Below are 112,243 nucleotides of genomic sequence, written 5' to 3'. Positions count from 1 at the left end.
GAAGATGCCCAGTTCAGCCGATCTGCCCCTCGACGCGACAATCGACACGACCAGGCACTCCGCGCGAATCCGCCACCCCTGCTGCGGCGGGCCTGGCGATTCAAATCCCCTCACACTTGTAACTCCCACCGCTGCGCCAGACCGCCCTACCCTAGCTCACGACCAGCAAGCAGCAACACGTCGCAACAGTGCGGCGGCAAACTGACAAGGAGACGACCAATGACCAAGCACATCGCAATGAAGACCCCGCCGATCGTTTCAAGACAGGACTGGGAAGCTGCCCGCGAACAGATGCTGGTGAAGGAGAAGGCAACGCTGCGCGCCAAGGACGCATTGGCCGCCGAGCGCCGGCGCATGCCGTGGATGGAAGTCGACAAGGCCTATGTGTTCGAGGGGCCGAACGGCAAGGCGAGCCTGCTCGACCTGTTCGAGGGCCGCCGCCAGCTGATCGTCTACCGCGCCTTCTTCGAGCCCGGCGTGTTCGGCTGGCCCGAGCATGCCTGCCGCGGCTGTTCGCTCGGCGCCGATCAGGTCGGCCACCTCGCCCATCTCAACGCCCGCAACACCACGCTTGCCTACGCCTCGCGCGCCCCGCAGGCCGACATTGCGCGGGTGAAGCAGCGGATGGGCTGGGAGATGCCCTGGTACACCATCACCGACAGTTTCGACAAAGACTTCGGCGTCGACGAATGGCACGGCCACAACGTCTTCATCCGCGATGGCGACCGCATCTTCCGCACCTATTTCATCAACAGCCGCGGCGACGAGGCGATGGGCACCGTCTGGAGCTATCTCGACGCGACGCCGCTCGGCCGCCAGGAGATCTGGGAAGATTCGCCCGAAGGCTATCCGCAGACCCCGCTCTACTCCTGGTGGAACTGGCACGACAATTACGACGCCGGGGTCGACAAGACATGGGAACAAGTGTCTGCGGCCGGAGAAGCGGCGTTCCGCGACAAGGGCGAGTAGCGAGGGCCTGTCGGGAAAGGGTGGCGCACGCTCACCCAGCTTGAGTTTCCTCTCCCTCACGGAGTGGGGGAGAGGAACCCAAGTCCTGTTATCGGCCCCGCCATGACCATCAAGGAAGAGACCATGAGCGATATCCATTCTCGCACGGGCAGCGTGCCCTCCGAAGACACTGCCCCCCTCACCATCGCCGACTGGCTATGCCTTGCTGCGGCCCCTACCTTCGCGCTGATGGCGCTGCTCTCCTGTCTCCAGGGTGGCGATGCAGCCATGCTGTGCATGGGCTCCTCGCCACTGACCGGCCCGTCTTTAACCGGAATGGCGGCGATGTATCTTCTGATGAGCGCCTTCCATCTGGCGCCCTGGCTGCGGGTGATTTCCGGCCGGCAGGTCCGATAGGTCCAGCGCGCCGCCCCAATTTTAGACACCCCACACATCGGAGAAAGACAATGAAACTGGTCAGGCTGAGAGCGCCGGGCGGCTTGGACAATCTCGACCTGGTCGAGGAAGACCCGCCCCAGCCAGGGCCGGGTGACGTGCTGGTCAGGATCCGGGCCTGCTCGTTGAACATGCGTGACGATTTCGCGGTGCAGGGCAAGACACCGTTCGCTGACGGCCGCGTTCCGCTGTCCGATGGCTCAGGCGAGGTGATTGCCGTCGGCGACGCTGTCGATGCGTTCAAGCCCGGAGACAGCGTCGTCAGCGTCTTCTACCCCTGGTGGCTCGACGGCGACATGATGCCCGCGACCCGGCGCGACATTCCGGGGGAAAGTTTTGACGGCTTCGCCAGCGAGTATGTATGCATGCCGGCGCGGGCCTTCACCAGGGCACCGGCGGGCTATACGCATGTCGAGGCGGCAACGCTCACCTGCACGGGCGTCACCGCCTGGCGGGGCCTGGTTGTGTGCGGCAAGGTGAAGCCGGGCGACACGGTGCTGGTCCTCGGCACCGGCAGTGTGTCGCTGTTTGCGCTGCAATTCGCCAAAGCCGCCGGCGCCCGGGTCATAGCAACGTCATCCGACGAGCAAAAGCTGGAGAGGCTCAGGCGCCTCGGCGCCGACACTGTCATCAACTACAAGGCGGTGCCGGACTGGGGCCAAAAGGCCAGAAACTTCACCGACGGACGCGGCGTCGATCACGTGATCGAGGTCGGCGGCCCCGCCACGCTGGCGCAGTCGATAGCGGCCTGCCGGACGGGCGGTCACATCGCCCTGATCGGCGTGCTGACCGGCTTTGCGGTTGAGGTCTCGATCCCGGCGGTGTTTTCGAACCAGATCCGCATCAGCGGCATTTCCATTGGCAGCCGGGCCGACCAGCAGGACATGATCCGGGCGATAGAGATCAACCGCCTGAAGCCCGTTGTCGACCGCCATTTCCCGCTTGAGGACATCGCCACCGCCTTCGCACACTACGAATCCCAGAAGCATTTCGGCAAGGTCTGCCTCGACGTTTGAGCGCTCCCCCCAAGGCGCCAGCAGCCCCACAAACCACCCAGAATCCATCAGCAACAGCTAATTGACAGTCCGAGAGAAACGGCGCTCACTGGTTTTCACAGGTGGATCGCAGCATCAGGCGGGCGATATCGACCGCCGGCGTCACCTCAGCAATTCCGGGAAAAGCGTGAAACGGTTTTCCCGGGAAAAGCGCATAGCGCTTTCCCGTGGGAATTGCGTAGAACCAGGGAGGATGCCATGCCAACCGTTATCGGTCACCACAACATCACGAAAGACAGCAAGCACTGGCTCAATTCACCCAAGCGCAAGGAGCTCTTCGGCTCGCTTGGGATCACCAACATCCGCACTTTCGTCGATCCGCAGAACCCGAAACGTGTGGCCGTGATGATGGACGTTCCGGACATGGATAAGATGGCCGCGCTGATGCAGAGCAAGGCGGCTGCCGACGCAATGGCCCACGACGGAGTGGTGCCGGAGTCGCTGGTGATTCTGGTCGAAGCGAAGGGGTAACCGCTCGCTTTTCGGGTGACAGGTTTCAATGCAGGTGCCTCAGCTTGTCGGGATTGCGCATCACATAGATGGCCGCGATCTTTCCGTCCTCGATGTCGAGCGCGGTTGTCTGCAGCTCGCCATCGGCTTCCAGCGTGACGAAGCCGGGTAACCCGTTGACGAAACCGATGCGAACAAGGGTCGAGCGGTTCTCCTGGAGCCAGGCAACCACACGCTCATATTGCCGCATAACGGCATCGAACCCGTGGACCACGTCCGTGGCGGCCGGGCGCTTGCCGCCGCCGTCGGCATGGGCGCTGACATCGGCCGCCAAAAGCGCCCCGAGCGCCTTCATGTCGCCGCTGCGCGAGGCCGCGAAAAACGCCTCAGCCAGCGCGAGGCCGCGTTGCTTTTCTACCTTGAAACGCGGGCGCGCCTCACGGATATGGGCGCGCGCGCGGGCAGCGAGCTGGCGGCAGGCGGCGGGTTCGCGCTGGATGGCGGCGGCGACCTCCTGGTATCCCAGCCCGAACACATCGTGCAGCAGAAAGGCCGCCCGCTCGAGCGGAGAAAGACGCTCCAGCACCAGCATCAGCGGCAAAGTGACATCTTCCTCGTCATCCTCTTCCACGAGCGGATCGGGAAGCCAGGGACCGACATAGCTCTCACGCCGGCGGCGCGCGGATTTGAGCTGGTCGAGACAGAGTCGCGTGACCGTGCGGCACAGAAAGGCCTCGGGCTCGCGCACATCGCTGCGGTCGGCCCTCATCCAGCGGATGAAGGCCTCGTGCACGATATCCTCGGCGTCCGCCACGGAGCCAAGCATACGATAGGCGACGCGCCTGAGCTTTGGTCCGAGCACGCCGAAATCCGGCGCTGTATGCTCGGGCTCCGCGTTCGTCATCAGGCAGCCGCCGCCTTGGCGGCTGACCTGATCGCCGCCGGATCGGCCCAACCGCCGAAACCGACCGCAAGGCGGTTGTACCCGTTGACGACATTGATCATCAAGGTGAGCTTCACCTGTTCCTCCGGCGTGAACTCGGCCTTCAGGGCATCATAGGCGCTTTCGTGCGTATGTCCTTCGCTGATCCGCGTCAGCGCCTCGGTCCAGCCAAGCGCGGCGCGTTCACGGTCGGTATAGCAGGGCGCCTCGCGCCACGCCGCCAACAAATAGAGGCGCTGCTCGGTTTCGCCGTCCTCGCGCGCGAACACCGTGTGCATGTTGAGGCAGTTGGCGCAGCCGTTGATCTGGGATGCCCGTATCTTCACCAGCTCGGCCAGGCTCGGCTCGAGGCTGGCCGAAATGGCAAAGGCTGCGCGCTGCCATTCCTTCATCAGCGCAGGGGCAGCGGCGAAGAGATCAAGTTTTGCAGTCATGATTGGCTTCCTTCTGTTGTGCCGACATCATGACGAGACAGGATCCGCTGGTGTGACATACACGCCGAGATTTTTGTGCATGTCGCCGGCGCGAGCGGTCGCGCAGCCCTCGGTGTCTGGCAGCCTAGGTGGCAATGTCGTTCACCGGCAGCAACGGCTTGGGCAGGTCAGCCTCGCCAAGCCCGCTGCGCAGTTCGATCTCGATGTCGCGGCAGATCTGCGAGATCGGAACATCGTTGGCGCTGCCCTCGAAGGGATTGGCGCTGCTCTCGCCGACCTGGTCGAGCGACATGTAGGCCCAGCCCAGCAGCGTGCTGAACGGGATGGTCAGCCAGATCGCGATCGGACCGAGCACGCCGCCCAGTTTGCCCATCTCGGCAAACACCGGAACCACCCCGAATGGCAGCAGGGTGCAGAAGATCATCACGAACATCGAGCTGACGATGGCGTATTGCCTGGGATAGGGATTGTTCTTGATGCGATCGCAGCGCGCCTGCTGGTCGTGGAAGTCGCGGATCAGCTTGGTCAGCTCGACATAGACCTGCGGAGGGATTTTCGCATCCTTGAACAACGCATTGACCTGGACCGATTGGAGTTCGAGCAGGGTGATCGCCGGCTGAGCCGATTTCACCACATCCTCGGCCTGTTCGGCCAGCAGCGGACGCAATTCGTCGGCGACCGAGCTCGCATCCTCATGGATTTGGTAGCGCCGCCGGTATTCGACATTGGCTGCCCGCGCCATGGATTCCCAGGGCATCGGCCGCCGCAGGGCGAACCGCAGTGCCGTCATCCAGGCGATATGGCGGTAGATGAGTTGCCGGGCCGTCGGCGCATCGATGAAGTCCCTGCAGAAATTGGACCACAGCCGGCTGCTGGCCGTAATTTGCGCGAAGGCCTGCAGCGCGTCGCTGCTGCGGGTGAACACCTGCGAATTCTTGAAGCCGGCAACGAGTGACACCGTCGTGCCGAGCACCAGCACCACCGACCATGGTACCGAGAAACCGGCGATACCGGGAAGCCGGTAGGCTGCGACAGCCAGTCCGCTCACCACCGCCATGTAGATGACGCTGCGTCGCGACCAGAGCGCGAAATCGATCACCTTGTAGGAACGGCCTACATACATCGGATGCCCTCAAATCATGGACAGGTCAGGTTGTTGCACGACCGAAATCTGGTCGCCCTCACCGTGCCTTCCCCGCGCCAAACCGCAACCCGTCCATCAGCAGCTTGACCAGGCGGCGCGAGCGGTCGCGCCATTCCGGGGTGTCGGGTGCCGAGTAGATGCCCGACAGTGCATGCAGCACGTCCGAAGCATCGACATCGCCTCGGATGGTGCCGTCGGCCACCGCCGCCTCGACCAGTTGCCGCAAGGCTTGCGATACCCGGCCCGACGTGTCGGAAAACAGTGTCGAATTGGTGGTGAGCAGGATGCGCAGGCTGGTCGCCAGGCCGCGCTTGGTGGCGATATAGTCGACGAAGCGCTGCATCCACTGTTCCAGCGCGACATCGGACGTATGTTTTTGGGCAAGCTCGCCGACGGCCGCACACAGTGCCTCCACCTCTCGGCGGTAGACCACTTCGACCAGATGCTCGCGCGTCGGGAAATGCCTGTAGAGCGTACCGATGCCGACACCGGCGCGGCGCGCAATCTCCTCCAGCGAAGCATCGATGCCACGCTCGGCAAAGACGGCGGCTGCCACCTCGACCAGCCGGTCACGGTTGCGCTGCGCATCGGCGCGCAGCGGTTTTGTCTCCGCGGCTTCGGCCGTCTGTTCAGCAATGGCGGGCGGCTCGATGGCCAATTTTTTCTCCACGTCGTGTCAGGGGCTTGAACCCGGCCGGGTCAACCCCCACGTAATAAACGGAGGCGCCTCCGTTTTAGTGGAGTACCTTCATCATATAAGAAGGGGAACCGTTATGTCACGTCTTTCAAACCTGCAAGATCACCTGAGGCTGGCGAAGACGGCCAAGCCGTCAATCTCCCCCTCGTGGGGATCATCTGTCGTCGACGCCTCCGCCGTTCAAGCCTAGCCACAAGGTGCCCTTGCCCTCCCCCGCCTCGACCCCAATTCATTCCCATCCGCGTCAAGCAACTGGAGCCAGACGCCCATGACCAAAATCCACGTCCAACTCGATATCAACGGCGACCATCACGAACTTCAACTTGAGCCGCGTGTCACGCTGCTCGATGCCTTGCGCGACCGGCTCGGCCTGACCGGCACCAAGAAGGGCTGCGACCACGGCCAGTGCGGCGCCTGCACGGTGCATGTTGACGGCGAGCGCGTGCTGGCCTGCCTGACGCTGGCCGCACAAGTCGAGGGCCGCACCGTCACCACTATAGAGGGGCTTGCACGGGAGGGCGAAATGCATCCCGTGCAGGCTGCCTTCCTCGAACAGGACGCCTTCCAGTGCGGCTATTGCACGCCCGGCCAGATCATGTCGGCGGTCGCCTGCATCCGTGAGGGCCATGCCGGCTCCGACGAGGAAATCCGCGAATACATGGCTGGCAATCTCTGCCGCTGCGGCGCCTATCCGCACATCGTCGCCGCCGTTCGCCAGGCGGCATTGGAGGTCCAGTCATGAAGGATTTTTCCTATCTGCGCGCAGCTTCAGTCGATGCCGCACTCCAGGCGGCCGCCCTGCCCGGCGCCATGCTGCTCGCTGGCGGCACCACGCTGATCGACCTCGCCAAATGTGGCGTCACCGAGCCCGAGACGCTGGTCGACATCACCCATCTCAAGGGGCTGAACAGCATCGAAGTGGGCGAGCGCGGCGCCACCATCGGCGCGCTGGCCAGGATGGGCCATGTCGCCGACCATGGCGACATCAAGAGCCGCTTTCCCGCCGTCTCGGAAGCACTGTGGCAGGCGGCCTCGGCGCAGATCCGCAACATGGCGACCATCGGCGGCAATCTGATGCAGCGCACGCGTTGCCCCTATTTCCGCGACCCGGCGAATTTCCCCGCCTGCAACAAGCGGGAACCCGGCAGCGGCTGTTCGGCCATCGGCGGCGTCACAAGGGGACACGCCGTGCTCGGCACCAGCAACGCCTGCATCGCCATGTATCCCGGCGACCTCGCCGTGGCCCTGGTCGCCTTCGATGCGGTCGTGCATCTGGGCCTGCGCCAGGTTCCGGTCGATGACTTTTTCCTTCTGCCCGGCACCACGCCGAACAGGGAACACGCCATCGAACCAGGCGAGATGATCACCGCGATCGAGATCCCCGGCTCGGCCTCTGCCCGGCGTTCTACTTACCTCAAGATCCGCGATCGCCAATCCTATGAGTTTGCCGCCGCCAGTGCCGCCGTCGGCGTCGAGTTCGAAGCCGACGGACGCACCATCCGCGACCTGCGCGTCGCGCTTGGCGGCGTCGCTACAAAGCCTTGGCGTGCCCGGGCCGCGGAAGACGCGCTTAAGGGCAAGGTGCTGGAGCCGGACGCTGTCCGCGCCGCCAGCCTGCTCGCCGTCGAAGGCGCCGTCGACCATGGCGCCAACCACTACAAGATCGAACTGGCGCCGCGCGTCGTCGCCCGCGCCATCCTCAAATTGGGAGAAACGGCATGACCGTTCACAACATCAGACATGGCGACGCGTCCGACGGTGCGCTGTCGGAAGCCGTCGGCGGCCGGCTGTCGCGCGTCGACGGCCCGGCCAAGATCACCGGTGCAGCGAAATACGCCGTCGAGCAGCGGCTCGAAGGCCTCGCCTATGCCGTGCTGGTCGAAAGCACGATTGCGTCGGGCAAGGTGCGTGCGATCGATACCACTGCCGCCGAGGCAGCGCCCGGCGTGCTGCAGGTGCTGACGCCTGACACCATCATCAGCCTCAGGACCGCTTCGGACTGGTTCGGCACGCCGCCACCCGACAAGCCCTATTGCCCGCTGGCCCGCGACATCACCTTCTCCGGTCAGCATGTCGCCGCCGTGGTCGCCGAGACCTTCGAACAGGCGGTCGCGGCGGCAGCGCTGGTCAAGGTCAGCTATGACGAGACGCCTTCCATCGTCGACCTCAGCGATGCCAAGGCCGGCGACGGCATTCCGATCGACGCCATGACCAAGGAATGGGGCGACGCGCAAGCCGCTTTCGCCTCGGCTCCGGTCCGCATCTGCGCCGCCTACAACACACCGCGTGAATACCAGGCGCCGATGGAGCCGCACGGCCTGATAGCGCGCTGGGAGGACGATCAGCTCACCGTTTGGGAACCGAGCCAGTGGCTGGACGGCATGGCGCGCACCTATGCCGAATGGTTCGGCGTGCCGTTCGAGAATGTGCGGCTGGTCTCGCCCTATATTGGCGGCGGCTTCGGTTCCAAGGCGCTGGCGCTCAGCCATGGCGCGGTAGCGGCATGTGCCGCCAGAATGCTCGGCCGGCCGGTACGGCTGGTGATGACGCGGCCGCAGACCTTCACCGGCTATGGCGGCCGCGCCGCGACACGCCAGACGGTGGCGATCGGCGCCGACGCGAACGGAAAAATCCAGTCGATCGTGCATCGCGGCGTCAACGAGACGTCGATCGACGGCATGTGGGTCGAGCCGCTCGGGTCGGTCACCTCGATCATGTATGCGACGCCGAATTTCTCCTCGAAGCAGAATGTCGTGCGGGTGAATTCCGTGGTGCCGGGCGCCATGCGCGCGCCGGGCGAAAACCCTAGCGCCTTCGGCATCGAAAGCGCCATCGACGAGCTCGCTTACGAGGTCGGCATCGATCCGCTGGAGATCCGGCTGAGGAACTATGCCGAGCAGGATCCGCATGCCAAAAAAGCCTGGTCGACCAGGCAGTTGCGCGAGGCTTTTGCCACCGGCGCCGAGCGCTTCGGCTGGTTCAGGCGTACGCCCGAACCGCGCTCCATGCGCGACGGCAACCAGCTGATCGGCTGGGGAGTAGCTGCCGGCACCTATCCGGTGCGACGTGCCTATGGCGAGGCGATCGTGCGCATCCTGGCCGATGGGTCGGTCGAGGTCGAAAGCTCGTCGATCGACATGGGCCAGGGCACCTACACCATCCTGGCGCAAACCGCCGCTGAAACGGTGGGCGTGCGAGCCGACGACGTGGTGGTGAAGCTCGGCGACTCGCGCTTTCCCCGCGCTGGCGTCACCGGCGGTTCGCGGCTGGCCGGCGTGATGACCGGCGCCGTCTACAAGGCGGCGACATCGGCGCTCGACCAACTCGTCGGCCTCGCCATCAGCGATCCGCGCTCGCCTTTCCATGCGCTGCAGGCCAACACGCTGGTCGTCGCCAACGGCCGCATCGGCTCGCCGCGCGGCGACGGACCCGATGTCTCGATCGCCGAACTGCTCAAAAGCGTCGGCCGCGACCACATCGAAGCCACCGGCGACACCATGCCGGCCAACTCGACATCAGACGACCGCTACAAGAACTACACCACCATCGCCATGGCGCTGCCGCACACAGAGGGCGACTATTCCCGCCACTCCTGGTGCGCGCATTTCATCGAGGTGCGCGTCGACGAGGATTTCGGCACGGTGCGCGTATCACGCGTGGTGTCGGCGCTGGATTCAGGCCGGCTCTACAACCCGAAACTTGCCGAAAGCCAGTGGAAGGGCGGCATCATCATGGGCATCGGCCAGGCCCTGCTGGAGGAAGGCATCATGGACCGCCGCCATGGCCGCATCGTCAACAACAACCTCGCCGATTATCTGGTGCCTACCAATGCCGACATCCCCGATATCGAGGTGATCTCGGTCGGCATTCCCGACCTGCATTCCTCGGTGCTCGGCGGCAAGGGCGTCGGCGAGTTGGCGATTGTCGGCGTCGCACCGGCGATCGCCAACGCTGTGTTTCACGCCACGGGCAAGAGGATACGCGACCTGCCGATCACGCTGGAAAAGCTGATTTAACCAGCGCCCGGCTTTATCTCCCCCCTCGACGGGGAGATGTCGCCGAAGCCGACAGAGGGGGTCGCCGCGCGTAGAGCGCCAACCTCATCTGCAGGCTGAGGCCAGTCGAACCGACCCCCCTCTGGCCTGCCGGCCATCTCCCCCTCGAGGAGGGAGATCGGCAGCTTCGGCGATCAGAATTTGTAGGCGATGCCAATCCGGACATCGTGCGTCGTCAACTCGATCTCGTCGGGATTGAGGGGAGCGCCGTTGACGATCAGGTGACGCTGGGAAGTATGGCGGCCGAAATCGGCGAACCGGTACTCGCCGCGGACCACCCAATTGTCGGTGACGGCGTATTCCGCACCGGCGCCCAGCGTGTAGCCGGTGACGGTGTCTTTGGCGTCGGCATAGGGACCGCCCGGAATGTCGGTGGTAGTGTGCTTATAGCTTGCCACAGCCAGGCCGCCGGTGACAAAGGGAAGCCAGCGATCCATCGCATAGCCGGCTCTCAGGCGCACGGTGGCGACCGACTCCAGCTTGAGCTCTCCGCCAAAGGCAGGGTCATCGACGCCAAGCGCCCGATAGAGTGTGGTGTCCTTCACGCTTGCGAAGCTGTAGTCGCCCTCGATGCCGAGAACCAGCCCGCTCTCGAACTGCTTGTTGTAGCCGGCGTAAAGACCGCCGAAACCACCGGACGGACTGTAGCCCCAGCCGTAATTGTCGAAGCTGTCCGGGGCAAAGGCTTGCCCGACCCTCGCGTCCCCCCAGGCATACCCGGCCTGCGCGCCGACATAGACGCCGGACCAGCCGTAGGTGGCGGCAACCGGCAAGACCTCACTGGTGTCCGCCGCGGACGCCATACCGACAGGCGTGAGGATGAAGGCCGTGGCGAAAAGAATGGTTTTCATCGTTTGCTATCCCGAAACTATTGCCTCCCCCGCGCAAAAAATGCGCGGGGGTTTGTTCAGCGACGGCCAGCAATCAGAACTTGTAGCTGAGGCCGACCCGGACATCCTGCGTCTGGAGATCGACATGCGTTTCCGTAGGCAGACCGGCTGCCGCCGAGAGGTCCTGGCTGCCGAAGTCTGAGAAGCGATATTCGGCCCGCGCGATCCAGCGATCGGTGAAGGCGTGCTCGATGCCGGCGCCAACGGTCCAGCCGACATGGCTGTCGCTGTGGAGAGTTACATCGGGAGCCTGGCCGCCCGCGCTAACCGCGATCAATTCATACTTGGCCGCGGCGACACCGGCAGTGATGAAGGGCAAGGTCCTATCGAAGGCATAGCCGGCCCGCAGCCGCGCCGACCCCGACCATTTGAGTTCGCTCTTGAGCAGCGTGTTGACGCCGCCGCCGCCGGCGTCGATGGCAGACAGCCCATCGATATTGCTGTACGCAATGTCGGCCTCGGCGCCGATCACGAAGCTGTTCGCCATTTGGTAATTGGCGCCGATATGGACGCCGCCGATAAAACCGTTCGGATCGAGGCCAACGTTGAGATCGCTGGCCCCGCCCTGGCCGGCGCCGGCAATGAACAGATTGGATTTTCCGGCGGCGTAACCGATGTCAACACCGGCATAGAGGCCCGACCAGTCATAACCAGCAGGCGAAACCTCATTGATATCAGCCGCGCATGCCAAGCCAAGCGGCGCGAGAATGAAGGCCGTAGCGAGAAGAAGAGTTTTCATTGTTGTCTGCTGTCCCAAAAATGTTGCGTTTCCCGCCGCGCAAATGTCCTGCGGAGATCCGGCTGTTGTCGAGAAATCCGGTGTTGCATTGTCCGCCGGCCGCGTCTTGGGCTGGGCCGCACGAGAATTGTCGGGAAGAGCATCGCATCGCTTTCCCGGCTGGTGTGGCCATTCAGCCTCAGTCGATTGGCGCGCCCTGCACCCGGCGGGAGTCGCTTTCGGCGAGACTACCTTGCGCTGCTGGGCTTCGAGCCGAAGCGGCGGCGGAAGCAGCGATTGAAATAGGACACGTCGGAGAAACCGCTGAGCAGCGCGATCTCGCTGATCCGCATTTGGTCGTTGCGCCTGTCGGACAGCATCCGATGAGCCTTCTGCAGGCGCAGTTCGAGAATGCGCTCGGCAAAGCTCTCCCCAGTTTCCTGCAACAGGTTATGGACGTAGCGCACGGACAGCCGCAATTGCCCGGCAACGCTCTGCGCCGAAATGGCGGGATCGGCGAAATTGTCCCGCATCTTTTGCAGGATGGCCTGCAGCCTTGCCGCGCGCAGGCCGCGCAGGCCCGCCAGTTCGGCGGCCTCGCCCTTGGCGCCGGTCGCCAGACCGATCAGGTCGACGATCGTCTCGGTGGCATGGCCGACAAGATCGGGTAAGACCAGGGCGGGGCCGGCTTCCAGGAAACTGCAATAGCGCTTGAGCATGTCGAGCGCCTCATTGTCGGCACCGATGGTCAACGCCAACCGGTCCTCGAGATGCGTGAAGGCATTCTCCAGCACGGCTCGCGGGAGCACCACATTAGCCCAGACATTGTTGTCTCCGCCCGTCATCTGCAGCGCTTCCGAAGCCGAGACGAGTGCAGCCTCGCCTTTGCCGACGTGATAGTCGCGGCCGATCTGGGTGCCGCTGAGCACCGTATCGCCATTGTTGACCAGCAGCAGATAGCCGTCGCGGCCATCGGCGGCGATGTTGCTCGCCTTGCGGCTGGCATGCCGGATTGTCCCCGCCATCTGCCCCAGCACCAGCGACCCGACGGCCGTGGCTTCGATCGCGGCCTGGAACGACAGCTTCTCGGAAATCGTATATTCGACCGACCATATCTCGGCGACATGGATGTCCTGCCACAGCGCGAACCGTGCGCGGTGGTCCAGATGCGGCGACAGGTCGACCGATGAGAAGATATTCTTTTGCAGCAGCAATGGCCTTTTCCACACACACGGCTTCACTTCGACGGGCACCGTATTGGACCAGATCGCGGTCTGTCCATAGCCAGAGACACAGATGCCGCAGGCGACAATTTCTGTGCTTTTTTGGACAAGAATTTTGTCGAACTTCGTCGACTTGGCTGACGCAATTCCAGAAATACTCGGAGATATCCGTAAAGCGTCGCACTCGATGGCGCCAAACCGCCACAGTGCGCGAAAAAAGCACGGCACCTCACTCCAGTCCAATTCCAGTGCGGCCCTGCCCAAGACAGCGCCTGGCTCCGATGACATGTCAGGCAGGGTGAAACGACTGTCATTTCAGGGGATTGAATGCCGCAGTATAGATTTGGAGGCCGCAAGGCGAAGGCATTGAAGTATCTGGCGCTGACGTCGACCGCGCTGGTCGGTCTTGGCCAGCCAATCGCCGCAACGGCGGCCGAGATATGGACCGGCGCTGCCTCCACGGATTGGTTTACCGCGGGAAACTGGAACCCCGCCGCCGTTCCGACATCGAGCGACGACGTTACTCTGAATGCGACGTTCCCGAATCCGGCCGTGGTCAATGCGGCGAATGCGGCCGCGCACTATGTGTTTCTCGGCACCATTGCGAGTTACACCGGCTCGCTGACAATCACAAACGGCGGTACGCTCGCCAGCACGGCCGGCTATCTGGGCTATCTCTCGAACTCGAGCGGCGGCGTGACCGTGACTGGAGCAGGCTCCGTCTGGAGCAACAGTTCGGACCTTTTCCTCGCTTTGGGCACCAACAGCAACGGCACCTTGACGATCTCGAACGGCGGCGCTGTCAGCGACACCGTGGGTCATGTCGGCTACGGTGCGGGCACCGGGACCGTGACGGTCGAGGGCATCGGCTCGACCTGGACCAACAGCAGTGACCTGTATATCGCCGAACTTGGCGTCGGCACGCTGAGCGTCACTAACGGCGGCGCGGTCAGCAATGACGCGGCCTATGTCGCCAATTCGGTCGGCTCGACCGGCATGGTATCCATCGCGGGCACCGGCTCGACCTGGACCAACAATGGGAGCCTCAATGTCGGCAATCGTGGCACGGGCACGCTGACGATCTCGAGCGGCGGCGCGGTCAGCAGTGACTCTGCCTATGTTGGCAAAACAGCGGGCTCTACTGGCACGGTGACGATCGACGGCGTCGGTTCGACATGGACTAATAGTGCGAATCTTCTGATTGTCGGCCACAGCGGCACCGGCTCGCTGACGATTTCGAACGGCGGCACTGTCGACAGTGCCATGAGCTATGTCGGGAACTATTCTGTTGGCACCGCGACGGTCGATGGTGCCGGGTCGACATGGAACAGCAGTGCGGCTGTCTATGTCGGTGTCAGCGGCGGCGGTATTGGCACGCTGACAATCTCCAACGGAGGCACAGTCAAAGACACTGTCGGCCAAGTGGGTTACTCGGGAGGCTCCACCGGCACGGCGACGGTCGATGGCGCCGGCTCGAGCTGGCTCAACAGCTCAGGCCTGCTCGTCGGCAACTGGGGCACCGGCACACTGACGATCTCGAACGGCGGAACCGTCAAGAGCGCAGGCGCCACCATTGGTAGCACCACTACAGGTACGGGTGTTGCGACAGTGGTCGGTACGAATTCCATCTGGGCCAACAGCGGCGACCTCTACGTCGGCAACCTCGGAACCGGCACACTGAATGTCTTGAACAGCGGCACGGTCAGCAATGCTTGGGGCTACCTCGGGTACAATCCAGGCTCGACCGGCACGGCGACGGTCGATGGCACCGGCTCGACCTGGACCAGCAGTGCGGGCCTTATTGTCGGCCTTGACGGCACAGGCGCACTGACGATTTCAAACGGCGGCGTGGTTGCCGCCGGCGGCATCGTCACCATTGCCAGCCACGCGGGTTCCACTGGCACGCTCAACATCGGCGGCGCGGCAGGCTCGGCAGCTACCGGCGCCGGCATCTTCGATCCGGCCGCGCTGCAGTTCGGCAGTGGCGTCGGCACGCTCAATTTCAATCATACCGAGGCAAACTACGTATTCGGCGCCACGATCAGCGGGCTGGGGACGATCAACCAGATCGCCGGCAACACCAACCTGACCGGCGATTCGGGCGGCTTCACGGGCGCCACCAACGTGAGCGGCGGACGGCTGGCCGTGAACGGTTCGCTTGCCAGTTCGCTGGTGACGATCTCGGGCGGCACGTTGGGCGGCAACGGCACGGTGGGCGGCATCGCAGCGCAGTCGGGCGGCATCATCGCACCGGGCAATTCGATCGGTACGCTCAATGTCGCGGGCAATATCGACCAGGCGGCCGGCTCGATCTACCAGGTCGAACTGACCTCGACCGGTCAGTCCGACCTCATCCAGGCAACGGGCACGGCGACGGTCGCCGCCGGCGCGATCCTCGGCGTGGTCAAGACGGATGCCGCGCCTTATGTGCTGGGCACACATTTCACGGTGCTGCAAGCCGATGGCGGCGTCACCGGAACATACACGCTCAATGGGGCCGGCCCGTTCATCGGGCTGCTTGCCAACTACGACGCGACGCATGTGTACCTCGATGTGGTGCAGGCAAAGTCCTTCGCCGCGGTCGGCGTGACGCCCAACCAGATCGCCACCGGCGGCGGCGCCGAAAGCCTTGGCGGCGGCAATCCGCTCTTTGACGCCATTATGGACCTGCCGACCGAAGCGGCTGCGCAAGCGGCCTTCGATCAGCTTTCAGGTGAGATTCATGCCTCGGGCAAGGGCATGCTGGTCGAAGACAGCCGCTTCGTCCGCGATGCCGCCACCAATCGTATCAGGTCCGCCTTCGGCGACGGCAGCGCGGCGGCCCTGCCGGTCATGGCCTATGGCGAGGGCGGACCCGAAATGGTCGCCGCCGATACCGACCGTTTTGCCGTCTGGGGCCAGGCCTTTGGTTCCTGGGGCAATATCGACTCGGACGGCAACGCCGCCGCCTTCGACCGCTCGACCGGCGGCGTGCTGGCCGGCGCCGACACACAGCTCGGCGGCTGGCGCGTCGGCCTGCTCGGCGGCTACAGCCATTCCTCCTTCAACGCCGACGATCGTAATTCCTCCGGCAAGAGCGACAGCTACCATCTTGGCCTCTATGGCGGCACCAACTGGGGCGCCATCGCCTTCCGCACCGGCGCCGCCTACAGCTGGAGCCGTTTTTCGACAGCACGTTCCGTTGCCTTCAACGGTTTTGCCGACCAGCTCACGGCCGACTATGATGCCGGCACCGCTCAGATCTTCGGCGAACTCGCCTACAAAGCCGATGTCGGACAATTCAAGTTAGAACCCTTCGCCAATCTCGCCTATGTCAGCGTGCACACCGACGGCTTCACCGAAACGGGCGGAGCGGCGGCGCTGACCAGCGCCGGTTCGACCACCGACGCCACCTTCACCACGCTCGGCCTGCGCGGCTCGACCGATTTTGCGCTTGGCGGCATCAACGCCACCGCGCGCGGCATGCTCGGCTGGCTCCATGCCTTCGGCGATGTCACACCGATCTCCAGCTTCGCCTTCGCCGGCGGCGACGCCTTCACCATCGCCGGCGTGCCGATCGCCAGGGACGCAGCAGTGGTCGAGGCCGGCCTCGACCTCAAAATGTCGGCCAATGCCACGCTCGGTGTATCCTACACAGGCCAGTTCGGCGGCGGCGCGCTCGACCAGGGCGCCAAGGTCGATCTCGGCATCAAGTTCTGAACGACAACGAAGGGCGCCGACCGGACAAAGGCAACACTCGAACGGCGGTCAGCGGCGGGATCGGTCCCACGGCATGATGCCACGCGTCCGTCCCCCTACTCCGGCGACGGCACCGGTGGCTTCGAGGTGACCGCAGTACCGAAAGCCGCGGCAATGACTGCGGCTACCCCGACGCATTGCGTGGCGGTCAGGCTCTCGTGCAGGAACAGGAAGCCGGCCAATGCGCCCAGCCCCGGCTCCAGGCAGGTCAGCGTGCCGTAGATTCGGGCCGGCATGCGGGTCAGCGCCACCATCTCCAGAAAGAACGGCAACGCGCTCGAAAACAGGCCGACGAGCAGCGCGCTGACGAGGATCGACGGCGCCAGCAGCGCGGTTCCCGCCTGCACCAAGCCGAAGGGCAGCACCAGCACGGCGGCGATCGCCATGCCGTAGGCGGTGGTGCGGGTGCCAAGCTCCGCACCGGCCTTCTGGGCCAGCACGATATAGAGCGCCCAGAAGCCGCCAGCCGCCAGCGCCAGCATCACCCCGATCGGATCAAGCGGCGCGAGTGAATGAACGAAGGGCGACAACAGCAGGATGCCGGCCACCGCCAGCGCAATCCAGGCAAAGTCGCTGGCGCGCCGCGAAGTCAGCGTCGCCACCAGAAGCGGGCCGGAAAACTCCAGCGCCACCGCGACGCCCAGCGGAATCCTGGCGAGCGCCGCGTAGAACAGAAGGTTGAGCGCGCAAAGCGTCACCCCATAGGCGACCAGCCACGGCAGAGTGGCGCGCGAGGGCCGCATCTGCCAGGGCCGCAGCACCGCGATCAGCATCAGCGCGCCGATGACCAGCCTGAGCGTCGTCGTGCCCTGAGCGCCGATCAGCGGGAACAATCCCTTGGCGAAGGTGGCGCCGATCTGGATCGACACCATGGCGCCCATCAGCGCCGCGACTGGCAAGGGAGCCGCTTCGCGACGGGCAACGGACGTCGATGTCACTTCAATTTCACCCTTCCCTGCCGCCGGGCAAGAACCTGCCTGGCAGCACCGCAATAGGATGAACCGGCCCGGCTGTCGTGAGGCAACGGCAATCGCCTGCTAGGGCAAGGCGTGCGGATACGCCGCAAACACCTGGCAAAGCTAGTCGCTGGCAATCAGCACGATCTTGGCCGGGTCGAAGTCGCGGCGGGCGTGACATCAGGCGACGTTCAAAACAGCTCGATCGCCGGATCGCGAACGGGCGACGCCGGTTTTCTTGATCAATTGCTCGACGATCCGCACCACCATGCCTATGACAGCGACGGGTTCACTGGTGGCAGTGTCGAAATGCTGCGAGGCCATGGCTTTCGAGGCGGCCCTCAGGTCGGTAATGGTGGCGTGGATGGTTCCGGCGCCGATGTGCACCCCAACCACCGACAGGGCGTATGAGGTCGAAAATCAGCCAAGCGGTTACGGCCATCCGTTCCGCTTGGTTTCCCGGGCTAGCCGGCGGCGGCAACCGAGCGCTTAAAGACGATGGTGACCCGCGTGCCCTCGCCGGCGCTCGAATTCACGTCGAATTCCGCCTTGGCATTCTCGGTCAGCGATCGGGCGATCAGCGCGCCGAGCTTGCCGCGCTTGGGCCAGGTCTCGCCCTCCGGCAGGCCGATTCCGTCATCGGCGACGACGATGCGGCAGCCATCGCCGTCAACGATGCTGTGCAGCGTGATCGTGCCGCCGTCGCGCCCCTGGAAGGCATGCTTGAGCGCATTGGTCAAAAGCTCGTTTACCACCAGCCCGGTCGGCATGGCGACGTTAATCGACACCGGATAGGTGTCGACCTTCATGTCGAGGCGGATGCCCTCGACCGCATGCGAGTTCATCACCGCCGACGCGATCTGGCTGAGATAGACGCCAAGATCGACCTCATCCTTGTCATCATCGCCCGACAGTGTCTGATAGAGGATCGCCAGCGCGTCGACGCGCCCCGCCAGCCTCTCGAAACGCTTCTGGTCCGGCTCGGCCGCGTTGCGCGTCTCCATCCGGATCAGCGCGGTGATCATCTGCAGATTGTTCTTCACCCGGTGCTGCAGTTCGCGCAGCAGCGTGTCCTTCTCGCGGATGCGCTCGTCGATCGATCGCGCATCCTCGGTTTCGCCATGGGCCGAGACGTCGACCAGCGCTACCAGCCGGAAGCAGACCTTGCCATTGTCGTCCTCGATGACATTGGAATAGACGTCGACGATTGCCGGTTGGTCTTCTGTCCGCTCCAGACGGAACGTGCCGACGAAATCGGTCTCCTCGACAACAGCCTCGAACAGCACCCGGTCCTTCTGCTGGTGCAGGCCGGTACCGGAAAGCGCCGCCCAGTGTTGCCGGGCGAGCCTCGCCGCCTTGAGGCCGGACAGTTTCTCGAATTCCGGATTGGCATAGACGACGCGCTCCTTCGAACCCAGGTCCGAGACCGCAATGGCGATCGGCACCTGGTCGAGGAACTTCTTGAACTGTTCGCTCTCCAGCGCGCTGGCAAGGTCCGGCGTTTCGAGCAACTGCCCGACCGCTTCGGCCTTCTGTGTATCGGATGTCATCTGCGGCGCCTGTGCTGTGCGTGTGCGCCATCAGTATCAGCGATGCGGTCAGCCCGCCATCGCCAAAGCTGGAGGCGGCATTTTCACACGACGCATCGGCGATGAGCGGCGTGTCGCGCAGCCGCCTCGAACCAAGCAACCGAGGCCTTGGGAGCGCCTCACGAGGCCGGCTTCGACGCCAGCCGTGGGCCGGTCTTGACGTCGACGATTTCCGACAACCGCACGAGCGCATTCTCCACATCCTCCAGCGCCGTCAGCACCGAAGACCGGTAGGCGATGAAATATTGATCGCGCCGCGCCTTGGCGACCTGCCTGCGCCGCCCCGCGCCGCATCTCGCTTTGCCAGTTACAGGTGGAGCCGGCCACCCGCAAGGTGATGGACGCTTAAGGCGTGGCCGTCGACCTCACCGGCGCCGAGTCCGATCTTTTGCAGGTGTTTCTCGACCGTCCCGGCAGGCTTTTGTCGCGCGACCAGCTTCTCGACCTGACGCAAGGCCGCGAGCGCGACCCGCTCGAACTTTCGGTCGATGTGCTGGTGAGCCGGCTGCGCCGCAAATTCGCCGACACCGGCGACGGCGGCTGTTCAAGACGGCGCGCAACGGCGGCTACCAGTTCACCACGCGCGTCGACACGGTGGAGAGCCACGCGTGAACTCGCTGCGTCGCCCCCTCATCCTGCCGGGCGCTAGCCTCGGCGTCGCCATAGCCAAGGAAATCATCGAGCGCTACGCGGCACGGTGACGCTGGAAAACCGAAGGTGCGGCGGGCTGGAGCAGACGGTGGTGTTCAAGGCGGTGTGCCCACGGCAGAGGCCGCTCAGCCGGTGACCGGCGTTGCGTGCGCCAACCGACAAAAGAACGGCGAGCATGCTGCACCGCGCAAAGCCAATGATTCCAACTCATTTCTCCGCGAAGCCGGGACCGAATCCATATAGCCAAAATATAGATTCCGCAATTTCCTATTATTTAACAGAGAACTAGGCTCTAGAGCCAAGAGAGCTCCCCAATCAACCGAGGCGGGAATATCGGCACAAATTAAACCATAGGGTTTAATTTCTGGGGAAAATCGCCACGAATCGCGAGAACCGGCCGGTTCTGTCAAATTTTAGCGCTCGCTCACATAAGTATTTCAGCCGGGTAGATTTTTTGTGTTGCACTGCACAATGCCATAGCAGAACGATCACCTGGGGGACTCGTTTGCGACTGGACATACGCCGTGGAGGATCCCGCCAGATTGACCAGCTTGAGCTGTCCGTTCGTCGATTTCGAGCCCGGCCCGATCGGACTCGCAAAGCGCGGGTTTGACGGCGCCCTGGCGGGTCTCGTCCGCCTTGGCCTGCCGCTCGAGACGGCCGGCTGGCGCAATGCCGGCGGAAGCCGCTGATGAGAAACGCCCGCGACATCCAACTGGATGCACTGAGGGCCATCGCCGTGACGATGGTGATGTACTCCCATTTCTTCGCGGCGGGGGGATCTTCCTTCTGGGGTCATATAGGCGTGCGGCTGTTCTTCGTGCTGAGCGGCTTCCTGATCACGCGCCTGCTCCTGGAAGCGCGTTCGGCCGCCGAATTTGAAACCGGCCCCGCGCTGCGATCCTTCTACATCAGGCGGGCGCTGCGGATATTCCCGCCGTATTTTGCCGTGCTGGGTTTCGTCTGGCTGGTCGATCTGGAGCAGTCCAGGGGATCGCTGCTCTGGCATGCGCTTTACCTGTCGAATTTCTGGTATGCGCTGCGCAATGACTGGAGCCCTTGGGTCCTATGCCATTTCTGGAGCCTGAGCATCGAGGAGCAGTTCTATCTTGCCTGGCCACTGGTCGTCCTTTTGGCCCCACGCCGGCGCTTCGAACAGATCTGCATAGGCGTCATCGCGCTGTCGCTGGCCTATCGCTTTTACTGGCCGCTCACCGCCACCCCGGCGCTGGCGCGCGACCTGCTGCCGCCGGCATCCATGGATGCGCTGGCGACGGGCGCGCTGCTTGCCTGCTGGCGGTCCAGGGGTGCGGCCCTGCCGCACTGGATGCGGCTCGGTTGGCCTGTCTTCGCGGCTGCATTCCTGATGATCGAATGGTTTGTCCCGGCGCCTGCCGATCCGATGCTGGAATGGGCCCATTGGCTGGTGCGGCAAGTCCTGCCCCTGGTACCGCTGATGGTCATCGTCGCCGCCTGTTCGCGCGGCCTTGGCGGCACAATCGGCAAGCTTCTTGACCTGCCACCGCTGCTTGGTCTCGGTCGCATCAGCTACGGCGTTTATCTCTACCATCCGATATTGCTGTCGCTTGCCGTCAAGTGGCAGCCCTGGATCCCGCTCAATGTCTCGGAGCAAGGGCCGGGGCGGTTCCTGATTGCGGGCGCCGCCACGATTGTCGCGGCATCGATTTCCTGGGTGGTTTTCGAAAGGCCGCTCAACAGTCTGAAGCGTCACTTCCCCTATGTCGCGCGCGCCAGTGCCGCGCAGGCCGGCCATGCCGGCTGGTTCGCGAGGCCAGCGGATGCCTATCCCGGCGGATCGCCCGACGGCCGCACGCCATCGCTCGACCTCCAGCGAACGGATGCAAGACGATGACCGCCGCGCCGCTCGTCTCCGTCCTGTTGCCGGTCTACAATGCCGGGCCCTATCTCGCCGCCGCACTGGGAAGCATCCTGCGGCAGGATTACGGCCGCCTGGAGATCATCGCGATCGACGACGGGTCGACCGACAATTCGCTTGAGATCCTCGAGCGCTACCGGCAGGCCGACAGCCGCGTCTCGATCATCTCGCGCGAAAACCGTGGCCTCGTCGCGACGCTCAACGAAGGGCTTGCGGTCGCCCGGGGCGAGTTGGTCGCGCGGATGGACGCCGACGACGTCGCCTATCCCTGGCGATTGTCGCGCCAGGTGGCGCTGTTTGAGCGGCGGCCCGGGCTCGGCTTCTGCGGCGCCGGCGTCGACATGTTGATCCGCGGCCGCATCGCCACGGGCAAGCCCGATCCGGTGTTCCAGTTCGGCCGCATCCCCATACTGGCGATGTTCTTCACGATCTTCATGCACCCGACGGTCGTCTACAACAGGAAGGTCATCGACGACGGCGTTCTCCAATACGACCAGACCTACAGGCACGCCGAGGATTTCGATCTTTTCAGGCGGCTGGCCGGCCGTTACCCGGCAGCCATGATGCCCGAAAACCTGGTCGTCTACCGCGTCCATCAGGCAAGCGTGACCAGCCGGCACGTCAAGGAGATGCGCAGGACGCATTTGCGGATCGTGGCCGAGAACCTCGAGCGCGAGGGCCTGGCGCAAGCCACGCGGGACCTGCGCGACATTGGCGATGCGGTCAGCCACGACACTGTTGTCCGTGCGGCCCACTTCATCGTCGCGCTGGAGGAGGAGATTTCCTCGCTGCCGGCCGCGATACGGCCGAGCTTCGAGGCCGGCGCGCTGAACCTGTTCTATTTCCTCTACCAGCTCGTCGCCGACGAAAAGCAGCCCCCGCTGACGCATGAATTGCTGACGCGGACCGCGAAGTGGAACGTTATCCGGCGCCGCGAGCAATATGCGCTGCGGCCCGGCGCCTGGGCGCCCTGGCTCAGCCTTGCCTCGCTGTCGGCCAGCAGGCAAGCGGACGCCATGGCATATTTCTTCAAATCCGCTCCCGCCGCGGCGGTTCTGGCACTTTATCAGGCGGGCTGAGGGATGACCGTCAAAGCCCACCAACCTCTGCGGCGCGATCGTTCGACGGCGCTTGGCCCTGCCCCGGCCGGTCCCCGGCCGGAACGATCGGCGCCGGAAGTCAGCTTCATCATATGCACGCGCAACCGCGTCGCCGTGCTCGATGCCTGCATCAAGTCGGTGCAGGCCGCGTGCCGCGCCCATGCCGGCTTCGCGGCCGAACTCGTGGTCGTCGACAACGGTTCGAGCGACCGCACGGCCGAACGCCTGGCCAGCATCGCCGCAATGTCGGACATTCCATTCACGCCCGTTTGCGAGCCGCGCCCCGGATTGGCGGCTGCCCGCAACGCCGGGCTGAGGCGCGCGCGCGGCCGTGTGCTGGTCTTCGTCGATGATGATTGCGCGGTCCATTGCGACTATCTGCGCGACCTGGAGCGACACTATGCGTCGGGGGAACGGTGGCTCATCCGGGGAGGCCGCGTCGAGCTTGGCGATCCCAGGGATTTGCCGTTCACCATCAAGCGCTCGCGGGTGCGCGAGCGGCTGACACCGGATGTCCATCCCGGCGGTTTTGTGCTGGGCTGCAACATGACGATGCACCGCGATGTCGCGGCCCGCATCGGCTATTTCGACGAACGCTTCGGCGCCGGCGGACCATTGCGGTCGGCCGAGGATACCGATTACCTCGTGCGGGCGATGCTGCTCGGTATCCCGGTCGAGTATGTGCCCGACATGACGATATTCCATCATCACGGAAGGCGGGATCGCAAAGCCATCGAAAAGCTCCACCGCGACTACAGCCTGGGCAATGGCGGACTCTGCCTGAAGCATGTTCGCCATGCGCCCTGGCTGCTTCGCCATTTCTACTGGGCCGCAAGAGGGGCTTTCCGGGAGTTCGCGGGTGGGCCTGCGTTCGATCGTGAACTCAACCTGTCGCACTGGCCGATCATCGCCATGAATTTGCTCGGCGCGGCCAGGTTCGCGGTTCTCCTGCTGGCGCGACGGCCGCAGGCCGAGCCGGTGCGGCAAGATCAGCAAGCCAATGCCCAGGCGAGGTGAAACGCTATAATGCCATTGCTACCACCAAGCCTGCCGATGCTGTTCCGGGCGTTCGGAAAGCGGCAACTGCGCCTGCTTCCGGCCGTCGTGTTTCTCGGTCTGGCCAGCGCCGTCCTCGAAGGGTTCGGCATCGGCCTGATCATCCCGTTGCTGGGCATCATCATGGGACACGGGGATGCGGCGGGCATGGCCGGCTTCTCCGCTGTCCTCCAGCATGTCGGATCGGGCCTGAGCGAGCGCGACCGGCTTGTCGTCATCTCGCTCGCTATCCTCGGCTCGATCGTCCTGAAGAACGTCTTCGCCTTCGCCAACACGCTGCTGACCACCTTCATCTCCGGCAAGGCAAGTCATTCGATCCGCAGCGCCTTGTCGGAGCAGCTTTTGCGGGTCGGCTACCCGTTCTTCCTGCGGCAGAGTCCGGGACGCCTGCTCAACATCATCTCCAACGAATCCTGGCGGGCGTCCGATGCGATCCAGATCATGCTGTCGGCCATCGTCAGCGCATCGGCCGCCATAATCCTCTTGGCTTTCCTGCTGCTGCTTTCATGGCGCATGACGCTGCTGGTCACGCTCGGACTGGCGCTCGTCCAGATCGCGCACGCCATCCTCTCGGCCAATCTGAAGGAGCCCAGCCGCAGCGTCGCCTCCCGCAACGGCCACCTCGCCTCGCAGATGCTCCACCTTGTGCATGCCGGACGGCTGATCCGCATCTTCGGACAGGAGAACCGGGAGAAGGCGATATTCGATGCGGCATCCGATGCGGTTCGCCGCGCCTCTTTCGGCCTGCTCGTGCGCCAGGGAGCGCTGCCGCCGCTGACGGAGGTTCTCCATGCCATGCTGTTCCTGGCGGTGGTGATCGGCGCCTGGCTGGCGCAGGTGAGTTTCCCGCTGATCATCGCGTTCGTCATACTGCTCTACAGGCTGCAGCCGCATATGCGGGCCCTGCAAGGGTCGTGGAGCCAGCTGCAAGGCCTGAGCGGATCGCTCGAAGAAGTGACATGGCTGCTGGATCCCGCCGGCAAGCCACAACCGCCGCGAGGCGACGGCCCGTTCCACGGTCTGCGCCAGGGCATCAAGTTCGAGGATGTGACGTTCACCTATTCCGGCACGGACCGGCGTGAAGTGGTGCTGCATGCGGCGACGTTCGACATCGGCAGTGGCCGCTCGACCGCGCTGATCGGCCGCTCAGGCGCCGGCAAGACGACGATCGTCAATCTCCTGTGCCGCTTTGTGGAACCGGATACCGGCAGGATTCTCGTCGATGGATCACCGCTCGACGGGATCGATGCCAGCCAGTGGCGACGGCACATCGCCCTGGCCAGCCAGGAGCTGGAACTGGTCGATGGCACCATTTTTGAAAACATAACCTACGGCCAGGACGCGGCGACCGCCAGCGACGCCGAGGGCGCCGCAAGACTGGCCGAAGCGCATGAATTCATCGAGCGGTTGCCTCGGGGTTACGAGACGCTGGTTGGCTACAGGGGGATCAATCTGTCGGCGGGACAGAGGCAGCGGATCGCCTTGGCCAGGGCCCTGGTGCGCGATCCCGATCTCCTCATCCTCGACGAAGCCACCAATGCGGTGGACGGGCTGTCGGAAGCCGCGATCGTCGAGACCCTGAAGTCGAGAGCCGGCCGCCGCACGACCATCGTCATCAGTCATCATCACAGCACCATCTCGTTCTGCGACGACGTGGTGATCCTGAGCGGCGGCCGGGTGAAAAAGCAGGCACCTTTCGGCGCCCTGGCATCGCTCAGCATGGACGAGCTTTACCAGCACGAGCCGCTCGACTGATGCATGTGCCCAAAAGCGCATGGATCAAGAGGCCAGGGAATTGCCGCTGGCACCTTCCGTGATCGCACCAATGCCATGCGGTGCCCAGGCCCGCTACCTTGCCTCTCGCGGCGGACCTGTCGATCCGCCTTGGCCGGTGCCCATCGGTTTACTCTCCGGATGCGGTGCCGGCCTCCTTCGCGGGTTCTCCGCGACGACGTGGAGAGCCTGCGAAGCGAGCTACGAAGCGGCGCTGACATTCCTGCGGATGCGTCGCCTGCCCGTTGCCCGTGCTTTCTTCGCCATCACCGCCGCTATCTCGACCACCCCGTCCTCGCGCGGTCTACCGTTGGTGGCCTTGTGCAGCCGCTCGTAGGGCAGCAATTCCTTGACCCGCGCATTCAATGACACGATTTCGGCCCTGAGGTCGTCGCATTCCTGCCTCTGGACATCGAGCTGTATCTGTTCCGATGCCTGTTGCAGCGTGAGCTGTGAAAGATCGGCGTTCGCTTTCGAAAGGCTCATCCTGTCGTTTTCGTTCTCATGGGTGAGAGCGGACAATCTTTCGTCGGCGATTTTCTTCTCAGCCAGCGTGTCGTTCAATTCAGCCTTGAGCCTGGCGATTTCGCTGGCGGCCTCGCTGTTCTCGTTCGCGGACTGCTCCAGTCGCGATCGCAGGTCCTCGATCTCCGAACGCAACCCGCGCATTTCCGCCTGGCTGCGAGCCAGCTCGGCTTCCCTGTCGCCTTCCGTCATGCGGGTCGCCTCGTTCATTTCCGACAGCTTCGCCTGCGCGGCCTCGAGCGACTTCTGCAGCCGCATCTGCTCTTTCTCGCTCTTGCCGAGCGCGGCCAGCAGGTCCGCAAGCCGCGCTGCTTCGCTGGCATGGATCGTCGAGAGCTCGTCGAGCCTGTGGCGCGCCTGGGATTCCCGCTTCAGCGCCTTGTCGAGTTCGATGGACAGGCTGACATGCTTTTCGCGCAGCATCTTGCTCTCGCGCAAGCGCCTGTTGGCCTCGACCGTTCTACCAGTCAGCCGCTTGGCGATGTCGCCGAACTCCGCGTCGCGTTTTGCGCTCGCATTGGCTGTCTCCACGAGTTCCAGCCTGACCGCGGCAAGTGCTGCACGAAGCGCCTCCCTGTCCTGGACCAGGTTTGTCTCGCGCTGTTGCAGCGCTTCGACAGCGCCTTCGCGCTCGCGCAGCTTTCTCACCGCGTCCTGCAGCTTTTCCGACAGCGTTCTTTGTTCCGCGCCGAGGCCCGCATTGGCAAGCTCCAGCTCGTTGGCGCGAAGAATGTCGTTGTGCAGGATGTTGAGGAACTCGCGCGTCAGGTGGTGCGAGGTCGCGATCTCCGACAGCTTGCCGTTGATCTCGTCCAGATAATCCCTGGCGTCGTGGAAGAGCCCTTCAAAGGCACTCAACGCTGCCAGCCGGGTCTGGGTATGGGGCGTCAGCCGTGGCGCGGTTTCGGAACTGACCGTATCGTCGGCACTGCCTGCATTCTTCGCACCATCCCCATTTTCCGCATTGGCCTCGGCTGGCGAGTCGTCAGGTCCTGCGGCGGAACCCGGGATGTCATCGCTCTTTGGCGAAGCCAGATCCTCGGCGTCGAGACTTGCCCCCAGCGCGTCCGCCAATTCGATCTGCAGGTCCTGATCCGCCAACTCAAACTGCAGGTCCTGAACTGCTTTGTCTACCTCTTCAGCACGCTTGATCAAGCCTCTGAAGTTCATGACCCAACTCCCCTTACCAATACCTGGGAATTTAACGGATTACTAATGTACCCTTATATCCACTGATTGCGTAGGGGAAGCTATCCGTTGGGGGAGGTTGGGTTGGCACATTTGGGGGTGGACGCGGTGAGCAACCGATGCCGCGACCCGTGGAAAGCCTGTTCTCGCCCCTCGGAAGTAGGGGAGAGGAATCCAAGTCTTCTGGCGCAGCGCTGCCCTCACCCCGATCCGCTCTGCGGATTGGCCCTCCCCACAAGGGGGAGGGTAAGAAGTCACCCCGCCATGGCCAGCGGCACGGCGCTCTTGTTGGGGATCTGGATGTCGATTTCCAGCGTCGACATGGTCTCGCCGCGGTCCATCGAGACCTGCAGGTAATCCTGGTCGATCTGCACATGCTTGGCGATGACGGCCATGATCTCCTCGCGCAGGATGGAGACGAGGTCGGGCTGGCTGCGGTTGCGGCGCTCATAGGCGAGCAGCACTTGCAGCCGCTCGCGCGCCACCGGCGCGCTGGAGCGCCGCTTGAAGATGTCGAGCAGGCTCATGCCGCCCTCCTTCCCAAAAGACGATCGAGGAAGCCCTTGCGTTCGAAGGGCACGATGACAGGCAATTCCTCGCCCTCCAGCCGCCTGGCGGCGTCGAGATAGGCGCGCGCGGCAGCGTTGAGCGGCTCCGACAGCGTCACCGGCGAACCGAGGTTGGAGGCGCGCAGCACATCCTGGCTCTCGGGGATGATGCCGAGCAGCGGCACCGACAGGATTTCCAGCACGTCGTCGATGGACAGCATTTCGCCGCGCGAGGCGCGCGCCGCGTCATAGCGCGTGACCAGCACATGCTTGGCGATCTGCTCGCCCTGCTCCGCCTTCATGGTGCGGGCGTCGAGCAGGCCGATGATGCGATCGGAATCGCGCACCGAGCTCACTTCCGGATTGGTGACGATGACCGCCTCGTCGGCAAAGCGCATGGCGAGCTGCGCGCCGCGCTCGATGCCGGCCGGGCTGTCGCAGAACACGTAGTCGAACACCGAGCGCAGCTTGTCGATGACTTCGCCGACGCCCTCCTCGGTCAGTGCATCCTTGTCGCGCGTCTGCGAGGCCGGCAGCAGGAACAGCGTCTCCACCCGCTTGTCGCGGATCAGCGCCTGCGAGAGTTTCGCCGAGCCCTGGATGACGTTGACGAGGTCGAACACCACGCGGCGTTCGGCGCCCATGATCAGGTCGAGGTTGCGCAGGCCGACGTCGAAATCGACAAGCGCCACCTTCTTGCCGGTCTTGGCGACCGCGGCCCCAAGGGCCGCCGTCGAGGTCGTCTTGCCGACGCCCCCCTTGCCCGAGGTGACCACCACTACCTTGCCCATTGAAAAGCCTCCGTTGTTGTTCATTTGTTGTTCTTGGCGGGCGGCCCGGCCGCCCCAATATCGAATGTCAGCTCAGCGGCGAAACCCGCAGGCTCTCGCCGTCGAGAAACGCCTGCACCGGCTTGCCGCGCGAAACACCTTCCATCTCCTCGGCGGTCACATACCAGCCGTCGACCGCCAGAAGCTCCGCCTCGTTCTTGCGGCAGAAGATGCGCGCGCCCTTGTTGCCCAGCGCACCCGCCGAAGCGCGCCCGCGCAGCGTGCCGTAGACATGGATCGAACCCGCCGCGATGATCTCCGAACCGGACGCGACCGAGCCCAGCACGATGACATCGCCATGCGGATGCACGATCGCCTGGCCGGAGCGGATCGGCGCCTTGATCATCAGCGTGCCCGAAGCTTCCGGCGCAACCTGCGGCTCGCTTTCGTCCACCTTGCTTGCGCCAGCCTTGCCTTCGCCGACATTGGCCGCGATGGCTTCAGGCGCCCGGCCCTCGGCCTTGCCCTCTGATGTGCCCGAATCCCGCGCCTTGCGGCCGGGCAGCAGGCCATCCGTCGTCGCCTCCTTGGCGCCGACCAGCACCGGCGGCAGGTTGGGCTCGAGCGCGGTGTGGCCGTCGAGCTCGATGGCGTAGATGCGGATGCCGCGATGGCCAAGCACATCGACCAGCGATTCGATCGCGGCGACATCGGGCTTCAAGGTGTTGAGATCAAGCACCACCGGGCGGCCGGCAAAATAGCCCGGCGAGTTGCCGATCCAGTGATCGAGCCCCTCCAACCACACGTCCAAAGGCGCCTCCGGCGTCAGCGTGAAGGCGACGAAAGAACGGGCGCGAAAGCGGATGGATTTGGCCTCGAGGGGAGCGGCAAAGGTCACGGCTGGCGAATCCTTACTGAGAGGTAAACGCTAGCGAGGGAATGGTTAACGAATGGTTAATGGGGGGTGGGCAACTTGGCAGCCGTTCGAGAGATTTGAAGGTCCACTAAACACCAGTTGCGACAGGAACCCGGCGATACCCTGAATGTCTTGATATGGGCCGAATCCCGATAGTCCGGTACCAGGTATCACTTCCCGGTAAGCTGCCATCCTGAATCGGTACATTCGGGCAAAATGCCCAGTCAGCGTACTCATACCCACACACGGGCTGTCGCACTGGACGTAAGCGGGCAGGCACGACAGGTTAGCGATTGAAAGCCGACTGCCGTCGACCGAAACCGGAGTCGTCAATGAGAGACAACCAACTCCACGACTGATTGGAGTGACCGACTATGGATATCGCCACTTTTCGCCTTGCATCGCCGGCATTATTGGCAGGCACGTTGCAGTCTTCGAGATAGAGCGCGCCCGTGTTGGCGAGGAGCGCGCCCGTACCATACTCGGACAGCGTCCACTCAACCGAGAGCGCTGTGATCATTTTGATTTTACCTGACTTTCTTACATGGCGAAAAGGCTGCGAACGAGGGTTTGATACTGCCCTTCGGACGTGTGGCGGCGAGCGTTGAAGATGGGCTGGACGTCGGACGTGGGGATGTAACGCAGACGATCCGTTCCGTCGGTGGCCGCTTCGAAGATGGCGGCTGCCACCTCTAGGACTGCATCAGGATCGGCACCGCCCGCCATGCTCCCATAGACCCGGGATATATGTTCAAGAAAAGGGGAGTAGTCGAAATCGATCGGCACATTACTGCCCTCCGCGCCGGATCGCACCATAAAGCCTGTACCAGGTGCGCCGCCCGGCTCGATGAGCTTGACCTTTATGCCGAGCGCCGCCAGTTCATACCAGAGCGCCTCCGAAAAGCCCTCCACCGCAAACTTGGAGGCGCTGTAGATCGATGCCATCGGGGCTCCGAAAACACCGGCGCCGGAGCTTACATTGATGATCGTACCTTCTCCGTTGCTGCGGAAATGCGGCAGGATCGCGCGCGTGACGTCCATCATCCCAAACAGGTTGACGTCAAACTGACGCTGTATCGCTGCGCGCGTCGTTCCCTCGAAGATCGAGAACAGCCCATATCCGGCATTGTTGACGACAGCATCGACAACACCGAACCGATGAATACCGGCGGCGATCGCCGGATCAATGGAACTTTGATCTGCCACGTCGAGGCGGGTCACCAGGATTGCATTATTGTCTGCCAGGTCGCCGGCGTCGGCGGTATCGCGCATGGTGGCGACGACATTCCAGCCGCGCCCGCCGAACATTCGGGCGGACGCCCGCCCGAAGCCTGAGGAACAACCGGTGATGAGAACTGTTTTTGCCACGCTTGGCTCCTGATGTTGGTTATGGGAATGGTTTCGGGATAGCGGCTCAGACGAATGTTGAGCCGCTCGCCCTCTCTTAATCGAACGGCCGCGCAGCGTTGGCACCGATCCGTGACGGCGCTTGGCGCAACGAACGTCAGCCGACGTCCCTGAAATGCCGCAGGCCGTCGAGGCGGGGATCGTCCCGACCGCCCCCTGGCATCATTCGGAAATCTTGACGAACCCTTGCTGCACGAGTTGCGCGGTGCGGGCCATGGCGTCGGTATTGACCTTGATGTCGGGCAGCAGGTCGGCGTTGACCCAGCCATGGGCCTTTGCTGTAGCGCCGCACAGTTCAACCCTGACACCGCGCTTCACCAGATCAGCCACAAGACCCTTGTAGGGGTTGCCGGTGGTGATGTTCCGGTTTCCGTCATAGGCCTTGTCGTGGAGCATGACATGGCCGGCGTTGGTGTGAAAGACGGCGACCAGATCCGATTGCGCACCCCAATCCGCAACATCGTCGACGACCAGTTGCAGATGGAACAACGAAGCCGGCAAGTCGCCTTCGAAGGCGAGCGCGCTGATGCTGAAGACCATTTTCACCTCGGCGAGCACGACAGGAATGTCTATATGAAGTGTGCGTATGGACGTGTTCATGAGGTAATCCTTGTGGGAGCGATGTGCCCGCTGTATGCACTGTGATCGTCGGCGCGCGCGCGTCTGCCAGGCTCACACACCCTGGTAGACCAAGCGTGTGAAAAAGCCGGGATCGATGACGAACTGGCCCCATTTTGCATCAAAGGCAGCTGTCGGCTTGGCCAACACGGCCTCATCCCGTGATCGTCCCTCGCGCTTCAACTTTGCGACGTTGTCTCGGATCGCGACCAGCATGTCGCGGAAGCTCTGAAGCTCGACGCGGTTGCTCACCGGATGACCGTGGCCAGGGATGATGATCGTCTTGTCGGTCGTCGCCGCGAGATTGGCATCGGATGCCGCGATCATGCCGTCGATGCTGCCGCCGGTCGAGTAGTCGATGAACGGGTAAATGCCGTTCCAGTAAGTGTCCGCGACATGGACGATATCCGCTTCCGCAAAGGTGACGGATATGTCGCTGTCCGTGTGGGCCGATCCGTAGTGCTTCAGGGCGATCGATGCGCCGTTGAGCTGCAGCTCACGGGTCTTGGCGAACACCTCGCTTGGCAGCCCGTCCGGCGGAAGGGCGAGAAAATTGTAGTCCCAGTCCTCGACCCGCTGGACCTGCGACAGGTGTTTGCGGGTGTTGTCCTGCGCGATGATCGTAGCGCCGGCGGAGCCAAGCCACGCATTGCCGTCGGCATGGTCGAAATGCCAGTGCGTGTTGATCAGGTGCGTGACGGGCTCGCTACCAAGTGCGCCGAGGGCCTTTGTCATCTGTCGTTGTGATACGCCGATGCCGGCGTCGATGAGCAGCTTGCCATCCGTGCCGGTGAAGACTGCGACGTTGCCGCCTGAGCCTTCCAAGACGCTGATGTTACCGCGCAGACGATGCGTGGTGATCGGCGAAACGGCTGCGCTGTCCTTGATCAGACTGACGATCCCGCGGGCCTCGGCGTAAGCCTCCCGGGGACTGAGCCATCCACCCGTGGCGGCGAAGGGCGCGGCAACGCAGCACAGGCAGAAGCCGCGACGGGTCATGAGATGCCGGGAAGTGGAAGCCATGGAAGTGTCCTTCGTTGGTTGTCGCTTGGGCAGTGCAAAGCCGCACCACGTCTGCGGTCGGCCGTTTGGCGCTGCGGTCCGGGTCACTGTGTCTTTGCATCACCACGGCGCGGCCACTTGAAGGTGGCGCCCCGACTGACCGATGCGTGGGAACGCGGGCGGGAAGCATTCCCGCCCGCGTTGCGGCTCAGCTGCGAATGAAGGCGAGGATGTCGGGATTGATCACGTCGGCGTGCGTCGTGGCCATCCCGTGCGGGTATCCGGGATAGGTCTTCAGCGTACCGTTCTTCAAGAGCTTGACCGCTTCGCGTGAGGTGGTGTCGATCGGCGCCACCTGGTCGTCCTCACCATGCATAACCAGCACGGGCTGCACGATGGACTTGAGGTCTGCGGTGAAATCGCTTTCGCTGAAGGCCGTGATGCAGTCGTACTGGGCCTTGATGTCGCCTGCCATCGCCTGTCGGAACCAGTTGTCGATGACACCCTGCGACGGCGTCGCGCCGGGTCGGTTGAAGCCATAGAATGGCCCGGCCGGGAAATCGCGATAGAATCCCGCGCGATCAGCGGCGACGGCGGCCCGAATGCCGTCGATCACTTCCGGGGGGACACCGTTCGGATTCTTTGCCGACTTGACGAACAGCGGCGGGATCGCACCGATCGTCACTGCCTTGGCGACCCGGCCACCGCTACCGTACTTAGCGACATAGCGGATCAATTCGCCGCCGCCGGTTGAATGGCCGACGTGGATCGCATCCCGCAGACCAAGGTGTTCCGTGACCGCGGCGACGTCGGCCGCATAGGTGTCCATCTCGTTGCCTGTGGCACTCGGGCTCGACCGGCCGTGGCCGCGGCGATCATGCGCGACCACCCGGTAGCCGTTGGCCGAGAAGAACATCATCTGCGTATCCCAGTCGTCGCCGCTAAGCGGCCAGCCGTGATGGAATACGATCGGCTGGCCTTCGCCCCAGGCCTTGTAAAAGATTTCTGTGCCGTCCTTGACTGTGATAGTGCTCATTGTCGTCTCTCCTTGGTTGGGGATTTTGGCCGTTCCGGTGGTGGCGGCAAAGGCAGGCTGCGCCAGGGCAATTCCTGTGACGGCGGCCGCCCCGACAAGCACGTCGCGTCGCGAGATGCCTCCGCGCCCGCTGGTTTCTTGGTTTGTGGTCGTTGGCATGTGCTCGCTCCGAAAGATGGATGTCGGCATCAACGCCGGCATCCGATGAGATAGAACAATCGCTCGGGCGGGCGTGATCGGCAGATCGGACAAATTGCAGTGGCATTAGAGACAATGAGCGTTACGGCTGACCTGCCCGAGATCGGGATACTGGTCCGCAAGCTGTCTATGCTCAGCGTGGTCCATGGCCTGAATGATCTGTTCCAGATCGCCGAAAGGCTTGCGCGTGTCCGATCAGGAAGCGCCGCGCCGCTGTTTCGGGTGAGCCTGTTTTCTGAAACCGCCTGCGGTCTGGAGCGCGTCGACCAGTCAGGGGCAACAGGCGAGCCCAGTATCATTATCGTGCCGCCGCTCCGCACCGTCGTCGAGAGCATGGAGGAGGACTTGGCCGCCAGTGCATGGCTGCGCGACCGCCACAACGCTGGCGTAACGGTGGCCGCAACCTGTGGCGGCGTCTTTCTGCTAGCTCAGTCCGGTCTGCTCGATGGAAGGCAGGCGACCACGCACTGGGCTTGCGCACGGCAACTGGCACACAGCTTTCCGAGTATCGACGTCGATGCCGATCAGTTGATCATCGATGACGGCGATCTGATCACCGGCGGTGGCATGTTGGCCTGGGCGGACCTTGCCCTCATCGTCGTTGATCGGCTTCTTGGGCGAGCGGCGATGTTGGAGACGGCACGCTACATGATGATTGATCCGCCAGGTCGCCAACAGCGCCTGTACAGGATTTTCTCACCTGAACTGAATCACGGCGACCTGGCCGTCTCGCTCGCGCAGGACCGGCTTCATCTGCAAGGCCCGCATGGTGTCAGCATCAGCGACATGGCGGGCTGGGCTCACTTGGAAATGCGCACGTTCGTCCGCCGTTTCCACAAAGCCACAGGGTTTCGACCCAACGAGTACAGCCAGCGCCTCAGGGTCGACGCGGCGCGAGAAAAGCTTGAGGGAACAACCGTAAACGTCAGCCAGATTGCCTTCGACGTAGGCTATGTCGATCCGGCTTCGTTCCGCAAAGTGTTTACCCGGATCATAGGCGTGAGCCCCGGCGACTATCGCAAGCGGCACCGACGGAGCCATAATCGGCCTGCGTCAGTCAGTTCTTAAGATGTTTCGCGCCGATGACGTTTTCGCTGTATCGGATGAGGACCGTGTGCATGCACTCGAGTCCGCCGGCCAGGAGTGCCTCCTTCGGACAGCGGGTGGGATCACCAGGAACGACTTGCCTTAGGCGCGAGGCCGCCGTTTGATGGAACGCCACCAACGTCCGCTTCCGGATCGAGGCAAAGTTTGCCTGAACGTCCGCGATTGGGCGCATTGCTGCTGTTGCGCTTGGCGGAGTTGAGGTCAGCCCGTTCAGGGTGGTATGGGATGTATCGCCATCGCCACTGCCCGTCGCAAGCACCACCACCCTTACCCTCACTGCAGCTTGAAATACTGCACCTCCCGCTCGTGCTTCTCGGTCGCCTCGCGCGTATCGAACGTGCCGAGGTTCCGCCGCTTGCCGGTCTTTTCGTCCTTCTCGCGCGACTAGAGGCGGTATTTTCCATCTTTCAGGACGTTGAACTTCCAATGTCAGATGTCGTGAATTGACCCGTTCCGGTCGTCGCATCCCCTCACGAGCAAGAGCTCCTCGCTCCATCGAAGACATAGGGCGGCCGAGCGCGGATCCCTTCTCGCCTTTCAAAACGGATGCACGACCCAACGACACAGGTTATGTTGGCTGGCCGAGGTCATCGAAGGGGGAGGACATGACATGCAGGCAATGCCGATAGCGCATCAAGCCGCGCAACCCGTGGCCGGCCCCTCCCTGGCCGGCTATCCGGCCGCCGTGCTGTGCTGGCTGCTTTCGGCTGGTGTCTATATAGCGGCCAAATGGGTGGCGCCTGAAATGCCGCCCTGGGGCCTCTGCTTCTGGCGGCTGACGCTTGCTTGCGCCATCCTGCTGCCGATCGTGCACCGTCATCACGAGGCGATGATCGGGCTTTTGCGGACGCGCGCCGTGGAGGTCGTCGTCGTGGGGGCGATCGGCCTCACGCTCTGCCAGGGCATGATCTACCATGGTCTCAACCACACCGATGCCACCACGGCCGGCATCATCATGGCGCTGTCGCCTGTCATGACGATGGTGCTCGCCCGTTTCGTGCTTGGCGAACCGCTCGGGCTGTGGAAGTCGCTTGGCGCGCTGGTTGCGCTTGCCGGGATGATTTTCATCGTTGCCCACGGCAACCTGACGGCGCTGCTGCAACTCAAGGTCAACGCCGGCGAGCTGTGGATCGTCGGCAGCGCGTTCTGCTGGGGCCTCTACACCGTGCTTTTGCGCCGTGCCAAATTCGGCATCGAACTGCTGCCGATGGTCGTGCTGCTGCTCGGCGCCGGTGCGCTGGTCGCCTTGCCTTTCCATGTGTGGGAATTGTTCAACGACGAACGCTCCGTCATGGACGTCGACAGCATTCTCGCGCTCGCCTACCTGGCAGGCCCCGGCGGCGCCTTGATGTACTATCTCTACAACAAAAGCGTGGAAACGCTCGGCGCGAGCCGGGCAAGCATGCTGCTCTACCTGCAGACGGTGTTCGTGGCCATGCTCGCCTATCTGCTGCTCGGCGAGGGCTTGCACGACTACGATCTGGTCGGTGCGGCCTTCATCGTCGCCGGCATCGTATTCGCAACCGTGGTCAAACCCAGGCCGGCTCAACCACGCGTGGCATAGAAATCTTGCGAGTGACGGCAGGGCCGTCAGCGCTTGGTTTGCATCGTGCCCTTGCTTGGTGTCGGAGCCGGGTTGTCGTGTTAAGATTGCCGGTCGGCATGCTGCCGCGGCGCAACACGGCTGCAAGTGCGGTTCGCAAGCATGCTGCCGGGCTGGCGGCGGCAAGATTTTCTTGGCCGCAAGATTTCGCAAGAGCAAGGGGGACGTCGATGAACGCAAGGGACCGATTTTTCCGCAGCCTGGTGGTGGCTGGCCTGTTTGCCGGTGTCTTCCGGGTGGATGCCGCCCTGGCGCAGGACGCGGGGTGTAAGCTCGAGCCGGTGGCCGGTACGGCCCGGCAGATTCTGAAATGTCGGAAGGGCCTCACCATCATTGTGGAAGAAGGCGCTCGTTTTACGCTGGAGGACGGCGATCGAAACGGCAAGGCCGACGGGGTCAGATTGCGGCGCAAGGCGCTGCTGCTCGATGCACCAGTCGGGTCGGTCCCGGGTGGCTTCGCGGTTGTCACCCCGCAGGCGATCGCCGCGGTGCGCGGCACCAAATGGGCAATCGACACTGGCGAGGGCAAGACGTCTGTTTTCGTCCTCAGGGGTCGCGTCGCCGTGCACAGGCGGGCGTCCGATGCCGGCGTGGTGCTTGCGCCGGGCGAAGGCGTCGACGTCGTGCCCGGAACGGCACCACTGACCGTCAAGCGCTGGCCCGCCAAGCGCGTTTCCGCATTGCTGGCCCGTTTCGGCCTGTGAGCCGCAGTGGGCGGGCGGGCGCTTCCGACGCTGATCGCGCTCATTCTCGCGGGTCTTTGGGGCGCCGGCCTGGGCTTCGCGCACTGGCGCGGTCATCTGTGGTTTCTCGATCGCGTCGAAGCAACGATGACCGACCTTCGAACGCTCGTTCGAGGACCGGCAAAGCCACCGGAGCTGATCACCATTGTCGCCATAGACGATGAAGCGGTGCGGCACGAGGGCACATATCCCCTCAGCCGCGCCACGCTTGCCCGGCTTGTCGATACGATAGCCGGCCTTGGACCAAAAGCCATTGCGCTCGACCTGCTGCTGGTCGATCCCGGCGCAAAAGACAATGATGAGGCGCTCGCGCGTTCGCTGGGCAGGGGGGCAAGCGTCATCGCCGCCGCGGCGGTCTACCCCGGAGGTGAACAATGGACGGTGGCCGAGGGCGAAGGGCCCCTCGCCCGCGTGCCGAATGCCGAGCGGTTTCTGTGGCCCCTGAAAGCGTTCTCGGATGCCGCCGCTGTCGGCGTCGTCAACGTGGTCACCGACAAGACGGGAACGCCCCGCTTCGTGCCGTTGCTGTTTCGGGCCGGAGACCGGCTGGAAGCGTCTTTCTCCTTGCGTGTCGCCACCATGGCGGCAGGCGGGGATCCGGAAATCGCACCCGATCATCTGTCCCTGGGCGGACGGCCGATCCGGACGGACATTGGTCACATCCTGCCTCTGACATTCTACGGCCCTCGCGGCACGATCCGCACGATCAGCGCGGCGACCGTGCTGGAGGGCCAACTCGATCCCGGCACCATCCGGGATCGAGTTGTCGTGATCGGAGCGACCGCAACCGGCACCGGCGATGTCTTCCCGACACCGTTCGATCCCATACTCCCGGGCGTCGAAGTCATGTCGACGGCGATTGCCCATCTGATGACCGGCGACGGAACTGTGCGGGACCAGTATGTGCGGCTTGCGGATGCCGGCTTTGCAGCGGTGCTGCCCATGATCCTCGTGGGGCTGTTGGCATGGCGGCGAAACGCCAGCGGCCTCGCGGCGATCGCCGGCGTGGTCTTGATCTGGTTCGTGGTCAACATGACCGCTTTCTCGCACCACATATGGCTGAGCGCCGCGTTGCCGATGGCCGCCGCCATCCCGCCGGCTATCCTGTTCGGGGCCGCGCAGCTGTGGCTGGGCAGGAGCCGGGCCCAATTTTTCGCAACGCAGAGCCAATTGCTTCAACGCGTTGAAGCCCCAGGCATGGGGGAGTGGCTCGCCAGGCATGGCGACTTCCTCTCGGACCCCGTCCGGGGAGACGCCGCCATCCTGTTCATCGACCTATCCGGCTTCACCGGACTGAGTGAATCCTTGGGCCCGATCGCCACACGCGAACTGCTGAACAGTTTTCATGCGTTGGTCGACGAAGAAGTGACGCGCTGCGGTGGCGTCGTCACGAGTTTCATGGGTGACGGAGCCATGATCCTGTTCGGTCTGCCTGAACCAGCGGCAAATGACGCCTTCAATGCCGCCCGCTGTTGTGTGGGACTCTCCAGCCGCACCAACGATTGGCTCGCCTCGTTGCCTGCATCGACCGCATCCCGGCTCGGCTTCAAGATTGGAGCCCACCACGGGACGATCGTGGCCTCTCGACTCGGCAGCGAAGGCCGCCAGCACATCGCGGCCATAGGCGACACTGTCAACGTTGCCAGTCGCTTGATGGAGATCGCAGCCGACCACAATGCCGACGTCGCGGTGAGTGACAAGATGCTCGATGTCGCCGGCCGCGACTGCGCGTTGTTCAGCTCCGGTACCCTGAAAGGACCTGTGGAAACACAGATCCGTGGGCGATCCGGCTCGCTCGCAATCTGGTTCTGGCAAAGTGCACGGACGGCGAGGAACAGGCCCTGATCAATGATGGCCGGCGCCACCGAAGGCCCGGCCGGCCGGTTGCGATCTGAGCAGCAATTTTTTGAGGAAATCTCTCCAGAATGCCACAAAGTCATCATGTCCCGTCCAAGTTGTGGACATGTCCTTTTCAAAGGCGCACTCTTGGATTGCGAAACGCAGCTAGAGTTTCGCCCAACGCTTCACATGCTTGAGGTGCGTCGGTGATTGTCCGACCTATCCGGATACTTCCGGATGGGGAGTACTTTCATTGTCGCCTATCCGTGATCAGGCTACGGCCTAACGCACGTTGCAGCCTGTTCCGGATCAACTGGGAGGTAACCAACATGCATAGCTTTCAACGCAGGGAATTTCTTGTTCAAGGAAGTGCTGCTCTTGTCGCAATCGCTGCTCTCTCGCGTCGCGCTTACGCTTTTCCAACACAGGCGGGCGAGGAAGTTGTTCCGTGGCTGGATCAGCCGACCGAAAACCCCAATCCGGAAGGTATCAAGACGCAGCTTGTCTGGGAGGATCTGGATAGCTGGATAACGCCAAACGAAAAGTTCTTCAGCATCTCGCATTTCAATCGACCGACGATCGACGAGAAGACATGGTCCATGGAGATCGAGGGCCTGGTCAAGAAGCCCCTGAAGCTGACGCTCGCCGACATCAGGGCACGGCCGCGCCAGGAGGTCGTTTTCACGGTGGAATGCTCGGGCAACCACGGGTTTCCCTTTTTCACCGGCGGCATCGGCAATGCCAAATGGGCAGGGACACCGCTCGCGCCTATCCTCGAGGAAGCCGGCGTTCTGAAAGAGGGCATCGAGGTCGTCTTTTTCGGCACTGACGAAAGCGAGGTCGCGATACGCGACGTGAAGATGAAGCAGAATTTCGCGCGCAGCATGGCGCTCGCCGACGCGATGAACCCCGCCAATCTGCTCTGCTACGAAATGAACGGCGCCGCCTTGCCGGCGCCCAACGGCTTCCCGCTGCGGCTCATTGCTCCGGGCTGGTACGGGATCGCCAACGTCAAGTGGCTGAAGCGCATCGAGGTTCGCGACACCCGCTTCATGAGCCTTCTGATGGCCCGCGACTATGTCACCATCCGGGAGGAAGACCACAATGGCGAGACCGTATGGGCCGAGACCTCGGTGGGCCGGGCGCTGCTGAAGTCGGCACCCGCGAAGGTCACCAAGAAAGGCTCCGACTACGCCATCGTCGGCGCGGCTTGGGGCGCACCGATCGACCGGGTCGAAGTGCAAATCGATCAAGCGCCCTGGGCGCCGGCGACCATCGACCACAGCGAGGAGGCCGAACACGCCTGGAAAATCTGGTCCATGCCCTGGGCAAACCCCTCGCCGGGAGAGCACACGGTGACCTCGCGCGCGGTCAGCACCACGGGGCAGGTTCAACCGGCAATGGACGATCCCTTGATTGCCAAGAAGCACACATACTGGGAGAGCAATGGCCAGGTGACGCGGCGCATCAAGATCGTTTGAGGAGAGTCGGGAAGCCTGCGGGAGGCCAGCGAAGTGGCGACAATTGTCATGCCGGGCCGGCCGCGCGGCATGGCAATTGGTCAGCGGTGCATCGTTCAATGCCGCTTGAAATACTGCACCTCCCGCTCATGCTTCTCCGCCGCCTCGCGCGTATCGAACGTGCCCAGGTTCCGCCGCTTGCCGGTCTTTTCGTCCTTCTTGCGTGAATAGAGGCGATATTTTCCGTCCTTGAGTTTCCGGATCATTGGTCTCTCCCTGGCTAAGACCGCCGCTTCCCCTTGAGGTTGCGGGCGGCTTGCTCGGTCGCGGCGCGGTCGCTGCCCAGCCTGTCGAGCAGTTCCTGCGCCTCGTCGCCGGATATGCCGGTGCGCACCGCCAGTTCCTCTACGGTAAGCACATCGGAGCTGGCGATCTCGCGGGTTTGCGGCAGCGCATCGTCCGCCGTCAGCGGCAGCGCAGCCTCCCTGTCGATCTCGGCCGCGGCCCGGTACCAGTGCCGCTCCGGATCGCCACCGCCGTCGCGTTCCCACAATTCGTATGCGCGCTTCTGGATCTTCTCGTGCCGGTCGTCGCCCATGGTCATTCCTCCTTTGCGTCAGGGAAGAACGCCGCACCAAACCGAACGATCCAAAAAATTTGCGTGATCACGCGCGAAGCCCTACGGCGGAGACTTCACCTCCCCAAGGGCCAACAAGGGGAGAGCAGCGCAAGTATCCGGGTTAGCGGGTTAGGGCGCCGGCGCGTTGGTTGACGAAGCATGGAACGCAAAAACCCGCCTGTGCGGGCGGGTTACTGGTGCAGATCAACACCATGGGCGGACATGTAGCATAGCTGCCCTCACAGCGTCAAGAATAAATTCCTATCAAGCCCCATGAACGAAGCTGCCGACTCCGCCGGACTCGCCGTCGTCAGGCCTGTTGTTGACCTGAGTTCGCAGCCCAGGCGGCGGTCCGCCGCCTGGATGCCGGCCGTGGCGGCCGGCCTTGGTGTCAGCGGCCCCAGATGCCCTGGCCATAACCCGGCGCAGGCATGCCGGAGGTCGCATTTGCCTCCACCGCGCTGTCGGTGATGCTCGTGGTGACGCCGACCGCGCCGCCGGAGACCATCGAATGCGAACCGGCAGTCGGATAGCTGCTGGCGGCAGGGATGAAGTCCGAGCCAAAGTGGTCGCTGCCGGCAAAAGCCATGCCGGAGGCAAACAGGAACGCGGCAATGCTGAGAATGATCTTCTTCATTTCAAGTCTCCATCTTTTGAAAGTTGACATCGGCCTCGACGCGCCGCCCGCATCGCGTTCATGAGGCTGTCTTTCGCTCTTCGGGCGAGACCGGCCAGCCGCGATCCCCACGGGATCCGCGACGGCAGGTTGTCAGCGCACGACCGTCCTGGTTCGTTGCTGCGCTGTTGGGGCGTCTTATAGGGGCGTAGTGTTTGTGCCGGCGTGGGAACCGGCGTGGTAGCAACCATTGCAAGAGTGGAATTCTGCGTTGAATTCGGCCGCAAAGCGGCGACTGCGGGCAGCAGGGGTCAGCGCACCCCCTGAACCGGCAGCCTCACATCCACTGAGAACAGGTTCTCAATCGCCAGCTTGACCATTTCCTGGTCGCCGTTGCCGCAGGTACGGCGACCAGCCGGTCGAGCGAAATGCAGCCCGCACCGGCGATGGCAAAGCAGCAGGTGGCGCCTACTCGCACTGACGTCTTGGTCCACCGGAATATGGCTGGTAGCTGTTGTCGTCCGGCCGGTAGGAGCGGTAGCGGCTGAAGCAGGAGTCCACGTGGTCGGCCGAAAGCCCAGTCGTGGCGACCAGGGAAGCATTGTCCGCCGAGACATAGCTGACATTGGCTGAAAGCCCCCCGCCGTCGTGAGCGGCGGCGGTGTCGAGATAGGGCGAGACGCACGGGCGCTCCTGGCCGCTATAGGACATGTAGCTGTTGTCTGCCGCATTGTAGGAGCGGTAGCGGCTCGCGCACCACCTGACATGGGAAGCCGGCAGCACGGCCCCCTCGTCCGCGGCGGTCGCCACCGCGCCGGTCAAGGTGGAATCGGTTTCCGGCGGCGCCGCCTGCGACCTGGCGGCGGCATCCGGCGCCGCGGGCTGCGCGGCGGGCACCCGCTCCAGGCTCTGCGTAGACGTGTTCACCGGCCGCGCGCTCCTCGTCCACAGCTCCGCCACGCTCGCAACGGGCCCTGCCTGATGCACGGGATTGGAGGCAAGCAGCCAGGCAGCGAAGACGAGCCCGCTGCCGAAGACCGCAAGGGTCAGCACGAAGCCACCAACCAATCCCAAAATCGCTTTCATGCCACTCTCCTTGAGCCTCGTCTAATAGAATGCGGGGCGTGAAGACTGGTTCCAGGCAAGCGAGCGTTCATCAACCGTGGCGCCTGGCAGCGCCAGCGTGCAAGGCCGCGTAGGTCAGCCCGGACGAGCGCCCAGACACACTTCAGAAACAATATTCAACAGTTCGGAAAAACTGGCGAAAAGATCGGATGGCATAAGCCGCCGGCAGCTGCCGGAAAATGGCCATGCCGGGCGATGCCCGGCCAGGACGGGAAAGTATGGAAATGGATTACGGTATCGATATCGCCGAACTGGACGAGGCAAGACCGGGCAGCCGGCCGGAAACCGGCCTGGCAAGCATCGATGCGCTGGTAAAAACGGCCCCCGCGACAGTCGCGCGCGGCCAGATCCTGACGGGCGCCGACTTTGCCCGGCAAGGCCTGCCCGGCGAGCGGCTCGACACGGCCTTCGAACAGCTCGCGCAGACATTCGCCGCCTTGCCGGCGGTGATCTCCGACGGGCGGGTCTGGACCTATCAGGAGCTGGACAGCCGCGCCAACCAGTTCGCCCGCCTGCTGGCCAAGCGCGGCGTGCGGCCGGGCGACCGCGTCGGGCTCATTCTCGACCGCTCGGCGGAGACCTATGTCGCGCTTCTGGCGGTGATGAAGGCGGGTGCCGCCTTCGTGCCGCTGGCCACCGCGTTTCCCGAGGAGCGGATGACGCTCATCATCGAAGACGCAGGCGTGAGCCTGATCGTCACCATCGCCGCCTATGCGTCGCGCGCCGGTCAACTGCCGGTTCCGCATCTGCTGATCGACAGCGCGGCCGCCGAAATCTCCAAACAGTCCAGCGCGCCGCTGAAGCCGCATGCCAAGACCGCTTCTGCCGACGACACCTGCTACATCCTCTACACCTCGGGCACGACAGGCAAGCCCAAGGGCGTCGTCATCAACCACCAGAGCTTCGTCAACTTCATCCGGGTCGCCGCCGCCTCCTACGGCTACCGGCCGGGCGATCGTGTCTATCAGGGCATGACCATCGCCTTCGACTTTTCCTCCGAAGAGATCTGGGTGCCGTTCGTCGCCGGCGCGACGGTGGTGCCGGCGCCGGGCCAGATGCCGTTGGTGGGCGAGGAACTGGCCGACTTCCTGCGCCAACATGACATCACCTGCATGGCCTGCAGCCCGACGCTTCTGTCGTCGATGACATCGGACGTGCCCAGCCTGCGCACGCTTCTGGTGGGCGGCGAGGCCTGCCCGCACAATCTGGTGGTGCGCTGGTCGAAGCCAGGGCGGCAGATCCTCAACACCTATGGCCCGACCGAGGCGACTGTCACGGCAACCATGGGCGCGCTGACGCCGGACAGTCCGGTGACCATCGGCGCGCCGCTGCCGACCTACTCGATCGTCATTCTCGACGCTTCGCTGCCACAGCTTGCCGAGCCTGGCGAACTGGGCGAAATCGGCATTGCCGGCATCGGGCTCGCGGTCGGCTATCTCAACAGGCCGGACCTGACCGAACAGAAATTCATTGCCGATTTTCTCGGCCTGCCGAACAACCCGTCCAGGCGCATTTACCGCACGGGCGACCTTGGCCGCATCAACGCCCAGGGCGAGATCGAGTATGCCGGCCGCATCGACACCCAGGTGAAGATCCGCGGCTACCGCATCGAGCTCGGCGAGATCGAGGCGGTGCTGCTCGACCAGCCCGAGATCGCGCAGGCTGCAGTCACCACCTGGGAGATCGAGCCCGGCCGCGTCGAGCTCGTCGCCTATTACGCATCCAAAGCCGGCGTAGCAGCGATCTCCCGCGCCGATCTCGCCCAGACGATGAAGCGGCGGCTGCCCGACTACATGGTGCCCTCCTATCTGGAGGAGCTGCCGGCGATCCCGATGACGGTCTCCAACAAGGTGGATTTACGCCAGCTGCCAAAGCCGACGAGCATCCGGCTTTCGGCCGATCGCACCATGGTGGCGCCCGGCAATGACGACGAGCGTTTCCTGGCCGAAGCACTGGCGACCGTGCTGAAATTCGACGAGGTGTCCGTCGAGGACAACTTCTTCGACGATCTCGGCGCCAACTCGCTGCTGATGGCGCATTTCTGCGCCCGCCTGCGCACCAGGAAGGAATGGGCGACGGCGTCGATGCGCGACATCTATCTCCATCCGACCGTGGCGCGCCTGGCGCGGCATCTGGGCGTGGCGGACGAGATGACGACGGCCACCAACGAGCCTGTCCTCACCCGCCGGGCATCGAACTTTGCCTACTGGACCTGCGGCGCGGCACAGCTGCTGTTCTACGGGCTCTACAGCTATGTCGCCCTGTGGGCGATCAACGACGGCCTCAACTGGATGTATGACGCGCTCGACAATCCGCTGCAGCTGTACCTGCGCTGCGTGGCGCTTTCGGCCGCCGTGTTCTTCGGCATGTCGGGCTTTGCCGTCATCGCCAAATGGGTGCTCATCGGCCGCTGGAAGGCCGAGGCGTTTCCCATCTGGGGTGTGCGCTACTTCCGCTTCTGGGTGGTCAAGACATTGATCCGCACCGCGCCCGTCGTGCTGTTCCGCGGCAGCCCGCTCTACAGCTTCTATTTGCAGCTTCTGGGCACAAGGCTCGGCAAGAACGCCGTCATCGAATCGAAATCCGTGCCCGTCTGCACGGATCTCATTTCGATCGGCGCCAACACCATCCTGCGCAAGGAATCGATGATCCTCGGCTACCGGGCCCAGTCGGGCTATATCCACACCGGGCCGCTGACCATCGGCCGCGATGCCTTCGTGGGCGTCGGCTCCACGCTCGACATCGACACCAGGATCGGCGACGGCGCCCAGCTCGGCCATTCCTCCTCGCTGCACCGCGGGCAAAGCATCCCGGACGGCGAACGCTGGCATGGATCGCCGGCCGTGCCGACCACGGCGGACTATTGCAAGGTGCGCAATGTCGATCCATCCAACATCCGGCGCTTCCTCTTCGAAGCGGTTCAGCTGATTGGCCTGTTTGCCATCGTCACCCCTTTGCCGCTGCTGTTCCACAGCTATTGGGAAAATGTCGGCGACGACTATCAGGAGACGATCGGCATCGTCGCGATCGGCACCACGGTGACGCTTTTCGGCTACATCGCCGTGGCCTTCCTGGCGGCGACGCTGGTGCCGCGCCTGACAAACCTGATCCTGAAGCCAGGTCGCACCTACACGCTTTACGGCTTCCGCTACTGGCTGCAGACGGTCGCCGAATTCTCGAGCAACTCCCGCGTGCTCGGCCTCCTGTTCGGCGACAGCTCGGCAATCGTCCACTACATGCGCGCCATCGGCTGGAACCTCAACAAGGTGGTGCAGACCGGTTCCAACTTCGGCAGCAACCAGCAGCACGAAAACCCGCTTCTGTGCGAGATCGGCACCGAAACCATGGTGTCGGACGGGCTTTTCATGATCAACATGCACAAGTCCGCCTCGGCGTTCCGGCTCGAGCCGACGCGCATCGGCGAGCGTAACTATCTCGGCAACAACATCTACTATCCGCCGGACGGGCGCACGGGCGACAACGTCCTGCTCGGCACCAAGGTGATGATCCCCATCGATGGGCCGCTGCGCGAGAATGTCGGGCTTCTCGGTTCGCCTGCCTTTGAAATCCCGCGCATGGTGAACCGCGACAAGGAGCTTATCGCTGGCGTCGACGAGGACGACCGCCGCCGGCGCATCCCGCACAAGAACCGCCACAACCTGGTGACGATCCTTCTGTTCGTGGCAACGCAATGGGTCATGCTGTTCGCCACGCTGGCGATCTGGGACCGGGCGCTGAACTACTACACCGAATGGGCGGAGGTCGCGCTGTTCGTCGCCGTGCTCCTGACCTCGGCGATCACCATTCCGTTCTACATCCTGGTCGAGCGGGCAAGCCTTGGTTTTGGCAGACTGAAGCCGCAGATGACGACGATCTACGACGTCGCCTTCTGGCGCCACGAACGCCACTGGAAGCTGGCGGATTCGCCGATCGTGCGCCTGTTCGCCGGCACGCCGTTTCGGCCGATGATCCTGCGCCTGCTGGGCGTCAAGGTCGGCAGCCGTGTCTATGACGGCGGCAGCAATTTGACCGAACGCTCCCTGGTGGAGATCGGCGACGACGCCACCCTCAACGAGGGCTGCGTCATCCAGGCCCATTCGCTCGAGGAAGGCGCGTTCAAGTCCGACTTCATCCGCATCGGCAAGGGCTGCACGCTCGGACCCTCAGCCTTTGTCCATTACGGCGTCGTGATGGGCGAAGGGTCGGTGGTCGATGTCGACTCCTTCGTGATGAAGGGCGAAGAGCTGGAGCCCAACTCCATATGGCGCGGCAACCCGGCCAAGCTACATCGCTTCGTCGAGCCGATCACGGACGATGGCTCCAAGGTATCGGCTTGAAGACTGGCGAAATCCTTCTTGTTGCAGCGACCGAGGCCAACCTGGCCCTGGTCGCGGCCTTGGAACTCGCTCCGGAGCAGATGGATTTCGTCGCCAGCAATGCGGAGTCGCTGAAGAAGCCGAAACCGACGAGGACGCGCGGCCACGCGTCGTCGTGGCCGGGACCCGTGTCGTCGGGTTCCTGATGTACGATGCGCCGCGGGATGACGACGAGGCGCGTATCTACCGTTTCATGATCGACCGCGCCTCTCAGGGCAGAGGCTACGGCAAGGCCGCGCTGCGTGAAGTGCTGGACGAAATCCAGGGGCTCGGCCACGTCAGCCACGTTTCGATCTGCTACGAACCGGACAATGACGCGGCCCGAGACCTTTATCGCAGCGCCGGTTTCGTCGAAGAAGGGCTCGACGAGGACGGAGAGATGATCGCCGATATCGCCTTCGCCGCACGGACGGACGATCCGTGATGCGGTCCCCAGAAATCACGCTTGCGCAAACATCCCTGCTGCAGGCGATGATCGCCATTGCGCCCAAAAATGCCCGGATCGGATGCCGGGTGATACGCGACGGCGACGAGGCCCATCTGCTGCCCGAGGAAGCACACTCGATCCCCGCGCGCCAACCGGCCATGCGGCGCGCAAGCGGAGCGGCCCGCTGGATCGCGCACGGACTGCTGGCTGAGCTTGGGGTCAGCGACGCCGCCATCCTGCGCGCGCCAACCGGCGCGCCGGTCTGGCCCGACGGGATCACGGGTTCGCTCGCCCACGACGACGACATGGCCGTGGCGGCGGTGGCGCCCATTGGCCATATCAGCGCGCTGGGTATCGACGTTGAGCCCGCGCAGCCTCTGCCGGACGACATCCTCGCGCTCGTTGCAACCCCTGCGGACAGGATAGACGCCGCGGACCTGCATCTTGCCGGCCGCATCCTCTTTGCCGCCAAGGAAGCCGTCTACAAGGCCTCCTATCCGCTCGATCGCGAGGTGCTGGGCTATGAGGACATCACCGTCGACCTGAACGCAGGCCACGCGACAACGAAGACAGGCCGCAAGGTCAGCCTCGCATACTGCGTTGCCCCGCGCGTGGTGGTGCTGGCGTTTGTCGAGCGAGAGGCGCGGTAGCGTTTCTACTCCGCCACCACCTCAGTATATTCCCTCACCTCGCCATCGAGCCCACGCAACCGCCAGCTCTCCTCTTGCCTTCCCTCGACATAACAAGGTCCGATCGGCACCTTGCCGCCGCCTTCCGGCAGGTCGAGCACATAGACGGGGTTGCAGATACCCGACAGCCGCGCCCGCAGCGCGCCGGCCAGCGCCTGTCCCTGCGCAATCGTCGTGCGCCTGTGCGCCATGCCGCGTGCGAGGTCGCCATGATGCAGGTAATAGGGTTTGACGCCGAGGCGGTACATCAGCTCGCGGCACAACTCCTCCAGCACCTCGATCGTGTCGTTGACGCCCTTCAGCAGAACGCTCTGGTTGAGCAGCACGAAGCCGGCCTGGCGCAGCGTGCGGCAGGCCGCCTCCGTGGCGTCGGTGATCTCGCGCGGGTGGTTGAAATGGGTGACGATTGTGACCATCGGCCGGCCCTGCAAGGCCTCGACCAGCCCAGACGTGATGCGCGACGGCAACGCCACCGGCACGCGCGTGTGGATGCGCAGGAGGCGCACATGCGGGATCGCCTCGATGCGAGCGCGGATTTCAACCAGCGCCTTGTCGGGCAAGGACAGTGGATCGCCGCCGGTCAGGATCACCTCGCGGATTTCGGGATGCTCGGCGATATAGGCGAGCGCCGGCTCCAGCGCCTCGCGCGTATAGCCTCTCCCGATCGCGGTCAGCGACTCCTTGCGGAAGCAGAACCGGCAATAGACCGCACATTGATAAGTCGGGAACAACAGCACCCGGTCGGCATGGCGATGCGTGAGCCTGGGCACCGGGCTGAAGTCATGGTCGGCGATCGGATCGTCGAGCTCGCCCTCCGTTTTCACCAATTCATCCGGAGACGGGATGACCTGCGCTCGGATCGGGTCGGCGGGATCGTTCCAGTCGATCAGGTCGAGATAGGCTTTTGGAACGCGCACCTTGTGGTTCGCCGCCGCGGCTTGCGTCGCCGCGCGCTCGGCGGGTGACAGCGGCAGGCGGTCGAGGTCGCGCACGTGGCGGACGCCGGCGCGGACGTCCGCCTGCCAGGCGGTGTCGGGGGCGGCGGCGGGTGCGTGGTAGAGCTTGGTGTCTGAAGTCATGGGATTTCTCGAGCGAGTATATTTGGGCCGGACCTATCCGCTGGATGACAGATTGGGTCAACCACGCAGATCGTCAGCGCCGCGATCCTTCTCGCACCCCCCTCTATCCTGCCGGACAGAGGGGGGTGTTCAAGCGCCAACCTGTCCCCATCAACTTTCGCCGCATCGACCACCGCCACAATTTCGGGCAAGCTCACACGCGACAGCGCCGCATGGGGAGATGCGCCGCTGCCAGGGAGGACTGCCATGACCAACACACCCGCGGCGCGGCCGCGCTACATTGACGCCGTCGCGCGCTTTCGCATCGAGGATGAGATCGCAAAACTTCAGGGCGATCCCGCCACAGGCATCAATGCATGCATCGAATGCTGCGATCGCCACACCGGCCAGCACCGGCTGGCGCTGCGCGCCATCTCCGCCGGCGGCGAGTTGCGAGAATTCACCTTCGATGACCTCAAGGACATGTCCGCGCGCGTTGGCAATGTCCTCCAACAGACCGGCGTCGGCCCCGGCGATGTCGTCGCGGGCATGCTGCCGCGCATTCCCGAACTGGTGGCGCTCATCCTCGGCACGTGGCGCATCGGCGCGGTCTACCAGCCGCTGTTCACCGCCTTCGGCCCCAAGGCCATCGACCACCGGCTGAAGACCAGCGGCGCGAAGCTCGTCGTCACCAACACAGCCAATCGCGGCAAGCTCGACGAGGTGGAGGATTGCCCTCGGGTCGCGACCGTCCTTGCAGCAGGCGAAGCCTTGCCGGACGGCGACATCGATTTCAGCGCCGCCCTTGCCGCCGCCTCGCCCGAGTGCCAGCCGGTGATGCGCAAGGGCGACGATTTATTCATGATGATGTCGACCTCGGGCACGACAGGGTTCCCCAAGGGCGTGCCGGTGCCGCTCAGCGCGCTGATGGCTTTCGGCACCTATATGCGCGATGCCATCGGGCTGAGGCCCGACGACGTCTTCTGGAACATCGCCGATCCCGGCTGGGCCTACGGCCTCTATTACGCCATCACGGGCCCCTTGCTGCTTGGCATCGCCACGACCCTCAACGAGGGCGCCTTCACCGCCCGGAGCACGTACGACATCATCGAGCGCCTCGGCGTCACCAGCCTTGCCGGCTCGCCCACCGCCTTCCGCCTGCTGCTGGCCGAAGGCGCCGCGTCGGCCGCCAGCGTCAAGGGCCGCCTGCGCGTGGTGAGCAGCGCCGGCGAGCCGCTCAACCCGGAAGTGATCCGCTGGTTCGACGCTCATCTCGCCGCCCCCATCCACGACCATTACGGCCAGACCGAGAACGGCATGATGGTCAACAACCATCACGGCCTGTCGCACCAGGTGCGCCACGGCTCGGCCGGCTTTGCCATGCCGGGCTACCGCATCGTCGTGCTCGACGAGGCCGGCAACGAGCTTGGCCCCAACCAGCCCGGCGTCCTCGCCGTCGACATCGCCAACTCGCCGCTGCGCTGGTTCGGCGGCTATCATCAGGCCGAAACCCCGGCCATGGCGGGCGGCTACTACCGCACCGGCGACACGGTCGAGTTCGAGCCCGATGGGTCGATCAGCTTCATCGGCCGGGCCGACGACGTCATCACCTCGGCCGGCTACCGCATCGGCCCGTTCGACGTCGAAAGCGCGCTGATCGAACATCCGGCGGTCAACGAGGCAGCGGTGGTCGGTGTGCCCGATCCGCAGCGCACCGAAATCGTCAAGGCCTTCGTCATCCTGGCGCCTGCCTTTCAAGGCAGCGAGGCGCTGGCCGAGGAATTGGCGCAGCATGTCCGCAAGCGCCTCTCGGCCCACGCCTATCCGCGCGAGGTCGAGTTCGTCAGCGAACTGCCGAAGACGCCGAGCGGCAAGATCCAGCGGTTCCTTCTGAGGAAGGCCGAGGTGGAGAAGCGGAAGGGGCGCTGAAGCTGCCGATCTCCCCACTTGTGGGGGTTGAGGATTGGTCCGCGAAGCGGACGGAAAGCCAATTGCTTGGCTTTCCGAACGACGAACGGCCGGCAGGCCAGAGGGGGGCGCCGTAGAGCGCCAACCTCCACTACAGAGCAGATCGCCACGCCGTTTCTCCTGCCGACCGGCGTGAGAGCGCAGCGCGATTGATCGAGACAGATCGGCGGGACAGCGCCCCCCTCTGCCCTACCGGGCATCTCCCCCACACGGGTGGAGATTGGCAGCTTCAGCGCCTCGCTCAACCCTGGCCCTTTGCGCTAGCCATCGCCATAAACGCGCTCTCGAGGGTCTCGAAAGCCAGCTCCGGATACAGCGTACCCGCTTCCGGCGTGGTCGTCTCAAGCGCCGTCTCGCCGCGAATCCAGAACGCCCGCAGCAGTCCGAGCCAGGGGGCTGTCTCAATCATCGTCTCCAGCTGCGCCCCACCCTGGCGCACGATGCGCGGCGAACGGCCGCTCACCCGGCGCCACAGGTCGATCATTTCGCTCTGGGTTGTCCGGTTCTGGGCGATCCGGATTTCGCTGCGGAGGGCATCGGGGTCATTCAGCGCACGCAAGGTAACCGCGGCGATGTCCTTCTCGCTGACGAACGTCGCCGGCACATTGCCGTCGCCATAAAGCGTCACCTCTTCGGGAGGCAGAGGCGACGAGCCGAAGCGCATCAAATCGCCCAGCGTCGCCACCCAGGTCGAAAAGAAGCCGTTGGTGTAGATCACCGTATAGGGCAGATCCGCTTGCCTGATCGCGTCGAACACGGCTCGCTTGAGATCGAGCGATGGAACCGAGCCCGGTGCGGCGGCGGCAAAGTCGAGGCCGAAGCCGGCGGAAGGCACGTAGCGGGAGACGCCGGCATCGCGAACCGAGCGCACCAGCGTCATCTCGCTGGCCGAATCCACATGCACCGAACTGATGACGCGATCCACCGCGCCGGCAGCGCGAACGAGGCTGTCATAGTCGTCGAGATCGCCGACATGGATTTTAGCGCCGAGCTCCTTCAGCGGGCGCAGCCGCTCTTCATTCCCGGCTGTTGCTGGACGAACCAGAACGTGCAGGCGATCGCCATTGTGGCCGCTGGCCTTCGCCATCTCGCTGCCGAGGAGCCCCGTTGCGCCGATGATCAGGGTGCTGGTCATATCGCCCTCCCATTGCGCAGAATGGAGCCGTCCCAGTCGCGCTCGAGGCCGAAATCGTGCAGACGATGGTCCGAGAAGCGCGCTACCCGGCGCAGCATGCGGCGGCGCTCGACGACTGCCGTGGTTCTGCGTGCAAGGCCGCTCATCGCGGCGCTGATGGATTCGAGGGTCGGGTTCATTGTTCGTCTCCTGTGTTTCGCTGGGCGCAGGCGTGCCGACGCCGTCCGCGATGGACGAGCATGACGATTGCTCACACTGTTTCTGGTCGTTCAGCGCAGCGGCGAGATGGGAAATCCGATCTGGATGCGCTGCTAGACCTATAGATTGGACATTTCCGGGCTGGATGACAAACGACTCTTTGTGCAGGATTTGTGAGTAATGCTCACAGGTGGATCATGCCGCGCAGACTGCCGCCCCTCACTGCCCTGCCCGCCTTCGAGGCTGCCGCCAGGCATCTGAGTTTCTCGAAGGCGGCGGGTGAGCTCAACGTGACCCACGGCGCGGTCAGCCGCGCCATCCGCAACATCGAGGACAGGCTGGGCATTCAGCTTTTCGATCGGGGGACGAGGTCCGTGCGCCTGACCCCGCTGGGCGCCGCCTACGCGTCGGAAGTCAGGACGGCGCTGGACCAGATCGCCGCCGCCACCATCGCCGCCACGCCTGACCGCACCACGGGCATCCTCAATGTCAGCACATCGGACGGTTTTGCCGGCCGCTGGCTGGTGCCGAGGCTGCATCGCTTCCATCGCGCCAACGCCGATATCGACGTGCGGCTGTCGACCTCGGGCGTGCTTTCCGATTTCGTCAGCGACGGCATCGACATCGCCATCCGTTACGGTAAAGGCGGCTATGCCGGGGTGACGGCGGAATTTCTTGCCGATGAAGAGGTCTTCCCCGTCTGCAGCCCGGAGCTGCTGCAAGGCGAACATCCGTTGCGCCTGCCCGGAGATCTCAGGCATCACAAGCTGATCCATGATGCCTTTCGCATCGACTGGGCAACATGGCTGCAACATGCCGGCGTTGGCGATGTCGACCCCAAACGCGGCGTGCGCTTCGATTCCGCCACCTTTGCCGTTGAGGCCGCTGTGCACGGCGAAGGCGTGCTGCTCGGCCGAAGCGCGCTGGTCTCGGCCGATCTTGCCGCGGGGCGGCTGGTTCGTCCCTTCGACCTCGCGCTGAAATCCGCCTCGCGCTACTACGTCGTCTATCGCGATGGCGCGCTGCGCCAGAAAAAGATCAGGGCGTTCCGCGACTGGATGTTTGCCGAAGTGGCGGCTGAGTGGGTTGATACGACGAAGAGCGGTTGAGGCGGCGAAGGCCTGCGCTTGCGAAAAGGCCACCTCTTGGGTCTCGGCTTCGCCGAGCCAACTCCACCCAAGACGTCGTGCAAATGGTTCTAGCGAGATATCCAATGGTTGACTCCGCCAGGGTAAACGATAGATACTTCGCTATATGGTGAAGCATAAATCATCCGGTATGGACCGCACGTTCCGGGCGCTCGCCGACCCCACGCGGCGGGGCATCCTGCTGCAGTTGATGGACGAACCCGGCCTGTCGGTGAGCGAGCTGGCTCGGCCGTTTTCGCTGAAACTTCCCGGAATGATGAAGCATCTGGATGTGCTGTCCGATGCGGGATTGATCACGCGGACCAAAACCGGTCGGACCGTGTCGGTTCATCTCGCGGTCGCGCCGATGCAAGAGGCGATGGCGTGGCTCAACCGGTATGAACGCCTCTGGACGGTAAGCCTCGATCGACTTGTCACGCTCGTGGAAGAGGGTGGCGAACGATGATCGGCCGCCTCCCGAGCGTGACCATCGTGCGCAGGATCAAAGCCTCGCCCGCCAAGGTCTGGGCGGCGATCACGCAGCCCGCATTGATGATGCAGTGGTGGGGTCCCGATGCGGGGCCAACGCTCAGGGCCGATGTCGACTTGCGACCGGGGGGTCGATTTAGCGTTGTATTCCGATTGCTCAACGGCGATGAGCACAATCCCACCGGGATTTATCAGGACGTGGTTCCCGAGAAGAAGCTGGTCTTCACCTGGGAATGGCCCGGAATGCCAGAACGAGAGTCACTGGTAACGTTTCTGCTTGAGCCGTTTGACGGCGGCACGGAACTGACGCTGCTCCACGAGCATCTGCCCGACGAAGATGCGCGCAAAAGTCATGAGGAAGGCTGGAGAGGTCTCCTCGACAAGCTGCCTATTTTCCTTGGAGATGCCGAATGGTCGACCTGATCCTCACCACCTATGATTGGGTTCCCGAAACGCCGCGCGGCTATGTGCGTGACATACGGGTGCGTTGGGCGCTGGAAGAGGCCGGGTTGCCCTACCGCGTCGAGAGCACGCCCTTCCGCGATCGAAGGGCCGAGCATTTCGCGCATCAACCCTTTGGGCAGGCGCCGTGGCTGACCGATGGAGACATCTCGATCTTCGAGAGCGGCGCGATCCTGCTGCACCTCGGCGAGCGTAGCGATGCGCTGCTGCCCGCCGATCCGCGCGGTCGCAGCGACGCCAAGGAATGGCTGTTCGCGGCCCTGAATTCGGTCGAGGCGGCGAGCCTGCCCTGGTCCATATTGGTGTTCTCGGGGGAGAGCCACGACACGGCGGCCTGGAAGATGATGGACGGGTTCCTCAAGGTTCACCGGCTCCAGCACATGGAACCGGTACTGGCGGGGCGCGAATGGCTCGCCCAGAGTTTCTCCGTCGCCGACATCTTGATGGCGGACGTGTTGCGCCTCGTCGATCGGTTCGACGGGCTGGCGAACTATCCCGCCTGTCGCGGGTACGTCGCGCGCGCCACGGCCCGGCCTGCCTTCGTGAAGGCATACGAAGACCAGATGGCGCATTTTGCAGCGGCAGATGCAGCTTGATACACGCGGATGAGACTGTATCGCAGTCGCTGAGCGCGGTGTCCCGAGACGCCTGAACAGGGGTGTGACAGGTGGACAGCCAGGGACCGTTCACCCGGACCCCGCCTAATGCATGTCACCCAATGGGGGCATCGGTGTTTGGGAAGCCGAGACGCAACAAGACATCGGCAGCCGGGATGAACGTTGCAGTTCGCAGCGACCAGTCGCCATATGACGGGTGCGTGCGGGAATTCGAACCGCCGTCGCTTGCCTTGCGCTACTCCTTCGCGCGATAGGCTTCCGGCACGATGAACACTTCGTCGGCGCGGCCATAGCCGCCATCGGCGACCTCCTCCACCAGCACCATCGTGTAAGGGCGCACCCCCTCGCCGAAGAAGTCGACGAACATGGCTGTGGTTCGATGGATAAGTTCTTCCTTCTGCGCCTTGGAGAGAGCGGCCTGCGGCATCTTGATGTTGGCGAATGGCATGATCGTTTTCCTGTCTCTTGAGGGTGGATTTCAGGCTTTGGGATGGAGCAGGTCGGCAAGGCCGATCCGTTCCACGAGTTGCGCGCGTACGCGGTCGGCAACGCCGTTGACGATCGCTGCGCCGTCATCGGAAGGATCGATGTGGACGCGCAGCGGCCGGCTTCCATGCGGCATCGCGACGAGATCGACGATGGCGTCAGCGACCTTGGCTGGATCGGCGTCCGCCGGCTCCAGTGCAGCCAGCTCTTTCAGCACCTGCTGGTCGACACCGGCGTAAGGGCCGGACCAGTAGTGGCCGACACGCGCGGCATCGGCCGGCGCTACGGCATGGTCGAAATGCTCCGTGCCCTTGGTGAAGGCACCCGGCACGACGATCGTCGTTTCGATGCCAAAGCGGGCGAGTTCCAGCGCATAGCTCTGCGCCAGCGCATCCATGCCGGCCTTGGCTGCGAAATAGGGCGCCAGGAACGGCGGGGTGCCGCCGCGCGTGCTGCTCGAGCCGACCCAGATCATCTGCCCCCGGCCGAGCGAGCGCATGTGCGGCAAGGCCGCACGGTTGACGCGCTGCGTGCCGACGACATTGACGTCATAGATCTGCGCCAGTTGCTCGGGCAAGAACGCCTCGGCCGGCCCGAACCCCATATGCCCGGCATTGTGGATGAGCACGTCGAGCCGGCCGGCCTCGTTGAGGATCTGCCGGACCGCCGCGTCGGCCGAAGCGTCCGAGGTCACGTCGAGCGCGATCGACTTGAGCGCCAGGCCCTCGTCGCGAGCGAATTCTTCCATCTCGGCTGCCGCCACGCGCCAAGGGGTCGCGCATCGAGGCATAGACCATGTGGCCGGCTCTTGCGAGCCCCCGCGCGGTCATCGCGCCGAAGCCGCTGGAGGCACCGGTGATCAGGATTGTCTTTTGCATGATCATCTCCTCAGACAACGCCGCCATTGGCGCGGATGATTTGTCCGTTGACCCAGAAGCTGTCCGGCCCGGCCAGGAACGAGACCAGTCCGGCAATGTCGTCGGGCTGGCCAAGCCGTCCGAGCGGGATCATCTTGCCGATGGCTTCGATCTGCGCCTCGCTCTTGCCGTCCATGAACAGCGCGGTCTCGATCGGTCCGGGCGCCACCGCGTTGACGGTGATGCGGCGCGCTCCAAGCTCCTTGGCCAGGATGTGGGTCATCGCCTCGACGCCCGCCTTGGTGGCGGCGTAGACGCCGTAACCCGGCTGGTAGAGGCCGACGACGCTGCTGGAGAAATTCACGATGCGGCCGCCGTCGCGAAGCCGGCGCGCCCCTTCGCGCATGCCGCGGAAAACGCCGCCGAGATTGATCGCGATCTGCGTGTCGAACGAAGCATCGTCGGTCTGCGCGATCGGCGACGTCTTCATGATGCCGGCATTGTTGACGAGGATGTCGATGCCGCCGAACGCCTTTTCGCCGGCGTCGAACAGCGCTGCGATGCCGCTCGGATCGGCGACATCGGCCTGAACGGCGATCGCCTTGCCGCCGCCGGCTTCGATGCTGCGCACAATCGCTTCGGCCTCCGCGCGGCCCCGTGCATAGTTGACGACGACGGCGACGCCGTCGCGGGCGAGCCGCCGTGCGATGGCGGCGCCGATGCCTTTGGAGGCGCCGGTCACGATCGCCGTTCTGGTGTGGTTAGATGTCATGGAAGTGTCTCCGTGCTGTTGGTGACACGGATATAGGCAAAGTCAATTCGGGATAATCAGCCGCCTATTGACATCACTATTCGGAAACTGCGAACAAAGGCCATGGATCGGCTGGACACGATGCGGCTCTTTGTTCGCGTTCTGGAGCGGCGCAGCTTCACCGCTGCCGCGGCCGATCTCGGCCTGCCGCGTTCAACCGCGACGGAAGCGATCCGGCGGCTGGAAGAGCATCTCGGCGCGCGGCTTCTGGAACGAACGACGCGGCAGGTGAACGCGACGCAGGACGGCGAAGCCTACTATCGGCGCTGCCTGTCGATCCTGGCCGAGATCGAGGATGCCGAGGCCGCCTTCCGCAACGCGGAGCCTTTCGGCCTGCTGCGCATCGACGCCAGCACGCTGCTCACACGCACCTTCCTGTTGCCGCGCCTGCCACAGTTCCTTGCCCGCTTTCCCCGCATCGACCTGCAGATCGGCCAGAGCGACCGGCTGGTCGATCTCGTGCGCGAGGGCGTCGACTGCGTCATCCGCGTTGGCGAGCCGCCCGACAGCGGCATGATCATGCGCCGCCTGGCCGTCATCCGCGAGATCACCTGCGCCAGCCCCGCCTATCTCGAAAGGCACGGCACACCCGCCTCCCCCGATGCGCTCGATGGCCACCAGGCGGTCGGCTTCGTCTCGTCGCGCACCGGCGAGATCCTTCCGTTCGAATTCACCGTCGGCGGCAAGACCCGCGAGGTCAGGCTGCCGGGCCGCGTCGCCGCCAACAATTCCGACACCGCCGCCGATCTGGCACGGCTCGGGCTCGGCCTCATCCAGGCGCCGCGCTATCGCTTCGAAAAGGATCTGGCCGATGGGACACTCGTGGAGGTGCTGGCCGACTGCCTGCCATCGCCGACGCCGCTGTCGGCGCTCTACCCGCAAAACAGACAGCTCTCGCCGCGCCTTCGCGTCTTCCTCGACTGGGCGTCGCGCATCTTCGCCGAGGCGAATCTTTAGCGCAGGTCCATTGCGCCTGATCCAGCCTGCAAACCGAAATGCCAGCATAGGCAGATACTGAAACTTCCCGCCAGCCTGGAAGGGTAAATTTAAGCGTTTGCTACTAGATTCGACCGGTGGGCTGTTGTTCAAGAGAGGTATTTGGGTCGAATTGGTTACGACGGAACTCAGTCTCGGCCGCTTGAGACAGGCGGTTTTTTCGTCCGCCAACTTGCCGGCGGCGATTGCTTTTGTCGTGCTTTTGGCCTGCGCCGTCTTTGCCGACCAGCAGAACAGTAGGGTCTCGGATCAACTGGCGCGCGCCGATGTGCTGGCCAAGGTCAACATCATCCGCGCCAAGCTCGAAGGCAACATAGGCGGAAATCTCCAGCTTGTTCAGGGCCTCGTCTCGACCATCGTCACGGAGCCCTATATGGGCCAGCAGAGATTTGCCTCACTCGCGGGCAATCTGTTGCAGCAGAAATCGCAATTGCGCAACATCGCCGGCGCGCCCGATCTCGTCATCTCGCTGATGTACCCGATGCAAGGCAACGAGAAGGCGATCGGGCTCGACTATCGCAAGAACGAGGCCCAACGCAAGGCAGCGCTTCGGGCGCGCGACCTGCACGTGCTGGTGTTTGCCGGGCCGGTCAATCTGACTCAAGGCGGTCGCGGCTTCATCGGGCGCATTCCGGTCTTCGTGCCGACGGCGCGCGGCGGCAACCGCTTCTGGGGCATCGTCTCGGCGGTGGTCGATGTCGACAGGCTCTACGCGGCGAGCGGGCTGACCAACCCCGATCTCGACATCGATGTCGCGCTCACCGGCGCGGATGCGCTGGGCGGCGGCGGCGAACGCTTCTTCGGCGGCGACAATGTCGTGGCCGGCAACCCCGTGTCCGCCGATGTGCAGCTGCCTTCAGGCTCCTGGCGGATTTCGGCCATACCCAAGGGCGGCTGGCCAGCCGCTCCGAAGAATGAGTGGCTGCTGAGGGCGCTCATGACGCTCGCCGGCGCGCTGGTGGTGCTGCCGATCCTCGTTGCCGGGCGGCTGTTCGGCGAAAGGCAGAAACACTATGCCGAGCTCAGACGCCTGTCCGGCCGCCTGGAGCTGGCGCTGGAAGCCTCGGGCATCGGGGTATGGGAACACGACCTCGCCACCAACAAAATGCTGTGGGATGACCGCGTCAACGAAATCTACGGCAAGCCAGCCGACGGCAAGCCGCGCGGTTATGATGACTGGGCGCAGACGATCCATCCCGACGACATCGGTCGGGCGCTGCGGGACTTCGATCTGGCCACCGCGAAAAAAGGCCTCTACTCCTCACAATACCGGCTCCTGCGCCCCGACGGCACGGTCCGCCATGTGCGCACGCGCGCCAGCTTCTTCCAGGATATCGACGGCACGCCAAAGCTGATCGGCGCCGAATGGGACGTGACCAGCGACGTGCTGCTCAACGAGACCCTTGTGCGCGAGCGCCAATTGACGGAATCGAAGAATGCCGAGCTGAAGCTTGCCAAGGCGCATATCGAGTATGCGGCGCTGCACGATTCTCTGACCGGCCTGCCAAACCGCCGCTATCTTGACGAGCTGCTGGCCGAAAACAGCGAACCGGACCGCCATACGGCGCTGCTGCATCTCGACCTCGACCGCTTCAAGCAAATCAACGACACGCTCGGCCACGCCGCCGGCGATGCCATGCTGATGCATGCCTCGAATGTCATCAAGGCCAATGCGGACGCAGCCGATTTCGTTGCGCGCATCGGCGGCGACGAGTTCGTCGTGGTGAGCCATGGGCGTGACGACGAACAGCTCGCGGCGCTGGCCGACCGCATCATCGAGGCAATGCGCCAGCCTGTCGACTATCGCGGCCATCCGTGCCGGTTCGGAGTGAGCATCGGCATTGCCGCCAACAGCGGCGTCGATGCCAGGCAACTGCTCGTCAACGCCGATCTCGCGCTTTACCGGGCGAAAAGCCGCGGCCGCAACCGCTACGAGTTCTTCAACGAAGAGCTGCAGAGCGAGATCGTTCGGACCAAGCAGACCGCCGACGAGATCCTGGGCGGGTTGGAGCGGCACGAATTCACCGCCTACTACCAGCCGCAGTTCGATGCCAGGACGCTCGAGATCGTCGGCGTCGAGGCGTTGTCGCGCTGGAAGCATCCGCGACGCGGCATCCTGGCCCCCGACGCCTATCTGAAGGTGGCCGAAGAACTCAATGTCGTGGCGCTGATCGACCGCATCGTCCTCGAACACGCGCTGGAGAATCTCGAGCGCTGGTCGCGCAGCCACCTCAACATCCCGCGCGTGTCGGTCAACGTCTCGGCCAGGCGCCTGGAGGACAAGGACTTGATCGAGGGCCTGCGCAAGCTCGACATCAAGCCGGGAACCGTGTCGTTCGAACTGGTGGAGTCCATCTTCCTCGACGAGAACGACGATCTGGTCACCTGGAACATCGAGCACATCAAGGATCTCGGCATCGACATCGAGATCGACGATTTCGGCACCGGCCATGCTTCGATCGTCTCGCTGCTCAAGCTGCGGCCGCGCCGCCTCAAGATCGACCGCCAACTGATCACACCCATCACCGGCTCGGTGGCGCAGCGGCAACTGGTTGCGTCGATCATCGAGATCGGCAAATCGCTCGGTATCGAAGTGGTTGCCGAAGGCGTTGAGACGATGGAGCATGCGCGCATCCTGAAAGAGCTCGGCTGCGATATCCTGCAAGGCTATTTTTTTGGCCGCCCGATGGAGGCCAAGGCCTTCAAGGCTTTCGCCCAGTCGCGCAAATGGCTGGCCGCGGGGTAATGGCCCCTCCCCGATGGCGTTGCCGATGACGCTGCCCTGACTAGGACGAAGCAGCAAAGGCAGCGTCGCGATGGCTCCGTGAACCGAGAATGGACCAATCTGGCGACGGAATCGTCCCTCTTCGCGATCCCCGTGCTAAAGGAACCTTTCAAGCCTGATTTCCGTTGTGGGATCCATCGTTTCACGAGGCCCTTGATGAGCGAAATGGTATATGGCGGACAAGCAGCGCGGTTCCTTTTGGAATATCCTGAGCGGCATCGTCACGGCAATTGTCCCTAACGGCAGGTTCGGGTGTCCCTAACGGCAGGTTCGGGCGAGGCATGAGCACAGCTACCCCGTCATTGGTTGCCGAATGGCCACTACCGCCATCGGCGACGCTTGGCTCCGCCTTGCGCTTGAAAGGGATCGAGCGTGAAGTTCGAGCCCGCCTGCCGTGGGCGGTGAGGAAGTTTGCCAAGGCTGAGGCGGGCCGCATCGTGTTGCGCATGGTGCAAACCGATGCGGATGCGTTCCAGGCCGCGTCGGCAACCATCTCCCGGACACTGGACGGGATTGAAGCGCTGGCCGTGCTTCCGCGAGAGGCAGAGGACATTCTCGCGATCTCCTCCCGCGAGCGTCACAAGTGGCTCAAGGATGGCCGCCTGAAAAGCGTCGGCACGCGCACCGTGAAGATGCGCGGGCGCTCCAAGGCCGTAACCTTCCATGTCTTCGATCCACGGCACATCGAGGACATTCTCGATCGTGACCTGGCGACAGGCTGGAGAGAAGAGGATGCGCGGGAAGTCACTGAGAACAGACGGCGCGGGGCCGGCAAGGCCGCTCTGACGCGAGCAGGAAAGCGGGAAGGCAAGGTTCGCATTACCCGCAATTCGCGCAAGGATGACGCTCCACGGCCAAAGCTGGAAGGCTGGGACACATTCGAGGCGGAAGGCCTGCTGCGCTAGCACCGAGGATGCTCTCGGCCAGTCCAAACCGCGAATCCAATCGCCAAAAAATGAGATAGGTGTCGGGAATGTTGCCGGTCGTTCGTCCTTTGGATGCAAACGCAAGAACTGGACACCAGACAACCCCGGAGCCTTCCAATGATCCCCACCATCACAGCCTTTGAACGGTCGCCCGACGGCGGCAAGGGACTGGCGCGTGACACGCGCGTTCGCTGGGCGCTGGAAGAAGTGGGCCAACCCTACGAGGTTCGTCTTGTTTCGTTCAGGGCGATGAAGGAACCCGCACATCTGGCACTTCATCCTTTCGGGCAGATTCCGACCTACGAAGAAGGCGATCTCGGCTTGTTCGAGACGGGGGCGATCGTGTTCCATATCGCGGAGCACCATACCGGCCTGTTGCCAGACGATGCGAATGCCCGGGCGCGTGCGATCACATGGATGTTCGCCGCGCTCAGCACGGTGGAGCCGTCGATCCTTGAGCTCGCAACCGCCAGGATCCATGAGGCCGACAAGTCCTGGTCCGCGCAACGCATGCCTCTCGTTCAGGATCGCGTCCGTAACCGGCTGGGCCAACTTTCGCGTCGCCTTGGCGATGCCGACTGGCTCGATGGGGCCTTCAGCGCCGGCGACCTGATGATGGTGTCGGTGCTGCTCAGGCTGAGAGCGTCGGGTATTCTGGACGACTATCCGAACCTCTCCGCCTATGTCGCTCGCGGCGAAGCGCGGCCCGCCTACAAGCGTGCCTTTGACGCGCAATTGGCGGTTAACACCGGCAGCCAACCGGCCGGCTGATGCGGGCCTTTCTCAGAGCCCTTCGCCGGCGCCTCCGCTTGATCGCGAAGGAGGCAGTCGCAACTATGGATATTTCTGATTTTCGCTCGCAGGGTTCAAGTCGCCCTGCAGTTCCTTCGGCAGCGGAAGGCTCGAGCATTGCAGGTGCACCTCGCGCGCGACCAATTTTCGTTGCTTCTGCTCGTGCTCCTTGACAGCCGCCAGGATCCCCAACCCGTACGGGCCAAGCGCGACGAATGCCCAACCCGGGTGCTGCTTTTCGCGAGCGTCGTAGTCCGAAGCCGCCGCCCGGGCTTGCTGGCATTGCGGCGACGCCCATTTCTGGTCCTGCTGCGAAAGCGACGCTCCATAGTCGACCGGAGAGGTCGCGCATCCGGCAACTGTCGCGGCCAATGCGACGGACATGGCAATTCTCATCCCGAAGCCTTTCCTAAGCATGGTGGAGAGTACACAGAACTCTTCTTCCCACAAGCAGATCGCTCCTAGGCCTGGACACCGACCGTATGAACGTCGTGGGTCGATAGCCGCCGTGTCCCTAGCTCCTCAACCCCGGCGCTTCCTGCCCGGTGCGCTCGACATATTCCGTATAGCCGCCGCCATAGGTGTGGATGCCTTCGGGCGTCAGTTCCAGCACGCGGTTGGAAAGGGCTGCCAGAAAATGCCGATCGTGCGAGACGAACAGCATGGTGCCTTCATACTGCGAGAGTGCGGTGATCAGCATCTCCTTGGTGGCGATGTCGAGATGGTTGGTCGGCTCGTCCAGCACCAGCAGATTGGGCGGGTCGAACAGCATCAGCGCCATCACCAGCCGCGCCTTCTCGCCGCCTGACAGCACGCGGCACTTCTTCTCGATCTCGTCGCCGGAAAAGCCGAAGCAGCCGGCAAGTGCCCTGAGCGGCGCCTGGCCGGCCTGGGGGAATGCATCTTCCAGCGTCTGGAACACGGTGCGCTCGCCTTCCAGCACTTCCATGGCGTGCTGGGCGAAGTAGCCCATCTTCACGCTGGGCCCCCGCGCGACCGTGCCGGTGTCGGGATCGGAAGCGCCGGCGACCAGCTTCAAGAGCGTCGACTTGCCGGCGCCATTGACGCCCATGATGCACCAGCGCTCGCGGCGGCGGACCTGGAAGTCGAGCCCCTCATAGATGGAGCGGCTGCCGTAACCCTTGTGGACGTTCTTCAGCGTGACGACATCCTCGCCGCAGCGCGGCGCCGGCTGGAAGTCGAAGGAAACGGTCTGTCGGCGCTTGGGCGGCTCGACGCGGTCGATCTTGTCCAGCTTCTTCACCCGGCTCTGCACCTGGGCGGCATGCGAGGCACGCGCCTTGAAGCGCTCGATGAAGGCGATCTCCTTGGCCAGCATCGCCTGCTGGCGCTCGAACTGCGCCTGCTGCTGCTTGTCGGCGATAGCCCGCTGCTGCTGGTAGAATTCGTAGTTTCCCGAATAGGCGGTCAGCGAACCGCCATCGATCTCGACCACCTTGTTGACGATGCGGTTCATGAACTCGCGGTCATGCGAGGTCATCAGCAGCGCGCCGTCATAATCCTTCAGGAAAGATTCCAGCCAGATCAGGCTTTCCAGGTCGAGATGGTTGCTCGGCTCGTCGAGCAGCATGGCGTCGGGGCGCATCAAAAGGATGCGCGCCAGCGCCACGCGCATCTTCCAGCCGCCGGAGAGCTTGCCGACATCGCCGTCCATCATCTCCTGGCTGAAACCCAGGCCATCGAGCACTTCCCGCGCACGGCCATCGAGCGCGTAGCCGTCGAGCTCCTCGAAGCGGTGCTGCGCCTCGCCATATTTTTCGATGATCTCGTCCATCTGGTCGGCCTGATCGGGATCGGCCATGGCCGCCTCGAGTGCTGCCATTTCAGCCGCGACTTCAGAGACCGGACCGGCGCCGTTCATCACTTCGGCGACAGCGCTGTGGCCTTCCATGTCGCCGACATCCTGGCTGAAATAGCCGATGGTGACGCCACGATCGACCTGCACCTGACCCTCGTCGGGCTGCTCCTGGCCTGTGATCATGCGAAACAGCGTCGTCTTGCCGGCGCCGTTCGGCCCGACAAGGCCGACCTTCTCGCCCTTCTGCAGGGCCGCCGACGCTTCGATGAAGACAAGCTGACGGCCGTTCTGCTTGCTGATGCTTTCAAGTCTGATCATGCGGTTTCCGGGGCTGAGTCTGCGATGAAAGGATTTGCCCGGCGCCTTACGCGAAGGATGGCCGCAAAGGAAGAGGCGCAAGCGCCGCATACAGCCGATCTCCCCCTCGTGGGGAGATGCCGGTAGGCCAGAGGGGGGGCTGTCCCGCTGGCGTCTCAATCCATCGATCTAGGCCGAAGCATTTGCAACTGTCGCGATACCAACGAACTTGGTGATCCTTGGCGCCCCCCTCTGCCCTGCCGGGCATCTCCCCCACAACGTGGGAGATTGGCAGCTTCACCGCCAGACACACTCCAGAAACAAGATTCAACACTCCGGAAAAACTGGCGAAAACATCGCCTGTCATAACCATCCCCGCAGTGGCCGAAGCGCTGCGGCACAACGCAAAGAGATGGTCCGCAAACATGCAACGACGTTCGACCGGATGGATGGCTGCCCTGACAGGCATTTCGCTCGCCATGCTTGCGGTCGCGCAATCGGGTGCGGAAGCGGCGGTTACCCGAAGCGAATATTGCAGCCGGCTCGGTCTTCAACTCGACGGGGTCATTCAAGCGAAAGCCGAACCCGGAGCCGATGCCAGGGAGATCGCCGAGGCAACCGCGCTCCAGGACAAGGCAAACCGGCTTTGTGCCGAGCGCAAGCAGGCACAAGGTATCAGGACCTTCGCCAACGCCCTGAAGCTTCTTGGAGTGACACCGGTCGATCTGAACCAGTGAACAACAGCCGTCAACCGTCTGGCTCTGACTCTCTCTTGATATCCTCCCGGGAAAAGGCCGCCACTCGAAAGCGAGGGCGGCTTTTTTCTTGGCCACGCAGTTCCAGGACCTGCGTAAAAACAAACGCTTACAGCGGTTCGACGATTCAAAACTCGCGGCCGGCTTCGGTCTTCGCACTGACGCAGGAATCGGGTGGCGGGTGGCGGGGCCGCATGCGAAACGCTAGCCCCTCGCCGCAGAAGGAGAAGCCATGCTCACGCTCCACGACTATTTGCCATCGCAAAATGGCTGGAAAGTCCGGGTCCTCCTGGGGCTGCTCGACATCTCCCATGACAGTCGTCTCGTCTCGATTTTCGAGGGCGAGAGCCGCGCCGACGCCTTCCTTGCTCTCAACCCGGCCGGTGCGGTTCCCGTGCTTCAGCTCGAAGACGGCAGCGCCATCGCCGAATCCAATGCGATCCTCACCTACCTTGCTGAAGGAACGCCCTTTCTGCCGGCGGACCGGTATCGGCGCGCCAAAATCATGCAGTGGCTGTTCTTCGAACAATACAATGTCGAGCCGGTCATCGGCTCGCTGCGCTTCTGGACCTTGACCGGACGGCTCGATCGCAACCAGGGCATGGTTGCGGGCAAACGCGAAGCCGGAGCCCGCACCCTCGCCGCACTCAACCGCAGCCTTGGCGACACCCCGTTTCTCGTCGGAAACGACATCACGATCGCGGACATCGCCGTCTATGCCTACAGCCATCGCGCCGAGGATTGTGGCTTCTCTCTGACAGATTGCCCGGCACTCATGGCGTGGATCCACCGCGTGCGCGATGCCATCGGTCCCGGCTATCCCGTGCACCCCTACAGCATCGATCCGCACTCGGGCGCCTGAGGGGCTTACTTCCTGCCCTGCGGATGGATCGTCTCGCCGCGCTTCAGCATCGCCACAAAAGTCTCGATCTTCTTCTTGCGCCCTGCCTCGGTCTTCATGTTGTGGGTGCGGAAGGCGAGCGCGAAGCGGTTCTGCGCGCTGAGCTTTGCCAGCATCGCCTTCGCTGCCGGCTCGGCGTCGATGGCCGCTTGCAAATCATCGGGGATTTTCATCTCCTTGCCGCTGCCATAGGCGCGCGCCCAGCGTCCGTCGGCCTTGGCCGCCTCGACCTGTTTCAGCCCATGTTCGGTCATGCGGCCCTCCTCGACCAGCCGCGCGACATTGTCGATGTTGATCAGGCTCCAGATACTCTTCCTGCCGCGCGGCGTGTAGCGCTGCAGGAAACTCTTCTCGTCCAGCCCCTTGCGCACCGCATCGATCCAGCCGAAGCACAACACCACGTCGATGGCTTCCTTGGGCGTGATCGACTTCAGTCCCGACCCCACCTTGTGCACCTTGATCCACACTTCGCTTTCCGTGGCGTGGTGCTTGCCGAGCCAGGCGTGGAAGCTGGCGGCATCCGGGAACTCGCGGACCTTCTCGGGATCGACTTTGACCGGCGCCATCAGTTGGCCTGCCTGTTCGGTGTCGCTCGCGCCATCATGTCCTCTTTTTTCACTGTCATCCTGCCTCCGGCATCATGCCCATCGTCATCGACCAGAATGGCACGAGTCGCTGTCAGTTTCCGGCAGCAAACTTGTCGGGCGCGTACGGCGTTCCTTCGCGCTCCCCTCTGTCCCTCGACCCGAACATTTTTCTCCCGGCCCCGCTGTAGAAAATCTCGGAATAGGAGCACAATTACCTCAAGCCCGTTGAAATCGTGCACGGGCAGATCCTCGGCGAATGGAACAACTACGACCGCCCGGGCAACGAGAACTCCGACACCGAGCCGGAACTGACGATGCTGCCCAACGGCTCGATCAAACTCTACCAGCCGGCGATGCGGATCGGCAGCGAACGGACCGACATGACGCTGACCATCGCCTGGCGCAACGATGCCTTCATCGCCGCCGGCTTTGCCTATGACCATTATGACTATATGGAGGAGAATGCCGAAAGCGCCTGCGAGTACAATGCGCTGACCGGCAAAGGCACCAGCAGCGAAAAGCAGCCGGACGGCAGCACGAAGCACAAGACCGTCTCGGTCGAAGGCCAGACCATCGCCTTCAAGGACTGGAACCCGGGCACCACCTTCACCGCTTGCGGCGAGTGACCAGCGCCTCTTCGACCGACTTCAGCTTGGTGGCGGCGCTGCCGGCGTCAGCCCGTGGCGGCGCATGATGTCCATCATCTTGGCCTTGTCCGGCGGACCGCCGGCGGCGGCGTGGAACATGGCGAATATCTCGCGGAAATAGTCCGGGCCGATCGCCGCCGGTGTGACGACGCACAGCGCCTTCGCATCCATGCTGCCATTGTTGTCGAAGCGATGGACTGCGCCACGCGGAATGCACAGCGCCTCTCCTGGTCCGACCTCGATCGGCTTGCCGTCGACGGTCCAGGTCAGCACCCCGTCAATGCCGTAGATCGTCTCTTCGTAGTGATCATGGCTGTGCGCCGGCGCCAGCAGGCGCAGTCCGCTGGCAACCTTCAACTCAAAGGCGGCGATGCTGCCGTTCGAACTGTCGCGCGTCACAAGGAAACGAATCGACAGCCCTTTGTCGCCGATGGTCTCGTCGGCTGGATTGACCCGAAGATTCGTGACTGACATTGCGCAAACCTCTCCGGTAAATTACATTTACTAGCTATCAGTAAACTCAATTTACCGGATCGTCAATGGCCACCTCGACGGAAATTCTGCAGACCAAGACCGAGAACCTGCTGATCGGCGCCCTGCTGCGCGTGCCGGCACAAGCGATCCAGCGGCGGCTGATCAAGGAGCTCAACGCCGCCGGTTTCGACGAATTGCGCCTGCCGCATATGGCGGTGTTGCAGTTTCCCGGACCGGACGGCGCGCGGCCCGGCACCATCGCCGAGCGTGCCGGCATGAGCAAACAGGCCATCAACCAGTTGCTCAGCAGTCTCGAAGGTTACGGCTATCTCGTCCGCTCCGACATTCCCGGCGACGGCAGTGCGCGCGTGGTGCGGTCCACAGAACGCGGCCATGCCGCCTTCTGGAAAATGGTCGATATCCTGCGCGACATCGAGGAGGAGTGGCGCATCGAACTTGGGCCGGAGCGCTTTGCCCAGCTGAAAGCTTTGCTGTTTGTCGTCTGGGAAAGTCCGCTGGTGCGCTGAGCCAGAGACGGCGCTCGCCCGCCCTGCTCCATCGGCCCTTCCGATGGCGCTATCAGTTTCTTCCGTTTCCTTCTGCCGCGCAGAACTGCCAATCCATGCCCTTGTCCATCCAAGCAAAGGCAGAGCGGATATGAGCATCTCGAACCAGAAAATCCTGATCGTCGGCGGCGGTTCCGGCATGGGTCTGGCGCTGACCAGGCGCTGCGTCGAGGCCGGCGCCAAGGTGATCATCGCCGGGCGCGGCGAGGACCGGCTGCAACTGGCGCGCGCGGCGCTGGGCAATTCCGTCTGCCTGGAGGTGGCGGCCGTCGACGTCACCCGGGAGGATGAGGTCGCCGCACTTTTCGCGCGGATTGGCGGGCTCGACCACATCGTCAGCACCGCCGCCGACATCGAAGGCGCCTACCGGCTGTTGCCGGAGCTTGACCTGAAGGCGGCCCAAAAGGTGGTTGAGAGCAAGCTGTATGGGCCGCTGCTGCTCGCCAAGCACGGCGCACCGCGGCTGGCAGGGACCGGTTCGATGACCTTCGTTTCCGGCATTGCCGCCTACCGGCCGGCGGCGCGCGGCTCCGTCGTTGCATCAGTCAATGCCGCGCTCGAAGGGCTGGTGCGGGCGCTTGCCGTGGAACTCGCCCCGATCCGCGTCAATGCCGTGTCACCCGGCTGGGTCGACACCACGATCTGGGCCCAGGTTGCCGGCGATCGCAAGGACGAGACGCTGGCCGCGATGGCCGGGCGGCTGCCGGTCGGGCGGATCGGCCAACCCGACGACATCGCCGATGCCATCGCCTTCCTGATCGGCAATGGCTTTACCACGGGAACGACGCTGCATGTCGAGGGCGGGCACCGGCTGGTCTAGGTCGCCGTTGCCTCCGTCAGGAGTTGTTTGCAAACAAGGCCTTGGAGCGGTTCGCCGATTCAGGTCCTGAACCAGCCCTGGCGAGCGGCGGGACCGGCACCAGCGTGTCGCGCGCGGCAGTGAGCAATTGCTTGAGCGCCGGCGGCTGGACGCGTCGGCGTCGCCAGATCATCGCGAGCGGCGCCGTCCGCAGCCTGCCGGGCCACGGCATTTCGACGATGTCGCCACGCGCGATCGCGTCCGTGACGGCAAGGCGTGGAACGAGGCCGAGCCCCGCGCCGGCCGCCACCAGCCGCGCAATGGCGCCGATGCTGCCGACTTCGGCGGCAAGTTTCGGCGCAACGACGCCCACCTCGGCAAAGGCGGTGTCGAACATATGCCGGTAGATGCATCCGGGCTCCGTTGCCACGAAGCGCATTGTGGCAAGGGTGGCCAGGCCATGCTCTGCGCCGCCCTGCCCCGGAGCTTCGACCAGCACCAGCAGTTCGGCCGCTATCATGCGCCTGGCGAAGCGTTCATCGGTGGCGTTCTTGCCCACATCGCGGCGCTCGAAGCAGAACGCGACATCGATCTCACCATCCTCCAGCTGGCGCAGCAGCGCGCCGCTGCCCGCCACCTTCATCCGCACGGTGATGTCCGGATGGCCGGCCTGGAACCCAGGCAGCCAAGGCGCCAGCCGGGCGGACGCGATCGTCTCCAGCGCGCCGATGGTCACCTGCCCGCTTGTCGAACCTGCCGCCGCCTGCACGGCCGCGCGCGCCTCGCCATCGAGCCGCAACAGGTCTTCGGCTATCGGCTTCAGCGCCAGCCCTGCCGGCGTCAGCTCGAGGCCGGACTTCGTGCGCGTGAACAGGGTCGCGCCAAGCTCGGCTTCGAGGGCCTGGATCTGGTCGCTGACGCTCGATTGCGCGAGATGAACCGCCTCGGCGGCACGCGTGATGTTGCGGCTCCGCGTCACCGCCAGGAAGGTCTTGAGCAGTCTGGGATGCATCGCGTGGCTGACGAGCCTACTGCAACTGCGGCTTTTTCAGAAAGCTGCCGCGGTCAGCCGATTTGACGCGCAGCCATGTTTCGCGGCCGTCGCGCAGCACCCGCATCGGGATCTCGGCACCCGCCGAGCCGCTCTCCCACAGCTTGCGATAGAAATCGGCCAGCCCATCGACCGCGCCGTCGCGGATGTCGGAAATTATGTCGCCCTGGCGCAGGCCGGCCTTGGCCGCCGGGCCGCCTTCGGTCACGCTCATTACCACCACCTTGCCGTCGCTTTCGGCCGACAAGGCGCCGAGCCATGGGCGCGGCGGCTTGGCCACCTGGCCGCGTGTCAGGAGATCATCGAGAATGGGCGGCAACAGATCGATCGGCACCACCATGTTGATATCGGCGACTTCGCCGTTGCGACTCATCTGCAGGCGCAGCGAACCGATGCCGAGCAGCGAGCCGTCGGCGCCGAACAGCCCGGCGCCGCCCCAGGACGGGTGTGCCGGCGCAATGAAGATCGCCTCGTCGAGCAGATACTCCCAGTAGCCGGCGAATTCCTGCTTGGTGACGATCCTGGCCTGCACGGATTGGCCGATGCCGTCGGCCAGCACCACGGCGTCGCCGATCCTGGCCTTGCCGGCATCGCCCAGCGCCACCGCCGGCAGGCCGAGCGGCGCCAGCGCCTGCACCAGGCCGAAGCCCGATTCCTGGTCATAGGCAAGCGCGTGCGCGGGGATGACGCGGCCATCATGGCTGGTCAGCCAGACCTCTTCCGCTTCGGTGATGAGATAGCCGATGGTCAGCACCAGCCCGTCAGTGCGAATGACGACGCCGCTGCCTTCCCTGAGCGTGCCGAGCGCCCCGGCCGTAAAGGCATCTTCCGGAACAGTGGCCCGCACGGCAACGACCGAGCGCGGATTGGGATTGATGGTCATGCGTTTGTCCTGCGATGCAATGCTCTGGCGAGGCGATGTCTCTTATACGTATGCCGCATGCGAGATGGTGCAAGGGGGGTGGGTGCTGACCTCATCCCCTACGCAGTAGAAGGTCCGTGCAGCGGCGGCATAAAACAATAGTTCAACGCAAGTTGAACTTCCCCATCCGCAACCCTAGCTTTAGATGGACCTGCCCATCCTTTCCACAAGCCCCCCGAACACGAGGCCCCGCGATGACCGCATACACCCCGCCGAAAGTATGGACCTGGAACAAGCCGAGTGGCGGCGCCTTTGCCAGCATCAACCGGCCGATCGCCGGCCCCACCCATGACAAGGAACTGCCCATCGGCAAGCATCCGCTGCAGCTCTATTCGCTGGCGACGCCGAATGGCGTCAAGGTGACGGTCATGCTGGAGGAGCTTCTGGCTCGCGGCCACAAGGGCGCCGAATACGATGCCTGGCTGATCAGGATCAACGATGGCGACCAGTTCGGCAGCGGCTTCGTCGAGGTCAACCCCAACTCCAAGATCCCCGCCTTGATGGACCGCAGCGGCAAGACGCCGGTGCGCATCTTCGAATCCGGTTCGATCCTGGTCTATCTCGCCGAAAAATTCGGCGAATTCCTTCCCAGCGAGCAGCCGGCTCGCGCCGAGGTGCTGTCCTGGCTATTCTGGCAGATGGGCTCGGCGCCGTATCTGGGCGGCGGCTTCGGCCATTTCTACGCCTATGCGCCGGAGAAGTTCGAATACGCCATCGACCGCTTCTCGATGGAGGTGAAGCGCCAGATGGACGTGCTCGACCGTCGGCTTGCCGAGACCGAATATCTCGGCGGCAACGACTACTCCATCGCCGACATGGCGGTGTGGCCCTGGTATGGCGGGCTGGCGCTCGGCCGTATGTACAATGATTCCGCCGAGTTCCTGTCCGTGCAGGAGTACAAGCATGTGCAGCGCTGGGCGAAGGCGATCGACGCCCGCCCGGCGGTCAAGCGCGGCCGCATGGTCAACCGCGCCTTCGGCGAACCGGCCCTGCAACTGCATGAGCGCCACGACGCCAGCGACTTCGACACGAACACGCAAGACAAGCTGGCCGCCGAGTGAGCTGACCGGCTAGATCTAGCGCTGCCGACCTCCCTCTCCTGCGAGGAGGTCGGCGGCGTCAACCCGTCCGCCTCTGCTCGACGGCCGACATCCACAGCCCGTCAATGTCGGCAAGAAACGTCTCGTCGATCTCGTCGAGATGGTTCCAGTACATGCCGTCCTCGTAGAAATAGCCGAGGTCCCTCTCGATCTCCTCGGCTCTTTCGGCCTTGTCGAGCCGGATTCTGCCAAGAATGTCCGCCTTCATGTCGGCAATCCGCGTGAGCGAAAGGCCGCCAAGCTCGTCGAAGGCGAGCCTGGGAAAGACCAGCCGGCTGCGCGGCAGGTCGGACAGATTGATGCACAGGCAGCCGTGCTTCAGCGCCTGAACAAGCAGGCGCGCCGACTTGGCCTCGAGATTGCGCAGGGTGACGTCGTCGCGCAGCGGGTCGGGACGGCCGATGCCGTAAAAATGCGTCTTGTCGGGACGGTCGTAGATCATGTCGCAGCCCAGGAATGCCAGCACATCGGGCTTCTGGCTGTGAATGGTCCAGTATGCAGCGGTCAGCGCCATGGTGGCGCCGGCATAGACGAAGCCACCGAAGGCGTTCTGCGCCGGAACATACTGCGTGGCGCTGAATATCCGAGCCTGTCGCAAGGTCGCGTCGTGGGGCAGCCGGTCCGACGGGAAATCGCCGGCATGGACGAGGAAATCCCAGTCGGGGCGCACCCGCCAGGCATTGTTGATGGCGACGATCCGGCTGAACGCCTGCTTCGGCCAGGGCTCGCAACGCACCGCGTCGGGCGCGCTGCCAAGCAGAAGCAGGGTGCGGGGTGCGTCATCGCGGGCAGTTTCGATGGGCGGGATGGTCATCGAAGGGCTTTCAGGTCTCGGCCGAAAGGCCGGCTGCACATCGACATATGCCGGCTTGCGAACGTTTCGCAAGACCCTGCACCCTGGCGGACGATTTTGCCAGCCCGATGCGCTTGCGCCGAATAGGCCAAGAGCCGGCCTCAAAAAGAAAACCCGCCACCGACGCGACGTCGGAGGCGGGTTTTTCCCAAGGTAAGTTTGACGCGGTGACTCTTAGTTCAGGACTTCGACGATCTGATGGGTCTCGGGATCGACCAGGACAGTCTGGTCATTGATGACGGCGACGCGGTACTTGACGTTGGGCACTTCGCGCAGTTGGACCGTATCCGGCACCGGCGAGCCGAGCTTGAGCTCGACCCCCAGAAGGTTCACCGATGCCAGTGGCTCCTTCTTGATGTACTCGCGAACGATAGTGTTCTGTTCCGGCTGGACGACGATGACATCTTCCGCCAGCGCCGCACCAATGCCGCTCATCAGGACAACCGCGGCCGCCGCACTCGTAAGATAAAGTTTCATGACAATCTCCTAAGGGCTATCTGAAAATCCGCCCTGCATGAAAACCCCATGATTGCCTTGAGGTTCCATCTCGAATTTACGAATACACGAATAAATAAAATCGGCCGGACGCCGACACATATTATTGTCTCGCTTCGGCGAAAGACCCAAGATATTTCCAAATATTTTTGATGATTTGTATATGAATTTCTAATCCGGATAATTTTTCGGATTTATAACCTTGATCCGGCGGGGCTATGTCCCAAATGGAAAGCCGATCTCGGTGCGATCGCAAAGAGCGGCGCATCAACCTCCCCCGCAATCTCTATCGAGAGCGGCGGTCGATTGCTGCAACACCTTAGGATTGGCTAACGTTGAGAGCGAAATGTCGTTCCGCCACTTTTCCCGGCGCCACGAAAAAAAGGCCCGCTTTCCCGGGAGCGGAGCGAGCCCCAAAACGGCGCCGGCTGAGGTGGCAGTCTCACCGGTCACGCCAGGGAAGCGCGAAGCCTCGGCACTGGTTCCGGCCTTTGGCGGCCTTGCGCTGACATACAGCCTCGACCAAGCATCCCTTCACCTTCATATTCGTCACCATCGCGCTGGTGACGCTGTTCGCCGGGCTTGCCTGGCGCACGCGCGAATGGATGGGCTTGTAGCGGAAGCGCCATTCCTGATCGATCCCGCATCGAACCCCGAGTGCCGACCTCAAAACCAGACACCGTCGCGATGCAGCGGCGAGACAGCATCCACTGGATCCTGGCTGGTCGCGGCATGGTGCGCGCGCCCGAAGATCAGACTCACGACGAGCACGAAGTAGCTGACCTGCACGACAAGCAGCGTCACGATCGTCCAGGCAAATGCCTCCCAGAAAGAACCGGTAGCCATATAGGTCCAGACCGCGATAATGACGGCCGTGGCTGACATCCCCACAAGAAACTGTCCGAAATACATCGTTCCCCAATCGTTGAACCGCCCCGGTTCCAACGACTCGCTGCCAAATTCCCATTACCCGCGGACAGCGTTCCATTATTTTAGCAACTTCGCAAGTATGTGATCGGGCGCCCGTGCGCTCGAAATTTGTTGCGCGCCGGCCTGGTCGGGAGCAATTTGATGCTCACGGACTGGGGTAGCGAAGAAAACAGGTCCGGGGGATGAGGAAATGACACTCAAATTGATAGGGGCCGGTTTCGGCCGCACTGGCACGTGGTCGACCTTTGCCGCGCTGAACAGGCTCGGCCTGCCATCCTATCACATGCAGGAAGTGATCATGAACAAGGCCAACAAGGGCCATCTCGATTTCTGGCGCAAGGTGGCCAACAGCCCCCCGGGCAGCCAGCACGACTGGAACCGTGTGTTCGCCAACTATACGGCCACGGTCGACAATCCTGGCTGTTGCGTGTGGAAGGAACTGATGGTTGCCTACCCCGATGCAAAGGTCTTGCTGACGCTCCATCCGCGCGGCGCCGAAGCATGGTATGAGAGCACCATCGATACGATCTACTTCACCGAGAATGTCTGGCAGTTCAAGATCCTGGAATGGCTGACGCCCTTCGGCCGGAAATTCGGGGACATGTCGCGCAAGCTGGTGTGGGGCCGTACCCTGAAAGGCGTGATGGACGACCGCGCCAAGGCAGTGGCGCGCTACAACGCCTATATCGAAGAGGTGAAGGCAGCGGTGCCGCCGCAAAAGCTGCTGATCTACAAGGTGACCGAAGGTTGGGTGCCGCTTTGCGAGTTCCTCGGCGTGGCACTGCCCAACGAGCCTTTCCCCAACCTCAACGACCGCGAAACAATCAAGAAGATCATCCGCGATATCATCAAAGGCTCCTACATCATGCTGGGGCTGACCATCGCGGCGATTGTGGCCGTGGTTGCGGCGCTGTGGTGGTGGCTGGGCTGATCTCCAGTCCGTCGGCAATCCAGAACCAGTCTTTGCCCGGCGGGTAAGGGAACAAACGCCGGCACGCCGAGTTTCGCCTCCAGTCTTTTCAAGGATTGGAGGCCAGCATGGCACCGCGCAGCAAACCCGATATCGACAACGACGACACAGAAGCCGATGGTCCCATCATCCAGCAGCAAGACTGGGATGCCATCAAGGGAAGCAGAATCTTGCCTGACTCCGCGTCGGAAGACGGCGAGATCAGCTACGGCCTCGAGAAGGATGGCGATCTGTCCGAGGAAGACGACGACAACGCCTACCAGGACAGCGACGACGCCCTGCCTGACGACGAGGAAGAAGCCGCCATCAAGCGCCACCCGACCCGCGAGGGTAGGTTCGACGAGACGTGAGCCGGGTGCTAGGGCGTGCCGCGCTGCTCATCATCGAAGGCATCGCGATCGGCGGCGGCCCCAGTCATTTTTTCGGCGTCTCCAGCATGCGGACACTCTGGTTCGACCGTGATGGATGTGAAGGTGGTGAATTCGGCTTCGCGATGCCCGTGAGGAACCATGATATCTCGCCACCACTCGCCCGCGCGAGTCCTGCAAGTTCGAATTCCTGACTATCGGCAGGACCCTGTTTGAACCGCGGCCCGCCCTGTGCCGAGACGTAGACCGCCCCGCGAGCCACCCGTCGCCGCCGAGATGTGACAACGTGGCCTTAAAACTTGCCAAAACCACATTTTCCATGCCCGAATACCTGGGCGAAGACGCTTGGCCGGCTAAGGCCTTCACCCAGATAATATATCAGTTTTCACTAAAATAATGGAACGTCCAATGGACATTGCCGGAACCGAACAGGTCCCCCTCGGACCTTTGTCTCCGACAGCCAAGACCTTGGTCCCACAGGAAAAAGCAAAAGCCCGTTTTGACTGGATTGAAGCCCTGACAAGGGAACATCGGGGCCTGCTTGTCGTTTGTCGCCAAGGCTCCGGCATGACAACAGCCGGCGCCCAACTCGGAGAACACACGATGCCCCATCGATCCACCATCATCAAAACAGGCCACGGCCCGGGCACGGCGATCGCCGTGCTCATGGTCGGATTGATGGCGGTGGGCTTCGTATTCCTCGTTCTGGGCAGTTCGCTCTACTTCAGCGAGCAGCCGTCGGATCAACGCGCACAGTCTTCCCCGCCGGCCCGATCGATCCAGGCGGTGGATGGCAGAGCGGCAAATTGATCGAGTCTGCACCCCACGGCGGAACAAGCAGCCGTCTTTCGGATTAGCGTAAGCATGACTAATAGAGGAGAATCTATAGTGAAGAACTTCATTCTTTCGGCCCTTGTCGCCATCTCCGTCGTGTCACCCACCATCGTCGCTCCGGCGCAAGCCGCCAGCCTCGTCATCACGACCGACAACGGCAATAACGGCATGGGCCGGCATAATTGGCGCCGGCATCACGACCGCGAGCATCACTGGCGCAGGCATCACAACCGGCATTGCTTCGTGAAAGTGAAGAAGCAATGGCGCCACCACCATTGGGTGATCAAGAGGGTGCGCATCTGCAACTCCGGCCGCTTCTGAGCGATGTCGAAATTGCCGCCGAGGCGCACCGCAGGTTTCGGCCGAACGGAAGAGCCTTGGCCACGGCCGCTGTCTGGAGCGCAGCGGTCGTCGTGCTGGTGCTGGTGGCGGCCGGAAAGGTTGGCTTCTGACGCCCGAGGTGCACGGCCTTTATCCACCGAAGAGGTTTGACCGCGCTTGCATTAATATTAGAGATATCGAATATAATAAATCGGTCGGCGACCGCCAGAAGTCGGCCGAGCCCGGCGTGCCTCCCTTTGCACCTGGCCGCCGGGCCATTTTCTCCCTTGCCGCTTGCCTCACGCGCCGGCGATGCGACGACCATCAGCGCACCACCACCTTGCCATCCGTGGCCACCGCCCTGCCCCGGCGATAAACCGTCCGGCCCTTCGGCACCACCACCACCACCGCCTCGGGCACATGCTGCCGGCAGGGTGACGAAGTCGGCGCTGGCGCCGACCGCAAAGCCGTAACTCTCCAGCCCCAGCGCTTTCGCCCGGCATGGGTCACTACGTCGAAGGCGGCGGCCTGTTCGTGGTCCTCGTAGAAGCCGGAACGGCAGCCGATCATCTTGGTGCGGCTCAGCATGTCGCCATCGCCATAGGGCCGCCAGGAATCGCGGATGTTGTCGGAGCCGCTGATACGGTGACACGGCTTGCCTGAATGCCATCCATGGGTTGAAGCGGCAGTCGTCGCCGATTGCCGGCCGGCGGTCAATGCCGCAAGAAAGAGAAACAGTTTCTCGGCGCGCCGAAATCCCGGGCGCCGAATCTGCACTTTGGTCCCGGCCTATTCCGCTTTCGCGGAAGTTTCGACCGGCGCGCAATATGCAATGCTGCTAACGCGGCGGTACGAGCCGCCCTGGTTGACGCGGGCGCCTGAGCCATCCCAACAATGCGCCCCCCCGTCCGCGTCGACCACGGCAGCCGCTTGGCGCCATCATGCGATCCGCGAAGTCGCGCGCCGGCGATGTCGAACAACACAGCCACCGGAAGCGCCGACTAGCCTGCCGCGACGTTCGTCGCGGGCTTCAGCCGCCGACCAACGCCTTTGTCGTCACCAGATTGACGCCGGCCTCGGCAAACTCGCCATTGTGCCGGGCGATGATCTGCTCCGCGCTCTCGCTGGCATTGTCCAGCGTGCTGTGGGCATCGGAAACCACGGTCACGCCGAGCCCTCTGGCGATCGCGCTCTTGACGGTCGCCGCCACGCAAAAATCGGTCTGTGCGCCCAGCAGCATGACAGCACCCGCGCCCTGCCCGGCAACCCAGTCGCCGAAGGCCTGATTGCTGAACGCATCGCGCACGGATTTGGCGAAGGTCGGCTCGTCCGCCGCCTGGCCAAGGGCGGGCCATACCGGCCAGCCCGGCTCACCCGGTGCCAGCGGATCGCCGTCAGGTCCGTCATGCCTGATAAAGGCAACTCGGCGGCCGCCGCGCCGCGCCCAGTCGATCACCGCCTTCGTGCGCTCGACAATATCAGGCGCATCATGGATCGGCGGCTCGTGCACGCCGTCGAACATGCCGGTCTGGAGATCGATGACAATGAGCGGCGCTTTGTCTGGGAGGCTGGAAGCTGACATGGTTTTAGATAGCACGGCGGGCAAGGTGATCAAGGATTTGCTCACTCCGGCGCACCGGCAAACAGCACCACGCCGTCACCGCCGATAGCCGGCCAGTCGCGGATGGTGCGGTCGTCGCCGCCGGTCAGCACCGTGCCGTCGGCGGCGAAGGCCACCGCATAGATCGGGCCGGTCTGGCTGTCGAACATCGCGATCTGGTTGCCGGTGTCCATGTCCCAGAGCCGCGCCGTGCCGTCGAGCGAGCCGGAGACCAGGCGCTTGCCGTCGGCCGACAGCGCCAGCGCGTAGACAGTGCCCTCATGGCCTTCGAAGCGGCGCACTTCGCGGCCGCTGTCGAGATCCCAGAGCCTGATCGTGTAATCGCCGCTGCCGGTCACCAATTGGTGCCCGTCGGCGGTGAACACCGCGCCATAGGTGCCTTGCTCATGTCCGTGCCAGCTGCGCAGCTGCTTGCCGGTCTCGACATCCCAGAGTTTCAGCGTGCCGTCGATGCTGCCGCTGAGGGCCTGCTTGCCATCGGGCGAGACGGCGACGGCGCTGACCGACCAGTCGTGCCCGCTCATGACGTGCAGCACGACGCCCTTCTCGAGGTCCCAGACGATGACATTGCCCGTATCGTGCCCACTGACGGCGCGTTTGCCGTTCGGGCTGATCGCCAGCTTGTTGACGCCGCCATTGCCGCCCGACGAGAAGATATGCAGCACCGCGCCATCGGAAAGTCTGCGCTGCACGATCTCGCCGTCGTCACCGGCCGTCAGCGCGCTGACGCCATCGGGCATGAACAGCGCCGTGCGGGCCATGTCCTTGTGGACGCCGAGATCGCGGATCAAGTGCTTGCCGGCAATATCCCAGAGCTTGATCGTGTGGTCGGTGCTGGCGCTCATGATCGAGTGCCCGTCGGGCGCGACCGCCAGCCAGACAACGGCGTCGCGGTGGCCCTCGGGTTGCGTCGGCAGCGGTGACGGAGCCGGCGGCAATGGCGCCACGGTGGGCGGCGGAATGACCGCGACCTCAGGCGGCGTCGGAGCGACGGGAGCTGGCGGCGTCGGCGGCACCAGGGCAGGCAAGGTCGGTGGCGCGGGCGGATTGGCGGCCTCTGGCGGCGAAGCAGTTGGAGGTGGTGTTTGCGGGACTACTGGCTCCGGAGCCGGCGGCGCGCTAGCGACATCCTGCCCCTTGGGTTCGTTGGTCTTCGGTCCAGGGATTTTTGGTTCGTTGGCCTTGGGTTGGCTTGGCGAAGCCACCTCGCCGCCCGGGCCGTGCGCGCCCCGCGGGAATTGATCGGCCAGCAACACCAGCACGGCAATCACCGGCAAAACAAAGAAAGCGCGCCGCAAGTTCGGCCGGCCCTTGGGCCCGGTCTCGGCGTCGCGGCCAAAAAGCGGCGTCCCAGTGGGATGGCTCGGCCGGCCGGGCAGCAGCCCGGCCCAGAACAACAAAGCGCCAAGCAGGCAGAGCGCGCCCACCGCCAGGAACACCACCGGCCACAGCGTGGCCGGACCATGCAGCATCCGCACCATGCCGCTCCAGGTGAAGTCCCTTCCGCCCAGGAGCAGATATGGGCGCACCAGGCAAGCCATTGCCGCCGCCAGCAGGGGAAGCGCAAACAGCCTGTCAGCCAACCTGTCCATCTGATTCTTCCCCCGGGCCGTTCATTGGTGGCCCTGACGACGTAACGTCGCCCGCGCATGGTGCAATGGTCGAGACTACCAGCGGCGCGCTCCTATCGCCAAGAGCCCGCCACCCGACAGTTCATGCCGAGCGAAGGCACGCGCCCTTGCCGACGCTCGCATGCCTTGCGGCTTGGTTGACACATGTCGTCAGTCTGGCCATCATCGTTAAGGGATTCAGGAGAGACCGCGATGAAGAAGACTTACGCCAAGCCGACCTTCGTCAGGAAGGGCAAGCTTTCAGCCGTCACGGCAAACGGCTCGAGCAGCGTCATAATATAATCCCGACGCACTTTGGCCGGATCGCGCCGACGCTGGAGCAATTCCAAGAAAGTGTGTAGCGGTTTTCGATCAGGAATTGCGTAAAAATAAAGATTGGACGACAAGCGCCATGCCGATCGTCCTTGGATATATTGCAGATGCTTTTAGCCCGGATGGTTGACAGGTGGCCACGGTCTGGCATCATCGAACCGGGATTTTAGGAGAGTCTGGCATGAAAAAGATCTATGCGAAGCCTGTTTTTCTGAAGAAGGGCCGTCTATCAACGGTCACCGCGGCAAACGGCGCCTCGATTTTGCCGGGCTGATCTGGGCGCAAACCTGATCGCAGCGATGAATCAAGAATTTGGAGGATGAGCGCCTTGGCGCTTGTCCTTGGCATTGTTACAGATTAATTCAGCTCCGCGTGTTTGACAGATGGCTGCGGTCTGGCATCATCGGATCTGGATTTGAGAGGGCCTGACGTGAAGAAGATTTATGTGAAGCCAATTCTTTTGAAAAAAGGCCGTCTGTCGGCGGTCACGGCGCTCAATGGCGCCTCGGTGTTCTGATTTCACCGCGTCAGGACCAGATCGTCCAGAACCATTTGCCAATAGTGTTTCGTCGACAGGCGAACACGCGTTACTGCCTTGAGCATCGGGGCGTAGTGCAGCGGCGTCAGCGCCGACAGCATGACCTGGTCGCTTGAGATCAGCTGCTCGCCAAGCCAGCTTTCGATCAGCGCCACCTCCCCTTCCGACTTCAGCCAGGCAGCGCTCAGCATGACCGAGTGAAAGCCGAACGGCTGTTCGCAACTGAATTCGGCCGGCAGCCCGCTGCTGGTGTAGACCACATGGTCGCCGGAGACGTTGCCATTGACATAGCCCTGGCTGTCCTTGGTGTAGTCGCGCGCCATCGCATTCAGGTTGCGCCACGCCAAGCCTGCATGGCCGGACGGAATCTTCCTGAAGGTGCGCGACGTCACATCGTCGAAATCGATCGTTTCCAGGGCGGCGTCCGACGCTATGCAAGCGGTCTGCGCCGACAACAGGCCGAGATCGGCCGGATAGGGCGACAGCGCCAGCCGCCGCTCAAGGCCGCCGCCACTGACGAGAACCGTGTCGGCGTCATCGGCCAGATCGACGCTGAAGGCGGCACCTGGCGCCAGCGGCCGCGTCTCCAGCACGTGTCCGTTTCTCATCACCGAGAGGGTCACGGATCCTTCGCCGGCGACGCGCCCACCGAGGCGCCGGAGCGGCGCCAGACCGACCGGCTGCAGCATCCCGTGCGAGACCAGCCCGGCCGGCGAACCCGGCAACGACAGAAGGTGTCGGGTCTGGATGTCGTTTTCGCTTTTCGCCTGCCAGCCGGGCGGCACCGAAACCGCAAAGCGCCAGTTGCCCGGCACGCGGATCACGGCCTTTCTGCGTTTTACCGACATCGGGAAGTTGGCAAAGCCGGCATTGTTGGTGCGCGCTGAAGCGGCGAGCTTGCCGGCCTCATCATACAGCCGCACCATGATGCCGGCCATCGGCCGGTCGCCGACGCCGTATTTGCCGTCGCGATCGACGTCGAAATAAACGAAGGACGAATAGTTCAAAGTGCCGCTGCTGCCGCTCCAATCGCTGCGAACGGCGTAGTCGTCCGCCGGATTGGTCAGCCGCCGCCCCTTGCGGCGGCTGCGCCTCTGCCACAGCAGCCAGAAAAGGGCAGCGGCAGCCGCAAGCACCACGATGGTGGCAAGCAGGATCCCGACAGGACCGAGGTCAAACATGGGGCCTCGATCCACAGGTCTTGTTGGTGATCATGAGCAATCCGGGCTGGAGCACTTTGCAACAGACTAGCCTGCGTCGACGTCGCTGCACAGATGACGCTGGCGGCAAAAGGAGACCGCGGCCGCAGGCTGGAAGGTCGCCCTACTTCAATTCCACCCACACCGGCGCATGATCGCTGGCGCCGTCCTCACCGCGCACGTCGCGGTCAATGCCAGCGGCGGTCAGTCGCCGCGCCAGCTTCTTCGACAGCAAGATGTGATCGAGCCTCAAGCCGGCGTCGCGCGGCCAGCGGTTACGGCGATAATCCCAGAAGGTGTAGAGCGTCTCCTTCGGATGCTTCTTGCGCAGGCCGTCCGTCCAGCCCTGCTCGAGCAAGGCTGCGAAGGAAGCCCGGCTTTCCGGCTGCACCAGCGCGTTGTCGTCATAGGAGCGGGTGGCATAGATGTCGCGCGGCTCGGGCACGATGTTGTAGTCGCCGGCCAGCACCACCGGCAGGCCGGTGTCGAGCAGCTGTTCGGCATGCGCCTCCAGCCGTTCGTGCCATGCGAGCTTGTAGGCGAATTTCGGACCGGGCTGCGGGTTGCCGTTCGGCGCGTAGAGGCAAGCGATGATGATGCCGTTGACCGCCGCCTCGATATAGCGGCTCTGCTTGTCGGCATCGTCGCCGGGCAGCGCATCGCGGGTCAGGACGGGTTCGGATCCTCGCGCGAGTATGGCAACGCCGTTCCAGGTCGGCTCGCCCTTCCACACCGCGCCATAGCCGGCCGCCGCAAGCGCCGAGCGCGGAAACTGCATGTCGCGCGCCTTCAGCTCCTGCACGCAGACGACATCGGGTTTTGCGACAGCCAGCCATGCCAGCAGGTTCTCCAAGCGGCTGTTGATGTTGTTGATGTTGAAGGAGGCGATTTTCATCGCTTCAGGAAACGATCCGACCCGACCACGCCTTCACCGCCTCGGCCAGCGTCTTCAGATGATCGGCGGCGGAGAAGCCCGAGAGGCTCTTGCGCGGCTTGAGGTCATGATCGCCGTCCTCCAGCCAATGGATCTCGATGCTGCTGGAAAGGTCGTAGGTCGCCACCTCGTCTGATGTCCCGAATTCGTCGCGCGTGCCCTGGAAGATCAGCGTTGGCGTCTTCAGGTCGGCGAGGTGTTTTGTCCGAAGCTGCGTCGGCTTGGTCGGCGGGTGGAAGGGATAGCCGAGGCATAGCAGACCCGAGATTTCGCCCTTGGCAAACATCTCGTCGGCAACCATCGAGGCGACGCGCCCGCCCATCGATTTGCCGCCGATGATGAGCGGGCCAGTCACGCCCTTCGCCCTGAGGTCTGCGATCGCCTTGACATACTCCGGATTCACCGTCTCGGCCCGCGGCGGCGGCTTGCGGTGGCCGTAGCGGCGCGCGGCCATATAGTGGAATTCGAAGCGCGCGACCTGGAAGCCAGCCGCGGCCAGCGCCTTGGCGGTCGCGGTCATTGAAGCCGAGTCCATCGGCGCGCCGGCGCCATGGGCGAGCAGGATGGTGACGGGAGCGGTGTCGGGACCGTCGAAGAGGAAGGTGGTCATCGGGCGACCTTCCCGGAGAGGCCGAGTTCCTTCGCCAGCATAAGTCCCCTCACCCCGCCGTCCGCGCCAGCTGCATATCCACGAACTGCACGCCCTTGGTCGCCACCCCAGCCCATTCGGACTCCGCGTCGAGCTCCAGGTAACGCACCCACAGCCGCCGCGCCTCCAGCAGATTGCCGGCGTCGAACTCCAGCCTCGCGAGGTTGAACACAGGATCGGCATAGGTCTTGTCGAGTGCGATCGCCTTCTGCAGGTGCCTTCGCGCCGAGGCCTCGCGGCCTTGCTCGCTCATCAGCCCGGCGAGGTTGAACCAGGCCTCGACGAAGGCCGGATCGAGTTTTATCGCGCTGATATAGTCGTGCGCGGCGTCCGCCGCGTGGCCGCCGGCGCGCAGGCAGTTGGCGCGGTTGAAGGCGGCGATCGCATCGCTCGGGTCTATGGCCAGGCAGCGCTGGTAGAGTGCGGCAGCACCTTCATGGTCGCCGCCATCCTCCGCCGCTTCGGCCGCGGCGAACAGCTCTTCCAGCGTGTCGTCGCCCTCTGCCCCGGCAGTGCCAAGATCGAACAGCAATTGCCCGTCGAGTTCGCTCTGGCCGCCTTCGAGATAGATAGCGTCGGGCCGGCCGTGCTGCGAGCCGACATTGAGCGACTTGGCGGTCAGCGACGCCACCGGGCCGGAGCGATGGACGGAGCGCGCGATGGCCCCCCATGTCGCACCGCCGGCGATGAGCCCGGCATATTTGCGCGCCAGGATCAGGTCGCGGAAGGAATAGGGTTCTGCGTCATGCTCGAACGCATCGAACAGCGACAGCAGGTCGAGATCGGTGCCCGACAGTCGCGACTGATCGATCAGCGATCGCCTGGATAGCGAAGACGCCTCCGCCGCCTTCATCAGCCCGAGCCGGCGCAAAAAGCCGTTCTCGCTGAGCAGTGTTTGCCCCGCGCCGCGTGCGGCGGCGACGCGGCGCTCGATCCCCGCATCGCCGTTTTTCGTCAGACCAGCCTTGGCAAGGAGCGTGCGGCCAAACACGACATGCGTAGTGCGCCTGGTGAGGCCGCGCCTGAGCTGGGCATGCTGGCGCTCGACCTCGCGTGCGGCGAGCCGCAGCGGAAACGCCGCCAGCGCGCCGACCGTGCCAAAGACCGCCCCCGAAACGGCTGGTGCCGTCATTTCTTGCTTTTGCCGACCGCCTTCAGCAGACTGGCCTTCAGCGGATTTTCAGCAGCACCACCCGCTGCCGCCTTCTTGGCGGCTGGCTTGGCGACCTCGTCGGCCTTGCTCTTCGACTTGGCCGGCGGCTTCGACTGCGACAGGCTGGCCTTCAGCGCATCCATCAGGTTGATGACATTGCCGCGCTCGGGTGCCGCCGCGATGATCGGCTTGTGGCCCTTGAGCTTCTCGCGGATCATCGTCATGAGTGCCGCCTCGTAGCGGTCCTCATAGTTCTTCGGATCGAAGGTGGTTTCCTTCTGCTTGATCAGCGCTTCGGCGAGCTGCAGCATTTCCGCGTCGGGCTTGCCGGCGGGAATGTTGCCGAAATATTCAGCCGTCCCACGCACTTCGTTGGGGTTTCTCAACGTGCACACGAACATGCCGTTATCGCGCGCGCCGATCGTCACCACGCGCTCGCGGCTGGACAGAACCAGCCGCGCGATCGCCAGCTTGCCGGATTTGCGCATCGCTTCGCGCAACACGGCGAAGGTTTCTTCCGCCATCGCCCCATCCGGCGCCATGTAGTAGGGCGCATCCTGGTAGATGACGTCGACCTCGCCCTCGTCGACGAAGGCCTCGATGTTCATCGTATGATTGGATTCGATGCGCACCGCGTCGAGGTCGGCATCATCGATGATGATGTACTGCTTGTCCTCATATTCGTAGCCCTTGACCAGATCCGAACGCTCGACGAGCCCGAGTTCCGGATCGACCGGCTTCATGTTGATGCGATTGTGGGTCTTCTTGTGCAGCTGGTTGAAGCTGATGCGCTCGCTCGCGCTGGTGGCGGGATATAGCCGCACCGGACAGCTGACGAGGCTGAGTTTGAGGTAACCTTTCCAACTTGCCCTTGGCGCCATGAAACACTCCTACGCGGCCATGCACTGACATTTACTGCAGCACTTTTCGTCCGAAGGACGAACGAGGCTGCGCAAATCCTACACCGACCCCGCACGATACAGGCAAATCCCTGACGAAATCTTCCGCCACGTCTTTGAGGTCGTGGGTGGAGAATAATTCAAATTGTCGGAAGCGTCGATGGCGTTCGGTTTCCTCGCCCCCACGGGAGCGGGGGACGGGAACCTAGTTCTTCAAGGCCGGCAAATCCCGCGCAAATTCCTCGATATCCGCCCAGGGATCGCCTGACGTCGCCAGGAGCCCCGGCAGCGAGGAATAGTTCAGGTCCTGCGGCGCATCGATGGATTCGAGATCGCTCCAGCTCACCGGTGTCGAGGCCGGCAGATTGGTGCGGGCGCGCAGCGAGTAAGGTGCTGCCGAGGTGTGGCCGCGCGCATTGCGGTGGTAGTCGATGAAGATGCGCCTCTTGCGATTATCCTTGCCCATTGTGGTGGTGAAGGTGTCTGGCGCGGTTGCCGTCAGATGCGTGGCGATGGCGCTGGTCGCCTGGTGCAGCTTCTTCCAGTTCTGCTTGCGCGTCACCGGCACCGTGATGTGGATGCCGCTGCCGCCGGACGTCTTGGCGAAGGGCACCAGCCCCAACCCTTCCAGCTCGCTTTTGATGTGCACCGCGGCCTCGACCACTTCGCGCCAGGTGATCCCCTCGCCCGGGTCGAGATCGAAGACGATCTGGTCGGGTCTGTCGAGGCTGGTGCGGTGGGTGCCCCAGGTGTGGAACTCGACGACACCGAATTGCGCCAGCGCCAGATACCCTTTCGCCCCTTCGACCGAGAGGTAGGATTTGGTCTCGCCCTCGGAGTTGGTCGCCTCGAACGTCACCACCGAGGGCGGCATACCGGTGAAGGCATGGCGCTGGAAGAAGCAGTCCTTCGGCAGGCCGGTCGGGCAGCGCACCAGCGACACCGGGCGGCCGAGGATGTGCGGCAGCATGAAGTCGCCGACCAGCGCGTAGTAGACGGCGATGTCGAGCTTGGTCGGGCCGGTCTTGCCGAACAGCCGCCGCGTCGGGTTGGTCACCCAGATGGTGGCGAGATCAGCCTCCGAGATCAGCCGCTTGCGTGTCGAGGACACTGGCGTCGACAGGCCGACATCGCGCAAGCCGCGAAACACCGCGTGGCGCAGAGCATTGTCCGCCGTGCGGTTGGCGTAGTGGATGCGGGCCGAGAGCAGCGGCTTGACCCAGTTCATCTCGCGCATGATTTCGCGCGGCGCGCCTTCCGGTGCGGACGCGCCTGATGCGAGCGGCTCCAGCCGGGCAAGCAGCTCGGCAGCGGTTTCGCTGTCGAAGCCGGTGCCGACCTTGCCGCGGTAGTGCAATTCACCGCCCTCGAATTCGGCAAGGCCGAGCGCTGCCAGCCCCTCCGCCGCGTCCGATGTGGTGTAGCCGGCAATGACGAAATCGCCGCTTTGCAGCGCCTTGGTCTTGGTCCAGCTTTTGGTGCGGCCGCTCTGGTAGGTGGCAGTGGCGCGCTTGGAGACGACGCCCTCCAGCCCGAGTTCAGACGCCTTGTCGTAGAGCCCCTGCCCCGATCCCTCGACATGGTCGGAGAACTGGATGGCGGAATTGGCGCCGAGGCCGGACAGCATTTGCGCCAGCAGCGCCTTGCGCCGGACGAGCGGCGCCTTGGTCAGGTCCCAGCCGTCGAGGTGGAGAAGGTCGAAGGCGTAGAAATGCAGCCTGCTGCCGGCGCCCTTTGCCAGCGTATCCTGCAGCAGCGCGAAGCGGCTGATGCCCTTGGCGTCGAGCACGACGATCTCGCCGTCGATGATGGCATCGCGGCAAGGCAGTTTCGCGAAGGCATGCGGCAGGTCGCCATAGCGCTTCGTCCAGTCGATGCCGCCACGCGTGATCAGCTTGACCACGCCGTCGCTTAGATGCGCCATGGTGCGGTAGCCGTCGAATTTGATCTCATGCAGCCAAATTTCGTTGGTATGCTCCGCAGGCCCTTCGCCGCCCGGTGGCTTCGGCACCTGCGTCGCCAGCTGCGGCTCGATGCGGCTGAGTGCCGGGGCCCTGAAAGCGCCCGACAGCGTGCCTGGCTTCAGCGGCCCCGGCCTGGGCTTGGCCGCCGGTTTCGCCGGCGCCACCAGCTCCTCGATGCGCTTCCCGGATTTGACGCTTTCCGGCCGCGCTTCGAGGATGTCGAGCGCGGTGTCGGCGGCAAGGTCGCGCTCCTTGAACAGCAGCCAGTTCTTCTTCTCGCTGTCCTCGCCGGGTTTCGGTTTCAGCCTGGTCAGCATCCAGCCGCCATTGAGCTTGTCGCCGGCCAGCCGGAACTTGAAGGCGCCGGTCTTGAAACTCTTTTCGACGTCGTCCATCGGCGCCCATGTGCCGGTGTCCCAGACGATCATCGGCCCGCCGCCATACTCGCCCTCGGGAATGACGCCCTCGAAGTCGACATATTCGAGCGGATGATCCTCGGTCTGGACCGCCAGCCTTTTGTCGGCCGGATTGAGCGAAGGCCCGCGCGGCACCGCCCAACTCTTCAAGACATCGCCGACCTGAAGGCGCAGGTCATAGTGGTCTGCGGTAGCGTGGTGCTTGTGGACGACGAAGCGGTTGCCATCGCCGCCAATGAGCCCACCGGCCGGTTCCGGCGTCTTCGAGAATTCGCGCTTGGCGCGATAGGCTTTGAGTTTTGGTGGAGTTGTCATGACCAGAAGCGAAGCACGGCCGCCAGGAACAAGCCAGTCACGCACTCAATCGTCGGTGGCCGGCATCAACTCGAGCTCCGCAGGCGACAGCCCTTGCTGCAGCTGGCTCAACCGGAATTCATCGACCCAATAAGCCTCGCCGTCGACCAGAACGCGGGCCTGGTAGGTGCCGGCCGAGAAACTCTGCGCGGTGATGTACACCTTGTGGCGGTCGAGCGCCTTGCGCACGGCCGCGCGCTTGGAATTCTGGCCGATGACGGGACTGAACATGACGCTGCCCTCGGTCGCCCTGACACGCAACATGGCCGCTGTCCGCAGCCTGGCGACTGGACTCAAGGATGACGGAGACGCGCCGTCCTGTCAATTTCAGTGCAAACGGCTTGTAGCCGGGATCGGGGGCACAAAAGAAACCGCCGCCTTGCGGCGGCGGATCTGATGGTAGCGATGATCGAACGGCGATTTGCCCGTCAGGTTGCTGCCGACGGGATCGGTGACGCCGTGACGCGGGAGAGCTGCTGACGCTTGTTGAGCGTCGGCTTTTCATAGGTCTTTTTCATCGGTATTCCCCAAAGCCCTAATCGGCTCACGGCAAGTGGGGCATGCACCGATGCTTTGTCAAGACGCCGCTTAACACCCTCAGCGAGAACATCCTTGCGCAGGCGCTCGGACGCGGCCCCCTCGGCAGGCAGGCTCTGCGAGCATGCGGCCGCCTTCAGTCCTTCAATCGCCGCAAGCGGCTCATCAGGCTCCGGACGGTCTTGAGCAGTCGCGGATTGGAGCGCACGTAACGCTCGGTCCCGCTGCTCAGCAGAATGGCTGCGTTCGCAGCCCTGCCCCGCAGCGTTATCGGTTCGCAAATCTCGGCCAGGACCGAGCTCGCAGCACCGATATGTTCCTTGTAGCCCTGGCTGCCGACAGACAGGTCGAAATAATCGAACCCATGTCCGCGCGCCCACATCATCAGCTTGCCCATCGTCGTCAGGCCGGGTGAGACATTGGCGACCGCGTTCTGGTCGATGCCGAGCAGGAGGGTGTGAAGCGTGCCTTTTCTGGTCAGCACATAGATGGAGGCGAGCCAGGCTTCACCGGCGCGCAGCCCGAACAGCCGCACCGATCCGTCGGACAGGCCTTGCAGCGCCGCGTGGCGGTAGAAGTCGACGACCGGGGCCTGCGTCAGGAGGTCGAAACGCCCAAGCTCGCGAAAGCGCCTCAACCGCAGTTCCAGCAGTGTGTCGAAGAGCTCCTCGGTCAGCGCCGGCGTGTCGGCCTCGACCAGAGCGAGGCCGACACGCCGTTCGAAGGCGCGGCACTGCTTGTGGAAGGTCTTGGCGAAAGACGGCTTGCAGATGCGCTTGATGAGCGTCTCCGGTTCGCCATGCAGGACGAGGCCGGAGGTGATCTGGATGGAGTCGCGCACCACCGAAAGCAGCGCCAGCGGATTGGCCACGCCGTGGATCTGCTGCGGGATCCCCGCGATATGGATGCGATCGGCCGGCGGCAGCACGGCGCGGACCGCCGCCCACACGGCGTCGGCACTCTGCCTGGTCCACGCTCTCGCATCCGCCAGCAGCGGCACCGAATAGTCGCACACGCGGCAGCTTAGCCATTCGATCACGTGGTGGCCGCGGGCCCGGCGCCGCATCAGCGGCAGCAGCATGGCCGGCGCGCCCGTAGCAGCGTCGCTCACCTCGATGACGAGCAGGTCCGCGCTCTTGGGCATCAGCCGCGCGGCGATTCCCTCGACCCAGGCATAGTGCTGATGGGCGGTGCAGACGCCGTCCGCCTGGTGTTGCAGCCAGAGCGGCTTGACGGTCTCAAAGCTGGTGTGCAGCCGCGCCGTATAGCGCGCGCCGGCTCCGGCGCTGGCGGCAATCGGGGAAACCGGCCCATCGTCCGTCATCGCAGCCACTTGCATTGCCCGGCTTGCCACATGCTTGTCCTGTCATTTTGGTCCCCCGCGCAAGCGCCGCAAACTCCGCATCAGTCCCTGCATCGTCTTCAGCAGCCGAGGTTTGGAGCGCACGAATACCTCACTTCGGGTGCGGACCTCGAGGGCGGTGCTCACGGCACTGCCCCGCACCGTAATCCCGTGGCAAAGCTCGCGCAGGACCGAACCCTTGGCACCCATATGTTCCTTGTAGCTCTGGTTGCCTACCGATAGGTCGAAATAGTCGAAGCCCCGCCCGCGCGCCCAGTTCATCAACTTGCCCATGATCAGAAGCCCCGGTGAGACGTTGGGCACCGCGCCCTGGTCGATTGATATCAGCAGAGCATGAACAGTAACTTGATGGATCAGCAGATATTGGACCGCGATCAGAGCTTCGCCAACGCGCAGCCCGAAGAGCCGCACCGATCCATCCGACAGCCCCTCGAGAGCGGCGTTTCGGTAGAAATCGACAACCGTCCCCTGCGTCAGCAGGTCGAAACGGCCCAATTCTCGAAAGCGGCTGAGCCGCATGCGGACCAGGCTGCCGAAGATCAGCTCCACCAGGGCCGGTGTGTTGGCCTCGACCAGTTCCACGTCGCCGAGCCGTTCGAGCCGGCGCCAGTCCTTGTTGAAGGCCTTGACGAAGGATGGCCTGCATAGGCGCTTGAGGACAGTTTCCGGGTCGCCGTCGATAGCGAGGCCGAAGCTGGTATGAAGGGAATCGCGCGTGGCCGCGAGCAAGGCCAGCGGGTTGGTGACGCCGCTGATCAATTGCGGAATTCCGGTGATGTTGATGCGGTCCGCCGGCGGCAGCACGAAGAGCACCGCGGCCCACGCCGCCTGTGCGGATTGCCGCGTCCACGGGCTCGCATCGGCCAGCAGCGGTGCCGAATAGTCGCAAACGCCACAGCTCAGCCATTCGATCACCCGATGGTGGAAAGCCGGTCGCCGCATCAGCGGCACCAGCATCCGGGGCGCGCCCGTTGCGGCGTCGTTCACCTCCACGATGAGCACGTCCGCACCTTTCGGTATCAGTCGCGCGACGATTCCCTCGGCCCACGCATAATGCTGGTGCGCGGTGCACACACCGTCCGCCTCGTAGCGCAGCCAGAGCGGCCTGGCCGCTTCCAGGCTGGTGTGCAATCGCGCCGTGTAGGCATCGTTCGCGGCGACGGTTGCGGGATGTAGGGCCTGCCCTTCGGGCAAGCCGGTCGCCGCAGCACTTTGCACTGCCTGGCCTGCCATATCTTCTCTTCTCCTATCGTTTTGCCGTCGCGAGCGAGACCGCCCGTCGCCACGAACCCAACCGGCTGTCGCGCGCCTCATCCGGATGCTCTAGATTCCATATGCGGTGATGCGCGAAATACCATGATGCCGCGAGCACGAAGATCTCGGACACGGCGGAACCCACCAGCGCCCACGGCGGAGACGCTATCGCCAGCAGGATCGCGATCAGTACCAGCCCGACGACCGCGCCGCCCAGCGTGGTGAACGCGACGATCCGGAAATCGCCGAGTATCTCAAGCACGATGCGAGGCATGATATAGAGCATGATCGGGACAAAATTCGCGGTCACAAAAATCCCGATGAATCCGATCGACGCATCCTGCAGGGCCTGGGATTTTATCATCGGCAGGACGAACATGATCGCACATCCATAGGCCAGGCCGCCGAGCCCCATGACGAGCGCCCAGATCTTTGCCTGTGCCCAAACCCGGCCTGTTTCGTTGTTCCGCATCAGCCTCGCGAGCTCTGGCTGCGTCATGTTTACGAAAGCAAGACTGATGATGCGCAGCGGGGCAAACAGCACCAGGACCGCCGCCAGCGGTGCATAGGCGGCAGGCCCGGCAATGCCCGCGACCAGCAGCGCCAGACATTGACCCTGGATGTTGGTGGTGGTCGCGCTGAACGCCGACCAGCGCAGCTGGTGCCAGAGCCTGGTATAGCGTCGCCGCGTCGGCATGCGGAAGCTGATGCGAAGTGTGCGCCGAGCCAGCCGGACCAGGACGAAAATGCCGAACACATTTGCCGCGGCAAGTGCATAGAACACGGTCTGCAGCGGGTCCTGGACCTTCCAGATCGTCAGCCCGGTCAGGACAATGCCGGCGATTGTAAAAGCGCCGTCGCTGATGGAAACGACCACCTGCTGGCGACGCGCGAAGAAAGCCGTGCGCATATGGCTGCGCAACGACCAGGCGCCGACGAAGCAGCCGGCGGCAATTCCGCTTGGATCGCCAAGGAGATGCATCAGAACAGCCGTACCGACGGCCATCAGCAATGCCACGATTAGCGCCGCCGTTCCAAACGCCACGTCATGCGCATCGACGCCGGCACTGTTGGTGCTTTTGCTCATCCAGATGCTGGCGGGAACGGCGGTGAGCGACCTGATATAGGACAGGCCGACGCCGCCCATCACCATGCCAATGGCGAAGAGGCCATAGCCTTGCGCCGACAGCATGTGCAACAGCCCGATGTTGAGAGCAAAGTGAAAGCCGCTCTGCATCGCCTCGCCGCCGATCATCAGCATGAGGCGTCGAACCAGATGGCTCGGGAATGCAAATTTCACGGCCGTGTCTCCGCTTGGCGGGCGGCCCGCGCCCGGCTCGGTCGCGCCATGGTCGTCTTGAGCTTGTCGGCGGCGATCGCCGCGATCGCCGCGGCCGCGACCGGCTCGCTGAACATTGCCTCGTAGCGCGCGCGCCCTGCAGCGACAAAACCGCGCCAGGCCTCAGGGGCGAGGATGATCTCCTGCAATTTCGCGGCCAGGGCTGCCGCGTCGCCGGGCGGAACATGCCAGCCGGTCTCGCCATCGCTGACCACTTCCACCAGCCCGCCGATCGCCGACACCAGCGGCGGCCGGCCATAGGCCATTGCCTCGATGGCGACGCGCCCGAGCGATTCCGGACGCCGCGACGGAACGGTGACGATGTCGGCCCAGTGGTAATGCTCCGAAGGGTCGGGCACGAAGGGCAAGACGCTGACGCGCCCGGTGAGGCCCATCGTCTCGACCAGTTCGGCCAGCGCACGTTCGCGCTCGGTGCTTTCGAAGGCGCCGCCGACCAGCCGCACCTCGATCCTCGGCTGGAGTTCTGTCGGCATCGAGGCGATCGCCTCCAGCAAAACCTCCTGCCCCTTGATCCTGTTGATGCGGCCGAGCAGCAGCACGCGCAACGGGCGCTTGCCGTCATAGGTGGTCGGTTCAGGCGCCGCCGGCCCGGCAACGCCGTTGTAGACGACATGCGTGCGGGCGGTCCTGGGATCGCCGAAAGCGGCGCGCGTCGCGCGCGAGTTGAAGATCAGATCCGCATGGCTCCAGTGCACCAGGCCGACGAGTATCCTGCGCATGGCGCCTTCGGGGATCTCGTGGATATGCAGGACAGCCTTGTGGGGAAGAAGGCGCGCGGCCAGCGCATAGTCGGCCACGATCGAGGTGTTGACGTAGACGAGGTCGCATTCCCTGAGGCGCCGCCACGCCCTGAACACGGCACCCGGCAATCGCGCCATCTCGACCGTCGCAAGGCGCGCTATGGCCTGGCGCCTCAGCACCCACAGCGGTTCGAAGACGATCCGGCTGGCATGCGCTTCCAAAATCTGCACGATCGGCCCGCTGCGCGGCAAGACCACCTCGATGTCGGCCGACGGAAACGCGGCGCGCAACGCAGCAACGCTCTCCGCGAAGCTGCGGTCGGAACCATAGAGTTCATAGCCCTGATGAACGCAGGCAATCCGCATCTTGTTTCCCGCCAGGTGCTACAACCATCGCGCTCGACGAGGGTGTCCAGAATCCGTGTCGCAAGAATCATGCCTGGTTCGATATGCCCGGCTATCGGTCGATATGTCCGATCACCGGCCGCACGACCCTGGCCACGACCCTGGCAATGCCTCGTTTCGATACAGCTACGCATAGAAGGGTTGACCGAGAATGAAACAACCACCGGGTTCAACACCGTTTTTTTACAACCCCGCGCGATGATCACCCGCCAGTATGCCGAAAATCGGCGGATGGCATGGAAGTTGCCACCTGCTTCCTAAAAATTAAGCAATAGCTAATATATAGAATGCATCTGAAAGTGCCACCAGCCATGAAACCAGAGACGCCAGCCATACTGATCCTGGGGACCCGCGGCATACCCGCGGCCCATGGCGGCTTTGAAACCTTTGCCGAAAGACTGGCGCTGTTTCTTGTCGGGCGAGGCTGGAAGGTCGCCGTCTATTGCCAGGATGAGGTCGAGCGGATCGACCAGCGGGTGCGCAGCGAAACCTGGCGCGGCATCAAGCTCATCCACATCCAGGTTGCCTCCAAGGGGCCGCGCGCGACCCTGGAATTCGACTGGCAATGTGTCCGCGACGCCGCCAGTCGGCCGGGCGTCTGCCTGGTGCTTGGCTACAATGGCGCGGTCTTCCTGACCTGGCTCAGGCTGAAGCGGCGCAAGATCTTCACCAACATGGACGGCATCGAGTGGCGCCGCCCCAAATGGGGCATGGCGGCGCGCACCTGGTTCTGGCTCAACGAATGGATCGGCGCCTGGGCCTCGCATCGGCTGGTCGCCGATCATCCCGCCATCGCCGATCACCTGGCGACGCGCCGGCCGCGCAGCGCCATCGCCACCATCGCCTATGGGGCCGATCCGGTGACATCGGCGCCAGAAGCGCCGGTGCGGGCGCTCGGCCTCGAGCCCGGGCGCTATCTGGTCTCGATCGCGCGCATCGAACCCGACAACAACATCCTGCCGATCGTCGAAGCCTTTTGCTCCGCCAAGCGCGACATGAAGCTGGTGGTGCTGGGAACGCTGTCCGACGACATCCCCTATCATGCCGCCGTCCGCAAGGCGGCGAACAGCTCGGTGGTCCTGCCGGGCGCCATTTACGACCAGGCAATGGTCAAGGCACTGCGCTTCCACGCCCGCGCCTATCTGCACGGCCACACGGTGGGCGGCACCAACCCGTCGCTGGTCGAGGCGCTGGCGGCCGGCAACATGGTGATCGCGCACGACAATCCCTACAACAGGTGGACCGCGGGGGCGGCGGCGATCTACTTCATCGACAAGGACAGTTGCGCCGAACGGATGCAGCAGGCGCTGGACGATGATGACCTGGTCAGGACCTGCGGCCTTGCCGCCAGGGCGCGTGCCCGCGAGGCCTTCCGCTGGGACGATGTCCTGCTTGCCTATGAAAATGAAGCCTACCGCTTGCTCGGCGTGACCGCCTCGGAAGCCATCGCAACCAATCGCGCCTCAGCCGGCACCGCATGACAGGCTGGTCGCGCCGGCGGCTGCTGCGGACGGCGCTGTCCACGGCGGCGGCCCTTGGCTCGCTCCCGATCGCGCCAACCGCCCGCGCCGCCGAGCCGCGGTTTCGGCGCGGCGTCAACGCCTGGCCCTGGTTTTCGCTGACACGCGAATTTCCGGCACCACGCACCGACTATGACTGGCCGCCCTTCCAGTCGCAACGGCCGGTGCCGACCCCAGACGACCTTGGTCGGCTGCGCAGGACCGGGCTCGATTTCATCCGTTTGCCCGTCGATCCCGGCCCCTTCCTGGCCGCCGACGCCAGGACACGCGGTCGATTGCTGGACATGCTGGACGCGGCCGTCACCGCCACGCTCGACGCCGATCTCGGCATCATCGTCAACGTCCAGGCCAATGGCGCCACCCATTACTGGAATCCGGACCGCATGGTCTCCAGCACCGCCGCACCCGCCTTCGATCTCTATCGCGGGCTGGTCGGCGAGCTTGCTGGCAGGCTGGAGCGATTCCAGCCCGGCAGGATAGCGCTCGAGCCGGTCAACGAGCCGGCGCAGGCCTGCGCGTCGAACGTCTGGTCGCAGATCCAGCTTTCACTCCTGACCGCGGCAAGGGCGTCGGCCGCGACCCTGCCGCTGGTCGTCACCGGAGGCTGCGGCTCGATGGTGAGCGGACTGACCGCGCTCGATCCGGCACCGCTGGCGCCGTTCGAGCCGATCCTGTTCACCTTCCACTTCTACGAGCCCTATCTGTTCAGCCATCAGGGCGCGCCGTGGATGCGCGAGCCGGTCTACCGGTCGCTCAACAACGTGCCGTGGCCGGCATCCGCCGGCTCGCTGGAACAGACGCTGGCGTCGGTCAGGGCGCGTATGGCGCAGGACACCGAAACCCCCGAAAACACCAAGCAGGCCGCCTATGCCGAAACCGAGCGCGTGCTGAAGGTCTATTTCGACGCCAAGCCCGACCGCTGGTTTGTAGACAAATATCTTGGCGAGGCTCGCGCCTGGGCCGACGGCCACGGCATTGCGCCGGAACGCATCATCATGGGCGAGTTCGGCGCCCTGCGCACCGATGCCCACTATGTCGCCGCGCCCAATCCGGATCGCGCGCGCTACATCGTCGATGTCAGGCAGAGCGCCGAGGCGTTCGGCTTCCCCTGGGCCTTCTGGGATCTCTTCGACGGCATGGGCATGATGGACGACACCACGCGGGCTCTGGACCCGGCGATGGTTGAGGCGCTTGGGCTGGTTATGCCGGAATAGGCACCTGCCATCCCGGCATCCGCCGTAGAGCGCTACGTTTGCGCCGGCTGCGTCCTTTGCCGCACCACCGCCCGCGCCGGCCGGTAAAGCACCAGCACCAGCACCACGAATTTGGTCAGCAGCGTCGTCTTCGACGCGACGCTTTCCGAAGTGTTGATCAGGATGATCCAGCCCAGCATCGGCAGCCAGATGCCGGCATGACAGCGCCGAGCCACCTCAAACAGGAACAGCACGAAACCAAACGTCAGCAAAAGGGTGAAGAAGGCGCCCTGATAGACGATGGTGCGGATGATCGGGTTCTCGATGCCCTGTTCGAGACCGTTGATACGGCGCAGGCTGTCGACCAGGTCGACATCCGGTCCAACGATCAGATCGCGCAGTTCCAGGTACTTGAAGAGCTCGAACATTTCGACGCGGGCATTGGCGCTGCCGCTGTCCGACACGAAGCGCTCCAGCAGCGCGTCGAAAAAGCCATAATATGCCGCCACGACGATGACGACCGGCAGCAGCGCGGCAAGCATGAAGCCGAGTGCTGCACCCAGCAGGTTGACGCGGCCCTGGCGCAATTTGGTGATGCCCTGAAAAAGCAGATAGCAGCTGCCGAGCACGATCGTCGTCACCATCGCCGTGCGGCCGCCGAAGGCGACGAGTGCGGCACATTGCAGGCCGATCAACCCTATCCGCACAGGCATCGACAGGGATCTGGCACCGGAGAGCAGGGCAAGCACGTAGATCGCTGTCGCCATGGCATTGGCAAGCGGATGCCCCTGCAGCGCGCTCGAGCGCAGATCGGTGGTAAACGCCACCCCGTCGAGGCGATAGGGGAAAATAAGCGTCTTGGTGGCGAACTCGAAAAGTGCAAGCAGCGCATTCGCCGTCATGACCATATGAACGACAGTCTGCAGCCCGGCGAATGTCCGTTCGTCGTCCTCGCTGAGCATCAGCACCACAAGTGCCGCGGCCACGAACGTATCGATCATGCCGGCCATGCCGGGACGCTGCCTGGCAATGACGACGAACAGCAGCACGATCGAGATGGCGGCCATCAATGCGCTGGCCGGCCGCCTGTCGGCGACATGCACGAGATAGCCGACCGGATTGCCGAAGGTGCAGGAGCGCCAGGCAAGCAGCAGCACGATGAGATAGGTGGACGGGTGGATCTTGGTCGCCGGGTTGCCGAACAGGCCGTCGTAATTGTAGCCCACCAGCCACAGCATGCCGCCGGAGACGCTGAACAGAACCGCCACCGCCACGATCAGTCCGAAGCGCGTCAGCGCATCGACCGACGTGCCGGCGCGGGGCGCGGCAGCACCATAGTTCGAAGCGCTTCCGCTCCAGCTGGCTGCCATATCAGGCCGCCTCGTCGACCAGCATGGCGCCTGTCGGCAGCCGCCCCATGACGGAAACGGCCTGCGAGGTCGCGTTGACGTCGCGCATCGGCGTGGCGTTCAGCGTGGCGACGAGCAGGATCTCGTCGACCATGGCAACCAGAGGCGAAGCATTGAGATTGTCGGCCAGCGCGCCGCCGTCGATGACAACGAGCTCGAAGCTCCGGCTGGCCTGGGCCAGCATGTGCTGGGCGAAGTAGATGCCATGCGCTTCCTGGAAGACCGCCTTTGAGCGGCCCCTGCCCAGCAGCGCGACGTTGCTGCCGGCCGCGTAGTGGCTGACGGCCTCGAACGCATACTCGCCGCGCAGCACGTCGAGGATTCCCGGCTGCGCCTCCTTCTGACCGCCACCGCTGACATTGGCATCTATGAACAGCACCCGGCTGCCCCTGGACGCCGCAGTATTGGCCAGCAACCGTGCCACCCGACTGCGCTGCGCGCCCTCGCCCGGAGACGATGTCACCAGGATGGACGGCACCAGCGGCCAGTCCGGCGGCCGCTGGCCCGAACTGAACATCCGCCTCAGCGCAAGGCCGACGACGGCGTCGGTTTTCTGGCTGGCCGCAGCGGCCGCACTCCCGCCGAAAGGCCACCAGCGCCGGCCAGTGCCTGACTTTGCCGGGACCACGCCCAGCACCGGCGCCTTGATGGCCGATTGCATCTGGGCGCTGGAAAGCACCGTGGGCGAGGCATATTCGGCGATTAGCGCCAGGCCGGTGCCGAGCCCCAGCCCGCCGAAGATCGCGCCGACGAGCAGCAGCGACAAAGGCGGCCAACTCTTCTTCAGGGCCGGCATGGCGTTGGAGATGATGCGCGCATTGGTGCTGTCGACATTGATCTGCTCGCGCGTCTCCTGGGCGCGCTGGAGATAGTTCGCGTAGACGGAGCGCAGAGCCTCGAGATCGCGCTGCAGTTCGCGCAGCCGCACGGAGGCCTGGTCGGTGTCGAGCGACTTGCTCTTCATACCCGCGACCTTGGCTTCCAGCGCCTGCTGGTTGGCGAGCGCCCGTTCATAGTCGGTCTCGGTGGCGGTGGCGATGCGGCCGAGTTCGCGCGCGATCAGCTGGCGCGTGTCGCGCAGCTGCTGTTGGGCGGCGATCAGCGAGGGATGACGCGGCCCCAGCTCCGTGCCGAGCTGCGAGACCTGGTCGACCAGCGTAGCCTCCTGTGCCCGCAGGCTCGAGATTACCGCCGAGCGCATCGCTTCCGAGGTTGCGTCCGCCGTGCCGCTCTGCCGGCGCATCTGGTCGACCTGCGCCTTAAGCGCCGCGGTGCGGCTCTGCGCCGCCGAAAGCTGCGTGTTGAGCTCGGTCAGTTCCTGGTCGCTGACCAGGTTGCCCGCCGCCATCACCATGTTGTTGGCCGACTTGTAGGCCTCGACGGCATTCTCGGCTTGCTGGACGCGCTTGCGCTGTTCGTCCAGCCGCGCTGTGATGGACTCCGAAGCGTCCTTGGCCATTTGCGCTCGCGCGCTCGCCTGGTCGACCAGATAGGCCTGGGCGATCGCATTGGCCAGAAGGGCGGCCTTGTCGGCGCTCTTGGCAGTGACGATGACGTCAAGGACCAGGACCTTGTCGGCCCGCTTCACCGCTAGGCGTCGGCGGAGCGCATCGAGCGTCTGTGCCGACCTGTCGCCTCCTGCCGATGCCGAACCGAGCAGGCGCGAGAGCAAGCCCTGCCCGTTGAATTCCGGATCCTGCGTCAGGTTTGTCGCCGCGATCGCGCGCATCAGCACGCCCGTCGACTGGACCACGCTGACCTGGCTTTCGACCTGCGTGATGCCGCCGTCGGGTGAGATGCGGCTGGGATTGACGTCGTTGGTGACCACCTGCAGGTCCTGCGGATCGATAAGGATTTCCGCCGCCGAGCTGTAGAGAGCGGGCGTGAAGAGACCGTAGAGCAAGGTGACCAGCGTCAGCAGCGCGACGGTGCCGAAGATCCAGAACCGGCGGCGCACCAGGATGCGCTTTAGGTCGCCCAGTTCGACCGTCGAGGCCGCGTATGATCCCGCTGGTCCCGCATCCGGGGAATGTTGCTGAGGAACCATGGGCAGAGATGATTGCATGGCTGCCTCCGACAATACCCCATATGCCGGCAAGATCAGATTGCGGCACTAACCTAGCTATTCCTCCAACTGTTAAAAGATTGTTAATTATGTTGGGAAGTCATGTGAATTTTGGCACGCGGTTTGCTTAAAAATATACATACCGAGGTGCTGGGTGCACAGCGAGCGGAGAGGTATGCGGATGGGGCTACAATTCGACCGGACCGGCAAGGCCGGATACCGCCATTTCGGGTCTCCAACATGCGGATAAGCCTGCGCCTGGACGGCGACTGCGTGCGTGCCTTCCATGTCGCGCTGCTGGAACGCCTCGCCGCGCTTGGCGATGTCGAGCTGTCCGTCGATACCAGGCCCGCGGGCGGCGGCATCCCGCGCAGCGCCGCGGCCCTGTTTCAACTCGAAACGGCGATACACGGCCTGTCCCATGATGGGCTGGCGAAGCGTGTGCCACTTTCCACGCTCGCTCCCTACAGGACACAGTCCCCTGCTTCGCCCGACCTGGTGATCGACCTCTGCGGCGATGTCAGGCTGGAAGGCACGCGGGTCTGGCGCGTCACCTATGATGGCACAAGTGGGGAAACGGCCTTGCTGGCCCTGATCCTCGCCGGCCGCACACCGCTTGCCCGCATCGAGGAGAACGGTGTCGCGATTGCCGCCGGGCGCCTGGGAACCGAATATGGCGGCATCGCGCTCGCGTCCTTCCAGGACATGCTGGCGCGCACGGCAAGTCTGATCATAGCTGCCCTGTCAGGCGCGGCCAAGTCCGTGCCCGATCTGCCCGAGCCGGCGCAGGCAGGTGCCCCGCCGCTGTTGCCCTCGGCTGGCAAGCTTGGCGTCAGAGCCGGCAAGGCGCTGGCGCGGCGGATCGTCCAGAAGATCTACCATCTTTGCTACAACGCGCCGCACTGGAAGGTCGGCTGGCGGCAAACCGGGGGCCGAGATCTGTTCGACCTGCGCGCGCATCCGGCATCGGGCTGGCAAGAGCTGCCGGACGATGGCAGCCGCTTCTACGCCGATCCGTTCCCGATTCTTTATCAGGGTCAGCTGACCCTGTTCGTCGAGGACTATATCCATCGGCTGGGCCGGGCCATCATCTCCGCGGTGCCCTTCGGCCCGTCTGGCCCGCTCGGCCGACCTGAGCCGGTGCTGGACCTGCCCTACCATCTCTCCTACCCCTTCGTCTTCGAGCGCGACGGCGAGGTCTGGATGGTGCCGGAGAGCTGCGCCAACGGCACGGTCGATCTCTACCGGGCCACCGCCTTTCCTGGCGGATGGGTCAAGGAGGCGACGCTTCTGTCCGGCGTCGTCGCCAGCGACGCCACCCTGGTCGAACATGGCGGCTTGTGGTGGCTGTTCGCCACCATCCGGGATGGCGGCGGCGCCTTCTCCGACACGCTGCATCTGTGGTCTGCGCCGGATTTTCGCGGCCCCTGGATGCCGCATCCGAACAATCCCGTGCTGATCGACATTGCCTCGGCGCGGCCGGCGGGCCGCATGGTCCAGCGCGGCAACGACCTGCTGCGCCCGGTGCAGGACTGCCGCAGGAGCTATGGCGCGGCTCTCGGCATTGCACGCATTTCTCACCTTGATTTGATCGGCATGGAGCAGGTCGTTGAAACCATCTTAAATCCGGGTGCGCTATGGAGTGGGCGCAAACTTCACACACTCAACGAGGCAGGCGGTTTTGAATTCATCGATGGCTCGGCGATTGCACCGCGCTGGAAACGACGGGTCCGCGATTAACCTAAACATTGTTTACTACCAGACACGTGTTCCGGTTTCTTGAGGTTGATTTGGGTCCGGGAGATATCTTTTACCGTAGTTGCACTTGGGAAGTTGCTACCAGAAGTTGCTACAAGAAAGGGCAGCAAAATGAGTACCGCAGAGGCTGGCCAAACCGAAGTCGAAGTGGCGATCGTTGGTGCCGGAATGGCCGGCACCACCTTGGCAACGGTGTTGGGACAAGCCGGGCGCAAGGTTGCGCTGATCGATCCGCACCGCATCCATCACGACGAGTTCCGGGCCGAGAAGATCGGCATGGATCAGATGCTGCTGTTCGAAAAACTCGGCCTCGACGCGACGGTCAAGCGTCTCGTCACCTCGACAACCGACACTCATGTCTTCCGCCTCGGCCAGCTATTCGCGCATGAGAAGAAATCGGAATTCACATTTTCCTATGGCGCGCTGATCAATGGCCTGCGCGATGCCTTGCCGCCGCAAGTGCCGCTGACGGTCGGCAAGGTAACAGAGGTCTCGACCGGACCGGACCGGCAGCGGCTTGTGCTGGCCGACGGTTCCGTCATCAATGCCCGCCTGCTGGTGGTGGCCACCGGCCACGGCGAAGCGCTGCGGCGCGCCGTCGGGGTCGAGCGTGTCGAACAATCGAAGGCGCATTCGCTGTCGATGGGATTCGACCTCGCCATCTCGCCGCGTGAATTCGGCTCTCAGTCTCTCACCTGCTACGGCAGGCGGGCCGCCGACCGTGTCGCCTACATCAGCATCTTTCCTCTCGGCGACAAGATGCGGGCGAACATGTTCGTCTATCGCACCGTGGCCGAACCGTGGACGCGGGCATTTCGCCAGGATCCGCAAAAGATGCTTTGCGAGTTGATGCCCGAAATATCAGCGCAATGTGGCAACTTCGCAGTGGCAAGTCCCGTCGAGGTCAGGCAGGTCAGTCTGAGCACGACGCAAGGTCATCGCCGCGATGGGGTCGTCTTCATCGGCGACGCTTTCTGCACGACGTGTCCGACGCCGGGCGTCGGCATCGGGCGGGTGATGACCGATGTTGACCAGCTCCATTCGATTCACATTCCGAGCTGGCTGGAAACACCAGGCATGGCAGCTGACAAGATCAGCGCCTTCTACGACGACCCGGTCAAGGTAGCGACCGATGAGGACGGCATGCGTGTGAGCTATTACGCCAAGTCGATCACCATCGAAACCGGGCTGGAATGGCGCGTACGGCGCCTGCGCAACAACACGGCGCGCCGGCTGATGATCATCGGCCGCAAGATGCGGCATCTGGGACAGCGGCAGGCGCCCGTGGCCAACATGCAATAGGGCGCGATCAGCCAATCGCGCCCTATTGATTGCCCTTATCCTGCGAATGCGTCAGACGCCAACCGCTCACTGCGGCGTCGGAGGTGTCGAGGAAGCAGTCTGGGCCGTTACACCCGAAAGCCTGTCGCGCTTCTGCAAAGTTGGCTTCTCGTATTTCTTCACCGCAAAGTGCCCTCCACGTTGGATACGACGTCAAAAGAACCAATTCCATGCCCCGTGTCAATTGTGCCGTTACTGGTTCTTACATCGTTTCTTTGGGGCCTCGATCGAACGATTCTGCACTGTTGCATCGCTGGCACATGTGACGGCCCCATGGGGCCCTCACCCCAGCGTCAATCCCGCCTTCCTCGCCTCCTCGCGCAGGAACGGCAGACCAACCGCAATGACATCATCGGGGTTCTCCGCCACCGGCCGCCACACCGCGAGCCCGCCGGCGATGTCGACATCGACATGGTTCATGCTTTCCAGCGTGATGGCGCCGCTATAGCCGATGTCCGATATCGCCTTCATGCAGGCCGCCCAGTTGAGCATGCCGCGCCCCGGCACGCCGCGATTGGCTTCGGAGACATGGACGTAGCCAAGATAGGGTGCGGCGGCGCGGAAGCCGGCTTCAAAACTCTCCTCCTCGATATGCATGTGATAGGTGTCGAGATGGATGAAGATGTTGTCGGCGCCGACGCGCTCGATGACTTTGGCCGCGTCGATGCCGCGGTTGATCAGATGCGTCTCGTAGCGGTTGCAGGGCTCGATGCCGAGCTTCAGCCCATGCACCTTGGCCGCCTTCGCGGCGCACTCGAGAAAACGGCATATGCCGTCGATTTCCTCCGCCGTCCTCTCACGGCCCGAGGTCTTGCCGATCGTGCCATAGGTGACGCCGCCGAGCGCCTCGCTGCCCACTGCCTCGCACACGCCGAAGGCCGGTTCGAGGAAAGCCAGCGCCTCGTCCGGCCGCGCCACCACGTCGAGTGAAGCAGGCAGGCCAAGCGACGGAATAAGCGCGACATTCCAACGTTCGGCAAAGGCGCGCGTGCGCCTGGTGTCGATCTCCTCGGGGCGCAGCAGCGGAATCTCCAGCAGGCCGATGCCCAGCCCCTTCAACCGCTCCATCTGCGGCTCGATCAGATCGAGATCCCAGACCGGGGCAAGGGCGAACGTGTGCAATCCAAAAAGATTCATCGGGTCTCTCTGTGTTCGTGCGCCGGGAACGCCATCGCGAAGCCCAAAGCCAAAGTAAATCGATCTATCTTCTGAGCGAACGGCGTCATTTCATCTTTCCTCCGGTTGATGTCACGTGCCGGAGCCTCCCCCTTAAAGCGAGCCGTTGCCTGGCGAGCCAACGGATTCCCGCATCAGAACCTTGCAAGGCTCGAGCCGCGCGATCGGCGGCCCCTCCCCGCCTTCGATCCTGGCAAACAAGGCCTCCATGGCGTGGCCGGCGATCTGGCGCACCGGCTGCACCACGGCGGCGATGGCCGGCCATGTCACCTGCATCCATTCGGCATCGTCGAAGCCGACCAGCGAAATGTCGTTGGGGCAGTGCCAGCCGCGCCGGCGGAATTCGGAGAGTGCCACCAGCGTACCCTTGAGGAACAGCGAATAGACCGCTGTCGGCCGCTCTCCCTTCGCAAAGTAGTCGCGCAATTGCGCCCTGAGCGGCTCGACATCGGTTTCGGCGAGCACAACGTCGATACGGACATCCGGCGCCAGCTTGAGCGCGGTGCTGCGAAAGCCATCGAGGCGAGCGCGTATCGTCGCCGCCTGTTCGCCAAGACCGACGACCAGGATGTGGCGGTGACCCTTGCCGAGCAGTTCGCGCGCCACTTCGGCACTGGCCGCCGCGCTGTCGGCCGACACTGTGTCGAAGGCATCGTCGGACAACACGCGGTCGATCAGCACGCCGGTCATGCCGTTGACCTTCATGAATGCGGCCGCCGGTCCGTGCTCGTTGCGCACCGGCGCCAGCACCACGCCGGCCACCCGCCAGTCATGCATGCGGGCAAGGATTTCCGTTTCACGCGCTTCGGATTCACGGCTCGATGCCGCCACCAGCGTGTAGCCGCGCTGCTCGGCCAGGCTTTCGAGCTGGGTGACCATCTGGCCGAAGAACTCGCTCTCGAACTCGGGCACGATGGCGCCGATGATGCGGCGCTTGGCCCTGCGCATGTCGGACGCCAGCGGATCGACGCGGTAGCCCAACAGCTCGACGGCATCGAAGACACGCTGCGCATTTTCGGGCTTGACCGTGGTGACGCCGGCCATGACCTTGGAAACGGTGGCGGCGGACACGCCGGCATGGCTTGCCACGTCGTGGATTGAGGCACGCCGCTGCTGGCCTTGCCGATGCGCCATTGGTCCCTCCTCCGAGGCACGAACGTCAGCATTTATCGGCCGCTGGAGAAATGGATAAATCGATTTTTCGTGATTGTAAATCGTTTTATCGGAGGTAATTTACCTCCCAGAAAGCGCGATCCGGATCGTATCGGGAGGAACCATCATGTCAAACAAGGATTTGCCACTGGTCATCAGCGCACCGGAACCACGCACGCTCGGCCTCATCTTCACATCGCCGCAACTGGCGCGCCTCAGGTCGAAATACCGCATCGTCGAGACCACCGCCGACGGGGTAGCAAGACTGCCGGCCGACGTGCTGGCGCAAGCCCGCTACATTATCGGCCAGCCGCCGATATCGCCCGAAACGCTCGACCAGATGAAGGCGCTGCGCTGCGTCTTCAATGTCGAGACCAACCTCATCAACAACATGCCCTACGAGACGCTGTTCTCGCGCGGCATACATGTCGTCACCACCGGCCTCGTGTTCGCCGAGCCGGTGGCCGAGCTTGGCCTTGCGATGGCGCTCAACCTCGCCCGCAACATCGTCGACGCCGACCTCGCCTTCCGGAACGGCAAGGAGCTGTGGGGCGGCGACGGCAACCAGACGGCGCGGCTGCTTTCAGGCGCCGATGTCGGCATCATCGGCTTCGGCGATCTCGGCCGCGCGCTGAACCGGCTGCTGTCGGGGTTCCGTGTCAGCACAAAAGTCTTCGATCCCTGGCTGCCGCCGTCGATCCTCATCGACTTTGGCGTAGAGCCGTCCTCGCTGGAAGAAGTGCTGTCGACCAGCGACTTCATCTTCGTCGTCGCCTCGGTAACCTCTGAGAACCAGGGTTTTCTCGGCGCGGATGCCTTCGCCAGCATGCGCAAGGGCGCCGCCTTCATCCTGCTCAGCCGCGCCGGCGTGGTGGACTTCCCGGCCCTGATGGCGGCAGTGAAGAGCGGCCACATTGTCGCTGCCAGCGACGTCTTCCCGGAGGAGCCGCTGGCGGCGGACCATCCCGTGCGCGCCCTGCCCGGCTTCCTGCGCTCGGCCCACCGCGCCGGCGCCCTCGACATCGCCTTCAAGCGCATGGGTGACATGGTGCTGGAGGACATGGACCTGATCGACCGCGGCCTGCCCCCGCTGCGCTCCAAGCGCGCCGAGCGCGAGACGGTTTCGCGCATGCGCTCCAAGCCCGCCGACAGGAACTGAGCCAGGTTTTCGTCCCTGTCCGGTTGGCCAGCCTTGACCGCCTCGGCTTGACAAGAGCGCGGCCGGCGACGACGCTGCTGTAATCGAACTCTACGGAGAGGCAAGCCATGAAGAAGACCTATGAAAAGCCGGTGCTGGTCAAACCGCAGAAGCTGTCGGTGGTGACGGCGCAGGGAATCCCGTCCTCGGGCCCGATAGGTCCGTCAGGCTGACGCCGCCACAGGGCATTCCCCGCGACGCGCGTCGGCACCGTGTGGAACCTTTGTGTGGCCTTTGCGTTCTTCTCCCGGATCGTCTCCCATTCGATCCGCTCCAATCAAATGCCCCGTCAGGCTCCGGCCGGCGGGGTTCTTTCATTTTAGGGTGGTGGTGGGTCAGTTTGAAAATTTGCAGCGGAACGTTCATTCCGACTGGATTGAACCAGTGCCCATCGGCGCGAAGAAGCACGTCCACCTGAACCTGTAATAGGCCTGGAACTTCAAGTGAGGAATGATCGTCCGGTAAAACGTCATCAAGCGCTCGCAGATATGGTATCGATCATCAGGCGACGTCTGGACACGCTCTCTAGGGATAAACCACTCCGCTTCCTGGGGCTCATTCAAGTAAGCCGGGCGCGGCATCCGGACAAAATAGCCGTCTTTAGTCATCCTGACGTTGTTGGAATCGATCGGGTGGCAATCCTTGTTTCCGCAGCAGTCGTAGCGAAGAACGGGATCAGTCCTGCCCGTATACCAATCATGGGCGTCTGCATCGCCGGGCAGCACAAGGCACGCCAATGCAATGTGTCCTAGCAACTGCCTCATGGAGCTAGCCTCTCGGACTTCAATTATATCATATTAGCGAATGATAATCAAAACGCTGATAAGAGCCGCGAACAACTTCGATCAGCGCGACGATCGTCGATCTCCAAAGCTTGCCGGTAACGCCAGCGGCCGTCGCAGGGGTCATGTGCAACGTGGCATGGATGCGAACATAATTGTAATACATGAGTGCGGAGCAACCGCATTTGCAGCATTGAAGGCTCGCTCGAACTGGCGCACGGGACGCCCGGCCTACGCCAGAAGGCCCGTCACGATTAGCGTCGGTGGCGGGCCTTTTCGTTTTGTGTCCTCACGCGACAGGCGGAACTTTCCAAACAAAGCGACGTTGGTTGTCGCCGGTCAGGCAACAACCCGCGAAAGGTAAATTCCATGGGAAGCACCAGCGACAAGGCTTCGGGCCTCGCCAATCAGGCGGTCGGCAAAGCCAAGGAAGGCGTCGGCAAGGCCGTCGGCAATGATCGTCTGCGGGCCGAGGGCGCTGCGCAGGAAGCCAAGGGCAAGGTCCAGAAGGCTGTTGGCGACGCCAAGTCCGCCGTCAAGGACGCCACCAACAAGACGGCTGCGGCGATCAACAAGAACCTCTGAAGGTTTCCTCGCTCTTTGAAGCAAATAAAGGCCGCCGCGCGAACCGGCGGCCTTCTTCATTTCCGGCTTGCAATCGGCAGGGAACATATCGTCATCCGGGAGATTGAGGACCAGCGCAGCCCGCGCGTTGACCCTGGGGATTTCCTGTCATGGCGAAGCAAGCATCAAAATCGACGGCAACGGACGCCACCATCCACGATCAGAAACTCGAGCGCGGCGCAGGTGGCGAACTGCACCAGACATCATTCGGCTCGACGCCGGTGCTGACCACCGCACAGGGCGGACCGGTCTCCGACGACCAGAACTCGCTCAAGATCGGCGCCCGTGGGCCGACGGTCCTCGAAGACTTTCACTTCCGCGAAAAGATTTTCCATTTCGATCACGAGCGCATTCCCGAGCGTGTCGTCCATGCCCGCGGCTATGGCGCCCACGGCTATTTCGAAACCTATGAATCGCTGGCCAAATACACGCGTGCCGACATCTTCCAGCGCGCCGGCGAAAAGACACCTGCTTTCGTGCGCTTCTCGACCGTTGCCGGCAACAAGGGCTCCGCAGACCTTGCGCGCGATGTACGCGGCTTCGCCGTCAAGCTCTACACGCAGGAAGGCAACTGGGACATTGTCGGCAACAACATGCCGGTGTTCTTCATCCAGGATGCGATCAAGTTTCCCGACCTGATCCACGCCGCCAAGGCCGAGCCTGACAGCGATTTCCCCCAGGCGCAGACCGCGCATGACAATTTCTGGGACTTCATTTCGCTAACGCCTGAAAGCATGCACATGGTCATGTGGGCGATGTCCGACCGGGCCATCCCGCGCTCCCTGCGCTTCATGGAAGGGTTCGGCGTTCATACGTTCCGGCTGCTCAACGCCAACGATGAATCGACCTTCGTGAAATTCCTCTGGAAGCCGAAGCTCGGTCTGCAGTCCGTGGCCTGGAACGAAGCGGTCAAGATCAACGGCGCCGACCCCGACTTCCATCGCCGCGACCTCTGGGACGCGGTCCATGCCGGCAATTTCCCCGAATGGGAACTGCAGCTTCAGCTCTTCGATCAGGCCTTCGCCGACAGCTTCGACTTCGACATCCTCGATCCCACCAAGATCATCCCCGAAGAGGTTCTGCCGCCGATAGCGGTCGGCCGCCTGGTACTCGATCGCATGCCCGACAATTTCTTCGCCGAAACCGAGCAGGTCGCATTCATGACGCAGAACGTGCCGCCCGGCGTCGACTTCTCCAACGATCCGCTGCTGCAGGGTCGGAACTTCTCCTACCTCGACACGCAGATCAAACGGCTGGGCAGCACCAACTTCACCCACCTTCCGATCAACGCGCCCAAATGTCCCTTCCACAATTTCCAGCAGGACGGACACATGGCGATGCGCAACCCGGTCGGCCGCGCCAACTACCAGCCGAATTCATGGGACGAAGGTCCGCGTGAATCTCCGGCCAAGGGGTTCCGGTCCTTCGCCGAAGTCGAAGCCGGACCGAAGGCCCGGTTGCGCTCGGAAACCTTTGCCGATCACTATAGCCAGGCACGCCAGTTCTACATCAGCCAGCAGCCGGTGGAGCAGGCGCACATCGCTTCTGCGCTGACCTTTGAGCTGAGCAAGGTGCAGACCCCGGTCATTCGCGAGCGCATCGTCTCGCATCTTTTGAACATCGATGACGGATTGGCCGGCAAGGTGGCGGATGCACTCGGTCTGAAGGCAATGCCGAAGCCTGCTGGCGCAGCGGTGCCGACACGCCGGGATCTCCCCGTGTCGGACGCGCTCAGCATCCTCAAGAACGGCCCCGGCCGGTTCGAGGGCCGCAAGCTCGGGATTCTGGTGACCGACGGAACCGATGCGGCCTTGCTGAATGCGCTGAAGCAGTCGCTGACAAAGGCCGGCGCAAGCTTCGAGATCATCGCGCCGAAGGTCGGCGGCGCCAAGGCCAGCGACGGCAGCTGGATCGACGCCCAGCAGATGATATCAGGCGCACCTTCGGTTCTCTACGACGCCGTGGCACTCCTGCCGGCAAAACCTGCAATGGCGGAGCTCCTGAAGGAATCGACCGCCCGCGACTTCGTTGCGGATGCCTTCGCCCATTGCAAGTTCATCGGCTTCGTCGAGGCTGCCGCAGCTTTGTTGTCCAAGGCCGGAATTGCAGAGGACGAGGCGGTTATCCCGCTTGAGTCAGTCAAGGACATTGCTGGCTTTGTCACAAGGCTCGGCGAACTGCGTTGGTGGGCACGCGAGCCGAAAGTGAAGTTGGGTTGAATTCGGCTAACCCGGCGCGGGGTGACGGAGGTCCCGCCGGGCCACGCAGTTGGTTGCGCCTCATGCGTCCGAAGAATCGCTCTCCGCTGCGTCGACATCCCGGCCGGTCCGAAAGATCCGCCTGAGGATGTCGCGCGCGATTTCGGCCCGGTGCTTGTCCTGGCCTCGCAACTCGACGCCGCCGAGCCCTGCCGGCGCTCCACCCGTATGGTCCCACACAATCCAGCTGCCAGGCGCTTCCTGCATGCACTCGAATCTGTCTTTTGGCATCAGGCGATTTCGTCTCTCGGCATCAAGCGTGCCGTTCGCATGGCCCGCCAATCGAGGCACCTCTATCGATGGCCGACGCTGGGGTTAGGTTGGGCGGGGGGCCGGGTCCCGCGTCGGCCAAGGCGGTACCCTAGAGCCTTTCACGTTTTGACGGAAGCATAGCCTGCGTTTTGGAAGTAGTTCTTGCATTCGGCTGCCTCGATGGTTTCGACGAGGTGGCCGATGT

The 112,243-nt window shown here is 63.7% G+C and carries 107 protein-coding genes and 3 pseudogenes; 52 read left to right on the top strand and 58 right to left on the bottom strand.

What is annotated here, in order from left to right:
- Positions 1 to 219: 219 nt before the first annotated feature.
- The 4 genes from ASD99_RS03605 (at position 220) to ASD99_RS03590 (ending at position 2,930) form a co-directional block, all read left to right on the top strand.
- Positions 220 to 969: a DUF899 domain-containing protein gene (locus tag ASD99_RS03605; RefSeq protein WP_057142762.1), complete on the top strand. Its 750-nt coding sequence runs from the start codon at positions 220 to 222 to the stop codon at positions 967 to 969.
- Between the two features lie 123 nt (positions 970 to 1,092).
- Positions 1,093 to 1,365: a hypothetical protein gene (locus ASD99_RS03600; RefSeq protein ID WP_056592205.1), complete on the top strand. Its 273-nt coding sequence runs from the start codon at positions 1,093 to 1,095 to the stop codon at positions 1,363 to 1,365.
- A 50-nt stretch (positions 1,366 to 1,415) separates the two neighbouring features.
- Positions 1,416 to 2,420, top strand: coding sequence for a zinc-dependent alcohol dehydrogenase family protein (locus ASD99_RS03595; RefSeq protein ID WP_057142761.1), 1,005 nt, complete (start codon positions 1,416 to 1,418; stop codon positions 2,418 to 2,420).
- Positions 2,421 to 2,657: 237 nt separating this feature from the next.
- Positions 2,658 to 2,930, top strand: coding sequence for a hypothetical protein (locus ASD99_RS03590; RefSeq protein WP_056591789.1), 273 nt, complete (start codon positions 2,658 to 2,660; stop codon positions 2,928 to 2,930).
- 25 nt (positions 2,931 to 2,955) lie between these two features.
- On the opposite strand, the gene ASD99_RS03585 is transcribed toward ASD99_RS03590, so the two are convergent.
- The 4 genes from ASD99_RS03585 to ASD99_RS03570 form a co-directional block, all read right to left on the bottom strand.
- Positions 2,956 to 3,813, bottom strand: a complete 858-nt coding sequence (locus ASD99_RS03585) for a sigma-70 family RNA polymerase sigma factor (RefSeq protein WP_057142819.1) — start codon at positions 3,811 to 3,813, stop codon at positions 2,956 to 2,958.
- Positions 3,813 to 4,286 (bottom strand): carboxymuconolactone decarboxylase family protein, encoded by a 474-nt coding sequence (locus ASD99_RS03580; RefSeq protein WP_057142760.1) that lies wholly within the window; start codon positions 4,284 to 4,286, stop codon positions 3,813 to 3,815. The genes ASD99_RS03585 and ASD99_RS03580 overlap by 1 nt, the downstream gene beginning before the upstream one ends.
- Before the next feature lie 124 nt (positions 4,287 to 4,410).
- Entirely contained in the window at positions 4,411 to 5,409 is a 999-nt protein-coding gene (locus ASD99_RS03575) for a bestrophin family protein (protein ID WP_057142759.1), read from the bottom strand.
- 58 nt (positions 5,410 to 5,467) lie between these two features.
- The gene (locus ASD99_RS03570) at positions 5,468 to 6,088 is read right to left on the bottom strand and encodes a TetR/AcrR family transcriptional regulator (protein ID WP_057142818.1); all 621 of its coding nucleotides are present in this window, start codon (positions 6,086 to 6,088) and stop codon (positions 5,468 to 5,470) included.
- Positions 6,089 to 6,395: 307 nt separating this feature from the next.
- Here ASD99_RS03570 and ASD99_RS03565 point away from each other — a divergent pair, with 307 nt between their 5' ends.
- From ASD99_RS03565 to ASD99_RS03555, 3 genes are read left to right on the top strand one after another with little or no spacing between them, the layout of a single operon-like run.
- Positions 6,396 to 6,869, top strand: coding sequence for a (2Fe-2S)-binding protein (locus ASD99_RS03565; protein WP_056591778.1), 474 nt, complete (start codon positions 6,396 to 6,398; stop codon positions 6,867 to 6,869).
- The gene (locus ASD99_RS03560; RefSeq protein ID WP_056591774.1) at positions 6,866 to 7,849 is read left to right on the top strand and encodes an FAD binding domain-containing protein; all 984 of its coding nucleotides are present in this window, start codon (positions 6,866 to 6,868) and stop codon (positions 7,847 to 7,849) included. The genes ASD99_RS03565 and ASD99_RS03560 overlap by 4 nt, the downstream gene beginning before the upstream one ends.
- A complete protein-coding gene (locus tag ASD99_RS03555) occupies positions 7,846 to 10,143 on the top strand; it encodes a xanthine dehydrogenase family protein molybdopterin-binding subunit (protein WP_057142758.1) in 2,298 nt (765 codons plus the stop codon). Before ASD99_RS03560 ends, ASD99_RS03555 begins: the two co-directional genes overlap by 4 nt.
- Positions 10,144 to 10,316: 173 nt before the next feature.
- On the opposite strand, the gene ASD99_RS03550 is transcribed toward ASD99_RS03555, so the two are convergent.
- From ASD99_RS03550 to ASD99_RS03540, 3 genes are all read right to left on the bottom strand, one after another.
- Positions 10,317 to 11,033 (bottom strand): outer membrane protein, encoded by a 717-nt coding sequence (locus ASD99_RS03550; protein ID WP_057142757.1) that lies wholly within the window; start codon positions 11,031 to 11,033, stop codon positions 10,317 to 10,319.
- A 73-nt stretch (positions 11,034 to 11,106) separates the two neighbouring features.
- On the bottom strand, positions 11,107 to 11,811 hold the full coding sequence (locus tag ASD99_RS03545; protein ID WP_056591766.1) for an outer membrane protein: 705 nt from the start codon (positions 11,809 to 11,811) through the stop codon (positions 11,107 to 11,109).
- Between the two features lie 227 nt (positions 11,812 to 12,038).
- Entirely contained in the window at positions 12,039 to 13,004 is a 966-nt protein-coding gene (locus ASD99_RS03540) for an AraC family transcriptional regulator (RefSeq protein WP_244497611.1), read from the bottom strand.
- A gap of 336 nt (positions 13,005 to 13,340) precedes the next feature.
- On the opposite strand from ASD99_RS03540, the gene ASD99_RS03535 reads away from it, so the two are divergent.
- Positions 13,341 to 16,712, top strand: a complete 3,372-nt coding sequence (locus ASD99_RS03535; protein ID WP_057142756.1) for an autotransporter outer membrane beta-barrel domain-containing protein — start codon at positions 13,341 to 13,343, stop codon at positions 16,710 to 16,712.
- Positions 16,713 to 16,807: 95 nt separating this feature from the next.
- On the opposite strand, the gene ASD99_RS03530 is transcribed toward ASD99_RS03535, so the two are convergent.
- The 3 genes from ASD99_RS03530 to ASD99_RS03520 all read right to left on the bottom strand — a co-directional run bounded on the left by ASD99_RS03530 (position 16,808) and on the right by ASD99_RS03520 (position 19,257).
- Entirely contained in the window at positions 16,808 to 17,689 is an 882-nt protein-coding gene (locus ASD99_RS03530) for an EamA family transporter (RefSeq protein ID WP_057142755.1), read from the bottom strand.
- A gap of 198 nt (positions 17,690 to 17,887) precedes the next feature.
- Positions 17,888 to 18,094, bottom strand: a complete 207-nt coding sequence (locus tag ASD99_RS03525) for a hypothetical protein (RefSeq protein WP_057142754.1) — start codon at positions 18,092 to 18,094, stop codon at positions 17,888 to 17,890.
- A 77-nt stretch (positions 18,095 to 18,171) separates the two neighbouring features.
- Positions 18,172 to 19,257: a sensor histidine kinase gene (locus tag ASD99_RS03520; RefSeq protein ID WP_056591749.1), complete on the bottom strand. Its 1,086-nt coding sequence runs from the start codon at positions 19,255 to 19,257 to the stop codon at positions 18,172 to 18,174.
- Positions 19,258 to 19,562: 305 nt separating this feature from the next.
- Between ASD99_RS03520 and ASD99_RS35075 the strand changes: the two are divergent.
- The 6 genes and pseudogenes from ASD99_RS35075 to ASD99_RS03495 all read left to right on the top strand — a co-directional run.
- Positions 19,563 to 19,908, top strand: a pseudogene (locus ASD99_RS35075) (helix-turn-helix domain-containing protein); the annotation flags it as partial.
- A 581-nt stretch (positions 19,909 to 20,489) separates the two neighbouring features.
- Complete coding sequence (locus tag ASD99_RS33095) at positions 20,490 to 20,639, top strand: hypothetical protein (protein ID WP_156388919.1); 150 nt, start codon at positions 20,490 to 20,492, stop codon at positions 20,637 to 20,639.
- The gene (locus ASD99_RS03510; RefSeq protein WP_057142753.1) at positions 20,639 to 21,820 is read left to right on the top strand and encodes an acyltransferase family protein; all 1,182 of its coding nucleotides are present in this window, start codon (positions 20,639 to 20,641) and stop codon (positions 21,818 to 21,820) included. The genes ASD99_RS33095 and ASD99_RS03510 overlap by 1 nt, the downstream gene beginning before the upstream one ends.
- Complete coding sequence (locus ASD99_RS03505) at positions 21,817 to 22,923, top strand: glycosyltransferase family 2 protein (RefSeq protein ID WP_057142752.1); 1,107 nt, start codon at positions 21,817 to 21,819, stop codon at positions 22,921 to 22,923. Before ASD99_RS03510 ends, ASD99_RS03505 begins: the two co-directional genes overlap by 4 nt.
- Before the next feature lie 3 nt (positions 22,924 to 22,926).
- Positions 22,927 to 23,961: a glycosyltransferase family 2 protein gene (locus ASD99_RS03500; protein ID WP_057142751.1), complete on the top strand. Its 1,035-nt coding sequence runs from the start codon at positions 22,927 to 22,929 to the stop codon at positions 23,959 to 23,961.
- A 9-nt stretch (positions 23,962 to 23,970) separates the two neighbouring features.
- Entirely contained in the window at positions 23,971 to 25,755 is a 1,785-nt protein-coding gene (locus tag ASD99_RS03495) for an ABC transporter ATP-binding protein (protein WP_057142750.1), read from the top strand.
- A gap of 219 nt (positions 25,756 to 25,974) precedes the next feature.
- Here the strand turns inward: ASD99_RS03495 and ASD99_RS03490 are convergent, their stop codons facing one another.
- From ASD99_RS03490 to ASD99_RS03450, 9 genes are all read right to left on the bottom strand, one after another.
- Complete coding sequence (locus tag ASD99_RS03490) at positions 25,975 to 27,468, bottom strand: hypothetical protein (RefSeq protein ID WP_057142749.1); 1,494 nt, start codon at positions 27,466 to 27,468, stop codon at positions 25,975 to 25,977.
- A gap of 272 nt (positions 27,469 to 27,740) precedes the next feature.
- On the bottom strand, positions 27,741 to 28,013 hold the full coding sequence (gene minE / locus ASD99_RS03485) for a cell division topological specificity factor MinE (protein ID WP_056591728.1): 273 nt from the start codon (positions 28,011 to 28,013) through the stop codon (positions 27,741 to 27,743).
- Entirely contained in the window at positions 28,010 to 28,825 is an 816-nt protein-coding gene (gene minD / locus ASD99_RS03480; protein WP_057142816.1) for a septum site-determining protein MinD, read from the bottom strand. Before minD ends, minE begins: the two co-directional genes overlap by 4 nt.
- Before the next feature lie 67 nt (positions 28,826 to 28,892).
- Positions 28,893 to 29,702: a septum site-determining protein MinC gene (gene minC, locus ASD99_RS03475; RefSeq protein WP_057142748.1), complete on the bottom strand. Its 810-nt coding sequence runs from the start codon at positions 29,700 to 29,702 to the stop codon at positions 28,893 to 28,895.
- Between the two features lie 304 nt (positions 29,703 to 30,006).
- Positions 30,007 to 30,240 (bottom strand): hypothetical protein, encoded by a 234-nt coding sequence (locus ASD99_RS03470; RefSeq protein WP_056591720.1) that lies wholly within the window; start codon positions 30,238 to 30,240, stop codon positions 30,007 to 30,009.
- A gap of 20 nt (positions 30,241 to 30,260) precedes the next feature.
- Entirely contained in the window at positions 30,261 to 31,088 is an 828-nt protein-coding gene (locus tag ASD99_RS03465; protein WP_057142747.1) for an SDR family oxidoreductase, read from the bottom strand.
- 201 nt (positions 31,089 to 31,289) lie between these two features.
- The gene (locus tag ASD99_RS03460) at positions 31,290 to 31,727 is read right to left on the bottom strand and encodes a DsrE family protein (protein WP_056591714.1); all 438 of its coding nucleotides are present in this window, start codon (positions 31,725 to 31,727) and stop codon (positions 31,290 to 31,292) included.
- A gap of 72 nt (positions 31,728 to 31,799) precedes the next feature.
- Positions 31,800 to 32,768: an MBL fold metallo-hydrolase gene (locus ASD99_RS03455; RefSeq protein ID WP_057142746.1), complete on the bottom strand. Its 969-nt coding sequence runs from the start codon at positions 32,766 to 32,768 to the stop codon at positions 31,800 to 31,802.
- Between the two features lie 187 nt (positions 32,769 to 32,955).
- On the bottom strand, positions 32,956 to 33,942 hold the full coding sequence (locus tag ASD99_RS03450; protein ID WP_057142815.1) for an alpha/beta fold hydrolase: 987 nt from the start codon (positions 33,940 to 33,942) through the stop codon (positions 32,956 to 32,958).
- A 114-nt stretch (positions 33,943 to 34,056) separates the two neighbouring features.
- Between ASD99_RS03450 and ASD99_RS03445 the strand changes: the two genes are divergently transcribed.
- From ASD99_RS03445 to ASD99_RS03425, 5 genes are all read left to right on the top strand, one after another.
- Complete coding sequence (locus tag ASD99_RS03445) at positions 34,057 to 35,049, top strand: GlxA family transcriptional regulator (protein WP_056591706.1); 993 nt, start codon at positions 34,057 to 34,059, stop codon at positions 35,047 to 35,049.
- A gap of 649 nt (positions 35,050 to 35,698) precedes the next feature.
- On the top strand, positions 35,699 to 36,652 hold the full coding sequence (locus ASD99_RS03440) for a DMT family transporter (protein ID WP_057142745.1): 954 nt from the start codon (positions 35,699 to 35,701) through the stop codon (positions 36,650 to 36,652).
- Positions 36,653 to 36,861: 209 nt separating this feature from the next.
- Positions 36,862 to 37,395, top strand: coding sequence for a FecR domain-containing protein (locus tag ASD99_RS03435; protein ID WP_056592199.1), 534 nt, complete (start codon positions 36,862 to 36,864; stop codon positions 37,393 to 37,395).
- A 6-nt stretch (positions 37,396 to 37,401) separates the two neighbouring features.
- Positions 37,402 to 39,279, top strand: a complete 1,878-nt coding sequence (locus ASD99_RS03430; protein ID WP_057142744.1) for a CHASE2 domain-containing protein — start codon at positions 37,402 to 37,404, stop codon at positions 39,277 to 39,279.
- 323 nt (positions 39,280 to 39,602) lie between these two features.
- Positions 39,603 to 40,754 (top strand): sulfite oxidase, encoded by a 1,152-nt coding sequence (locus ASD99_RS03425; protein ID WP_057142743.1) that lies wholly within the window; start codon positions 39,603 to 39,605, stop codon positions 40,752 to 40,754.
- A 95-nt stretch (positions 40,755 to 40,849) separates the two neighbouring features.
- Here the strand turns inward: ASD99_RS03425 and ASD99_RS34030 are convergent, their stop codons facing one another.
- The 4 genes from ASD99_RS34030 to ASD99_RS03410 form a co-directional block, all read right to left on the bottom strand.
- Entirely contained in the window at positions 40,850 to 40,999 is a 150-nt protein-coding gene (locus tag ASD99_RS34030) for a hypothetical protein (RefSeq protein WP_023677295.1), read from the bottom strand.
- A 14-nt stretch (positions 41,000 to 41,013) separates the two neighbouring features.
- Entirely contained in the window at positions 41,014 to 41,331 is a 318-nt protein-coding gene (locus ASD99_RS03420; RefSeq protein ID WP_057142814.1) for a DUF2934 domain-containing protein, read from the bottom strand.
- Between the two features lie 412 nt (positions 41,332 to 41,743).
- Positions 41,744 to 41,989: a hypothetical protein gene (locus ASD99_RS03415; RefSeq protein ID WP_056591687.1), complete on the bottom strand. Its 246-nt coding sequence runs from the start codon at positions 41,987 to 41,989 to the stop codon at positions 41,744 to 41,746.
- 447 nt (positions 41,990 to 42,436) lie between these two features.
- Positions 42,437 to 43,054 carry a BA14K family protein gene (locus ASD99_RS03410; RefSeq protein WP_057142742.1) on the bottom strand — a complete coding sequence of 206 codons (618 nt, stop codon included), beginning with the start codon at positions 43,052 to 43,054 and terminating at the stop codon, positions 42,437 to 42,439.
- 257 nt (positions 43,055 to 43,311) lie between these two features.
- Between ASD99_RS03410 and ASD99_RS03405 the strand changes: the two genes are divergently transcribed.
- Genes ASD99_RS03405 through ASD99_RS03395 form a run of 4 tightly spaced genes read left to right on the top strand, consistent with a single transcriptional unit; the run spans position 43,312 to position 48,546 of the window.
- Entirely contained in the window at positions 43,312 to 47,430 is a 4,119-nt protein-coding gene (locus ASD99_RS03405) for a Pls/PosA family non-ribosomal peptide synthetase (RefSeq protein ID WP_057142741.1), read from the top strand.
- On the top strand, positions 47,427 to 47,615 hold the full coding sequence (locus tag ASD99_RS35250) for a hypothetical protein (protein ID WP_320410755.1): 189 nt from the start codon (positions 47,427 to 47,429) through the stop codon (positions 47,613 to 47,615). The genes ASD99_RS03405 and ASD99_RS35250 overlap by 4 nt, the downstream gene beginning before the upstream one ends.
- On the top strand, positions 47,585 to 47,893 hold the full coding sequence (locus ASD99_RS03400; protein WP_320410754.1) for a GNAT family N-acetyltransferase: 309 nt from the start codon (positions 47,585 to 47,587) through the stop codon (positions 47,891 to 47,893). The genes ASD99_RS35250 and ASD99_RS03400 overlap by 31 nt, the downstream gene beginning before the upstream one ends.
- Complete coding sequence (locus ASD99_RS03395; RefSeq protein WP_057142740.1) at positions 47,893 to 48,546, top strand: 4'-phosphopantetheinyl transferase family protein; 654 nt, start codon at positions 47,893 to 47,895, stop codon at positions 48,544 to 48,546. Before ASD99_RS03400 ends, ASD99_RS03395 begins: the two co-directional genes overlap by 1 nt.
- Positions 48,547 to 48,551: 5 nt before the next feature.
- On the opposite strand, the gene ASD99_RS03390 is transcribed toward ASD99_RS03395, so the two are convergent.
- The gene (locus ASD99_RS03390; protein ID WP_057142739.1) at positions 48,552 to 49,664 is read right to left on the bottom strand and encodes a KamA family radical SAM protein; all 1,113 of its coding nucleotides are present in this window, start codon (positions 49,662 to 49,664) and stop codon (positions 48,552 to 48,554) included.
- A 246-nt stretch (positions 49,665 to 49,910) separates the two neighbouring features.
- On the opposite strand from ASD99_RS03390, the gene ASD99_RS03385 reads away from it, so the two are divergent.
- On the top strand, positions 49,911 to 51,572 hold the full coding sequence (locus tag ASD99_RS03385; RefSeq protein ID WP_057142738.1) for an acyl-CoA synthetase: 1,662 nt from the start codon (positions 49,911 to 49,913) through the stop codon (positions 51,570 to 51,572).
- A gap of 280 nt (positions 51,573 to 51,852) precedes the next feature.
- On the opposite strand, the gene ASD99_RS03380 is transcribed toward ASD99_RS03385, so the two are convergent.
- Together ASD99_RS03380 and ASD99_RS03375 are read right to left on the bottom strand one after the other, a co-directional pair.
- Positions 51,853 to 52,746, bottom strand: a complete 894-nt coding sequence (locus ASD99_RS03380) for an NmrA family NAD(P)-binding protein (protein WP_057142737.1) — start codon at positions 52,744 to 52,746, stop codon at positions 51,853 to 51,855.
- A complete protein-coding gene (locus ASD99_RS03375; protein ID WP_056591666.1) occupies positions 52,743 to 52,925 on the bottom strand; it encodes a hypothetical protein in 183 nt (60 codons plus the stop codon). The genes ASD99_RS03380 and ASD99_RS03375 overlap by 4 nt, the downstream gene beginning before the upstream one ends.
- A 216-nt stretch (positions 52,926 to 53,141) precedes the next feature.
- Between ASD99_RS03375 and ASD99_RS03370 the strand changes: the two genes are divergently transcribed.
- The 4 genes from ASD99_RS03370 (at position 53,142) to ASD99_RS03355 (ending at position 55,618) form a co-directional block, all read left to right on the top strand.
- On the top strand, positions 53,142 to 54,053 hold the full coding sequence (locus tag ASD99_RS03370; protein WP_057142736.1) for a transcriptional regulator GcvA: 912 nt from the start codon (positions 53,142 to 53,144) through the stop codon (positions 54,051 to 54,053).
- Positions 54,054 to 54,198: 145 nt separating this feature from the next.
- Positions 54,199 to 54,537, top strand: coding sequence for an ArsR/SmtB family transcription factor (locus ASD99_RS03365; protein ID WP_057142735.1), 339 nt, complete (start codon positions 54,199 to 54,201; stop codon positions 54,535 to 54,537).
- Positions 54,534 to 54,983: an SRPBCC family protein gene (locus ASD99_RS03360; protein ID WP_056591657.1), complete on the top strand. Its 450-nt coding sequence runs from the start codon at positions 54,534 to 54,536 to the stop codon at positions 54,981 to 54,983. Before ASD99_RS03365 ends, ASD99_RS03360 begins: the two co-directional genes overlap by 4 nt.
- The gene (locus ASD99_RS03355) at positions 54,971 to 55,618 is read left to right on the top strand and encodes a glutathione S-transferase family protein (protein ID WP_057142734.1); all 648 of its coding nucleotides are present in this window, start codon (positions 54,971 to 54,973) and stop codon (positions 55,616 to 55,618) included. Before ASD99_RS03360 ends, ASD99_RS03355 begins: the two co-directional genes overlap by 13 nt.
- 256 nt (positions 55,619 to 55,874) lie before the next feature.
- On the opposite strand, the gene ASD99_RS03350 is transcribed toward ASD99_RS03355, so the two are convergent.
- The 3 genes and pseudogenes from ASD99_RS03350 to ASD99_RS03340 form a co-directional block, all read right to left on the bottom strand.
- Positions 55,875 to 56,087 (bottom strand): tautomerase family protein, encoded by a 213-nt coding sequence (locus tag ASD99_RS03350; RefSeq protein ID WP_056591653.1) that lies wholly within the window; start codon positions 56,085 to 56,087, stop codon positions 55,875 to 55,877.
- Between the two features lie 30 nt (positions 56,088 to 56,117).
- Positions 56,118 to 57,006 (bottom strand): annotated as a pseudogene (locus tag ASD99_RS03345) (SDR family oxidoreductase).
- A 7-nt stretch (positions 57,007 to 57,013) separates the two neighbouring features.
- On the bottom strand, positions 57,014 to 57,754 hold the full coding sequence (locus ASD99_RS03340; protein WP_057142733.1) for an SDR family oxidoreductase: 741 nt from the start codon (positions 57,752 to 57,754) through the stop codon (positions 57,014 to 57,016).
- Between the two features lie 102 nt (positions 57,755 to 57,856).
- On the opposite strand from ASD99_RS03340, the gene ASD99_RS03335 reads away from it, so the two are divergent.
- From ASD99_RS03335 to ASD99_RS03320, 4 genes are all read left to right on the top strand, one after another.
- Positions 57,857 to 58,750: a LysR family transcriptional regulator gene (locus ASD99_RS03335; protein ID WP_057142732.1), complete on the top strand. Its 894-nt coding sequence runs from the start codon at positions 57,857 to 57,859 to the stop codon at positions 58,748 to 58,750.
- Positions 58,751 to 58,931: 181 nt separating this feature from the next.
- Entirely contained in the window at positions 58,932 to 61,535 is a 2,604-nt protein-coding gene (locus ASD99_RS03330; RefSeq protein ID WP_200950963.1) for an EAL domain-containing protein, read from the top strand.
- 395 nt (positions 61,536 to 61,930) lie between these two features.
- On the top strand, positions 61,931 to 62,479 hold the full coding sequence (locus ASD99_RS03325; RefSeq protein ID WP_320410753.1) for a hypothetical protein: 549 nt from the start codon (positions 61,931 to 61,933) through the stop codon (positions 62,477 to 62,479).
- A gap of 138 nt (positions 62,480 to 62,617) precedes the next feature.
- Positions 62,618 to 63,271 (top strand): glutathione S-transferase family protein, encoded by a 654-nt coding sequence (locus ASD99_RS03320; RefSeq protein ID WP_057142730.1) that lies wholly within the window; start codon positions 62,618 to 62,620, stop codon positions 63,269 to 63,271.
- 63 nt (positions 63,272 to 63,334) lie between these two features.
- On the opposite strand, the gene ASD99_RS03315 is transcribed toward ASD99_RS03320, so the two are convergent.
- Together ASD99_RS03315 and ASD99_RS03310 are read right to left on the bottom strand one after the other, a co-directional pair.
- Positions 63,335 to 63,688, bottom strand: a complete 354-nt coding sequence (locus ASD99_RS03315) for a hypothetical protein (RefSeq protein WP_056592190.1) — start codon at positions 63,686 to 63,688, stop codon at positions 63,335 to 63,337.
- A gap of 118 nt (positions 63,689 to 63,806) precedes the next feature.
- Positions 63,807 to 65,429 carry an ABC-F family ATP-binding cassette domain-containing protein gene (locus ASD99_RS03310; RefSeq protein WP_057142729.1) on the bottom strand — a complete coding sequence of 541 codons (1,623 nt, stop codon included), beginning with the start codon at positions 65,427 to 65,429 and terminating at the stop codon, positions 63,807 to 63,809.
- Between the two features lie 428 nt (positions 65,430 to 65,857).
- Here ASD99_RS03310 and ASD99_RS03305 point away from each other — a divergent pair, with 428 nt between their 5' ends.
- Both ASD99_RS03305 and ASD99_RS03300 read left to right on the top strand, forming a co-directional pair.
- Positions 65,858 to 66,145, top strand: coding sequence for a hypothetical protein (locus ASD99_RS03305; protein WP_082525644.1), 288 nt, complete (start codon positions 65,858 to 65,860; stop codon positions 66,143 to 66,145).
- Between the two features lie 250 nt (positions 66,146 to 66,395).
- A complete protein-coding gene (locus ASD99_RS03300; RefSeq protein WP_057142728.1) occupies positions 66,396 to 67,025 on the top strand; it encodes a glutathione S-transferase family protein in 630 nt (209 codons plus the stop codon).
- 5 nt (positions 67,026 to 67,030) lie between these two features.
- Here the strand turns inward: ASD99_RS03300 and ASD99_RS03295 are convergent, their stop codons facing one another.
- Positions 67,031 to 67,630 (bottom strand): YdeI/OmpD-associated family protein, encoded by a 600-nt coding sequence (locus ASD99_RS03295; RefSeq protein WP_057142727.1) that lies wholly within the window; start codon positions 67,628 to 67,630, stop codon positions 67,031 to 67,033.
- Between the two features lie 254 nt (positions 67,631 to 67,884).
- Here ASD99_RS03295 and ASD99_RS03285 point away from each other — a divergent pair, with 254 nt between their 5' ends.
- On the top strand, positions 67,885 to 68,277 hold the full coding sequence (locus ASD99_RS03285) for a hypothetical protein (protein ID WP_244497609.1): 393 nt from the start codon (positions 67,885 to 67,887) through the stop codon (positions 68,275 to 68,277).
- A gap of 21 nt (positions 68,278 to 68,298) precedes the next feature.
- On the opposite strand, the gene ASD99_RS03280 is transcribed toward ASD99_RS03285, so the two are convergent.
- On the bottom strand, positions 68,299 to 68,772 hold the full coding sequence (locus tag ASD99_RS03280) for a cupin domain-containing protein (RefSeq protein ID WP_057142725.1): 474 nt from the start codon (positions 68,770 to 68,772) through the stop codon (positions 68,299 to 68,301).
- A gap of 65 nt (positions 68,773 to 68,837) precedes the next feature.
- On the opposite strand from ASD99_RS03280, the gene ASD99_RS03275 reads away from it, so the two are divergent.
- Positions 68,838 to 69,299: a MarR family winged helix-turn-helix transcriptional regulator gene (locus ASD99_RS03275; protein ID WP_057142724.1), complete on the top strand. Its 462-nt coding sequence runs from the start codon at positions 68,838 to 68,840 to the stop codon at positions 69,297 to 69,299.
- Positions 69,300 to 69,429: 130 nt separating this feature from the next.
- Complete coding sequence (locus ASD99_RS03270) at positions 69,430 to 70,158, top strand: SDR family oxidoreductase (RefSeq protein ID WP_056591619.1); 729 nt, start codon at positions 69,430 to 69,432, stop codon at positions 70,156 to 70,158.
- A 16-nt stretch (positions 70,159 to 70,174) separates the two neighbouring features.
- Here ASD99_RS03270 and ASD99_RS03265 read toward each other — a convergent pair whose 3' ends face one another.
- Both ASD99_RS03265 and ASD99_RS03260 read right to left on the bottom strand, forming a co-directional pair.
- Positions 70,175 to 71,149 (bottom strand): LysR family transcriptional regulator, encoded by a 975-nt coding sequence (locus ASD99_RS03265; protein WP_057142723.1) that lies wholly within the window; start codon positions 71,147 to 71,149, stop codon positions 70,175 to 70,177.
- 16 nt (positions 71,150 to 71,165) lie between these two features.
- A complete protein-coding gene (locus ASD99_RS03260; RefSeq protein ID WP_056591614.1) occupies positions 71,166 to 72,071 on the bottom strand; it encodes a S1C family serine protease in 906 nt (301 codons plus the stop codon).
- A 233-nt stretch (positions 72,072 to 72,304) separates the two neighbouring features.
- On the opposite strand from ASD99_RS03260, the gene yghU reads away from it, so the two are divergent.
- Positions 72,305 to 73,171 (top strand): glutathione-dependent disulfide-bond oxidoreductase, encoded by an 867-nt coding sequence (gene yghU / locus ASD99_RS03255; protein ID WP_057142722.1) that lies wholly within the window; start codon positions 72,305 to 72,307, stop codon positions 73,169 to 73,171.
- Positions 73,172 to 73,229: 58 nt separating this feature from the next.
- Here the strand turns inward: yghU and ASD99_RS03250 are convergent, their stop codons facing one another.
- The 3 genes from ASD99_RS03250 to ASD99_RS03235 all read right to left on the bottom strand — a co-directional run bounded on the left by ASD99_RS03250 (position 73,230) and on the right by ASD99_RS03235 (position 75,470).
- Positions 73,230 to 74,024, bottom strand: a complete 795-nt coding sequence (locus ASD99_RS03250; RefSeq protein WP_057142812.1) for a hypothetical protein — start codon at positions 74,022 to 74,024, stop codon at positions 73,230 to 73,232.
- Between the two features lie 213 nt (positions 74,025 to 74,237).
- Entirely contained in the window at positions 74,238 to 74,540 is a 303-nt protein-coding gene (locus ASD99_RS03245; RefSeq protein ID WP_056591604.1) for a DUF1236 domain-containing protein, read from the bottom strand.
- 684 nt (positions 74,541 to 75,224) lie between these two features.
- Positions 75,225 to 75,470, bottom strand: a complete 246-nt coding sequence (locus ASD99_RS03235; RefSeq protein WP_057142720.1) for a hypothetical protein — start codon at positions 75,468 to 75,470, stop codon at positions 75,225 to 75,227.
- 208 nt (positions 75,471 to 75,678) lie between these two features.
- Between ASD99_RS03235 and ASD99_RS03230 the strand changes: the two genes are divergently transcribed.
- From ASD99_RS03230 to ASD99_RS03215, 4 genes are all read left to right on the top strand, one after another.
- Positions 75,679 to 76,419 carry a sulfotransferase family protein gene (locus ASD99_RS03230; RefSeq protein WP_057142719.1) on the top strand — a complete coding sequence of 247 codons (741 nt, stop codon included), beginning with the start codon at positions 75,679 to 75,681 and terminating at the stop codon, positions 76,417 to 76,419.
- 107 nt (positions 76,420 to 76,526) lie between these two features.
- Entirely contained in the window at positions 76,527 to 76,808 is a 282-nt protein-coding gene (locus ASD99_RS03225) for a hypothetical protein (protein ID WP_056591596.1), read from the top strand.
- Positions 76,809 to 77,234: 426 nt separating this feature from the next.
- Positions 77,235 to 77,636, top strand: coding sequence for a hypothetical protein (locus ASD99_RS34540; RefSeq protein ID WP_244497608.1), 402 nt, complete (start codon positions 77,235 to 77,237; stop codon positions 77,634 to 77,636).
- 78 nt (positions 77,637 to 77,714) lie between these two features.
- Positions 77,715 to 77,981 carry a hypothetical protein gene (locus ASD99_RS03215; RefSeq protein WP_057142718.1) on the top strand — a complete coding sequence of 89 codons (267 nt, stop codon included), beginning with the start codon at positions 77,715 to 77,717 and terminating at the stop codon, positions 77,979 to 77,981.
- Between the two features lie 324 nt (positions 77,982 to 78,305).
- Here ASD99_RS03215 and ASD99_RS03210 read toward each other — a convergent pair.
- From ASD99_RS03210 to ASD99_RS33820, 3 genes and pseudogenes are all read right to left on the bottom strand, one after another.
- Positions 78,306 to 78,620: pseudogene (locus tag ASD99_RS03210) on the bottom strand (metal-dependent hydrolase); the annotation flags it as partial.
- A gap of 391 nt (positions 78,621 to 79,011) precedes the next feature.
- Complete coding sequence (locus ASD99_RS03205; protein ID WP_056591584.1) at positions 79,012 to 79,563, bottom strand: isochorismatase family protein; 552 nt, start codon at positions 79,561 to 79,563, stop codon at positions 79,012 to 79,014.
- A gap of 41 nt (positions 79,564 to 79,604) precedes the next feature.
- Positions 79,605 to 81,194, bottom strand: a complete 1,590-nt coding sequence (locus ASD99_RS33820; protein ID WP_057142716.1) for a WD40 repeat domain-containing protein — start codon at positions 81,192 to 81,194, stop codon at positions 79,605 to 79,607.
- 231 nt (positions 81,195 to 81,425) lie between these two features.
- Between ASD99_RS33820 and ASD99_RS33070 the strand changes: the two genes are divergently transcribed.
- Positions 81,426 to 81,515 carry a putative RiPP precursor gene (locus ASD99_RS33070; RefSeq protein WP_156388918.1) on the top strand — a complete coding sequence of 30 codons (90 nt, stop codon included), beginning with the start codon at positions 81,426 to 81,428 and terminating at the stop codon, positions 81,513 to 81,515.
- A gap of 211 nt (positions 81,516 to 81,726) precedes the next feature.
- Positions 81,727 to 81,819: a hypothetical protein gene (locus tag ASD99_RS31750; protein WP_082525626.1), complete on the top strand. Its 93-nt coding sequence runs from the start codon at positions 81,727 to 81,729 to the stop codon at positions 81,817 to 81,819.
- A 245-nt stretch (positions 81,820 to 82,064) separates the two neighbouring features.
- On the opposite strand, the gene ASD99_RS03195 is transcribed toward ASD99_RS31750, so the two are convergent.
- The 11 genes from ASD99_RS03195 to ASD99_RS03145 form a co-directional block, all read right to left on the bottom strand.
- Positions 82,065 to 83,264: a hypothetical protein gene (locus ASD99_RS03195; RefSeq protein ID WP_057142715.1), complete on the bottom strand. Its 1,200-nt coding sequence runs from the start codon at positions 83,262 to 83,264 to the stop codon at positions 82,065 to 82,067.
- 142 nt (positions 83,265 to 83,406) lie between these two features.
- Positions 83,407 to 84,177 (bottom strand): exodeoxyribonuclease III, encoded by a 771-nt coding sequence (locus ASD99_RS03190; protein WP_056591574.1) that lies wholly within the window; start codon positions 84,175 to 84,177, stop codon positions 83,407 to 83,409.
- A 4-nt stretch (positions 84,178 to 84,181) separates the two neighbouring features.
- Positions 84,182 to 84,826 (bottom strand): alpha/beta fold hydrolase, encoded by a 645-nt coding sequence (locus ASD99_RS03185; protein WP_057142714.1) that lies wholly within the window; start codon positions 84,824 to 84,826, stop codon positions 84,182 to 84,184.
- A 49-nt stretch (positions 84,827 to 84,875) separates the two neighbouring features.
- On the bottom strand, positions 84,876 to 85,997 hold the full coding sequence (locus ASD99_RS03180) for a tetratricopeptide repeat protein (RefSeq protein WP_057142713.1): 1,122 nt from the start codon (positions 85,995 to 85,997) through the stop codon (positions 84,876 to 84,878).
- The gene (locus ASD99_RS03175) at positions 85,994 to 86,899 is read right to left on the bottom strand and encodes a Ku protein (RefSeq protein ID WP_057142712.1); all 906 of its coding nucleotides are present in this window, start codon (positions 86,897 to 86,899) and stop codon (positions 85,994 to 85,996) included. The genes ASD99_RS03180 and ASD99_RS03175 overlap by 4 nt, the downstream gene beginning before the upstream one ends.
- A gap of 223 nt (positions 86,900 to 87,122) precedes the next feature.
- A complete protein-coding gene (ligD, locus tag ASD99_RS03170; protein WP_057142811.1) occupies positions 87,123 to 89,612 on the bottom strand; it encodes a DNA ligase D in 2,490 nt (829 codons plus the stop codon).
- A 45-nt stretch (positions 89,613 to 89,657) separates the two neighbouring features.
- The gene (locus ASD99_RS03165) at positions 89,658 to 89,882 is read right to left on the bottom strand and encodes a hypothetical protein (protein ID WP_057142810.1); all 225 of its coding nucleotides are present in this window, start codon (positions 89,880 to 89,882) and stop codon (positions 89,658 to 89,660) included.
- A 442-nt stretch (positions 89,883 to 90,324) separates the two neighbouring features.
- Entirely contained in the window at positions 90,325 to 91,542 is a 1,218-nt protein-coding gene (locus ASD99_RS03160; RefSeq protein WP_082525624.1) for a GNAT family N-acetyltransferase, read from the bottom strand.
- Positions 91,543 to 91,554: 12 nt separating this feature from the next.
- Positions 91,555 to 92,784: a GNAT family N-acetyltransferase gene (locus tag ASD99_RS03155; RefSeq protein ID WP_056591558.1), complete on the bottom strand. Its 1,230-nt coding sequence runs from the start codon at positions 92,782 to 92,784 to the stop codon at positions 91,555 to 91,557.
- 13 nt (positions 92,785 to 92,797) lie between these two features.
- A complete protein-coding gene (locus ASD99_RS03150; RefSeq protein WP_082525623.1) occupies positions 92,798 to 94,105 on the bottom strand; it encodes a hypothetical protein in 1,308 nt (435 codons plus the stop codon).
- Complete coding sequence (locus ASD99_RS03145) at positions 94,102 to 95,271, bottom strand: glycosyltransferase family 4 protein (RefSeq protein ID WP_057142711.1); 1,170 nt, start codon at positions 95,269 to 95,271, stop codon at positions 94,102 to 94,104. The genes ASD99_RS03150 and ASD99_RS03145 overlap by 4 nt, the downstream gene beginning before the upstream one ends.
- Positions 95,272 to 95,621: 350 nt before the next feature.
- Between ASD99_RS03145 and ASD99_RS03140 the strand changes: the two genes are divergently transcribed.
- Entirely contained in the window at positions 95,622 to 96,791 is a 1,170-nt protein-coding gene (locus ASD99_RS03140) for a DUF1972 domain-containing protein (RefSeq protein ID WP_057142809.1), read from the top strand.
- Positions 96,788 to 98,044, top strand: coding sequence for a glycoside hydrolase family 5 protein (locus ASD99_RS03135; protein WP_057142710.1), 1,257 nt, complete (start codon positions 96,788 to 96,790; stop codon positions 98,042 to 98,044). The genes ASD99_RS03140 and ASD99_RS03135 overlap by 4 nt, the downstream gene beginning before the upstream one ends.
- 32 nt (positions 98,045 to 98,076) lie before the next feature.
- Here the strand turns inward: ASD99_RS03135 and ASD99_RS03130 are convergent, their stop codons facing one another.
- Together ASD99_RS03130 and ASD99_RS03125 are read right to left on the bottom strand one after the other, a co-directional pair.
- Positions 98,077 to 99,393 carry a VpsF family polysaccharide biosynthesis protein gene (locus tag ASD99_RS03130; protein ID WP_057142709.1) on the bottom strand — a complete coding sequence of 439 codons (1,317 nt, stop codon included), beginning with the start codon at positions 99,391 to 99,393 and terminating at the stop codon, positions 98,077 to 98,079.
- A gap of 1 nt (position 99,394) precedes the next feature.
- Positions 99,395 to 101,497 carry a GumC family protein gene (locus ASD99_RS03125; RefSeq protein ID WP_057142808.1) on the bottom strand — a complete coding sequence of 701 codons (2,103 nt, stop codon included), beginning with the start codon at positions 101,495 to 101,497 and terminating at the stop codon, positions 99,395 to 99,397.
- A gap of 240 nt (positions 101,498 to 101,737) precedes the next feature.
- Here ASD99_RS03125 and ASD99_RS03120 point away from each other — a divergent pair, with 240 nt between their 5' ends.
- On the top strand, positions 101,738 to 103,237 hold the full coding sequence (locus tag ASD99_RS03120) for a hypothetical protein (protein ID WP_056591540.1): 1,500 nt from the start codon (positions 101,738 to 101,740) through the stop codon (positions 103,235 to 103,237).
- A gap of 129 nt (positions 103,238 to 103,366) precedes the next feature.
- Complete coding sequence (locus tag ASD99_RS03115; protein WP_056591537.1) at positions 103,367 to 104,557, top strand: FAD-dependent oxidoreductase; 1,191 nt, start codon at positions 103,367 to 103,369, stop codon at positions 104,555 to 104,557.
- Positions 104,558 to 104,878: 321 nt separating this feature from the next.
- On the opposite strand, the gene ASD99_RS03110 is transcribed toward ASD99_RS03115, so the two are convergent.
- Together ASD99_RS03110 and ASD99_RS03105 are read right to left on the bottom strand one after the other, a co-directional pair.
- Positions 104,879 to 105,733 (bottom strand): sugar phosphate isomerase/epimerase family protein, encoded by an 855-nt coding sequence (locus ASD99_RS03110; RefSeq protein WP_056591533.1) that lies wholly within the window; start codon positions 105,731 to 105,733, stop codon positions 104,879 to 104,881.
- Positions 105,734 to 105,865: 132 nt separating this feature from the next.
- The gene (locus ASD99_RS03105) at positions 105,866 to 106,906 is read right to left on the bottom strand and encodes a LacI family DNA-binding transcriptional regulator (RefSeq protein ID WP_057142708.1); all 1,041 of its coding nucleotides are present in this window, start codon (positions 106,904 to 106,906) and stop codon (positions 105,866 to 105,868) included.
- Between the two features lie 145 nt (positions 106,907 to 107,051).
- Between ASD99_RS03105 and ASD99_RS03100 the strand changes: the two genes are divergently transcribed.
- Together ASD99_RS03100 and ASD99_RS31740 are read left to right on the top strand one after the other, a co-directional pair.
- A complete protein-coding gene (locus tag ASD99_RS03100) occupies positions 107,052 to 108,083 on the top strand; it encodes a hydroxyacid dehydrogenase (protein ID WP_056591527.1) in 1,032 nt (343 codons plus the stop codon).
- A gap of 107 nt (positions 108,084 to 108,190) precedes the next feature.
- On the top strand, positions 108,191 to 108,295 hold the full coding sequence (locus ASD99_RS31740; RefSeq protein ID WP_082583139.1) for a hypothetical protein: 105 nt from the start codon (positions 108,191 to 108,193) through the stop codon (positions 108,293 to 108,295).
- Between the two features lie 189 nt (positions 108,296 to 108,484).
- Here ASD99_RS31740 and ASD99_RS03095 read toward each other — a convergent pair whose 3' ends face one another.
- Positions 108,485 to 108,886: a hypothetical protein gene (locus tag ASD99_RS03095; protein ID WP_056591525.1), complete on the bottom strand. Its 402-nt coding sequence runs from the start codon at positions 108,884 to 108,886 to the stop codon at positions 108,485 to 108,487.
- Positions 108,887 to 109,273: 387 nt separating this feature from the next.
- On the opposite strand from ASD99_RS03095, the gene ASD99_RS03090 reads away from it, so the two are divergent.
- Positions 109,274 to 109,489 (top strand): CsbD family protein, encoded by a 216-nt coding sequence (locus ASD99_RS03090; RefSeq protein WP_019859538.1) that lies wholly within the window; start codon positions 109,274 to 109,276, stop codon positions 109,487 to 109,489.
- Positions 109,490 to 109,638: 149 nt separating this feature from the next.
- On the top strand, positions 109,639 to 111,747 hold the full coding sequence (locus ASD99_RS03085) for a catalase (RefSeq protein ID WP_056591522.1): 2,109 nt from the start codon (positions 109,639 to 109,641) through the stop codon (positions 111,745 to 111,747).
- 60 nt (positions 111,748 to 111,807) lie between these two features.
- Here the strand turns inward: ASD99_RS03085 and ASD99_RS03080 are convergent, their stop codons facing one another.
- Positions 111,808 to 112,017, bottom strand: coding sequence for a hypothetical protein (locus tag ASD99_RS03080; RefSeq protein ID WP_156388917.1), 210 nt, complete (start codon positions 112,015 to 112,017; stop codon positions 111,808 to 111,810).
- Between the last annotated feature and the right edge of the window lie 226 nt (positions 112,018 to 112,243).

Origin of the sequence: Mesorhizobium sp. Root695, from assembly GCF_001428185.1 — a bacterium.
In the GTDB taxonomy this organism is placed as follows: Bacteria; Pseudomonadota; Alphaproteobacteria; order Rhizobiales; family Rhizobiaceae; genus Mesorhizobium.
Note: the sequence above shows the minus strand (reverse complement) of the source record. Positions and strands in the feature narration are given on the sequence as shown.

Bases quoted from the DNA above. Each gene is read 5' to 3' on its own strand.
- ASD99_RS03605 (WP_057142762.1), top strand. From the start codon at position 220: ATGACCAAGCACATCGCAATGAAGACCCCGCCGATCGTTTCAAGACAG.
- ASD99_RS03600 (WP_056592205.1), top strand. From the start codon at position 1,093: ATGAGCGATATCCATTCTCGCACGGGCAGCGTGCCCTCCGAAGACACT.
- ASD99_RS03595 (WP_057142761.1), top strand. From the start codon at position 1,416: ATGAAACTGGTCAGGCTGAGAGCGCCGGGCGGCTTGGACAATCTCGAC.
- ASD99_RS03590 (WP_056591789.1), top strand. From the start codon at position 2,658: ATGCCAACCGTTATCGGTCACCACAACATCACGAAAGACAGCAAGCAC.
- ASD99_RS03585 (WP_057142819.1), bottom strand. From the start codon at position 3,813: ATGACGAACGCGGAGCCCGAGCATACAGCGCCGGATTTCGGCGTGCTC.
- ASD99_RS03580 (WP_057142760.1), bottom strand. From the start codon at position 4,286: ATGACTGCAAAACTTGATCTCTTCGCCGCTGCCCCTGCGCTGATGAAG.
- ASD99_RS03575 (WP_057142759.1), bottom strand. From the start codon at position 5,409: ATGTATGTAGGCCGTTCCTACAAGGTGATCGATTTCGCGCTCTGGTCG.
- ASD99_RS03565 (WP_056591778.1), top strand. From the start codon at position 6,396: ATGACCAAAATCCACGTCCAACTCGATATCAACGGCGACCATCACGAA.
- ASD99_RS03560 (WP_056591774.1), top strand. From the start codon at position 6,866: ATGAAGGATTTTTCCTATCTGCGCGCAGCTTCAGTCGATGCCGCACTC.
- ASD99_RS03555 (WP_057142758.1), top strand. From the start codon at position 7,846: ATGACCGTTCACAACATCAGACATGGCGACGCGTCCGACGGTGCGCTG.
- ASD99_RS03550 (WP_057142757.1), bottom strand. From the start codon at position 11,033: ATGAAAACCATTCTTTTCGCCACGGCCTTCATCCTCACGCCTGTCGGT.
- ASD99_RS03545 (WP_056591766.1), bottom strand. From the start codon at position 11,811: ATGAAAACTCTTCTTCTCGCTACGGCCTTCATTCTCGCGCCGCTTGGC.
- ASD99_RS03535 (WP_057142756.1), top strand. From the start codon at position 13,341: ATGCCGCAGTATAGATTTGGAGGCCGCAAGGCGAAGGCATTGAAGTAT.
- ASD99_RS03520 (WP_056591749.1), bottom strand. From the start codon at position 19,257: ATGACATCCGATACACAGAAGGCCGAAGCGGTCGGGCAGTTGCTCGAA.
- ASD99_RS03510 (WP_057142753.1), top strand. From the start codon at position 20,639: ATGAGAAACGCCCGCGACATCCAACTGGATGCACTGAGGGCCATCGCC.
- ASD99_RS03505 (WP_057142752.1), top strand. From the start codon at position 21,817: ATGACCGCCGCGCCGCTCGTCTCCGTCCTGTTGCCGGTCTACAATGCC.
- ASD99_RS03500 (WP_057142751.1), top strand. From the start codon at position 22,927: ATGACCGTCAAAGCCCACCAACCTCTGCGGCGCGATCGTTCGACGGCG.
- ASD99_RS03495 (WP_057142750.1), top strand. From the start codon at position 23,971: ATGCCATTGCTACCACCAAGCCTGCCGATGCTGTTCCGGGCGTTCGGA.
- ASD99_RS03490 (WP_057142749.1), bottom strand. From the start codon at position 27,468: ATGAACTTCAGAGGCTTGATCAAGCGTGCTGAAGAGGTAGACAAAGCA.
- minE (WP_056591728.1), bottom strand. From the start codon at position 28,013: ATGAGCCTGCTCGACATCTTCAAGCGGCGCTCCAGCGCGCCGGTGGCG.
- minD (WP_057142816.1), bottom strand. From the start codon at position 28,825: ATGGGCAAGGTAGTGGTGGTCACCTCGGGCAAGGGGGGCGTCGGCAAG.
- ASD99_RS03470 (WP_056591720.1), bottom strand. From the start codon at position 30,240: ATGATCACAGCGCTCTCGGTTGAGTGGACGCTGTCCGAGTATGGTACG.
- ASD99_RS03460 (WP_056591714.1), bottom strand. From the start codon at position 31,727: ATGAACACGTCCATACGCACACTTCATATAGACATTCCTGTCGTGCTC.
- ASD99_RS03455 (WP_057142746.1), bottom strand. From the start codon at position 32,768: ATGGCTTCCACTTCCCGGCATCTCATGACCCGTCGCGGCTTCTGCCTG.
- ASD99_RS03450 (WP_057142815.1), bottom strand. From the start codon at position 33,942: ATGCCAACGACCACAAACCAAGAAACCAGCGGGCGCGGAGGCATCTCG.
- ASD99_RS03445 (WP_056591706.1), top strand. From the start codon at position 34,057: ATGAGCGTTACGGCTGACCTGCCCGAGATCGGGATACTGGTCCGCAAG.
- ASD99_RS03440 (WP_057142745.1), top strand. From the start codon at position 35,699: ATGCAGGCAATGCCGATAGCGCATCAAGCCGCGCAACCCGTGGCCGGC.
- ASD99_RS03435 (WP_056592199.1), top strand. From the start codon at position 36,862: ATGAACGCAAGGGACCGATTTTTCCGCAGCCTGGTGGTGGCTGGCCTG.
- ASD99_RS03425 (WP_057142743.1), top strand. From the start codon at position 39,603: ATGCATAGCTTTCAACGCAGGGAATTTCTTGTTCAAGGAAGTGCTGCT.
- ASD99_RS34030 (WP_023677295.1), bottom strand. From the start codon at position 40,999: ATGATCCGGAAACTCAAGGACGGAAAATATCGCCTCTATTCACGCAAG.
- ASD99_RS03420 (WP_057142814.1), bottom strand. From the start codon at position 41,331: ATGGGCGACGACCGGCACGAGAAGATCCAGAAGCGCGCATACGAATTG.
- ASD99_RS03415 (WP_056591687.1), bottom strand. From the start codon at position 41,989: ATGAAGAAGATCATTCTCAGCATTGCCGCGTTCCTGTTTGCCTCCGGC.
- ASD99_RS03410 (WP_057142742.1), bottom strand. From the start codon at position 43,054: ATGAAAGCGATTTTGGGATTGGTTGGTGGCTTCGTGCTGACCCTTGCG.
- ASD99_RS03405 (WP_057142741.1), top strand. From the start codon at position 43,312: ATGGAAATGGATTACGGTATCGATATCGCCGAACTGGACGAGGCAAGA.
- ASD99_RS03395 (WP_057142740.1), top strand. From the start codon at position 47,893: ATGCGGTCCCCAGAAATCACGCTTGCGCAAACATCCCTGCTGCAGGCG.
- ASD99_RS03390 (WP_057142739.1), bottom strand. From the start codon at position 49,664: ATGACTTCAGACACCAAGCTCTACCACGCACCCGCCGCCGCCCCCGAC.
- ASD99_RS03385 (WP_057142738.1), top strand. From the start codon at position 49,911: ATGACCAACACACCCGCGGCGCGGCCGCGCTACATTGACGCCGTCGCG.
- ASD99_RS03380 (WP_057142737.1), bottom strand. From the start codon at position 52,746: ATGACCAGCACCCTGATCATCGGCGCAACGGGGCTCCTCGGCAGCGAG.
- ASD99_RS03375 (WP_056591666.1), bottom strand. From the start codon at position 52,925: ATGAACCCGACCCTCGAATCCATCAGCGCCGCGATGAGCGGCCTTGCA.
- ASD99_RS03370 (WP_057142736.1), top strand. From the start codon at position 53,142: ATGCCGCGCAGACTGCCGCCCCTCACTGCCCTGCCCGCCTTCGAGGCT.
- ASD99_RS03365 (WP_057142735.1), top strand. From the start codon at position 54,199: ATGGTGAAGCATAAATCATCCGGTATGGACCGCACGTTCCGGGCGCTC.
- ASD99_RS03360 (WP_056591657.1), top strand. From the start codon at position 54,534: ATGATCGGCCGCCTCCCGAGCGTGACCATCGTGCGCAGGATCAAAGCC.
- ASD99_RS03355 (WP_057142734.1), top strand. From the start codon at position 54,971: ATGGTCGACCTGATCCTCACCACCTATGATTGGGTTCCCGAAACGCCG.
- ASD99_RS03350 (WP_056591653.1), bottom strand. From the start codon at position 56,087: ATGCCATTCGCCAACATCAAGATGCCGCAGGCCGCTCTCTCCAAGGCG.
- ASD99_RS03340 (WP_057142733.1), bottom strand. From the start codon at position 57,754: ATGACATCTAACCACACCAGAACGGCGATCGTGACCGGCGCCTCCAAA.
- ASD99_RS03335 (WP_057142732.1), top strand. From the start codon at position 57,857: ATGGATCGGCTGGACACGATGCGGCTCTTTGTTCGCGTTCTGGAGCGG.
- ASD99_RS03320 (WP_057142730.1), top strand. From the start codon at position 62,618: ATGATCCCCACCATCACAGCCTTTGAACGGTCGCCCGACGGCGGCAAG.
- ASD99_RS03315 (WP_056592190.1), bottom strand. From the start codon at position 63,688: ATGAGAATTGCCATGTCCGTCGCATTGGCCGCGACAGTTGCCGGATGC.
- ASD99_RS03310 (WP_057142729.1), bottom strand. From the start codon at position 65,429: ATGATCAGACTTGAAAGCATCAGCAAGCAGAACGGCCGTCAGCTTGTC.
- ASD99_RS03305 (WP_082525644.1), top strand. From the start codon at position 65,858: ATGGCTGCCCTGACAGGCATTTCGCTCGCCATGCTTGCGGTCGCGCAA.
- ASD99_RS03300 (WP_057142728.1), top strand. From the start codon at position 66,396: ATGCTCACGCTCCACGACTATTTGCCATCGCAAAATGGCTGGAAAGTC.
- ASD99_RS03295 (WP_057142727.1), bottom strand. From the start codon at position 67,630: ATGGCGCCGGTCAAAGTCGATCCCGAGAAGGTCCGCGAGTTCCCGGAT.
- ASD99_RS03280 (WP_057142725.1), bottom strand. From the start codon at position 68,772: ATGTCAGTCACGAATCTTCGGGTCAATCCAGCCGACGAGACCATCGGC.
- ASD99_RS03275 (WP_057142724.1), top strand. From the start codon at position 68,838: ATGGCCACCTCGACGGAAATTCTGCAGACCAAGACCGAGAACCTGCTG.
- ASD99_RS03270 (WP_056591619.1), top strand. From the start codon at position 69,430: ATGAGCATCTCGAACCAGAAAATCCTGATCGTCGGCGGCGGTTCCGGC.
- ASD99_RS03265 (WP_057142723.1), bottom strand. From the start codon at position 71,149: ATGCATCCCAGACTGCTCAAGACCTTCCTGGCGGTGACGCGGAGCCGC.
- ASD99_RS03260 (WP_056591614.1), bottom strand. From the start codon at position 72,071: ATGACCATCAATCCCAATCCGCGCTCGGTCGTTGCCGTGCGGGCCACT.
- yghU (WP_057142722.1), top strand. From the start codon at position 72,305: ATGACCGCATACACCCCGCCGAAAGTATGGACCTGGAACAAGCCGAGT.
- ASD99_RS03250 (WP_057142812.1), bottom strand. From the start codon at position 74,024: ATGACCATCCCGCCCATCGAAACTGCCCGCGATGACGCACCCCGCACC.
- ASD99_RS03245 (WP_056591604.1), bottom strand. From the start codon at position 74,540: ATGAAACTTTATCTTACGAGTGCGGCGGCCGCGGTTGTCCTGATGAGC.
- ASD99_RS03235 (WP_057142720.1), bottom strand. From the start codon at position 75,470: ATGTATTTCGGACAGTTTCTTGTGGGGATGTCAGCCACGGCCGTCATT.
- ASD99_RS03230 (WP_057142719.1), top strand. From the start codon at position 75,679: ATGACACTCAAATTGATAGGGGCCGGTTTCGGCCGCACTGGCACGTGG.
- ASD99_RS03225 (WP_056591596.1), top strand. From the start codon at position 76,527: ATGGCACCGCGCAGCAAACCCGATATCGACAACGACGACACAGAAGCC.
- ASD99_RS34540 (WP_244497608.1), top strand. From the start codon at position 77,235: ATGGACATTGCCGGAACCGAACAGGTCCCCCTCGGACCTTTGTCTCCG.
- ASD99_RS03205 (WP_056591584.1), bottom strand. From the start codon at position 79,563: ATGTCAGCTTCCAGCCTCCCAGACAAAGCGCCGCTCATTGTCATCGAT.
- ASD99_RS33820 (WP_057142716.1), bottom strand. From the start codon at position 81,194: ATGGACAGGTTGGCTGACAGGCTGTTTGCGCTTCCCCTGCTGGCGGCG.
- ASD99_RS33070 (WP_156388918.1), top strand. From the start codon at position 81,426: ATGAAGAAGACTTACGCCAAGCCGACCTTCGTCAGGAAGGGCAAGCTT.
- ASD99_RS31750 (WP_082525626.1), top strand. From the start codon at position 81,727: ATGAAAAAGATCTATGCGAAGCCTGTTTTTCTGAAGAAGGGCCGTCTA.
- ASD99_RS03195 (WP_057142715.1), bottom strand. From the start codon at position 83,264: ATGTTTGACCTCGGTCCTGTCGGGATCCTGCTTGCCACCATCGTGGTG.
- ASD99_RS03190 (WP_056591574.1), bottom strand. From the start codon at position 84,177: ATGAAAATCGCCTCCTTCAACATCAACAACATCAACAGCCGCTTGGAG.
- ASD99_RS03185 (WP_057142714.1), bottom strand. From the start codon at position 84,826: ATGACCACCTTCCTCTTCGACGGTCCCGACACCGCTCCCGTCACCATC.
- ASD99_RS03180 (WP_057142713.1), bottom strand. From the start codon at position 85,997: ATGACGGCACCAGCCGTTTCGGGGGCGGTCTTTGGCACGGTCGGCGCG.
- ASD99_RS03175 (WP_057142712.1), bottom strand. From the start codon at position 86,899: ATGGCGCCAAGGGCAAGTTGGAAAGGTTACCTCAAACTCAGCCTCGTC.
- ligD (WP_057142811.1), bottom strand. From the start codon at position 89,612: ATGACAACTCCACCAAAACTCAAAGCCTATCGCGCCAAGCGCGAATTC.
- ASD99_RS03165 (WP_057142810.1), bottom strand. From the start codon at position 89,882: ATGTTCAGTCCCGTCATCGGCCAGAATTCCAAGCGCGCGGCCGTGCGC.
- ASD99_RS03155 (WP_056591558.1), bottom strand. From the start codon at position 92,784: ATGGCAGGCCAGGCAGTGCAAAGTGCTGCGGCGACCGGCTTGCCCGAA.
- ASD99_RS03145 (WP_057142711.1), bottom strand. From the start codon at position 95,271: ATGCGGATTGCCTGCGTTCATCAGGGCTATGAACTCTATGGTTCCGAC.
- ASD99_RS03140 (WP_057142809.1), top strand. From the start codon at position 95,622: ATGAAACCAGAGACGCCAGCCATACTGATCCTGGGGACCCGCGGCATA.
- ASD99_RS03135 (WP_057142710.1), top strand. From the start codon at position 96,788: ATGACAGGCTGGTCGCGCCGGCGGCTGCTGCGGACGGCGCTGTCCACG.
- ASD99_RS03130 (WP_057142709.1), bottom strand. From the start codon at position 99,393: ATGGCAGCCAGCTGGAGCGGAAGCGCTTCGAACTATGGTGCTGCCGCG.
- ASD99_RS03125 (WP_057142808.1), bottom strand. From the start codon at position 101,497: ATGCAATCATCTCTGCCCATGGTTCCTCAGCAACATTCCCCGGATGCG.
- ASD99_RS03120 (WP_056591540.1), top strand. From the start codon at position 101,738: ATGCGGATAAGCCTGCGCCTGGACGGCGACTGCGTGCGTGCCTTCCAT.
- ASD99_RS03115 (WP_056591537.1), top strand. From the start codon at position 103,367: ATGAGTACCGCAGAGGCTGGCCAAACCGAAGTCGAAGTGGCGATCGTT.
- ASD99_RS03110 (WP_056591533.1), bottom strand. From the start codon at position 105,733: ATGAATCTTTTTGGATTGCACACGTTCGCCCTTGCCCCGGTCTGGGAT.
- ASD99_RS03105 (WP_057142708.1), bottom strand. From the start codon at position 106,906: ATGGCGCATCGGCAAGGCCAGCAGCGGCGTGCCTCAATCCACGACGTG.
- ASD99_RS03100 (WP_056591527.1), top strand. From the start codon at position 107,052: ATGTCAAACAAGGATTTGCCACTGGTCATCAGCGCACCGGAACCACGC.
- ASD99_RS31740 (WP_082583139.1), top strand. From the start codon at position 108,191: ATGAAGAAGACCTATGAAAAGCCGGTGCTGGTCAAACCGCAGAAGCTG.
- ASD99_RS03095 (WP_056591525.1), bottom strand. From the start codon at position 108,886: ATGAGGCAGTTGCTAGGACACATTGCATTGGCGTGCCTTGTGCTGCCC.
- ASD99_RS03090 (WP_019859538.1), top strand. From the start codon at position 109,274: ATGGGAAGCACCAGCGACAAGGCTTCGGGCCTCGCCAATCAGGCGGTC.
- ASD99_RS03085 (WP_056591522.1), top strand. From the start codon at position 109,639: ATGGCGAAGCAAGCATCAAAATCGACGGCAACGGACGCCACCATCCAC.
- ASD99_RS03080 (WP_156388917.1), bottom strand. From the start codon at position 112,017: ATGCCAAAAGACAGATTCGAGTGCATGCAGGAAGCGCCTGGCAGCTGG.